We start from the raw sequence: 110,419 nt of genomic DNA on the forward strand, positions 1-110,419 counted from the left end.
CGCTGGCACCAGAAAAATTGCGCAATGCAGCACAAATGCGGGTCATCCAAACGATGGAGCGACGACGCAGGCCTGCCGCCCGCTACGGCCGGTTTGTAATTTTTATCTGCGTCCCTACGCCCAAATTCCAATCCGGGGCGGGAACGGCGGTTGCTGCAAGAAGACGCTTTCAACGACGACCGCATGGAGAAACGTATGGAAACAGTGTCGGACTTCGTGTTGAAGCGGCTGTCGCAGTGGGGCGTGCGCAAGGTGTACGGGTATCCCGGCGACGGCATCAACGGGCTCATCGGCGCCTTTGGCCGCACGCAGGAGCCGCTGGAATTCATACAGGCCCGCCACGAAGAAAGCGCCGCTTTCATGGCGTGCGCCCATGCCAAATTCACGGGGCAGGTCGGCGTATGCCTGGCGACCTCGGGGCCCGGCGCCATCCATTTGCTCAATGGTCTGTATGACGCCAAGCTGGATCATCAGCCGGTCGTGGCGCTGGTGGGCCAGCAGGCCCGCAGCGCGCTGGGCGGCGACTACCAGCAGGAAGTGGACTTGATCAGCCTGTTCAAGGACGTCGCGCACGATTACGTGCAGATGGCGACGACGGCGGAGCAGGCGCGCCACATGGTGGACCGCGCCATGCGCATTGCTCTGGAGCGGCGCAGCGTGACCTGCGTCATCTTCCCCAACGACGTGCAGGACTTGCCGGCCGTGCCGGCGCCGCCCCGTGAGCACGGCACGGTGCACACTGGCATCGGCGTAACCTCCCACGCCGCGGTGCCCGGCCCGGACGCGCTGCGCAACGCCGCCGACATCCTGAATCGCGGCGAGAAGGTGGCAATCCTGGTGGGCGCGGGCGCGCTGCAGGCGGGCGAACAGGTCAGCGAGGTCGCCGAGCTGCTGGGCGCCGGCGTGGCCAAAGCGTTGCTGGGCAAGGCCGTGCTGCCGGACAGCCTGCCGTACGTGACGGGCGCCATCGGACTGCTTGGCACGCAGCCAAGCTGGGACATGATGAACGAGTGCGACACGCTGCTGATGGTGGGCACCTCGTTCCCGTATGCGGAATTCCTGCCGCAGGAAGGCCAGGCGCGCGCCGTGCAGATCGACCGCGACGGCCGCAAGCTCAGCCTGCGCTATCCCGTGGAAATCGGGCTGGTGGGCGACAGCCGCTTGACGCTGGAAGCGTTGATACCGCTGCTGGAACCCAAGAAAACGCGGCGCTGGCGCGAGCGTATCGAGAAGCAGGTTTCCACCTGGCGCGAAACGGTGCATGCCCGTGCGATGGTCGATGCCAAGCCGATCAATCCTCAGCGCCCGTTCCTGGAGTTGTCCAAGCGCTTGCCTGCGCGAACCATCCTGGCCTGCGACTCGGGCTCGGCCGCCAACTGGTATGCGCGCAACGTCGACATTCAGGCCGGCATGATGGGTTCGGTGTCGGGCGGGCTGGCCACGATGGGTTGCGGCGTCCCCTATGCAGTGGCGGCAAAGCTTGCCTACCCGGATCGCCCTGTCATCGCCCTGGTGGGCGACGGCGCGATGCAGATGCTGGGCATCAACGAGCTCATCACCATTGCCCACCGGTGGCAGGACTGGAGCAATCCCACCCTGATCGTCATGGTGCTGAACAACGGCGATTTGAACCTGGTGACGTGGGAACAGCGCGTGATGGGCGGGGACCCGCGCTTTCCGGACTCGCAGTGGTTGCCCAAGTTTTCTTACGCGGAATACGGCCGGATGCTGGGCCTGGAGGGTATCCGGGTGGACAGTCCCGACGACGTCGGGCCGGCGTGGGACCGCGCCTTGGCGGCGGGACGTCCTGTCGTGCTGGAGATGGTGACCGATCCCGAGATGCCGCCGTTGCCGCCCCACATCCCGGCCAAGCAGATCGGTGCGTATTTCAAGGCGTTGCGCCAGGAAGATGCCGCCACGGGCGGCGCGGCGCTGCGCGCGACGATCAAGCAATGGTGGGCAAGTTGACCGTCGATTGCATCAGTCTTTTCATTTCAGGAGCACATCATGGCAAACACCGAGGGGACGCGTTCCCCACCGCCCGGACAGGGCGGACAGAAGACCCCGGATCAGGCGCCCCCCGAACAACCCCAGCCCGACGCGCCCGGCGCGGGCAAGGATGAGAAGGGGCACTGGCCTCCGGACAGCATTCCCAATCCCATGCCGGGGGTCGACCCCCAGCAGACGCCGGGCATCGACCGGCTGTGACCGGTCCCGCACGGCTTGCGGCTTGCGGACCGCGCCTCGCGTGCGTCGTGCCGCGGGGGGAGCGATCCGCACTTTTCAAAGGAGTACACATGAACAAACGAGATAGGCTGCGCGACATGTTCCACACCTCGGACTCGTCTTCGCGGACGATGCGCGACCTGATATCAGGCACCGAGGATTTGCTGCGAAGCACCGCCAGCTACAGCGGGTCGGAGATCGAATCCGCCCGCGACAAGCTCAAGCATCAGCTGGACGCCGCACGCGATCAGGCCCGCGGATGGGAGCGCGCGGCCTGGGACCGGGCGCGCGTGGTGTCGCACGCCACAGATGAATACGTGCATGAAAACGCCTGGAAGAGCATCGCAGGCGCCGTGCTGCTGGGCGTGCTGGCCGGCATCTGCATGATGTCGGACCGCGGTAACCGGCGCTGACGCCAACTCGCGCTGCCCGACCCGCGCGCCGGCCGGGGCCGATCCTGCACACGCAGGGCCGGCCCCGGCATTTTTGTGGGGCCGCATGTAAGAACTGCCATCTTGCCCGGGCCGGACCTGCGCAAGGCCGGGGCGCCAAGCGGCACGGCGGTGTGGCACAGGGCTTGCTTGGAGGATGACCTGCATGCCGAACCGTTCGCCATGCAAGACGCTTTACTGAAGGAGACTCACCATGAACCATCCGTTGACAGGCGCCGGCCAGGCGCAAAGCGAAACCAAGATCGTGGGCGGTCCGAAAAACGATCCCAGCGGTCCCGGTCCGCAGATCATGGCGGCCAGCACCCTTGAAGGGAACGACGTCTACAACCCGGCTGGCGAATCGCTGGGCAGCATCCAGGAAATCATGCTGGACGTGCCGCACGGGCGCATCGCGTATGCCGTTCTGTCGCGCGGCGGCATTCTGGGCATTGGCGACAAGCTGTACGCCATTCCGTGGAGCGCGCTGACGCTGGATACCGACCGCAAGTGCTTCGTGCTGAACGTGGACAAGGAGGTGCTCAAGAACGCCGACGGGTTCGACAAGGACAATTGGCCCAGCATGGCGGACGAAACCTGGGCCAGAGGAATTCATCAGTATTACAACCAGCCCCCGTATTGGTAAGCCGCTACCGACGAGGACGCCATGCTCCGGGAAGGCAGACTGATTGCGGTTTCTCCCTGCTTCAACGACGCCGTCGGCGGCTGTGCAGGCCTGTTGGCGGCGCGTCCGGACAGCACCGTGCTCACGGTGTATTCGGGCCTGCCGCTACCGTCCGGTTGCGCCAGCAGCAAGGACAGCGCCGACCGTCTTGCAAGCGTCCGCGACGCTGTCCTTTCCCGCCAGGCCAGCAGCGCGCGGGCGCTGTCGCTGCTGGGCGTGCGCGGCGTGCAAATGGATCTGGTTGAAGACCCGCACCCGGACAGCGGCAGGGCCGGGCGGTTGACGGGCGCCCTGGCATCGGCGCTGTCCGCGCTGCGGCCACGGGTGATCCTGATGCCGCTGGGGCTGTGCGGGACGGCGCAGCTATTGGTGTCCGATGCATGCCTGACCGCGCGGGCGCTGTTTCTGCGTGTGGAGTGGATCGCCTATGAAGAGGTCGCGGACGCCGAGCCGGGCGCGGTCCAGGAGCGGCTTGCCAGTCTGCTGCGCCATCGGATCCTGGCTTCGCCATTCGACGCCGGCGCCGAGGGCGACGCCACGCGTGCCCATCAGCGCGCCCTGGCCGCGCGCAACAGCCTGGCGGCAGAGGTGCTGGCGGGGCAGGTTGGCGCTTTGCCATCCCGTCCCGAACGCTACTGGCGGCTGTCCTGGCGGCGTGAGCTGGCTTGACCAGCATCGAGACGGCGAGGCCAGGCGCCGTCTCATCCTTTTCGAGCATTGATGAATGATTGCGCATCCCGGACGATGCTCTAGGTTGCGCAGGCCGCCGCGCCTCGCTATGGTGCAAGGGGTGTGGCGCCGGCGGCGCCGGTGATTTGTACAACTTCGGAAACCAAGATGAGTTCGAACGCAGCCGACGCGCGTGGCCGGGCAGGCTGGGGCACCGCCCTGGCGATACTGCTTCTGATCGGAGCCGTCCTCGCGGTGCTGGCGCTGGCCGCCACCCGCGTGGTCGAACAGCGCATCGCCAGCATTCTGGGCCCCCGCAGCCAGGTGGGCAATGTGCAGGTCGGCCTTCGGCAGGTGGTGCTGACCGACGTTACCGTACCCGGCGCATCCGGCCAGCCCGGCGCGCGCGCCCAGCGCGTTGAACTTGAGCCGGAGTGGACCGCCTTTCTGCGCCGCGAGGCCGTGTTCAAGCGCATCATCATCGACGGGTTCGATTTCGCCGTCGTGCGCAGTCCCGACGGCGACATGCAGATCTCTCCCGCGCTGCAGGCGGCGCTGCGGGCCGGCGTGGGGGATGGCAAGACGCGGCGCAATGGGCCGATCCGCGTCGCCGAGCTGATCCTGCGCGATGGCCGGCTGGAATACCTGGACGGCGCCGTCTCCAAGCCGCCGCATCGCATTCCCTTCAAGGACGTGCAGGCGCGGCTGCAGCCGGTGGTCATTCCTGGCGACGGCACATCCAGCGACATGGAATTCACCGGCAAGGTCGAGGACAACCGCAATGGCGAGTCGACGGTGCGCGCGCGGGGCAAGGTGGTAATCGGCGGCACGGATGCGGACATCACGGTCGCGGCGCGCAACATGGACGTGCGCCATGCCGCGCCTTATCTGGCCGAGAACGGCGCCGGCTCGCTGTCGGGCGGTTCGATGGACCTGGACATGAAGACGTCGATTGCCCGCCATGAGCTGAAGGCCTCGGGCGCCGTGGCCTTGCACAATTTGAAGTTCAGCGGCGACGGCAGCCTGTTTTCGTTGCCGCGCAAGGCAGTGCTGGCGGCCATGAAGGACAAGAGCGGCACCGTCCGGTTCGACTTCGCGTTGGCTGGGAGCCTGGATAATCCGAAGTTCTCGGTCACGCGCGGCTTTGCGGCGCAGGTCGCGCAAGGCTTCGGACACGCCATCGGGGTGGGCGCCGAAGGCGCCGCGGAAGGGGTCGCGGGCGCCGTCAAGGAATTGGGCAACGCGTTGTCGGACCTGCTCAGCCCCACCAAGCCCTGAGCCGTCGCCGGAGAACTGCCTAAGGCAGCGGACGCGGCCGGCCGACCCGCGCACCCATGACCATTTCGGTCACCCAGTTCACCAGGATCGACGTATAGGCCTGCTGCGAGGCCTTGTCGCTGAGGGCGTGGTCCGCGCCATCCAGGATGCGGTGCGTCATCGAATGGGACCGCCGGAAGGCCGAGCGGTAGTTCATGATCGTCGAGTGCGGAATGTACACGTCGTGCTCGGCTTCCACGATCAGCACGTCGCCGGTGAAGTTGGCGCAAGACGCCAGCGCGCGGTTGCTTTCGGGCTCGATATGGGTGTTGCGATAAGCCCGCAGCGTCTCGCGGTTGAGCTGGTTCTTGGGCAGCATCCATTCGTCGTCGCGGTACAGCGCGGGCACATGCAGGGCCAGCCAGCGCACGCGGCGCAGCCCGCTCAGGATGGCGGCCAGGTAGCCGCCGTAGCTGCTGCCCACCACCGCCACCGAGCCGCTGTCCAATGACGGATGGGCCGCAAGCCGGTCGTAGGCCGCCATGACGTCGTGCAGGTTGTCGTCGCGCGACACCTGCATCTGCTGGGCCTGGGTGGCGGCATGGCCGCGCAGGTCGAACGTCAGGCACACGCATCCCAGCGCGGCGATGCCCTTGGCGCGGGCCAGGTCGAACTTCTGGTCGCCGCCCCAGCCGTGAATGAACAGCACGCCCGGCACCTTGTTTTCGGGCGTCAAAAACGTGCCGGCCAGTTGCTGGTCCGCCACGTCGATTTCGATTGGGTCGCTAAAGGCGGCCATCGTCGTCCTCCAGAATGCCCCCGGATTTGGTGATCATACCGACGGCGGAATCTTCGCCGCGATACACATATTGCTCGGACGTGGGCGGCGGCTCGTCCGTGCCATAGCGCTCGCGCGTGAAGGCGGACACGGACTTGAGCGATGGCGACAGCATGAACGCCTGCAGTGCGGACAGTTCCGCAATGCTGGCGCCGCCCGCCCGCCACGATTGCTCCAGCACGCCGGCGCGGGGTTCGCCTCGGGCGTTGCGGCCCACGCCCACGTCGTAGTTGCGCCGGGACGCGAAGAAATCAGGATAGGCCGTGGAGACCGCCGTGTCATAGCGGCAGCTCAAGTCCACCGCCTGCCGTTCTTCGTCGGTCAGGTTCAGCGCCCGCAACTCGTCGAAGCCCCCGCGGGCAACGGTGAGATTCGAGCCGCCGTACACCGAGACGCCGTTGTTGTCGGGCGTCAGGCACTGCGTGCCCACGTACGACGCTTCCAGCTTGCCCACGCGCACCCAGCCCACGCTGTAGGTCTCGATTTGCGCCAGGTCCTCCTCCAGCACAAGGCCCAGACGGCGCACGGATGCGGCGTCCTGTTCGCTCAACGCGGCTCGCAATTCCTGCGCGTTGCGCACGACGATCTGCCCGCGGCCCGCAGTGGCGTCGGCTGGTTTGACGCGGAATGCGCCTTCCTGCAGCAGCCGTTCCCCGGCCCGGTAGGCGTCCTCCAGCGTGAAGGCAGTGAAGCCGCGAAGCACGACCTCTTCGAGCGCGCTGGCCAAGGATCGCGCCCACCCCTGCGGCACCCGCGCCTGGGCGTCGACGACGCCATGGGTGATGGATTTGCTGGCGACGAAGGCATGCGGCGTCACGCCGCCGAACAGGTCGGCCGCGCGCGTAATGCCCAGCTTTGCCGCGCGGGCCAGGCTGGTGATGCTGCGATCCGGTACGTAGTAGGGCGGCGGTTCGCCGCGATTGCGCGTGGGCCGGAAGTCCGGGGCGAACCGCCGTCCCAGCAGGGCGGCGACGCGCAACGCCAGCGCCTCCTGCGAGGCGATATCGTGTTCGGACGCAGCCGCGCGTCGCGGATAGGCGGCGACGGTTCCTGCGGAGTCGGGTCGGGGTCTACTCATGGCGGTCCTCATTGCACGCGGCTTGCTTGACCAGGGGGAGCGGCGTCCGTCTTGCGCCGACGCATGCCCAATTTCAGCTCGATCAGGGGATACGCGATCAGCGCCAGGCACAGCGGCGCCAACGCATAGACGGCGCGGTAGGCCAGGGCCGCGCCCAGCACTTCGGTGGGCGGAATCTGGGATCCCAGCGCGGCCACGAAGATGGCCTCGGTGGTGCCCAATCCGCCGGGCACACGGGTGATGACCGACGCGAAGCTCGTGCAGAGCAGGATGCCCAGCACCGCCGGGTAGCTTGCCTTGCCCTGCAGCAGCACATAGCAGATGGCGCCCATCAGGGACCAGGACAGCGCCGCGAGGGCGCATTGCGCCACGGCCATGCGGGCGCGCGGCAGCGCGATGTGGTGGCCCATCCACGTGACGCTGCGGCGCCGGGCCCGCGCGCACGTCACGACGTATGCAATGCCCAACGACAGCAGCGCAAGTCCCAGGATGCGCAGCATGCCGGAGCCGATCTCCCAGCCCGCCGGCACTGGCACCACGCCCAATGCGAATACGATGCCCGCCAGCCACGCATAGCCGATCCAGTTCGATGCCGCCGCAAACAACGCGACGCGGGTCGCGACAGACTTGCGGCAGCCCAGCCGCGTGTACAGCCGCAGCCGTGCCCCCAGGCCGCCCACCAGCACGCCCAGGTTCAGGTTCAGCGCGTAGCTCAGCATTGCCACGCCCAACGCCTTGGGCGCGGGAAGGTGGTGGCGCGTGTATTTCTTGCCCAGGAGGTCCAGGCTGCCGTACGCAAGATAGCCCGCAACCACCAGTCCAGCCGCGATGGCGATAGTCTGGCCGGGAATCTTGCGCATGGCGACCCACACCTGCGGCCAGTCCACGGAGCGGCCGAAGTAGTACAGCAGCCCGGCGACCACGATCAGCACCAGCACGGGCAGCACGCGTTTGATACGGGGCCAGCGGCGCCTCAACGCCCGCATGGGTGACGAATGCAGGATCTTCATGCGGTCTCCCTTCCGGTATCTGCCGTCATGGATTGCAGGCGCGGCTTATGGGCCGGCAAGCTGCCCGCCCACGCGGGGAACCGCCGCAGAAAGTGGAACACCACCACGCCCAGCCACAGGCGGCGCAACCGGCGCCGCGAGTTCTTGGCCATCTCGACCGGCCGGCAGTCCTCGGCAATCAGCCGGTCAAGGCTCTTGCGCAGGGCTGCGTTCAGCGACGCATCCCGCACCACGACGTTGGCCTCCAGGTTCAGTGCCAGACTCAGCGGATCCAGGTTGCTCGAACCAATCGTCGACCAGTCATCGTCCACGCACGCGACCTTGCCGTGCAACGGTTGCTTGCAGTACTCATGGATCTCCACGCCCGAATCGATCAGGTAGTCGTACAGCATCGACGCGGCCAGGCGGGCGACCAGAACGTCCGGCTCGCCCTGTAGCAGCAGCCGCACGCGAACACCGCGTCGGGCTGCCTTCACCAGGTCGCGCAGCAGGTGGTAGCCCGGAAAGAAGTAGGCATTGGCGATCAGCACGTCGGAGCGCGCCGAGCGCACCCCCGCCCGGTAGTAGCGTTCGATGTCGCTGCGATGGCTGATGTTGTCGCGCACCACCAGCCGCCCGCCGCCGTCGCCGGCGGGCAGGGGGTCCATCCGGGCGGGGCGGCGCCGCAGCCGCCGCTTGCCGGTGCCCAGCTGCGCGCGAGCGTAGTCGGCGATGTCGGCCGCCAGCGGCCCTTCGACCAGCACGGCGTAGTCCTGCTTCGCCTCGGGGCCATAGTCGGGCAAATGGTCTGCGGAAAAATTGATGCCGCCGATGAACGCGCGCTCGCGGTCGATGCCCACGATCTTGCGGTGCATGCGCCGGAACACATTCGTGCGCACGCCCAGAAAGCGCGGGCGGGGATCGAACACGTGAAAGCGCACGCCGGCTTCGGTCATCGCACCGATGAATTCCTCGCTCAGCTCGTCGGACCCGTAGCCGTCGACCAGCAGGTCCACGCTGACGCCGCGCTTTGCGGCGCGGATCAGGACCTGCTGGATATCCCGGCCGACGGTGTCGTCGAACAGGATGAAGGTTTCCACCAGCACTTCGCTCTTGGCCGCGTCGATGGCCTCGACGACGGCGGGAAAGTACTCCGTGCCGTTTTCCAGCAGGGTATATCGGTTGTCTTCGCGCCAGCCCAGGTTCATAGCGCAATCTCCGCACAAATCGGCACATGATCGGAAAGCCGCGACCAGACGCGCGATGCCAGTGGCACCGGCTTCCAGTCGCGCACACTGCGTACATAGATGCGGTCCAGCCGCAGCAACGGCCAGCGCGCCGGGAAGGTCCGCGCGGGCCGTCCCAGACGCGACGTGAACACCTCCTGCGTGCCGCAATCGCGCATCAGGGTGTCCGCGCGCAGCCGCCAGTCGTTGAAGTCGCCCGCGATCAGCAGCGGCTCGTCGGCGGGCACGCCGTGCGACACCAGCTCGCACAGCCGGAGCAATTGCTCGCCCCGGTGGCGCTCGAGCAGCCCCAGATGCACGCAGATGGCGTGCACGGGCGAGGCAAGGGAAGGGGGCCTCAAGACGCAGTGCAACAGGCCCCGTCCCTCATGGCCATCGACGCTCACGTCGTGGTTCTCGTGGCTTTCGATCGGGTAGCGCGACAGGATTGCGTTGCCGTGGTGTCCTTCGGGGTAGACCGCATTGCGGCCATAGGCGAAGTCCGTCCACAACGTGTCGGCAAGAAATTCATACTGCGACTGCGCCGGCCAGGCATCGTGGCGCCCGGCGTGCGTCTGGTGTTCGCCCAGGACTTCCTGCAGAAAGACCACGTCCGGGGAGGCGGTGCGCAGCGCTTCACGCAGGTCGTGCAGCATGAAGCGGCGGTTGAAACTGGTAAAGCCCTTATGGGTGTTGACCGTCAACACCGTCAGCGTCGTGGCGTCGAGGGAATGCGAAGCGGGCATGAAAACTCCGGCAGATGCGATCTGGCAGAGTGAGCAAGCGCCGTGCCCGGGAAGTAACCAAACGTGTTGATCCGCAGCCGAGGCCATGAAGGCATCGGCCGCGACGGCGCGCTAGTGGCCCGATTGCGCCCCGGGCTGGGCGTAACGCCCGACCAGCGTTGCGCTGGCCTCGTTCAGTCCCATGACCTCGACCTGACGGCCCGCGCGGCGCAGCTTGAGCGTCACCTTGTCCAGTTCGCCGACGGCCGAAATGTCCCAGAAGTGCGCGCCCGTCAGATCGATCACCACGCGCTCCACGGCTTCATGAAAGTCGACCGCCGCCGAGAACCGCGACGCCGAGGCGAAAAAGATCTGCCCCGAATAGCGGTAGGTACGCATGCGCCCATCCTCGGACAGCGACGTGGCCACGTGCAGCAGCCCCTTGACCTTGCCGGCAAAGAACAGACCGCTCAGCACCACGCCCACCAGCACGCCGCGTGCCAGGTCGTGCGTCCAGACCACCACGGCGACCGTCGCCAGCATGACGACCGACGACTGCCAGGGATGCGAACCAAGGTTGCGCAAGGAGCGCCAGTTGAAGGTGCCAATCGACACCATGATCATCACGGCCACCAGGGCCGGCATCGGGATCTGCGCCACCAGGGGGCCCAGCGCCACGATCAGGAACAAGAGGAAGACGCCCGCCACGCAGGTGGAAAGACGCGTGCGGCCGCCGGCGCGCACGTTGATGACAGACTGGCCGATCATGGCGCAGCCGCCCATGCCGCCCAAAAAGCCCGTGACCAGGTTGGCAATGCCCTGGCCCTTGCATTCGCGGCGCTTGTCGCTGGCGGTGTCGGTCATGTCGTCCACGATCTGCGCCGTCATCATCGATTCCAGCAGTCCCACCGCGGCCATCGTCAGCGAGTACGGCAGGATGATGCGCAGGGTTTCCAGCGTGAAGGGCACATCGGGAACCATGAACGACGGCAGGGCAGAGGGCAGCGCGCCCATGTCGCCCACCGTATTGACGTCCAGGCCCGCCTGGATGGAGACGGCCGTCATGACGATGATGGCGATCAGCGGCGATGGGATGGCCGTGGTGAGCCGGGGCAGCAGGTAGATGATGGCAAGCGCGGCGGCCACCATGGCATACGTGACCCATGTCACCCCGATCAATTGCGGCAGCTGCGCCATGAAGATCAGGATGGCCAGCGCATTGACGAAGCCGGTCACGACCGAACGCGACACATACTGCATCAGCAGGTCCAACCGCAGGAATCCGGCGGCGATCTGCAGCAGGCCCATCAGCACGGTCGCGGCGAACAGGTAGCTGACGCCGTGCTCGCGCACCAGCGGCGCGACCAGGACCGCGACCGCGGCGGTCGCGGCCGAGATCATGCCCGGCCGCCCGCCCATGAACGCAATGATGAACGCGATGGAAAACGAGGCATACAGGCCAACGCTGGGGTCGACGCCGGCGATGATGGAAAAGCCGATGGCTTCTGGAATCAGGGCAAGGGCGACGAGCACCCCCGACAGAACGTCCGCGCGCGGATTGGCCATCCAGTCGCGGCGAAGCTTGGAAAGAACTGACATTGATTGGCTAAGCAGATTTGAGCAAGCGCCGGGCGTGGGCCGCGCCGCAGCGTGTGCGGCAGGTCAAGGGCGAACGCCCGTTGGGCTTGCAGGTTGTCCGAGGGATAGGCGCCCGGCCGAGCCACCCGGCAAGCCGGGTCCATCTGGGATCGCGACAGCGTCGCGGCCGCGCATCCGTTGCGGGTGCGGCGGACGAGATTGTACTGCCTAACCGGCGCCTACCGCGGCGCTGGCGCCGGGCCGGCGTAGTATTGCGCCAGCGCCTGGATCTCGGCATCGGTCAGGCGCTGCGAAAACGCCCGCATCACGCCGACATCGTCGTTCTGGCGCGAGCCATTGCGAAACGCATTCATCTGGTCGGTGAAATATTCCCGAGACTGCCCGGCCAGCCTCGGCAACAGCGGGCCTTCGCCCATGCCGCGCAGACCATGGCAATTGGCGCAGGCGGGCAGGGCGCGCGCGCCGTCGCCTTCAACATCCAGCTTGCGCGCCGCCTCGCCGCCGAATTCGCCCACGTGCAGCGGCGGGCCGGCCAACGTGCCGTAATAGGCCGCCACCTGTCCGATTTCTTCCTCTGTCAGCGCGCGCGCGATGGTGTTCATCAGGGGTTGCACCCGCGTGCCGGACCGGAAGTCGGCCAGCTGCTTGGCCAGATATTCGCTGCGCAGCCCCGCCAGGTTGGGGAAGATGCCGCCCGTGGGCGTGATGCCGGCCGGGCCATGGCAGGCCACACAGGCCTGCACGCCCGCGCCGGGCTTGCCGTTCGCGGCCAGCTGTTTGCCTGCTTCGGGATCGGCCTCGCGCAGCCATTTTTCCCAATCGGGGCGCGACGCGGTGAAATCGGTGGCGCTGCGTCCGGGCACGGGTTTCAGGGGGGCAGGCGTCTGAGCGCCCGATGGGGCGGCAGGCGCCGCCGCGCCCGAAACGGCGGCAGGCGCCGTCGCGCCCGATCCAGCGGCGGGACCCGGCGCGGCCGGCGCGGCACCCGGTGCCGCCGGGGCCGCCCCTTGCCCCGCCGGCGCGGCCGTCTGCGGGGCCGGACTTGCGGCGGGCGGTGGCGGTTGCGGCACGGCCGAGGCGCGGATCGCCTCGTCGCCGCCCGCGCCCATCATCTGGTGCACGGTCGCAACCAGCGTGATGGCGGGCACCGCGACCATCAACCCCACAGTGAAGATGATGCCTTTGCGATGTTCGATCATGATGACACCAGCGGGCCCGGCGAACGCAGATAGTCCGCCTTGATTTTCTCTACGATCCAGTAGGCGGTGGCGCCCACGGTGCCTGTCGGGTTGTAGCCCGAGTTCTGCGGAAAGAGCGCGGCGCCCGTGACGAACACGTTGGGCACGTCCCACGATTGACCGTAGCGGTTGGCGACGCTGGTGTTGGGGTCGTCGCCCATCGCCGCGCCGCCCGTCAGGTGGGTAGATTGATACGCGGTCGCCGAAAACGGCCGCTTGCGGGGGCCCGGTTCGGTGCGGACGATGCCCTTCATGGCGCGTGCGATCTCGTCGCCTTTTTCCGTCAGAAAGGCCGACATGCGGATGTCGTTGTCGGGAAAATCGTAGGTCACCCGCAACAGCGGCAGGCCCCACGCGTCCTTGTAGGTGGGATCCAGGCTCAGGTAGCCGCCGCGCCAGGGCTGCGCCGAGCCGGTGATGGTGATGTTGGCGGCATGGTTGTAGTAGCGCGCGACCGCCTTCTTCCATTCAGAGCCCCACGACGGCGTGCCCTTGGGCGTGGGATGAAAGCCGATCGGCGCGCCGCTGACCACCTGAATCTGCAGATAGCCGCCGCCGACGAAACCCACGGGTCCGTGGTCGAAGTTGTCGGCGCTGAAGTCGTCCATCGTCACCGCCACCGCGCCGGCGCCCATGAACGGATTGATGTTGACCGACTCATCAAAAAAGAGGTTCACGCCCGAGGTGGTCTGGTGCGTGTAGTTGCGGCCCACGACGCCGGTGTTGGTTGCCGGATCGAAGGGCTTGCCGATCCCCGAGAGCAACAGCAGCCGCACGTTGTTGATGCCGAACGCGCACAGCACGACGATTTCGGCCGGCTGGAAGACTTCTTCGCCACCGGCATCCACGTACGTCACGCCCCGGGCGCGCTTCTTGTCCGGCGTCAGCTCCACGCGCAGCACATGCGCGCCGGTGCGGATCTCGAAATTCTCCATCTTCATGGCCACCGGCAGGATGCACACCTGCGGCGAGGCCTTGGCGAAGTGCTCGCAACCAAAGTTGGAACAGAATCCGCAGTACACGCACGCGCTCATGTGCAGGCCTTCGGTGTTCACATAGGGCCGCGTACAGAGCGCGGACGGCTGCACGTATGGGTGGTAGCCCAGCTTGCGCGCGGCTTGCCCAAAGAGCGCCGGCGCATAAGGCACCTTCATGGGCGGATTGGGGTAGGGGCGCGAGCGCCACGGCTCGAACGGGTTGCCGCCTTCCTGTTTCTCACCCTTGATGTTGCCGGCCTGGCCCGAAGCGCCGATCAGGTAATCGAAGCGGTCGAAGTACGGCTCCAGCTCGTCATACGTGATGCCCCAGTCCTGACAGGTCAGTTCCTTGTCGAAGATGTCCTTGCCATAGCGCTCGTTGTAATGGCTGCGCATGACGAAGTCGGTGGGATCGAAGCGGTAGTAGGCGCCCGACCAGTGATTGCCCGCGCCGCCCAGATGCGTGCCGGGGTACGCAAATTGCCACCGGCGCATCGGCAGCGCCTTCTGGCCCGTGTTGTTGCGGAACGTGTAGGTTTCGGTCGCGGCGTCCTGGTGCAGTTCGTGGCGGCGCGTGTACTTGAGTTCGTCGTGGACATTGGGCCCCTGAAAGTCAGGCGACGGCCACCGTGCCTCGCCGCGTTCCAGCACCACGACCCGTTGCTTGGCGGCGGCAAGCTCCTTGCCGATGATGGAGCCGGTCCATCCCCCTCCAATGATCGCCACGTCCACCGCCGGTAGCGTTTTAGCCATGCTTGCCTCCGGGCGTCATCTTGTGGCTCGTGGCGTTGGCAATGGACACCGGCTGGCCGGCCCAGATCACGCCGTGGCGCTCGATGTCGTTGGAAAACGAGGCAAACGCGCCGGGAAACCCCACTAGCTTCCACCCCACCATGTCCGCATTGCCGCCGTAAAGCGGGTCCGAAAAGAACCCTTCGATCGTGCCTTCCAGCAACGCCTGGAAGAACACACCAGAAGGCAGGGGCGAGAAGTCGGGTTTGCCTTCCTGCATGTCGCGCAGCCAGGCGTCCTGCCGCGCCGCATCCAATTCCGCGAACGGCTTGCCGTCCGCTTTGCGCGCCGCCGCGTCCAGCGCGGCCAGACCGCGCCGGAACATTTCGGCCGGTGTGAACGAAAGCTGGTAGCCCTGTTCCGGCGTGCCCGGTTCGAAAGGACCCTGGCGGTAGAGCTGGCTGCCCGCGCCCCAGGCGCCGGCAAGCTGGCCGTCCAGAAACAGCGTCACCCCGGCTTCCTTGGCGCCCGGACCCAGATCGTCGGCCGGAATCAGCCGCGCGGCGATGGCGTCCATCGTCAAGGCTTCCTGCGCGTTGAAAAATTTGAGCGTCCGGTTGGGCGCGGCGCCAGTCGCGGCAGCGTCCGGCTGGGGGGCAGAAGGGGGATGGTCCGGTGCGCTGATTGCGCGGGGCGCCCAGGCGGCGCCGGGGACGCCGACGGCCAGGGCCTTGAGCAGCCCCCGCCGGCCGGGTACAGGTTGATCACGCATGTATCGCTCCCTTGTCGGGGCAGGCACGCCACTTGCCCCTGGATGAACAGAGATCCCGCGTCAGCTTATTGGCCTGGGGCTCAGTGTGTCACCGCTGTCGACCAAGGAGCAACCATGAAACATCCGATTCTGTATCTGTGCGCTACTGCCATGAGCGGCTTGCTTGCCACCGGCGCGTCGGCGCAGCGCGTTGAAAAAACGTTGGTCGCGCAGGCGCAGATGACGACCCCCGGCATGGGCGCCCCCGGCCAGCCCAAGCGGGACCAACCGTCCGGCGCGCAACAGCCGCCCGCGCAAACGCAGGGCGCGCAAGATAAGGGCGCAAAACAGAAACAGCGAGACCCCGGCCGGGGCGAGCCCGCGCGGGCAGGATCGAGTCCGCGGCAAGACGACGCCGGCGCGGACACGCGAGGCGCCAAGGGCACGCCGGGCAGCAACACCGGCTCGACAGGGCACGGCGGCATGCCGGGTTCCGGCGCGACGTCGGGCTCTGGCGGCACGGCTGACCTGCGCGGCCAATGAGCGTAGTAGCGGCCCCAATTCGCGCAATGCCGTGTTTCAGGTAATATTCAGGATCCTGTAAGAAAGAGAGCCCGGCGGATATTCCGATGCATTGCTGCCCCGGCAGCCTGGAGCCATCCGCCTTCTATGAACGAAGACCCTCCTCCTAGCAGGGCGCCGCACTTCTGCCGGCGCCCGACATCTTCTCCTCACACTGCCGCGGCAAGGCTTGTCTGCCTGCGCGCCGCCTCCCTGATCGCCACTGCGGCCACGCCGCGTCTGGGCGGCCGCGCGCCGCCTCGCCGGGTCACGTCCATTCGCGCACCTCTGCAACGATTGCGGTGCGCTCCTGATGCACTCCCTTCCCGCCGGCGCGCCCCGAACGCGCGCTCGCTGACGCTTTCCGTGGAAACCTGATGATTTTCGACTGGATGTCCGACCCCACCGCCTGGCTTGGCCTGGCGACGCTGGTCATTCTTGAAATTGTGCTGGGCATCGACAACCTGGTGTTCATTGCCATCCTGGCGGACAAGTTGCCGCCCGAGCAGCGCAACCGCGCGCGGCTCATTGGCCTGACGCTCGCGCTGGTGATGCGTTTGGGCCTGCTGGCCAGTATTGCCTGGGTGGTCACGCTGACCGCGCCGCTTTTCACCGTGCTGGGCGCCGAAATCTCCGGACGCGATCTGATATTGATCCTGGGCGGCCTGTTCCTGCTGTTCAAAGGCACGATGGAGCTGCACGAACGCGTGGAAGGCAGCGTCAGCCACGACCAGGGGCAAAAGCCGCAGCACGCCGTCTTCTGGCAAGTCATTCTGCAGATCGTGGTGCTGGACGCCGTGTTCTCGCTGGACTCCGTCATCACCGCCGTGGGCATGGTGCAGGAACTGAGCATCATGATGATCGCCGTCGTGCTCGCAATGGCCGTCATGATGATCGCCAGCCGCCCGCTGATGGCATTCGTTGGCCGTCACCCGACGGTCGTCATCCTGTGTCTGGGCCTGTTGCTGATGATCGGTTTCAGCCTGGTCGCCGAAGGCCTGGGCTTCCACGTTCCCAAGGGTTATCTGTATGCGGCCATCGGCTTCTCGATCCTGATCGAGCTGTGCAACCAGCTGGCCCGCCGCAACCGCGCCCGAGGCACGCATGCGCTGGGCCGCCGGCAGCGCACGGCGCAGGCCGTGCTGCGCCTCTTGCGCGGCGGCCGTGCCGGCCAGCCGGTGTCGCAAGCCGATGAAGTGGTCGCGCTGGTGGACGGCGCCGGGGACGAGCCGGCCTTCGCGCCCGAGGAAAGTTCGATGATCGAGCGCGTGCTGTCCATCGGCACGCGCGACATCCGCTCCATCATGGTCCCGCGCGGCGACATGACGTGGCTGGATGTGTCCGACACGCCCGACGTGATCATTCGCAAGTTCGCCACCGGTCACTCGCGCCTGCCGCTGTGCGCGGGGGATCCGGCCAACGTGCTGGGCGTGCTGCACTTCAAGGAGGTCCTGCCGCTGCTGCAGAACCCCGGCCCGATCGACCTGGTGGAACTGGCGCGCGAACCGCGCTACGTGATGGAAACCACGCCGGTGCTAAAGGTGCTGGATGAACTGCGCGCCTCGCGCGATCACATGCTGATCGTCGTCGATGAACACGGCGTGTGCGAAGGCCTGGTCACGCCGCTGGACGTGCTGGAAGCGGTGGCGGGCGACTTGCCTGAACACCAGGAAGACCACCCGGACGCCCTGCAGCTGTCCGATGGCTCGTGGCTGCTGGGCGGCCGCTTGTCCGTCGACGAAGCCGCCCGCCTTCTGGATGCGCCGGCGCTTGCCGACGACTATCCCGATGCGACGCTGGCCGGATGCTTGCTGCGCGCGGGCGGACGGATCCCCGAAACGGGCGACACCGTGATGCTGCGTGACTGGGGGTTCGAAGTGACGCGGCGGGACGGCCTGCGTATCGACCAGGTGCATGCGCGTCCGCACCAGCCCGAAGTCGGCGCGGCCGACTGACGGGCAGGGCGGCTCGCCACCGCCTCAACTGCAGATGCGGCGCCATGGCGACCGGTTCACCGGGCAGTAGCCCGGACACCGCGTCGCCACGGCCTTGCCGCTCACGCATTGCGCGTTCGGCTCGGTGAAGCCGTATTCCATGCTGCCGTAGCATCCGCACAGTTCCAGGATGGTGCCCGGCGGGTGTTTTGGCGGATCGGCGGGCGCCTTTGCCGGCTTGGCGGTCTTTGTGGTGTTGGCGGCGGATGCCGCGGCTGGCGCGGCCGGGGATGCTGTGGACGCGGCTTCGGCTCCCCCCGCGGCGGCGGACGCAGCGGCCTCGGGCGGCGCGCGGTTCGATTTCGTTTCGCCTGCGCCCAGGCGTTCCTTCACCGCTGCCGCGCTCATCCCGCAGCGTTTGGCAATCGTCGCCACGGTGCGTCCCGCGTCCGACATCTCGCGCAATGTCTTGTCGCTGCATGCCGCCTGCGCGCCGGCTGGCGCCAGGACACTCAGCCACAGCAGCACGCATGCGATTGCTCCAGGCCTGCATAGCGTCATGTTGCGCCTCCCGCACCTTGGTGCGCCGGGGCAGGACCACGCCCAAGTTGGACCACAAGTGCGGGCTAGCGTAGAGCGGCTAAATCAAGCGTGTCAATGCGGCCCGATCGGATGGCCCGAAGGGATTGCGTCACCGGCCGCCAGCGGGTCGGACGGGCGCCATCCGGCTGGTATCCGGCTGGCGCCGCATGGGAAGGCTGCGAAAGAAATGGCATCGACCGCGCGTTCGGCCTGCTTGCGAGCAGCCGCAAGATAAGCCGGCCCTCGGGCCGTTCCCTCCACCGATACAAACGTCACCTGTTTCAGCCCGATGGTCGCCAGCACGTGCCGCAGGTATGGCGTCAGGAAGTCCGGCTGACGGGCCTCTTCGCCGCTGAAGGCCCCGCCCGACGAAATCGCGACAAACACGGGGCGGTCCGCCAGCAATCCGACCTTGCCCTGCGGCGTGATGTGAAACGTATTGCGCACCCGGACGACAAGGTCCAGCCATGCCTTCAACGCGGAGGGGACGGTGAAGTTGTGCATGGGCGTGGCCAGCACGATGTGGCTGGCGTTTTCCAGCATCCGGATCAGCGCGCCCGACGCGTGCAGCGAACCGCGCCCGAGCACGTCGGCGGCAGGATCCGCCGGCGCGGCCAGCGCCGCGGCATAGTCGCTGTCCGCATGGGTGAGGGTGGTGGCGTCAAACTCGACGACCTCCAGGCCGCCGGCCGGCGCCGACCGCACGAGGCGGTCGACGATGCGCTGGGACAGGCGATAGCTCTCGGAATCGAGCCCCCGCGGGCTGCAGCGGATACGAAGAATGCTCATTGGGTGTTTCCTTTCAAGGATTTGCTGAACCGGATGGCGCTGGTCAACAGGCCCTGCCGGAAGTAGAAGCGTTGCGCCAGCGCGTTGCCCAGCCCGGTGTCCAGCACCAGCTTGTCGCAGTCCGCGCCGCGCGCCAGGTGATCCAGCTCGGCGATCAGCCGGGCGCCCCAGCGGCTGCCGCGCGCCGACGGCGCCACCACCAGGTCGTCCACGTACAGGAACCGCCCGTAGATCAGGTTTTCCTGATACCGGTATCCCGCCAGCGCCAGCGCTTCGCCGTCGCGCATGACGGCGAGCAGGCGATAGTTCTGCTGGTGCATGCGGGCCAGGCGTTCGACAAACGCGTCGTCGTGGGCAAGATGGGGTCGCAGCTCGCGCATCAGCGGCAGGCAGGCCTGCCATTCTTCCGGGGTCTCCAGATGGCGCAAGGACGGTTCCGTGGATGTGTGCATGGGATCAGTCGCTCGAAGTTCAGGGCGCGAAGCGCACGCCCGGCGTGAGTACGAATCTTAAAAACCACATGCCATAATTTGAAGGGCCATAAATGCGATTACGGACTATGCCATGATTCCTGCAACCCCCGACGGTCTGCAAACCGTCTCTGACGCCGCCGGCCATCCGCTCTACCGCCAGATCTATGAGCGATTCCGGAGCGCCATCGCCGAGGGCACCCTCAAGCCCGGCGACCGCATCCCGTCGGCACGCGCGCTAGCCAAGGAAATCGGCGTGGCGCGCGGCACCATCGAGGTCGCCTATTCGCTGCTGGCGTCCGAGGGCTACATCCAGGCGCGCGGCCAGGCCGGCACCGTGGTCGCTCCCAACCTGCAACCGATTGCGCGCGCCGCGCCCGCTGCAAAGGCCCGGCCCGCCGAGGCGCCGGAAGACGGCTGGCAACGTCCGGCCGCACCATTGCCCTTTCAGATGGGGCTGCCCGCGCTCGACGCCTTTCCGCGCAAGATCTGGGCGCGTCTGGGCGCGCGCCATCTGCGCGGCATGCAGCCGCCGGACCTTGCGTACCCCGATCCCTCGGGCTTGCTCGCGCTCAGGACCGCGACGGCCGCCTACCTGCAGGTGGCGCGCGGCATCCAGTGCGCGCCCAGCCAGGTGTTCATCACGTCGGGCTACAACAACACCCTGCAGCTCATCATGCAGGCGCTGTTCAAGCCCGGCGATTCGGTCTGGGTGGAAGACCCCGGCTATCCGCCCACGCGGGCGCTGCTGGCGCAGGCTGGGATGCAGGCCGTGCCGGTGCGGGTGGACGCGCAAGGGCTGGTCGTGGAGGCGGGTATTGCGCAGGAGCCGCGGGCCCGGGCGGCGGTCGTGACGCCCGCGCACCAAAGTCCGCTATGCCTGTCGCTGTCGCTGCCCCGGCGTCAGGCGCTGCTGGACTGGGCTGAACGCAGCAGCGCGTGGATCGTGGAGGACGATTACGACGGCGAATACCGCTACGTCGGCCGTCCGCTGCCGGCCCTGAAAAGCCTGGACCGCCAGGGTCGCGTGCTGTATTCGGGCACCTTCAGCAAGGTGCTGTTTCCCGGCATGCGGCTCGCCTACCTGGTGGTGCCCGAGGAGCAGGCGCCGCGCTTCGAGCGTCTGTGCATGCTGCTGGCGGGCGGCGCGCCGGCGTTGACGCAGGCCGTGCTGGCCTCGTTCATCAACGAAGGACACTTCGCGCGCCATATCCAGCGCATGCGCCGTCTGTACAGCGAACGGCGCGAGGCCACGGCCGCGGCGCTGTCCAGCGTGCTGGGCAACCGGTTGCGCATTGATCCGCAGCCAGGCGGCATGCACCTGGTGGCGCGGCTGGACGGCCATCAGACCGATCGCGAACTTGCGGCGCGCATGCTGCGGCAGGGCCTGTACGCCCATGCCTTGTCGCACTGGTCGGCGGCGCCGGACGCGCGCGCCGGCCTGCTCATGAGCTTCACCAATATCGTCTCGGCTGAGCAGGCGGAGCAGCTGGCGCGCCGCATCCTGCAGCTCATGTGACTCGCGGCAGCAGAGCGCCGGTCAGTTCAAGCCGGCCTTGTCCAGGCCATAGGCCTTGTCCGCGGACCCGGGCTCGGTGCGAAACGCGACGTTCAGCCGGTTCCAGCCATTGATCCCGACCACCAGGAAGGTCAGGTCCGACAGCTCGGATTCCGTGAACTGCGCTCGCACAGCGTCGTAGATCTCGTCCGGCACGCCGTGCGGCGGCAGCGTCGTAAGCGCCTCGGTCCATTCCAGCGCGGCGCGTTCACGCGGCGAGAAGAGGGGGGATTCGCGCCAGATGGCGACGTGATGCAGGCGCAGCGCGCGCTCGCCCTTGATCGTGGCTTCCTTGACGTGCATGTCCAGGCAGAATCCGCAGCCGTTGATCTGCGAGGCACGGATATCGACCAGCGAGCCAAGCTCCTGGACCACAGGCGTCTTCTTCAGCGCCATGCTGAAGTCCAGATATTTCTTCGACAGGACTTCGGACACCTGGAAATAATTCAACCGTTGGCTCATGTTCAGACCTTTCTATTGCAATGGGATGGGGGAATGACCGGCAAATGATGGCGCCGATTGGCCTACCGCTGAAGTGCCAAGAACCCATTTTTGATATGGGCCATGATGCGCCGGGCGGTGCGTCCGCCACGCGCCAATTCCTGACATTTATCCGATTGAATCCCGGCCGTGGCCCGGCTATAAGCTTGGTGCTGGGGCCTTTTATAAAATCGCCGCCCCGATTTCCCACGAAGCCCGAGCCGATGCCGCACCCATCCCCCCATGACGAACATGTCGACAGCAAGCCGGCCACCGGCGCGCGCGCCCAGACGGATCGAGGGTCCTGTCTTGAAGTGTTTCTGGTGTTCCTGCGCCTGGGCTTGACGTCCTTTGGCGGACCGGTCGCGCATCTGGGTTACTTCCGCACCGAATTTGTCGACCGGCGCCGTTGGCTCGACGATTACACCTTTTCGGACCTGGTCGCGCTGTGCCAGTTTCTGCCGGGTCCGGCCAGCAGTCAGGTCGGCATGGCGATCGGCCTGCGCCGCGCCGGGTGGGCCGGCATGCTGGCCGCGTGGGTCGCATTTACGCTGCCTTCGGCGCTCGCCCTGATCGGATTTGCGATGGGGCTTGCTCATTACGGCTGGCTTTCCGGGTCGGCGGCCATTCATGGGCTGAAGGTGGCCGCCGTGGCCATCGTTGCGCAGGCGGTATGGGGAATGGGCCGTTCGCTGTGCCCGGACCGATCCCGCGCCGCGCTGGCGGTCGCCGCCGCATTACTCACGGTGGTGCTGCCGGCCGCGCTGGCGCAGATCGGCGCCGTGGTGCTGGGCGCGGTGATCGGAGCGGCCTTCCTGCAATTGCCGGCCCGGCCCGTTCTGTCCCACGCGCCTTCCGGCGTGTCGCGCGCGGCGGGCGTGGCGTCTCTGGTGCTCTTTGCCGTGCTGATGGCGGGGCTGCCGCTCTGGGCGCTGATCTCCAGCGGCGCGCTGGCGGCCCAGATCGACGGCTTCTATCGCGCGGGCGCGCTGGTCTTTGGCGGCGGGCACGTGGTGCTGCCGCTGCTGGAGACGGCGTCGGTCTCCACCGGCATGGTGTCCAGCGCGGATTTCCTGGCCGGTTACGGTGCGGCCCAGGCCATGCCCGGGCCCTTGTTCACCTTCGCGGCCTTCCTGGGCGCGATGTCGTCCGGCCCCTTGTCCGGATGGGCGGGCGGCTTGCTGCTTCTCTGTGTCATCTTCGTGCCGGGTGCCTTGCTGCTTACCGCGGCGCTGCCGTTCTGGGACACGCTGCGGCGCCGGCCAGGCGTGCGCAACATGGTGGCCGGCGTCAATGCCAGCGTCGTCGGCATCCTGCTCGGCGCGCTGTATGACCCCGTCTGGACCAGCGCAATCCTGGGCAAGGCCGACTTTGGCCTCGCGCTGTTGCTGTTCGCGTTGCTGGTCTATGCCCGCTGGTCGCCGTTATGGGTGGTGCTGCTGGCCGCCGTCAGCGGCTGGTCGCTGGGCTGGCTGGTCTGACGCCCGGCCCCAGCCGTCAGCGCGTCGTCACGACGTCCAGCGCGGCGGGCGTTTCTGCAGGAAGGCGTCGATGCCTTCGCACGCGTCCGCCTCCATCATGTTGCGGGCCATCACGTCGCCCGCGTAATCATAGGCATCGGCCAGGGCCATCTGCCGCTGCTTGTAGAACATCCGCTTGCCGTAACGCACGGCCGCCGGGCTCTTGGCCAAGATGTCGTCCACCAGCGTGCGCACCCGCGCAGCCAATTCGCTCTCGGGCGCCGCCGCGTTGATCAGCCCCCAGTCCACAGCCTGGGCAGCATCGATGAAGCGCGCAGTCATCAGCATCTCGAAGGCGCGCTTGGCAGACACGTTGCGGGTCAGGGCCACGGCGGGCGTGGCGCAGAACAGGCCGACGTTGATGCCGGACACGGCGAACTTCGCGGTGTCCGCGGCGACTGCCAGATCGCAGCTGGCGACCAGTTGGCATCCCGCCGCGGTGGCAATGCCGTGCACCTTGGCGATCACGGGCACCGGCAGCGCCTGCAAGCCTTGCATGACGCTGCCGCATCGGCGAAAGAGCGCCCGGTAGTAATCAAGGTCCGGCTGGCTGCGCATCTCGCGCAAGTCATGGCCCGCGCAGAACGCGCGGCCGGCCGACTCCAGCACCACGCAGCGGACGTCGGCATCGCATGCCAGTGTGTCGATTTCCTGTTGCAACGCGGCCAGCATCGCCTCGGACAAGGCGTTGAACTGGGAAGGGCGGTTCAGGCGCAGCGTGACAACGCCGCCTTCGGCGCTGCGCAGCAGCACCGGTTCGTCCGCGGGTTTTTCGATGGACATGTCGCCTCCAGGTGGTTGTTCCTGGATACTAGCGCACGCCCCGCGCCCAATGGCTCAGGAACCGGCGGCAAGGCGCCGGCCCAACGCCGGCGAGAGCAGCAGCAGCGGCGCCACGATGACCGCGCCGACCAGCGCCATGGCCGCCTGAGGCGCCATGCCGCTGTCCAGCAGCAGGGTGGCGATCACCGCCGACCCGCTCATCTGGAAGAGGCCATACACGGCGGCGGCAGTGCCCGCCCGGTCGGCAAAAGGCTCGAGCGCCAGGCTCAGCCCCGATCCCAGCGCCAGCGAAAATCCGACGGTAAACACCGTGACCGGCAGCATGAAGACCCAGGCCGACAGGGGCATCCACAGCCACGCGCTGATCTGCAGGACCGACGCCAGCAGGAGGGCGGCCATGCCGACGCGCACCATGGTGTAGCGGCCATGGCGCGCGATCAACGCGGGCGCCAGGAAAAACGCCGCGATGTTGACGGTTGCATTCGCCCCAAACCATGCCGAAAAGCCCAGCTCGCTGTACCCAAGCTGCTCGACCAGCACGACGGGCGCGGCCGACACGAACACCAGGATCATGGCCATGCCCGCCATGCCGAAGCACGCAAAGTAGAGGAACCGTCCGCTGGTGACGATGGATGCATAACGGGGCAAGCTGTACAGCGCGCCTGGCCGGTGCGTCAGCTTGGCCCGGGTTTCCTCGAAGCGCACGGCCAGCAGCGCCGCCAATGCCAGCGCGAACACCGTCATGAAGACGAACGTGCTGCGCCAGCCTGCATGCAGGGCCAGCACGCCGCCCACCATCGGCGCCAGCGCGGGCACGGAACATAGCGCGCCGTTCAGGTAGCTGTAGACGCGCGCGCCGACGGCCGGGGTAAAGCAATCCCGCACGGCGGCAAACGCGACCAGCGATGCCGAACACGCGCCTAGTCCCTGGATGACGCGCGCCGCGTAGAACACCTCGAGGGACGTTGCCGACGCGCCCAGCGCCGAGCCTGCCAGGTATGCCGCAGCGCCGCACAGGGCCACGGGCCGGCGGCCATAGCGGTCGGCCAGCGGGCCGATCAGCACCTGGCCCACGCCCACCGCAAAAATGAAAAGGGTGATGCTGGATTGCAAGGCGCCGATGGGCTCGCCAAACGCCAATGCCATCGCGGGCAGGGAAGGCAGGTAGATGTCGATGGCCATCGGCGTGAGCGTGACCAGTCCCATCAAAAGACCGATCAGCCAGCGTTGGCCTCGGGGCGTCAAGGCAGACTTCATACGAGGCTCTGGGCCCATTGCAGACCCGGGAAAACCCGACATTATCCATGATCGCCTCCGCCCGCGCAGGCGTAGAATGCCGTTCCCATGAACCCGTCTGCTTTGCGCCCTCGCATCGTCATCCTGTATTGCACGCAGTGCCAATGGCTGCTGCGCGCGGGCTGGATGGCGCAAGAATTGCTTTCCACGTTTTCGACGGATCTTGGCGAAGTGGCGCTGCAGCCCGGCACCGGCGGAATTTTCCAGATCACCTACGACGGCGATCTGATCTGGGACCGCAAGCGCGACGGCGGCTTCCCCGACGCCAAGGTGCTGAAGCAGCGTGTGCGCGACCGCCTGGATCCGGGCCGCCCGCTTGGCCACATCGATGGCCACACCGCCCCGCCGGAAAGCTGACCCGAAACGCGGACCCGCATCGCTGACCGGGCAGGCAAAAAAAGGCCGGTCCTTTTAAGACCGGCCAAAGCAGCACTACCCCGATTCTTGATTTGCGTCTACGCGGCAGACTCCGCGTGCCTGAGCGCTTCGCGCGCCTTGCGCTGGCGCAGCGCCGACACGGCCAGCAGGGCGATCAGCCCCACGCAGGCCAGGATGAAGCCCAGGCTGATGGGCCGCGTCACGAAAATCGACAGCTCACCGCGCGACAGCAGCAGGGCGCGGCGGAAGTTCTCTTCCACCATGGGCCCGAGCACAAATCCCAGCAGCAGCGGCGCCGGTTCGAAACGCAGCCGGATCAACGCGTAGCCCGCGGCGCCGAACAAGGTCACCATTCCCACGTCGAAGAGGTTGTTGTTCGTGCTGTATACCCCCACGCAGACGAAGAACAGCGCGGCAGGGAACAGATAGCGGAAGGGAACCGTCAACAGGCGCACCCACATGCCGATGAGCGGCAGGTTCAGGAGCAGCAGCAGCACGTTGCCGACCCAGAAGCTGGCGATCAGCCCCCAGAACATGTCGGCGTGCTCGACCATCATCTGCGGACCCGGCTGGATGCCGTGAATGATCAGCGCGCCCAGCATCAGCGCCATGACGGGATCGCCAGGGATGCCCAGGCTCATCGTCGGGATGAAGCTGGTCTGCGTGGATGCGCTGGTTGCGGCTTCCGGACCGGCGATGCCTTCGATGGCTCCGCGGCCAAAGCGGCGCGGTTCACGGGCAACCTTCTTTTCCGTGGCGTAAGAGATGAACGACGCGATGGTCGGACCCGTGCCCGGCAGGATGCCGAACGCCGCACCGATCGCCGTGCCGCGCACCAGCGCGCCGCGCGACTGTTTGATGTCGCCGGCTTCCGGACGCATGGACTTCATGCTCACCTTCGTCGAGGTGACCTTGCTGTCGCCGCCGATGCGATTGATGTTCTTCAGGAAATCCGCCACGCCGAACAGCCCCATGGCCAGCGCCACGATCTGCAGCCCGTCGGACAGTTCCAGGATGCCGAAGTGAAAGCGCATCGTGCCGGTGTTCACGTCGGTGCCCACCACGCCCAGCAGCAGGCCGACCACCACCATCGCCACGCCCTTGATCGCCGAACCCTTGGCCAGCGTTGCGCCGGCCAGCAGGCCCAGCATCATCATCGAGAAGTACTCGGCGGGACCGAACTTGAACGCGACGTCGACCAGCAGCGGCGAGAACAGGATCATTGCCAGGATGCCGACGGACGCGCCGCAGAACGACGAGAACATCAGCATGAAGAGGGCCGAGCCCGCCTTGCCGTTGCGCGCGAGCGGATTGCCGTCCAGGCAGGCCACCGCGTGCGAGGCCGTGCCGGGCAGGTTCAACATGATCGACGTGATGCCGCCGCCGTACTGCGAGCCGTAGTAGATGCCGGACAGCATCACCAGCGCCGCGGTGGGCGTCATCGTGTAGGTCAGGGGCAGCAGAATCGAAATGGCGGCCAGCACGCCCATGCCCGGCAGCACGCCGATCAGGTTGCCCATGAACACGCCAAAGATGGCCCACATCAGGTTGTCCAGCGCGAAAGCGACCGAAAACCCGTGCATCAGGTTATTGAAGATTTCCATGGATCAACCCCAGCGGAACAACGGAAACTGCAGTTGCAGCGCCCAGGAGAACACGGCCACGCCAAGCACCGTGACGCCGGCGGCCAGGATGGCTGCGGAGCGCCAGGTATGCTGGCGGTCGCCCATGGCAGAGATGAAGACCAGCACGAACGTCGCCGGCACCAGGCCGCCGAACTTGCCGATGAGGATGAAGGAAAGCAGGCCGCCGATGATGCAGCCCCAGCCGCGCCACTCGGGCGGCGCCACTTCTTCGGCATCTTCCTCGGCGGCCACGGGCGAAGCCGCCATCTTGGCGATGGCCAAGCCAAGAAGCACCAGCAGCACGCCCAGAATGGCCGGGAACATGCCCGGGCCCATGCGGTCCAGGGTTCCCAATGTGTAGGTTGACGCCTGCGCGATGGCGCCCAGGCCCAGCACGATCATCGTGCCCGCAGCCCACGCCTCGCGCCGCACGGCGCTGCGTTTTGATTGCATGGTCTTTTCCTCCCGTTGTTGTGCTTTGCCTGACTTAGGTCTGAACAAAAGCTGACACTGCAATGAATGCGGGAGTCTAAAAATCCAAACTTCCGTTCACCTTTCAAGGCGTGCGAAAGTTGCGCGCGGGTGTCGCGATAGCCACGAAATCGGGGGAAATCCCTAGGCTTTTTTGAAGGGGAATGCGCGCGTCATGCGCCTGCGCGGCACGTGGGCCGCGCAGGCGCTGCAGGCCCGCGCGAGAGCCGTGCAGGGCGTTTACATGCCCAGGTCGGACAGGCTCGGATGATCGTCCGGACGGCGTCCGAGCGGCCAGTGAAATTTGCGGTCGGCTTCCTTGATGGGAAGGTCGTTGATGCTGGAATGGCGGTGGATCATCAAGCCGTCCTCGCCGAATTCCCAGTTCTCGTTGCCGTACGAGCGGAACCAGTTTCGCGAGTCGTCGCGCCACTCGTATGCATAGCGCACCGCGATGCGATTGCCGGTGTAGGCCCACAGTTCCTTGATCAAGCGGTACTCAAGTTCGCGCGCCCATTTGCGCGAAAGAAATTCGCGCGCTTCGTCGCGGCCATGCACGAACTCGGCGCGGTTACGCCAGCGGGTGTCCAGGCTGTAGGCCTGGGCAACTTTGTCCGCGTCGCGGGTGTTCCAGCCGTCTTCGGCCAGGCGGACTTTCAGGATGGCGCTTTCGAGCGTAAAGGGAGGAAGGGGCGGGCGGACTTCAGGGGACGATGTCATGGCGTGAGCCTCATGGTCGGGGGGGGGAGGGAATCAGGAAGGAAACGTGAATGGGGTCAGGCGTTGGCCTGAAGAAGCGCTGCGGCCGCGCGCTCGGCGCTGTCCGTGATCGATGCGTCGCCCGTGACCATGGCCACGGCAATCGCGCCGTCGATCAGCACCAGCAACTGGCGCGCGCACTCCTCGGGCTGGGCCACGCCAGCCGCTTGCACCAGCGATTGCACGTGCGCAAGCAGGCGCTCCTTGTGGCGCCGCGCCACCGCGCGGATGGGGCTGTCGGGGTCGCCGATTTCGCCGGCGGCATTGATGAACGCGCAGCCGCGAAAGCCTTCCGAGGCGAACCACTCGCGCAATGCATCGAAAATCGACAGCACGCTATCGCGCGGCGAAGGCGCGCGCGTCGTCGCCTCGATGAACCACTGCATCCAGCGCTCATCGCGGGCCGACAGCGCCGCGGCCACCAGGACTTCCTTGGTGCCGTAGTGCTTGTAGATGCTCTTGCGTGCCACGCCGGAGGTCTTGACGATGAGATCCATGCCGGTGGCGTTGATCCCCCCGGCATAGATCAGGGATTCGGTGGCGCGCAACAATTTTTCCTGCACGTCGGCGCGGGGTTCGGTATGGGATTCGGTATGAGCTTCAGTCATGGAGAATGATCGTTCTATCTGCAATGGGCAGATAGTAGAACGATCATTCTCCATCGTCAACGCGATTTTTCGGTCTCGCTTCCCGAAGCCAAACGCGCTCCCAGGGCGACGCCCCGCAATTTAGCTTGCTATTTCTGCCAAAAGTCTGCTAAAATCTTTCATCTATCGGCAAAATTATAAGAACAAGCCAGTAGTTTCGAATCCCGGCGACGCCTGCTCCTGAATGCTCCCCCGCACCCGCGGCATTCATGGCCCGCCTGAATCTGTGCGCAATGCTCGGCGGGGGAAGCCATGCGCCTGTCCAGGAGCATGCTTATGTCTCATCAATTGACTGCCAAGAAGGGAAGCTTCGAGATCCCCCCGTTGAATTGGAAGGCCCCCGAGGCCAACAAGCAGTCCGACCGGCACGACACGCCGTCCCACGCCGACACGCCCAAAAAGGCCGACGTCTCGCGCGTGAAGAACTAAGCCTGTAAGCCCGGACCCCCCTTTCACCCCAGGGTGCGTTGCTGGACTTGATCGCGCCCGTTCAATTTCGCCAGATAAAGCAGTTCGTCAGCGGCCCTAAAAAGGCCGCTGACGCTTTCTGCATGGCTCCACGAAATACACGCCACGCCGAAACTGGCCGTCAGCCCGAACGGGACGCCGGTTGCCGACGTGACTGAGCAGGTCCGGATGCGGTCTCGCATCCGCTGCGCCATCTCCATCGCCTGCTGCGCGCTGCGCGTGCGGCAGAGCACCGCGAATTCCTCTCCGCCCACCCGCGCAACGACATCCGACTGACGCCACGTCGCGTGGCAAAGTTGCGCCACGGCCTTGAGCGCCAGGTCGCCGCTCGCATGCCCGTGCGTGTCGTTGATGGTCTTGAAGTGGTCGATATCGAACAGGATGAAAGCCAGCATCGGCTGGCTCTCGTCCCAATGCGCGCGCGCCGCCTCAAAGCGCTTCTCAAAGGCCCGCCGATTCAGCAGCCCGGTCAGATAGTCCGTCTCGGCGGAGTGCGCCAGATCCGCAATCAACCGGTCGCGCTCGGCTTCAAGCTGCTTCTGCGCGGCGGACTTCTCCTTGAGCACGCGCAGCGCATTGAACATGTCCTGCACTTCGCCATGATGATTGCCGTGCGCAACGTTGGCGGGCGCCGAGCCGCTGGCAATGGATCCGATGATGCGCGTGGCCTGCGCAAAAGGCTGGATCACGCGCTTGCGAAATTGCACCAGCGCCACGGCAAGGGCGGCCACCAGCAGCGCGGTGGCCGCCAGGGTCACGGCAAGCAGCCGCGCAGCGGCCATGCGATGCGCCTCGATATGCCGTCCCATCTCGTCCAGCAGCACGTCGCGAAATTCCGTGATGGCGCCCATCAGCGGCACATAGGCCGCTGCCAGCGCGGCGGTCGACACGGCGGGCTCGTCGGACTGCCGCGATGCCTGCCCGCGCACGCGCGCCAGATAGGCCAGACCGTCGCCGAAGTAGCGCTGCTGCATGCGGGCATAGACCTCGGAGGCGCGCACATCGGGCTGCGTCGCCATGCGGGCTTCAATGAGCGCGCGCAACTCGTCGATCCGGCCCAGGACGCGTTCAATGCGGAACTGTTCCTCGGCCGTCAGCTTCCGGTGGCGGCTCAGCGCGGGCGTATAGGTGGATCCCAGCAGTCCTGCCTGTTCGCGCAGCTCGCTGGCCAGCAGTGCCAGCGTCAGCAAACTGGGCGCATTGGCTTCACTGCGCATGACCCATCCCGCGTTGGCCGCCAGGCTGGCCTGCCACTGCGGAATGATGCGAACCATGCCGCTGACCGCGTCCCACAACATTTGTCCCGACAACTGATCGCGTGGCGTGGCGATGAGCTGGTCGATGTCCTGCCGCGCGCTGGCCAGCGCCTGACGAATCTGCTGAATCTCGCCGCGCTTTGCGGCGCCGTCGGCGCCGGCATGCAGCGCCAGCAGCGCGTCAATCAGGGCGTCCGTGCGGGCGCGGGCCGCTGACAGGGAATCCATGACGTGCTGCGGCACGGGCAGGGCGGACCCCAGCGCTGCGTTCATGGGGCCGCGCTCCGCGGAGGCATGCTCCATGACGCGGATCGTCGCGCGCACCGACGAGAATGCCTGCCGCGCGTCCGACGCCGCTCCGTAGGATCGCCAATTCTGATAGAGCAGGATGCCGGCAAGCACCGATACCAGCAACAGCAAGCCGACGGCCAGCGCGATGAAATGACATTCCAGGGATTTTGGCGCGACGGCAGGGCGCAACATCTCGGCGTGCAGGTCCAGGCAAAGTGGAAGTTGCGCAGGATACTGTAATTGCCCCTTTGAAGACCTGGCTTTTGGCAGAAGATGGCTTATTTCAGTTTATGGCGGCAAGATTATTTCTTTCCAACGCAGTTAATTGCGTTTATCTGCGAAAACTTGCGTCATCGACTTTCGACGCGCCGTGCTGCGAGCAGACAGGGCACGCGTGCCAGCGACCTGCCGCCTCGCATTCCTGGGCATCAAGCCTCGTGCATCACCACCCGGTTGCGGCCCTGCTGTTTGGCTACATACAGCGCGGCATCGGCGGCACGGAACGCTTCGTCCACATCCGGCCCGCTCGATGGCCATTGCGCCACGCCGGCCGACACGGTGACGCGATTGTCGCCGTGCAAGGGGCGCTCGGCGATATGCGTGCGCAGCCGTTCGGCGACATGGACAGCTTCCCGCGCGGCCACCCCGGGCAACAGGATCAGGAACTCCTCGCCGCCGTTGCGGCACAGCACGTCGGACGGACGCGAGCATTCGCGCATGATCTGTGCCATGTCGCGAATCACCTCGTCGCCCACGTTGTGGCCATAGGTATCGTTGATCCGCTTGAAATGGTCGATATCCAGCGCCACCACCGAAAACGGCGTGCCGCCGGCCTGCATCTGGTCCACCGCATCCTGGGTGCCGCGGCGGTTGCGCAGGCCGGTCAACGGATCGGTGATGCTGGCCAGGTTCAGCTTGCCAATCTTGTCCTGCAGACTGGTGAAGCTGGCGATCACGGCGCGCTTGAGGCGCTCGGCCTCGAAGTACCACGCCTTGACGGAATGCACTCGCTGCATCGCCTCGCTGACGTCCTGATGCTCGACGTTCGTCGCCAGTTGCGACAGCGGTAGCGAAATCATGCGGGCGCACCACCAGATGGCCAGCAGAAACGCGACCGCTAGCGGCGCGGCATAGCCCAACAGCGCCCAGATAAGGTCGTGGATCGGCTCCAATGTGACCTGCGCGGGACGCTGCGCCACCACGCCCCAGCCGCTGATGGGCACCGGCGCATACCCGGCCAGCATGTCCACGCCCTTGGTGTTGATGACGCGCATTGCCCCGGCGTTGCCTTTGACCACCGATGCCACGACCGGATTGGACAGCACCGCCTCGCCCACGCGAGAGGCATCGGTGTGATAGATAAGCTGGCCATCGCCATCGACCACGTACAGGTACGATCCATCGTGGTAATGGTGATTGCCCAGCAGCTCATGCAAGGCGCTTTCATTGCGCAGGTAAATCGTGCCCCCCACGTACCCCAGGTACTGGCCGTCGTTCGAGAAGATGGGATGCGACACATTGACGAGCAGATTGCCCGCAACCGACACGTAGGGTTTGCTGATCATGGGCTGGCGGGCCCGCAGGGCGGCGCGGCTGCCCGGACTGTCGATCTGCACGCCCAGAAAGCTCCGGAAGGTCTGCGTGGTCGCCAGTACAGTACCGTCCACCCCCACGACACCCACCGAATTGAAGCTATCGGTCTGTTGCTGCACGCGCATCACTTCGGCGGCAAGGCGATCCGGCGATCCCATCAGCTCGGGCATGTGCCGGGCGCTGTATCCCAATTGCTGCTGTGCGGACCGCAGGAAGCTTGCCGCGCTTTCCGCCAGCTTCGTGGCGTAGACGCGGTTCGATTCGAGGGTGTTCTCGATCAACTGCTCACGCTGCACCAGATAGCTTGCATACAGGGCATTGGCCGTGGCCGCGATGGCGCTGAAGACGGTAAGCGCAAGCACAAGCCCGCGAAGATTGATTTGCATGGGGGTCGGGGACGGGCAGGGGACAAGCCGGCGCCTTGGGCGGTTGCATCCGATCCGATGGGCATCGATCGGCGTAAATGCCGGGGCGCGGTGATTGTACGGTCACTCCCACCATTACGGCAGGCCGGGGGGATCCTGAAGGTCTGGCCCCTGCGGGTCGTCCAGCAGGCGGGCGGCCGGAGATTGGGCCGCAGCGCCGGCCCGGAAATATCCCATCACCGTCGCCACGCTGGCGTGGCCGGTCATCGCCATCGTGTCGCCCAACGGCACGTTGCGCCGCCCGGCCTCCGTTACAAACCCGGACCGCAGGCTGTGTGCCGAATAGGCGCCGTCCAGCCCGGCCAGCCGGCTGCGTTCCAGAACGATGTCGCGCACCGCCGCGGCGGCCAGCGGCTCGCCCACCACATCGCCGCGCCGCACGCGCCGGAAGATCGGCCCTTGGCGGATGCCGCTTGCGGCCAGCCAGTCCGCCAGCGCCTGCGCGGCCTTGCCCAATATCGGTTTCTGGTCCTGCGCCCGAAGGACGCCCGTCTGGTTCGTCTTGGAATGCGCCATCGTATACAGATAGCCATCGCCCGCGCGGCGCGTGTTCTCTACAGTGGCCTGCACCACTTCGGACCGGCGCCGGCCGCCGCTTGCCCAGGCAAAAAGGAGCAGGGCGCGGTCGCGTTTGCCGCGCAACGAGTCGTCGCAGGTGTCCAGCATGGCTTGAAGCGGCTCGCGCGTCAGGGCTTCCTTGCGCGCGGGCGCGACGCCGCGGCGGGCATACGCGCGGCGCGTCTTGGACACCAGCTCGCGCACGGCGGCGGCGCGGCAGGGGTTCGGGTGGCCCAGCAATTCATGCGCCTTGGACAACACCGACAGGCGTTGCAGCAGCGTGTTCAGGCTGGGCGCGCCCAACCGTCCCTTCGCCTTCAGGCGCACCAGTTCCCGGTCCAGCTCCAGGGGCAATTCCCATTCAAGACCGTCCCCGGAAGACCGCTGCGCGTGGTCCACGACAAATTGAATGACCGCGGCCTCTGATACAGGCAAGGCGAACGACCGGCCATAACGCAGCCCGAACCAGGCCGACCAGTAACGGATCGCCGTGCGATAGCTGGCAGCCGTGTTGGGGGAACTGCCTTCGCGCAACAGGTCGCGCACCGCGGCGTCCGCGTGGCGGTCAAGGCTGTCCGGATCCAACCGCGCCAGGGCGCGTGTCAACGCCGGCGCCGCGCCTGGCAAGTCATTCATGTTTCCGCGCGCACGGCAGATGCCGTCTCCTGGGTGATGGATCAGTTGAACAATCCCGTCATGTTAGCCGGTGGATGGGCCTGCGGCCGCCATCGGCCAGGCGTGGCGCGCGGTGCTACGATCTCCCGCACGCAAGTCAACTTCCGGCGCTGAGGGCAGTCAGTAGCGGTAGCGTTCCCGGCGGCGGTTCTCCAAGGAGCCTTCCATGGCCGCAACCGTCGCAGATTTTCTTGTCAAAGTGCTTGCCGACGTCGGGGTACGTCGCATTTGGGGCGTGACCGGCGACAGTCTCAATGGACTGAACGATAGCCTTCGGCGGCTTGGCGGAATCGAATGGATGCACACCCGGCACGAAGAGACCGCCGCATTCGCCGCAGGCGCGGAAGCAGCCGTCACCGGATCGCTGGCCGTATGCGCAGGCAGTTGCGGTCCGGGCAATCTGCATCTGATCAACGGATTGTTTGACTGCCAACGCAGCCGCCTTCCGGTCCTGGCCATTGCAGCCCACATTCCGTCCTCTGAAATCGGGTTGGGGTATTTCCAGGAGACGCATCCTCAGGAGCTCTTCAAGGAATGTGCTGAATTCGTCGAGCTGGTGTCAAACCCTGCGCAATTGCCAGGGGTGCTGGCACGTGCCATCAACACGGCGGTCGGCAGGCAGGGCGTGGCGGTCCTTGTGATCCCGGGTGATGTGGCGCTTGCTGCGGCGCCCGCCGATGCGCCCGCGTTCTGGCCCGCGCCGCCCGCGCGCGCGCACTTGCGTCCAGACGCGGCGGCCGTGCAGCAACTGGCCGGTCTGCTGAACGGGGCGCGAAAGGTGTCGATTCTGGCGGGCAGCGGCTGCGCCGGCAGCCACGACGCCGTGATCGCGCTGGCGCAGCGCCTCAAAGCGCCCATCATTCATGCGTTGCGCGGCAAGGAGCACGTCGAGTGGGACAACCCGTTCGATGTCGGCATGACCGGATTCATCGGCTTTTCGTCCGGATACCAAGCCATGGAAAACGCCGAGCTTCTGCTGATGCTGGGCACGGACTTTCCGTACCGGCCTTTCTATCCCAAACACGCAAAGATCGTCCAGATCGATCGCGACCCCGCCGCCCTCGGCCGGCGCGCGCCGTTGTCGTTGGGCATTGCCGCCGACGTCGGCGAAACCATCGCCGCGCTGCTTGACCAGCTTGACGAGCGTCAGGACCAGACATTCCTTGACGCTGCCCTCGATCATTACCGGCATGCACGCAAAGACCTCGACAGCCTCGCCGTGCCCGCGCCGGCGGGCAGGCCACTCCATCCGCAATACCTGGCGCACCGGGTCAACGCGCTCGCAAGCGAGGATGCGATCTTCGCGGTGGATGTCGGCACGCCCACCGTGTGGGCCGCGCGATATCTCTCCATGAATGGCAAGCGCCGGTTGCTGGGGTCGTTCAACCACGGCTCGATGGCCAACGCCATGCTTCAGGCCATCGGCGCCCAGGCGGCCGCGCCAGGCAGGCAGGTCATTTCGCTATCGGGCGACGGCGGATTCACCATGATGATGGGAGATTTCCTGTCCCTGTCCCAGTTGCAGCTGCCTGTGAAGATCGTCGTCTTCAACAACGGCGCGCTCGGCTTCGTCTCCATGGAAATGAAAGCGGAGGGCTTCCTGGATACCGGCACAGACCTCAAGAACCCCAATTTCGCGGCGATGGCCGAAGCCGTCGGCGTCCGGGGCATCCGGGTGGAATCGTCGGAAATGCTGGACGCCGCGCTGACGGAAGCGCTGGCGCACCCCGGTCCCGCGCTGGTCGACGTCGTGGTCTCGGCGCAAGAGCTGATCGTGCCACCCAAGATCAAGCTCGAGCAAGCCAAGGGATTTGGCCTGTACATGCTCAAAGCCATCATGAACGGCCGCGGCGATGAAGTCGTTGAACTTGCCCGGACGAATCTGGGACGTTGAGGGAAGGGTGGGGGTCGCAAAACGCGCGCTACGTATTAAATAATACGTATGCTGTATGATATATAACGTGTACGTAAATTAAGTCACGATAAGGTTCCATTATCGTGACTAATCAAACCCACCTCAGCGACGCAAATCATCATGGCCACTGGCATTACGGAATCGGACGTCTGGAGCGCTGCGGATGCGCTGTTGCTGGAGGGCGCCCGGCCCACCATCGAGCGAGTTCGTCAGAAAATCGGCCGGGGCTCACCCAATACCGTCAGTCCGCATCTGGAAACCTGGTTCCGCGCGCTGGGCGCTCGCATCCAGGATCCGCGTGCGTTTGCCGCACCCACCGCGGTACCGGACCCCATCGCCCAGGCGGCCACGCATTTCTGGGAAGCCGCGCTGGCGGCGGCCAGGGCTGAACAGGCTCGGGCGTATGAGGAACGATGGGAGGAATTGGCCAGGGAAGGGGAGCGGTTTGCCGCGCAAGCCGAACAGCTTGAACTGCGCGAGGCGCAGCTGATCGAGCGCGAAAAGCATCTGCAGGAAGCGCTGGAGGTCGCCAGGGCGCAATTGGCCACCACCGAAAACCGTCTGCAAGCCGCCGAAGCGCAATTGCGCCAACGGGACGCGGCGCTGGCCGCAACGCAAACCCGTCTGGAGGACGTCCGCGCCGCCAATAAGGCCTTGCTGGCCGACGCCGAGCAGGACCGCGACCGGCACGCGCAGGCGATTGCCGCCCTGGATGCGCGCCACGCTGCCCACGAGCGCCGCTGGCTGAACGAGCTGGATGCGGAGCGGGGTGCGGTTAAGCGCTTGCAGACCCGGCTGGACGCGTCGCTGGTTGCCGCCCAACAGCAGGCAGACCAGCTACGCGACGCGCTTGCCGCCGTTCAGGAGCGACAACGTGCGGCCGAGCAGCGAGCTGCCGCCCTTCAGGCACAGGCGCTGGCCGATCAGCGCGAACGGCATGCCGAGACTGTGGCGGCGGCCCAAGCGCTTCAAGCCAGCCAGGCGCGGGAATCGGATTTGGCGCAACGCCTGGCGGGCGCATCCGCGCAGGTGGATAGTCTGATGGCGCAGCTGAAATCCCGGGACGTCCAGTTCGGCGAACTGACGACACGTTTGCTGGCGATGCAAGCGTCGTCACACCCCACGCAGCCGGCGCACACACCTGAGCCGGCTCAACCCAAGTAATTCATGGCGCACCGCTTGGGGCGACCACATCAAGAGAACCCTTGTTCGTCCGCGTACCTGAGCAGTTCGGCGTTGGTTTCGATGTTCAGCTTGCGCATGGCCGATTGCTTTTGCGTGCCGATGGTGGCTACCGACCGGTGAAGGCGCTTTGCGATCTCTGTCACGGACAGGCCTTGCGCAAACATTCGGACCACTTCAAGTTCTTTGGGCGACAGCCCTTTTGTTCTGCCGGCGCGTCCCATCGTCACGTCATTCTGGCTGAGCCGCTGGCCGATGCTGTTGGACAGGATGGGGCCGCTTTCAGTCAGCGCGCGGATGCATATCGACACCAGCTCGTCGATGGGCTCTTCCTTGCTGACGATGCCCGTTACGCCCACCTGGCGAAGCTGGTTCAGGATGCCACTGTTGGACAGCATCGTGAAGACGACGATGGGAATTTCCGGAAACAGGCGTTGCAGACGTTCGATGAGCCGCAAGCCGTCTTCATCACCAGACCGGGCGGCCATTGAAAAGTCGGTGACGATGAGATGGCAGGGATGGTCCTGCACCGCAGTGACCAGTTCGAGTCCCGAGCGCGCGGTGGCGACGACCGTGAAACCGGGCACCTCATTCAGGGAATCCGCAAGCGCAAGAGAAATGATGGGATGATCGTCGGCGACGATGATTCGCACATCCTGGTCAGACGAAAGCTTCATCATGGACCCGCCATCGCGTTGATGTTCGAATGCACCTGGTGATTCCTCGTGTCCGGCTTGCGATGCCGCAGGGGGAAGCCGTTCCTTGGCTGGCCCCACCAGGCTAAGGGCGCCAGGATTTTCGATACTTCCGTCGGTGACCATTTTATGTTCAAACTCCACTGAAAAGGCGAGCAGAAGCGGTTGGGCTGCAGGCTGAATGGGCGTGAGGCAGTCGGGCGGGGAAAGAGATAAAGCCGCTGAATCTACCTTCGGATCGTCAACCGATACATCGATAAGCTTCGAAAGCAAGCCGGCCCAAGGCCAATAAGCGGACGGAATGAAGGCTAGATTTCCGCCAAGGTGTTGCGCAGCAGTTGCACCACCGCGTGACCCTCGGCCTGTGCCACGGCATCCAGACCCGTGCCGCGCAGCAAGTCTTCCAGCGCCTCCAGCCGTTCCGTGATCGCCGTCATCTGCATGACGCTCAACGCGCCTCGCATGCGGTGCAAGGTGCGGCCCAGCAGACGCTGGTCGTTGATTTCAAGGGCCCGCACCATCTGCGTGACGTCCGCCTCCATCGTGCTGATGAACAACGCGCGGTACTTTTCCGGCACGGCAGGCTCGGGTTCCGGTTGGCGCGTGGCGCGCGGCTGCGCTGCGGCTTCGGTCGCGTCGGCCGGCTGCGCGCCGCTTCCCTGCAGATGCCGCCGCAGCGTGGAAAGGCTGATGGGCTTGACGAGCCACGACGTCATGCCGGCCGCGAGGCACCGTTCCTCTTCTTCGCGCATGGCATTGGCGGTCACGCCGATGACGGGAACGGTGGCGCCCTGGGCCCGCAACGCCTGGACGAGCTCATAGCCATTCATGCGCGGCATGTTCACGTCGGTCAGCACGACGTCGAAGCGGGCAAGCCCCCACAGCATCAGCGCCTCGGCGCCGTCGGACGCCAGCGTGACCTCGCAGCCCAGTTGCTCCAGCTGATGTTGCAGGGTGGCCTGGTTGATCGGGTTGTCTTCGGCGACGAGAATGGACAATCCCAGCGGGGTATACGCGCCGCTGTCGGCGTCCCCGGGCAAGGCGACTTCACCGCGAACCGCCGCCAACATGCCGGCGGCGATGTGCTCGACGCTGGCGATCACCTTGACGGTCCGCGCGGTGGGCGGCTTGCCGCTTGCGCTGGCCAGCACATGGTGGCCGGGCCAGTCCGCCAGGTTGGCGCCTCCGGTGTAAAGCACGTCGACCAGGATGTCGTCCGGCGTGCCGGCGGGCAAGGGAGCGCTCGCGGGGGCCGCGGCGGCGCCCCAGCGCTTGAGCCATTGGCGGACGTTGTCGGACAGTTCGTGGTGCGGGCTGCGAACGTACACGTTCATGCCGCTCAGGTCGGGCGGGCTGGCAGCCTGGCCGGCGGCCACTGACAAAGGCAAATCCAGCGAAAAGCTACTGCCCAGGCCAAGTTCGCTGGTGACGCGGATGCTGGTGCCCATCAGACCGGCCAGCCGCGCGCATATCGACAGGCCGATGCCGGCGCCGCGCACCGTGTGCGAGCCGCTGTCGATCTGATAGAAGGGAACGAACAACTGCGCCTGGCCCTCCTTGGGGATTCCGATGCCCGTGTCGACCACTTGCAGCCGCAGATGCGTCTTGCCGTCCAGCACGTGACCCACCGTCAGGCGGACGATCACGTGCCCGGAGTCGCTGAACTTGATGGCGTTGCTGAGCAGGTTGCTGAGGATCTGGCGGATGCGCACGGGGTCGCCGGTCATCCAGTCAGGCACGTCAACGTCCACACTGCAAAACAGCAGCAGCCCCTTCTGTTCGGCCATCGCCGCGTAGGCGTTGGTGCATTCCTCGACCAGTTCGCGCGGATTGAAGTCCGAATACTCCAGCGCTAGCTGCCCGGCTTCGATCTTGGTGATGTCCAGGACATCGCTGATGAGCTGCAAGAGGATCGCGGACGAGCTTTGCATGCGCTCCAGGTGCTGCCGCTGTTCCTCGTCCAGCGCGGTAAGGCTCATGAGCTGCAGCGTACCCAGCACGCCATACAGCGGGGTCCGGATCTCGTGGCTCATTGTGGCCAGGAAAGTCGATTTGGCTTCGTTGGCCTTGTCCGCCTCGCGCTTGGCGTCCGTCAGGGCCTGCTCGATGACGGCCCGGGCGCTGATGTCGGAAAAGGCGCACAGCACGACGTCCTGGTTGTTGTAGCGCGTGGGTGCGTAGGCGACGTACAACGGACGTCCGTCCGTGGCCTCGAAACTGGCGATGGTGCCCGGTCCCGTCGCGCCCAGGACTTGCCGCAGAAAGAGGTTGGTCTTGGGTGAATTGTCCAGTTCGCGGCCGGGCTCGGCGCCCAGCCATTGAAGCGCGAGACTATTGCCGAACACCACCTGTCCCATCGGCCGCGCCAGCACGCACAGCGCCACGGGTGCGGTTTCAATCAATGTACGGCTGAATTCTTCCTTTTCGACGATGTCGCGCTGCGCATTGGACGCCGGCGCAATGACATGACGACTGTACCATCGCGAGGACACGATGCCGGCGCCAAGACTGAGCAGGAGCAGCAGGCCCGCGATGGCCGGCAGCCACAGGTTGTCCTGGAAAAACGCGCCATAGCTGATGCGATACGTGCCCGTCCACACGCCGGAGGGATCCGTGACACGCAGCACGATGCCGTCTGCTGTGTATTCGAGCCCATCCCGGGACGCTGCCGGGCCCGGCGCCTCGCCCAGCAACAGGCCTTCATCGCGGTGGGTCAGCCAGAATCCGCCATGCAGCGGCTTGCGCAGCGTCTTTTCGAAGATGTTGATCCGCTCGTGGTTGAATTGCGTGGTGGCGTACACAGCCGACGTCCTGCCTTGTGCCGTGGACCAGACCGACTGCGGCATGTCGGCATAAATGATGCCCAGCATGCTGCCGGACAGCGCTTCCGAGCGGAACCAATGCACGCGGCCGGTTCCTGGCAGTTCGCGGTGGCTGGGAAGGTCCTGGTCGATAAGGCGTTGTCGCACTGTCTGCAGGCGGCGCAGTTCGGTCCTGACGGCGTCCGTCACCGCCAGGAATGCGGCGGCGCTCAGCCGGTCATACCCCGACACGGCGTCCACGGCAGGCACGCTCATGCTGATGCTGTCCGCCTGGTTGACCAGAAATACCGTGGAAGCCGGGTAGTAGGATGCGGCCCAGAAGCTGGAGTAGAAGTCGGCCAGGAATTCGCCGAGGTTGGCGAGCCGGCGGCCTGCCGTGGGACAGTCCGTGGCCTGCTCGCACGCTAGCGAAAACGCCATTTCCGCATAGGTGTGCTGGCCTTCGAAGATCTGCATGCCGAAGCGTTCCGGCACCTCGGTCGCGTGCAGATTGATGGTGGTCGATAGGCTTTCTTCGGGAAGGGATGCGTTATGCGCGCGCAGCCTGCCCAGGAATTGCTCCTGCGCCTGGATGTACCCGACCAGTATGGAGAAATCGAGCTTCAGGCGGTCACGCTCCTGGTCGACGATGCGATTCAAACCCCAATAGAGCGCGCCGATCAGGATCAGCGCAAAGGGAAGGATGCCGAAGAGCGCGAAGTTCAACCAGCGCGAGGTGCGAGTGATTCGGGCAAACGGAGTGTCCGGCTTACGCATGGTCGGCCTTACCGCGCGGGCGGAGTCATGGCGCGCCGCTCTCGGGCGAGAAGCTGGCTGAAGCCGTCAGTGTCCACCGCGGCCGAAATGAGGAATCCTTGGGCGCAGTGGCAACCGATCTGGCGCAGGAACTCGAGGTCGGAGGCCGTTTCGACGCCCTCGGCCGTGACCTGAAGCCCCAATTGCCGGCCCAACTGCACGGACGACCTGAGAGCCGCCGCCTGGCTTTCGTCGCTGGCGGCGCCGCTGACAAAGGCGCGATCGATCTTCAGTTCAGTGAACGGGGTCGAAATCAGGCTGTACATGGAGCTGTAACCTCGGCCAAAGTCGTCTTGTGCCAACCCGAAACCTTTCAGGCGTAACCGGCTGGCGCCCATATAGTATTGGCCTTGTGCCGTCGTTGTCTCGTCCTCGAGCAATTCGAATGTGACTTCCGACGGCGCCACCCCGCGGGTCAACACCATGTCTTCGAGTTCGTCGGGTAGATCCGGGTCGTCCAGGAACTGCGTGGGCAGGTTGACCGAGACCGGGACGCGAAAGCCTTGCTGCCCCCACTGCAAGTGCCCGTGCAGCGCGTCTTGCAGGATTTGCCGCAGCAGCGCCTTGTCCAGCCCCAGGCGGCGGATGGCGGGAAGAAAGGCGCCGGGCGACAGGCATCCCAGTTCGGGGTGCAGCCATCGCGCCAGCGCCTCGGCCCCCACGAAGCGCCCGGTGGCCAGCGACTGCTTGGGCTGAAACCAGGCCTGCAACTGTCCGTGGTGCAGCGCGTGTTCCAGGGCAGTGCGGTCCGAGGCGGGCCCGGTCCCGGGGCGGCCCGGCATTGACTGCTGGCGGTCCCGGCACAGTTGGCTGGCCAATTGGCTGGCGTCGTGCACGGTGAAAGGCTTGCAAAAGGTGCCCAGCACGTCCAGACCCTTTTCCCGTGCCATCAAGGCGACACTTTCGATGAGGCGCCGCAGGCAGGCCGATACGATTGCCAGCGCGGGCGCGCGGTGCTGCCTGGCGAGCCGGTCTATGAATTGCACGCCATCCATGCCGGCCATGTTCAGGTCGATCAGGACCAGGTGATATGCCTGCAGCTCGGTCTTGGCCAGGGCGGTCTCGGCACACGATGCCACGTCCGCCTGCCCGAATCCGGCCGCTGCCAGCTGATCTGCCAGATGGACGCATTGCAGCGGATGGTCGTCCACGATCAGGACCCTGTACTCGGACAGCGTTTTGGTCATGCGGCTTCCTTCAGGGTCATCAACGCCTTGCACAGCGCCGAAATGGGCAGCGGCTTGAGCAGCACGGTCGTCATGCCGGCTTCAGCGCTGCGCCGCAGGTCTTCCGTGAATGCGCTGGCGGTGATGCCCACGATCGGCCGGGTGTAGCCCTGGCTGCGCAGCGTGCGGGTGAGCGCGTAGCCGTCCAGTTCGGGCATCTGCAGGTCCGTCAGGATGGCGTCGAAATCAGGAAGTTCGGGCAGCGCCAATGCGTCGTTGCCGTCTGCCGCCAGGACGACGGTGCAGCCCAGATGTTCCAGCTGTTCTCGAAGGATCTGCCGGCTGACCGGGTTGTCCTCGACGACCAGCAGGAGCATGTCGAGCGAATCGCAAGATGCCGGGGGGGCAGGGGGCGCCTTCGTGACGGCGCTGTCCTGTGCAAGGCGGACGGCGCCGACGATGCTGGCCAGACTATGACTGTCGGCGGTCCAGCTGTTGGTCGCCGGCTGCGGCTTGATGCCCGGCGGATGCGCAATGACCCGGGCTCCGCGCCAGGCTGCTGGAATGAAGTCCCGGGACCATGTTTCCACCAGCACGCTGCCTTCGCGCTGGCCATGCAGCGCGTCCTTGAACGGCATGGCCAGGGCGCCGCAATGCCGCAGCCACTGGCACAGATTGGTGACCACCTCGTTGTTGGCGCCCCTTACGAATACGGGCCGGGGATCCAGCCGGACGCCCATTTCCGGTTGCGCGCCGCCGACGCGCGGCAGGGTCAGGACGAGCGACATGCTGGTGCCCAGGCCGGGCTCGCTGACCGCGCTGAGCGTGCCGTTCATCATCTCTGACAGCCGCCGGCATATGGCTAGCCCAAGGCCGGTGCCGGGCACGTTCTGGTTGGGCTCGCCTTCGGCGCGGAAGTAGGGTTCGAAGAGCCGCGCGTGGTGCTTTGCAGAGATGCCCATGCCGGTATCGGCCACCTGGAACTTCAGGGTCGCACACTGCGCGTCCTGGCTGAGCGTCTGAAGGCGCAATACCACCTGCCCCGAACTGGTGTACTTGATGGCGTTGTTGACGAGGTTGTTCAGGATTTGCCGTACGCGCATCGCGTCGCCCAGGACCAGCGGCGGGGATGTCACGTCGGCCAGGGCATACAGGTGCAGACCCTTGGCTTCGGCGCGCGCCCCGTAGGTGCCGATGACGCTGTCCAGCATCTGAACGGGCGAGAATTCCGCGGTTTCGAGCGTCAGGTAGCCGGCCTCGATGCGCGACAGGTCGAGCGTATCGTTGATGGAGCTCAGCAGGCTTGCCGAGGACTGCTGCATGGTTTCCAGGTATTGCTGCTGCTGTCTGTCCATAGTGGTCAGGCCCAGCAGTTCGAGCGTGCCGAGAATGCCGAACAGGGGTGTTCGGATCTCGTGGCTCATGGTGGTCAGGAACACCGTCTTGGCGTGATTGGCGGCGTCTGCGTGCAGCTTGGCCTGGGTGATGGACTGCTCGACCCGCTTGAATGCGGTGACATCGTTGATGCCGCAGAGGATGACGTCCTCGGCGTGATAAGTGATTGGCGCGAATGTCAGGTACAGGCAACGCCCGTCGTTCAGGACGTATTCGCGGTCGGCGCTGAAGTCGTTTTCTGAGAGCAGGCGGGACAGCAGCCCGGCATCGCCCAGCAGCCAGTCCTTGGCAAGTTCGTTCGCCAGCAGCGGTCTGCCATCGGCGCGGCGCAACAGGCACAGTCCCACGGGCGCGACTTCGACCAGCTTGCGATTCAGGGAGACGCTATCGGCAAGGGCTTCGTATTGCCGCAGGGCCGGGGCGACGAGTTTCTTGCGGATGTGGCGGATACCGAAAATGACGGCCGCAAAGAGCAGACAGGCGCCGCCAAGTATTGCCTGGATGGCGAACGCCATGTCGCCCAGGATGCGGCTGATGGGCGTGTAGTAGACAAGCCGCCAGCCCGCTTCACCCACGGACTTGCTGAGGACGACGAAGCGGGGCAAAAGACCCGGCCCCCACCAGCCGAATGCGTCTTCCCGGCCGCCGTAACGGCTAAGGCCGGCCAGCACCTGCGGGTCGGCGGGGCTGTGCAGGACAGGCGCGTCGTGCTGGTCGTGCAGGATGTAGTTGCCCCCGCGAAGCGAGGACAGGTCGATGGCCTCGTCGAGGTCGCCGAGTTCCAGGCCGATCCATCCGGCGCGCGGCGTGTTGGGGTCGATGGGGGTGTACAGGTAGAGCGGGTTGGCGTTGTGCGTCGACGGCTTCAACCAGGTGATGGCGGTGCGCCGGTCGTGCGCCGCGCCGGGATCGGCCGCCGCCAGCGCCCGAGCGATCCAGGTTTGTTCGTCGGCACCCAGCTGGGGGATGCGGGCAGGCCCGTGCGCCGGGGGCCGGGCAGGGCGCGGCGCGACGTACGTGGTCTGGCCGTTGCGGCCGGAGGTGAACAGCAGACGGGTATGTGCGAAGGCGATGTCGTCAAGGACGCGGGGCGTGAGGATCAGCGCCCAATCGTAGACGTTTGGGGCTTCGTGTAGCGGAAACACCTTGATCTGACCCGTGTTGCCGAAGTGCGCTGGGGTGTCGGAGGCGGGCGCGGCATCGGTGTTGCGCACCAGGCTGGAAGCCAGCGACCGGAGCAGCGCCTCGCGCTGGTCGAAGAAGATCTGCGCGTTGTACGCGGCGGCGTTCATTTGCCGGCGGTACGTGGAAGCGGTGCTGGTAAAGGACCAGTACAGCAGAAATACGGCCGCCGCCGCGATGCAGGCCAACAGCGCAGCGGCGAAGAGATGCAAGAGCAGCGTGGGAGCTCGGGGGACTGGCTGGACGTCTGGCGCGGGGGTCTTTGGATCCTTGATTGGCATGCGGCCATCGTAGGCATCGCGCTAGACGGCGGATATAAGAATATTTTGAAAATACGCCAACCCTGGGGCGCACTCGCCGCCTGAATCGTACTTTTTCGATTGGTTTATGAATTTGCCATCCATAGACTCATCGACTTATGAACGCTATCAACCTGGCCGAATCCGCCACCCTCGTCAGCGAGCCGTTACGCATCCAACCTGTCCTGGACGCCAAAGGCGTCGTTCGCGAAATGGCGCTGGTCGGCGGCCAAAGCTGGCACGGTCCCGCGCTGCTTGCCAACGCCGCCTCGGCCGACGCCCTGCGCCGCGCAGGTCGGGTCTTCCGGGCTGCAGGCTGCATGGCGCCACTGTCGATCGACCATCCGCTGAACGTCAACTCTGACATTCTGCTGCCCCGCCAGCTATGCGAAGACCTGCGCATTGGCGCCGTCGCGGGCGATCAACTGCGCGAAACCCCACAAGAATCGCATCCCAGCCTGCCGATCTACCCCTGCGGCAAAGTCACGTACAACGTTCCTCTTAGCGACCGCCTGGCGCACGGCGCCACGCTTTTTCATGGTTACCAGGAATTGCGGCCCGCGCTGCGCGTGCGTTTGCTGCCGTCGGCGCAAGCATCGTTCGGCACGCTTCGCGCCACGGGGCTGCGCGTCGGCATTCCCGAAGGCATCTGCACCCGCCGTCCCCTGCAAGAGCGCTTCTTCAGCCTGCTTGGGCAAGCGTCCCGCCAAGGCCTGAAGGTCCTGGCGCAGGACATCCGCAGAATCGAAGACTTCAACTGGCTGCGCGCGCAGCCCGACGTGCTGTTCCAGGGAGAGGCGCTATCCATCGCGCTAAGCCTGCAGTACGTGCAGGATTGGCTGACCAGCGCCGGTTCCAACTGGCGCGAATTTCAATTAGGGACATAGTCGCGCCCCATGGTTCTGCCCTAGAGCAGGGGGATTCATTCCCCGCGGATCCGTTCTCAAGCCCCAGACGGATCCGGTCTCAAGCCCACGGCGGATCCGATAAAATCCGCGCATGCTTCCCACTCAAGTCATTCTGGCGCTGCTGGTGCTACAGCTTGCGCTACTCATTCCCCTGGTTGCCGTGGCCATCCAGTTCGCGCGCTGGATTCATTGGTGCTTTCTTGCCGCTCCCGACACACGGGGAGAGCGCCCCCGGTTTACCGGACCCGTGCTGGCGCTTATCTTCAGCACCCTGGCCGCCACCGACTTCATCGGCTTCGAGCCATTCCCCACGCTGTCGCAACTGAATCCCGTGCCCGAGGGCGCTCGCGCCTACTTCACGGTGGCGATGCTGGCCCTCGCGGTCTGGTGCTGGGCATACTCCGGCGCAATCCGCAGCCGGTTTCGCGCGATGCTAGGGGCCTCGTAGCGTCTACCCACGTTTCCATTCAGATTCTGCGCGTTTTCGAATACATTCGATTCAGCGCGTTGGCTGGCACGGACGGGCGCCGCCGGTCCTCATCCACCGCGACCGGGGCGACAGCCTCGCCAGGAGGTTCGGGTGATACCACGCCAGTCCGTCGACATAGCCCGCATCCTGCTCGTCATCGTCATGCTGCTGGCTTTGATGATCGGCAGCCTGTACGTCCTTAGGCCCTTCCTGCCGGGCCTCATCTGGGCCACGACCATCGTGGTCGCTACTTGGCCGGTGCTGCTCTCCATCCAGCGGCGTTGCGGCGGCCGGCGCTGGCTGGCAACGGTGGCGATGCTTCTCATCCTGCTGTTCGTGATCGTGCTGCCGTTGTACCAGGCGATTTCGACGCTGGCGCTGCACGGCGGCACTATCATGGCGGCGGTCAAGCGCCTGCCCGATTATGCGTTGCTGGCGCCTCCGTCGTGGGTACACGGCATTCCGCTGGCGGGCCCGAGGATCGCCCTGGAGTGGCAGGCGCTTTCCGACGCCGGCGCCGGCGGCTTGCTGGCGCGCATCGAACCCTACCTGACCACCGCCGCGCACTGGTTGCTGGGCCACGCGGCGATCGTCGGCGTGTTCGTGATGCACATGCTGATCACGGTGATCATCGCCGGCATTCTGTACAGCAAGGGCGACGCCGCAGCGGACTTCGCGCTGCGGTTTTCCAACCGGCTGGCCGGCCCGCGTGGCGTGGCGGCAATCAAGCTTGCCGCGTCCGCGATCCGCGCGGTGGCGCTGGGCATCGTGGTCACGGCGGTGGTGCAATCGGCGCTGGGCGGCATTGGCCTGTGGATTGCCGGGGTGCCGGCGGCCGGCATTCTGACTGCCCTCATGGTGATGCTGTGCCTGGCCCAACTGGGACCGTTCCTGCCCATGCTGGGTGGCGTTGCCTGGCTGTTCCAGAACGACATGAAGCTGGCGGCCGCCGTGCTGCTGGTCTGGGCCATCGTGGTTGGCACCTTGGACAACCTGTTGCGGCCGCTGCTCATCAAGCGCGGCGTGAATCTGTCGATGCTGCTCATCCTGTCCGGCGTGCTGGGGGGCATGTTCGCCTTCGGCATCGTCGGGTTGTTCATTGGCCCGGTCATCCTGGCGGTGACGTCGACGCTGTTGAAGGCCTGGATCGACGAGGTGCCGCCGCCGATGCAGGCCGGTGCGCAGACGGCAGACTTGGAGCCGGAGCCGCCCGAGGGCCTTGGGCAGAAAAGGGCGTAACATCCGTCTCAAGGTGCGGGCCATGTGGCCCGCTTTTCGCAATACCCGGCAATACCGATGACCAAGCTTCTGATCGCGGCGCCCAAAGGCGCTTCTGACCCATTCCTTTACCGCTTCAATCCGCTGTGCCAGGAGGAGGGACGATGAGCAGCACCTTGCGTCCCACCAAACCCGGCACGCTCAGCCTGTCGTCCCGTCCGGCCAAGCGCGCCACGGGAACCCGCAGTGCTCGTCCGCCCAGGTCCGGGCCTTCCGCCCCCGCGGCGGGAACACCCCGCCGCGAGCCTTCCGCCACAAGCCCCAGCGAGGCCAAATCCGGCGTGAAACGCGCCACCGATCGGCCCGCCCGTCCGGCGGCGTCGACGCGGCCAGCGCGTTCCGCAAGCAACGCATCGGCCCGTCCTGCCACAACCGGCACAACCGGCCGCGCCAGCCCGCCGGCCAAGCCGGCTCGTTCTGCCCCAAGCGGCGGGACCGGCAGAGCGCAACTGCCGGTCGAGCCAGGGATGAAGCGCCGCGCCGCAAAGCCCGGCACCGGCGGCGCGGATAGCCGGCAAGGCAGCCGACCGGATCGTGCACCTCAAGGTCGTTCGCCCCAAGATCGCACGCCTAAAGATCGTGCGCCTAAAGATCGTTCGCCTCAAGCCAGCGCGAGGCCATCGCGTGGCCAGCGTCCCGCCCAAGCCCCCGCTGCCGCGAACTCCGAGCGGCTGGCCAAGCGGCTGGCCACGGAGCTGCCGTGTTCACGCGCAGATGCCGAGCGCTACATCGAAGGCGGCTGGGTCACGGTCAACGGCAAGGTGCAGGAAGAGCCCGGTTTGCGGGTCACGGCCTCGCAGACGGTCAGCCTGCTGCCCGGCGCCAAGCTGGAAGAGGGCCGTCCGGTCACCATCCTGATCCACAAGCCAGCGGGCATGTACGCTGACGACCAGCCTGGTTCGGCACGCGACCTGATCCTGCCCGAGAACCTGATGCCCGGCGACCGTTCCGGTCAGCGTTACTTGAAGCGCATGTTCAATGGACTCAAGCTGGTGACGCCGCTTGAGCGCGCGGCAAGCGGTCTGGTCGTGTACTCGCAGGAGTTCGCGGTGGCGCGCAAGCTCGTTGACGAAGGCCGACACGTCGAGCAGGAGTACGTCGCCCAGGTCGAAGGCCAGCTCAGCGAGGCCGATCTGGCCCGCATGCAGCGCGGCATGGCCTATGAGGGCCGCCCGGCCACCCCGATGAAGGTGAGCTGGCAAAACGAAAACCATCTGCGCTTTGCGCTGAAGTCGCCGATGCCCGGGTTTATTGAAGCGGTGTGCGAAGCGGCAGGCCTGCGCCTGCTGGCCCTGCGGCGGCTGCGGATCGGGCGTTTGCCGATGGCAGGCCTTGCGGCCGGGCAATGGCGCTACCGGCTGGAGTACGAGCGATTCTGATGCGCGGACCGACCAGCACCCCGTTCGCCAATCTCCTGAACCGGCCCAGTCCGGAATCCGGCTCGCACCAGGATGCCGGTCTGCCGGATGCCAGACGCCGGCGGATGCTGTTCAATGCTGGCGCCCTGTGTCTGTCGGGGCTTGGCCTGGCGGGCTGCGCCGGCGGCCGGAAAACGTCCTCGCCGGGTGCGCTGAACCGCCCCCCCGCGCCGCCGCCGTCGCACGCGAAACCCTCGGCCGCCCCCGTGCCGGCGTTGCGGCCGAGCGCGAAGGTTGCCATCGTGGCACCCGCATCCGCCGCGCCCAACGCCAGCGACCTTGCCGCGCAATGGCTCGAAGACCGGGGTTATTTTCCGGTGATCATGCCGGCGTCGCGCACCCGGCTCGACGCTCCGTATGAATACCTGGCGGGCACCGACGTACAGCGCCTGGATGACCTGCACGCGGCGTTCGCCGCGCCGGACATCGGCGCGGTGTGGTGCCTGCAAGGCGGTTTTGGCTCATGGCGCTTGCTGGACAGGCTCGATTACGGGCTGCTGCGCCAACATCCCAAGCCCTTCATCGGTTACAGCGACATCACGGCCTTGCATCTGGCCATGCAGCGCCACGCCGGTTTTGTCACGTTCCATGGGCCGATGCTGGCGCAGGATCTGGTGGCGGGCAAGGGCGAACCCACCGAGTCGCATCTGCTGGCGATGCTGAGCGGCCAGATCGGGGAGGGCGCGTGGATCCAGCCGCCGCCGGACAGCCGGGCCATGGAACTGGTGGCTGGCACCGCAAGCGGGCGGCTGGTGGGCGGCAACCTGGCGCTTATTGCCGCGCTGATCGGTTCCCGGCACGAGATCGACACGCGCGATTCGATTCTGTTTTTCGAAGACGTCAACGAGGCGCTGCCGCGCGTGGACCGGCTCTTGAGCCAACTTGCAGCCGCAGGCAAGTTCGACGGCGTCCAAGGTGTGATCGTGGGCAATTTCACCCGCATCATCGGGACGAATCTGGACGACGCGCAGGCGCAGAGCCTGCTGTATCCGCTGATACTCGAACAGTTCGGCGCTCGAGGCATTCCGGTGCTGGCTGGCTGGCCCAGTGGGCACGGCGATCCGAACCTGACCCTGCCGCTCGGGGCGCGCGTCACGTTGGACACCGCACGGGCAGGGTTGCGGCTGGATCAGGCAGTGATCCGTGCAACCGCTGGCTGAAGCGCTGAAATGCCTTATTAATAGCGCATAAGTTATATTTATGCGCTATTAATAGGTCACGAACTGGCCACGGATTGCCTCATTAATAGTGCATAAAGCCAATCATGGCGCTATTATTGCGGCATGAAAAAGAAAATCGAACCCAGTTTCGAGGCCGCCGAGGCTTTGGCTCGCCTGGGCGCGCACATCCGCACCGCGCGCCTTCGCCGCAATGAAACCGAAGCCATGCTGGCCAGCCGCATGGGCGTGTCGCGCGCCACCATCAACCGGCTGGAACGCGGCGATGGCGGCGTTTCCCTGGCGCTCGCCGTTGAAGCGTTGTTGCTGTACGGCTATGGAGACCAGGTGTTCGCATTGGGTGACCCTGACCTCGATGGCGTGGGCAAACGGCTTGACGCCATGCGCCGTCCCGCTCGGGGCAGCGGCAAGGCGCAGCATTCGCATCGCGCCGATCCGTCCAGCCTGTAACGCGGCGGTCAACATCGTGCCTGCCAAGAAAACCAAAACCGTCGAAAGCGAGCTTTTCGTCTATGTGGACATCCGGGGCGAAGCCGTGCTCGCTGGCGTCCTGACCCTGGATGACAGCGACGAGAATCACTTCTTCGCCGAATTCACCTACGTGCAGTCCTACGTGAACGATTCGCGGGCGTTTTCGCTGGATCCGCTCAATCTGCCGCTAACCGACTCCGCCACCACCTACCGGACCGAAAGCCGGTACCAGACGCTGGGCGCCATTTTTGACGCCGCGCCGGATGCCTGGGGCCGCAACGTGATGCGCGTGGACAACGCGGGCGCCCGCGTGACGGAGAACGAAGTGCTGCTCAAGGGGCGGGGCATGGGTGTGGGGGCGCTTTTTTTCAGCGCCCGGCAATTGACGCCCAACATGCGCAAGACCTATCGGCTGCCCGAAGTCAGCCAGCTGGATTCGTTGGCCGACCTGCTGACCGACATCGACCAGGGCATCAAGCCCAAGGGGCTATATCGTGACATCCTGGGCAGCTCATGGGATATCGGCGGGGCGCGGCCCAAGACGATCGTGCGGGACGAGGCGGGCGAAATGTGGATTGCCAAGTTTCCGCGCAAGGGCGAATCCTACGACCGCCAGCGCGTGGAATACGCGAACCTGCAGATGGCCAAGGCCATCGGCTTGAACGTGCCGCAGATCCGTCTGGCGCAAACACATCTGGGCGCCGTGCTGCTGACGCACCGGTTCGATCGCGAGCTGCTGCCGGTCCGGCAAGGCGCAGACCCGGTCATCGCGCGGCGCCACTTCCTTAGCGGCGCGTCGCTCATCAGCCCGTCCGTGCATATCGGCAAACGCGAGCTCGACGGCCCGCGCGGCAAGGCCACGTATTCCTACGCGCGCCTGGCCGACGTGGCGCGCCGTATCTCGTCAAATCCCGTGCAGGATCTGCTCGAACTATACGCGCGCATGATCCTGAACGTCGCGGTCCACAACACCGACGACCATCTGAAGAATGTCGGATTTCTGAAAGACGAAGATGCGCGCACCTATCGGCTGTCGCCGCTTTTTGATGTGGTGACCCAGGAAGGTTCGGCGCGGCACTACCTTCACATTGGCTCCGCCGGCCGCGACAGCACGTTTGCCAATTGCCTGACCGAGTACCGGCGTTTCGGACTCCGGTCGGAAGCGGCCGCCAGGTCGATCATCGACCGCGTGCGGGACGTGGTCGGCGAGCGCAGGCGTTTCTACGAAGAAGCTGGCATGTCGCAGGCCGAAATCGAACACGTCGAGGCCTCATTGATGGCGTGGCGCCAGCCGTGGGAATAGGGCGGCTCAAACCTCGTGAACGGCGTGCGGATCGTAAGCCTGACCGCGCTCGACCATGCGCGCGTGAAAATCCCGGCTCAGTTCGGCCAGCGTGACCTTGCCGAGCCGGTCCAGAAGCAACTGCTGGGCCTGCTCGAACACGTCGTCCAGCGACGCATTGACCGCCTCTTCGACCAGGCATCCGGGCGATTCGCTGCGGTTGCCCATGGCGAAGATCTCTGGCGCGCCCAGCGCTTCGTAGATATCGCGCAGCGTGACCGCTTTGAAATCGCACGAAATCGTCCACCCGCCGCCATGACCTTTTTCGGACCGGACCAGGCCCTGTTGCCGCAGGCCGCCCATGATGCGGCGGATGACGACAGGATTGGTCTGCATGACGCGGCCCAGGTCATCGGAGGTCATGGGACCGGGGCGCTCGGCCATATGCAGCAGAACGTGCAGTACGCCGGAAAGCTTGCTGTCTCTTCTCATGCAACAGATGCTATTGCATGACGGCAGCCATGGTCAACGCGGCGCGGCACCCGAGAGGCCGCGCCCCGCGGCATGGCCACCGATCAGATCCGCTTGGCCTGCCATTCCCCCTTGCCGGCCGCGCTTCCGCTCATGCTGCGGCCGTTCACCTCGCCCGCGTAGCGCACGCCATTGGCGGTGAAGGTGATCGACTTGCCGTCCATCCGGGCGTCGGAGATCGGCACGGACCCCAGCTTGCCCGAGAGCATCTGGTAGTGCTGGTCAAGCTGCAGCGTCTGCCCGCCCAGATCCCATTTGCCCTGCACCTTGGCCGGCACGATCCACAGGAGCGCCGTGCAATAGGTCTGGCAGTTATCGGTGACGGTTTCCGAGGCATCTGGCTCCCAGTCGCCCATGCGGAAGGTGTTTGACACCACGCGCGTGCCGGCTGGCAGCTCCAGTAGTTTGGGCCGCAGCTTCTCGTTGATGGTCGAGAGCAGGAACATCGTGATCACATCGGCCTTGGACAGATCTGTGGTGAACAGGTCTTGCGCCACGAACGTGGCGCGGTCGGCCACGCCCGCGCGCTGGGCATTTTGGCGCGACAGCTCGACGAGATCCGGGTTGTATTCGATGCCTTGTGCGGTCAGCCCGCGCTGTGCGGCCGTGATGACCGTGCGACCGTCGCCCGAGCCCAGGTCCATCAGCCGGTCCTTGGGTGTGACCTTGGCCATGTCCAGCATCTTGTCCACCAGGGTTTGCGGGGTAGGGACCCAAATGACGTCCTTGCCTTCCTGGCCGACGTCGGGCACGTAGGCTTTCTGGGCGCCGGCCTTGGCGGGCGCAGTGGCAGTCTGCGCCATGGCGGCGCCCGCGCTCAGCAGCGTGAACGCCATCGCCGAGGCCAGCATCGCAAGGCGCAGGCGCGGGGTGAATACCTGGGACGCGGTTTTCGAATGGTCGAGGGAGCGTGGCATGGTGAGGGTTCCTTGGACGGTGGAGGATAGGGGAAGAGCCAGTCAGCTTGCGGCCTGGGCGGGCTTGAGCAGGCGCATCAGTGGCGCGCCGGCCGCTAGCACCGCCAGCCCGATCAGGGCGCCCGCGCCGGCATACATGGCGCTGGACACCACCAGTCCGGCGCAAGTCAGCGCCAGCAGCAAGGGAGGCAGCGGAAAGAGCGGAACGCGAAAAGGACGAGGGCGGTCGGGGTCCAGGCGGCGCAGGCGCCAGACGGAGGCGGCGACCAGCATCATGAAAAGCCAGAACACCGGCGCCGTGTAGGCCACCATGGTCTGCACGCTGTTCTGGCTGAACGCGCCCAGCGCCACCAGCGCAAGGGTGATCACGCCCTGAACGACTAGCGCGCTGACAGGCGTCTCGTTGCGCGCGCTCCAGCCCGCCAGCGCCTGCAGCCGGGGCACGTCGCGGCCCAGGGCGTAATACACCCGCGCGCCGGTAATGATGGTGCCGTTGATGGTGCTGAGCGCCGTGGCGCAGATGGTCAGGCTGAGCAGCGCCGCCGCATAGGGTCCTGCGGCCAGCTGCATGACCTCGGCACCCAGGGCGGGCGTGTCGCGCAGTCCCTGTAGCCCGAAAATTTCAAGCAGCGCGATGTTGGTCAGAACATAGGCGCTGGTGACCACCGCCGTGCCGATGAGCAGCACCCGGCTCATGTTGCGCGCGGGATCGCGCAGTTCGCCGCTGAGATACGCGGCCTCGTTCCAACCGCCATAGGTCAGCAGCACGAAGACCATCCCCATGCCGAGCAGCCCGGCGGTATTGCCCGACAGCGGGACCGGTGAAGCGGCTGCGACAGGCTCGCCGCCCGACGCGGTCAGGCTGGCGATCAGCACCGCGGCTAGCGCAATCAGGGTCAGCACCGTAAACACCCATTGCAGCCGTTTGGAATAACGCGTGCCGATCATGTTCAGGCCCGTCAGAACGACGACGGAGATGGCCGCGTGCACAGCGGGGCCCAGGGATCCCAGGGGCAGAAGCCGCTGCGCGTAATCCCCGTAGATGAATGCCACGACTGCGATCGCGCCGGTCTGGATGACGGAGCATCGCGCCCAGGCGAACATCAGCCCGACGCGCCGTCCCCAAGCGCGGGTCAGATAAAGGTATTCGCCGCCCGCGCCGGGATACGCCGAGCCGAGTTCCGCGTAGCAAAGCGCCCCGACCAGCATGACGAGTCCGCCGGCGCACCAGAGGCCGATATACACCGCTTCCGAATGCGCGTGCTGCGCGACCAGAGGGGGAAAACCGAAGATGCCGATGCCGATGACCACGCCCACAAGGACCATGGTCGCGTCCATGACCGACAGGCCAGTGGGCGCGCGGCTGTTTACCGTATCAGGGACGGCGCTCATGGGAGCGGGCGCCGCAGACATGGATTGGCGCGTAGCGGCAGGCGGGGGACAAGCGGGAAATCCGGGGGGCGCGTGGTGAGCGTGATGGACAAATTCGCGGGCAAACGCGAGCGGAGCGATGACATGCAATTCTCCCGGGGTGGACGCGCGGACGGATGCTCAGGGCAAATGTCGGCATATGCTGACAATTGCCTGAACATAAAGCGACCGTGACCGGACGAGGAAAGTTCCGCAGGGTTTTCCTGGGTCCGGTCATCATCCAAAAACGGAGATCAGCACGTTAAATTATTCATGTAAGGTCTTATATTAGGTCTTCAAACTATTGATATTTCAGGAATAAATATTCAAATGAAAATTCAAAGTTGAAGTGAAATATCTAAAGTAATTTCTTAAGTACGGCCGACGTTTTTTTGTCCGCGCGCGTTCAATAAATTCCCACGCACGTTGGAAACGCGCTGCTATCCTGCTTTTTCGTGCGCTCAACCCTGCGTCGCGGCGCGGGGAACGGCATGCCACCGCACCCACAGGAGCATCGACATGAAGCTTTCCCGACACGCGTTGTTTGCCGCCTTGGCGCTGTCCGCCATGACCGGGGCTGCCCCATCGGCCTTGGCGCATCACGGCTGGTCGTGGGCCGAATCCGAACAGATGACGCTGCAAGGCACGGTCGAGCAGGTGCAGATCGCGCCACCGCACCCCTCGCTCAAGGTGCGGGCCAAGGATGGCGTCTGGACCGTCGAGCTTGGCAATCCGAATCAGACGATGGAAGCCGGTTTCGTGGAAGGCTCCGCCAAACCTGGAGATGCCATCACCGCCGTCGGCAACCGAGACCAGGACGCCGCCGCCAAGCGCATGAAGGCGGTCCAGGTGACCGTTGGCGGCAAGACCTACGATATCTATCCCAGCCGCATCAAGAAGCCCTGACCGCGGGCCGTGGATGCCTGACCTGCTACGACTTGCGCTTGAACAGCTTCAATCCGTGCCGCCAGCGCTGTGGCTGCGCCGGTCCGGCGTTCTCTATCTGCTCGTCAACGCCGCCCATATCGTCGCCATGGGTCTACTGATCGGTTCGATCATTCCGCTGGATCTGCGCCTGCTCGGCGTACTCAAGCCGGGTGCGCTGGCCGTCCTGGCGCCCGTCTTGGCGCGCACGGCCGCAACGGGCTTGGCATTGGCGATGGTGACGGGGGCGCTGCTGTTTTCGGTGCGGCCGCTCGACTACCTGTACAACCCGGCATTCCTGACCAAGATGGGCTTGCTGGCGGCGGGCGCGGTCAACGCCTGGCTGGTGAATCGGGGCAGGGCTTGGGCAAGCGTGGCAAATGGAAGTCCGCCGTCGCCCGCGCTGCGCATTCAGGCGGCGGCCTCTCTGGTGCTGTGGCTGGGCTGCCTGGTGGCGGGGCGCTGGATCGGCTTTCTATAGCCAGGCATCAGCAGTACCCGACCCCCTGCGCATTCACATACAGCGCGAAGAGACACTGCCCGGTGACCATGAACAGCCGATTGCGGCGCGCTCCGCCAAAACACAGGTTGGCGCACCGATCGGGCAGGGCGATGCGGCCGATGGCCGTGGCGTCGGGCGCAAATACCATCACCCCGCTCAACGCCGGGCCCGGGCCCCAGCCCGCCCAGACATTGCCGTCGGTGTCACAGCGTATGCCGTCGGGAATCGCGTCGGTGCTTGCCTCGACAAAGGTGCGGCCGTCGTCCAGCGACCCGTCCTGTCCCACCGCGTAGACCAGGATGCGATTCGGCGTCGAACCGTTGTCCACGACATACAGCAGTCGCTCGTCCGGAGAAAAACACAAGCCGTTAGGGTTGTGGATGCCGCTTACCACGGCGTCCAGCCGGCCGGAGTCCGGCTCCAGACGGTAAACATGCGTCGGCAGCTCGGGTTGCGCCTGAAAGCCTTCGTAGTTCGAGAGAATCCCGAATAGCGGGTCGGAGAACCAGACCGACCCATCGCTGTGCACGACAACGTCGTTCGGCGCGTTCAAGCGCTTGCCCTCGAAACGGTCGGCCAGCACGGTCAGCGAGCCATCGTATTCGGTGCGGACCACGCGTCGACCGCCATGTTCGCAGCTGACCAGCCGGCCTTGACGGTCACGCGTGTTGCCATTGATGTAGCCGGAGGGCTTGCGGTGTACCGATACGGCGCCCGTTTCCTCGTCCCAGCGCATCAGGCGGTTATTGGGGATGTCGCTCCAGACCAGGCACCTCGCGTCACCGAACCACACCGGGCCTTCGCCGTACCGGATGCCGGTCGCCAATCGTTCGACGCCGGCGTTGGTGAGCCGGATCGTCTGGAATCGGGGATCCAGGACCTCAATGGCCGGATCGGGATAGCGCTCGGTGGGTTCCCACATATAGCCTCCTGTTCAGGCAGGCGGCAGCTTGCCGGGGTGGCGCCGCCGTGCCCATCCATCGTCAGCAGCAAGCCGCCTGCCTGGACTGCCCATCGTCCGAGCGCGGGACGCGCCGGGCGTCAGTTTCCGCTGGGCAATGACAGGGTGAAGCCGTCCTTGGCCAGGCTTTCGCGCATGTATTGGAACCGCTCGTAGGCCGACAGCGTCAGCGGACCGGTATAGCCTTCGCTCTGCATCTTGCGGGGCGGATAGTCGATGTAGGTCTTCATCAGCGGGGCAACGGCGTCGTTGATCATGACCATCGTCCACGTCCGTTCGGTGACGTTGCTCATGAAAATGTCGTAGCGCTCCTGCGGATCGGCCCACAAATCGAATACCTGGGGCACCGTCGCGACGTAGGACTCGGCGCCTTTCCAGCCCAGGTTCGTGTCCACGGCCAGTCCGCCGGTCACCGCGCCGTCGTCGCCGCGCAGGTTGAACACCGCCTTGTAGTTGGCCACGCGCACGGCGCCCGGCGACAGTTCGTTTTCCGTGAAATAGAACCACGCCTTGCGATCGCACTTTCCGGTGCCGAAGAGCACGGGCGACATGTCGTAGCTGTCGAAGATGATCGGCTTGTCCTCGCGGTCATTCGTGGGCAGCTTCACGCCCGCCACCGCGGCAAAGGTCGCCATCAGGTCCAGGCCGCCCACCAGACTGTGATCCTTGACGCCCGCCGCGATCTTGCCCGGCATCCAGGCGATGGCTGGCACCCGGTTGCCGCCTTCCCGCACCGTGCCCTTGGTGCCGCGCAGCGGCGTGTAGCCCGCGTCAGGATAGACATCCTGCCAGGCGCCGTTGTCCGTCGTGTAGAACACCAGCGTGTTCTTGTCCAAGCCCAGCTCGCGAATCTTGTCCATGATGCGGCCGATGCGAGAATCCAGCTCCACGACCGAGTCCGCGTACTTGCTCTTGGACAGCGACTTGTGGATGTAGTCCGGATCCGGCATGTTGGGCTGGTGCACCTTCATGAAGTTGATGCTCATGAAGAACGGCTGCTCGGACTTGGCGTTGCGCTCCAGGTAGTCGAGCGATGCCTTCTCCACGTAGCGGTCGAAGAACGGAATCCCGACGACGCCTTCACGGCCGTTCACCATGGGCGTGTCGACGTATTGGCCGTTGATCTTGAATTCCTCGCGCGCTTTCTCTCCCGCGTTGCCGGACAGCGCACCCTTGGTGACCCGCTGGAACATTTCCCGCACGTCGGCGGGCATGTCAGGAAACCAGGTGGGATCGGCGTAGGTGTAGGCATTCAAGTGATAGAGGCCGGCGTACTTCATCTCGTCATAACCCTGCGCGTTGGGCAGGGCATAGTCGGCTTCGCCCAGGTGCCACTTGCCGGTGAAGAACGTCTTGTAGCCCGCGGTCTTGAGCACCGATCCCAGCGTCCACTCCGCTGCGGGCAAACCGCCGCCCTGGCCTTGGAAGGCCACGGTCGTCATGCCGCTGCGGTTGGGAATGCGGCCGGTCTGCATGGCCGCGCGGCCGGGCGTGCAACTGGGCTGCGCATAGAACGAAAAGAAGGTCATGCCCTCGCTCGACAGCCGGTCGATGTTGGGGGTCGGCATGCCTCGCCCGATGCCGCCGCCATACGGACCGAGATCGCCAAGTCCGGTGTCGTCCGACACGAGAAGGATGATGTTGGGTTTGCGCGGGTCCTGCGCGACAGCCGGTGCGCAAAGTACCGCGCTGGCCAGGAAAAGCGCTGCGGCACCGCAAGTAAAAGTTCGTTTGGTCGCCATTTTCAACTCCGCTGTTTGAGAGTGAAACCAACCGCACGACGCTGCAAACCGTGCGGTTCACATTGGCCTACGTACTTGGGGGAACGTTCATGCCGGGATGCGCGATTCGCATGGCTGAACCGCAATAATTTTCATCCTACGTCCACGGATGTCAACGGAATTCTTGGCCGCGCGCGCAGATTGCCGCGCCGCTGATCCGCGCGGACCAGCGCGCGCGCACCACTCCTTCGGATCTGGCGTGGCGGGCACGGCCGGCGGCTGCGCCACAGCGTTGCCAGACGAGGCACGTAGCCCGTATCGTTATTGCGTCCCGGCGCGCGTGGGCAAGCGCGCGGCGGGCGCATCGCGGTGACCGGACGTGCGGGGTTCTCATGAGCTACTCGTTTCTCCTGGCGGGACTGGCGTTGGGTTTTTTCTTGGCGCTCTTTTGCGCCATTGCGGTTGGAAAACGACTGGGCGCAAGGCAGCAGGAGAAGGGTGGGGCGGGCGTGGCCGCCATCGAGGCGTCGGTGTTTGCGTTGCTGGGACTGCTGGTGGCGTTTACCTTTTCGGGCGCCGCGCAGCGCATGGCCGAGCGGCGCAATCTGGTGATTCAGGAAGTCAATGCCATCGGCACAGCCTGGCTGCGCATCGACCTGCTGGATGCAGCCGACCAATCCGCCGTGCGAGGACACTTCCGCGATTACGTCGACCAGCGGATCCTGTATGAGCGCCATGTCGCGGATATGACCGCGCGCGCAGGCATCGCGGCCAAGGCGTCCGCGCTGCAGCAGGTTATCTGGCGCGCGTCGATCGCCGCGGCGAAAAACGGCGTACCGCCGCCGCTGGCCGCGTCGTACGTCGACGCCGTGAACGACATGTTCGACGCCGCGACCTCGCTCTCCGCCGCCCAGAAGGTGCATCCACCGCTCGCGGCGTACGTGTTCCTGGGCTTTCTGGCGCTGACCGGCGCGTTCCTGGTGGGCGTGAACCTGGCGGCCGCCAAACGGCAAACGTTGCTGCATCAGTGCATCTATGCCGTGGTGATGACCGCGGCGCTCTACATCATCGTCGACTTCGAATTTCCGCGGATCGGCACGATACGCATCGACCAGAGCGACGCCTTGCTGGTCGCGCAGCGCGCAAGCATGGGCAATCCGGACGGCAGTCACTGACCGGGTGGCGGGGGCCCGCGCGTCCGGTGCAATCGCACTAGCGCAACTGCGTTTTGCCGGAACGCCGCAACCATGCTTATATTTTTGAAGATTTTCCAAGCCCGTCGCGGGCCGGCCTCTGGGAGACCACCATGGCGCTGAGCGATGTACGGGGGAACCCGGTTTCCAGCGATGAACCGGCATCAATGGCCGCCTACGAGCGGGCGCAAAGCCTGTTTCATGGCTACTACGGCGATCCGCTGGGCGTCATTGACGAGGCCTTGGCCGATGACCCCGTTTTCGTGATGGGCCATCTGCTGCGCGCGGGAATGATGATCACCGCCAGCGACAAATGCGTCGAACCGCTGCTGCGCGAAAGCGTGCAAGCCGCCGAAGCGCTCTACGACATTGCCAACGATCGCGAACGCCGCCACGCCGCCGCGGCCCGCGCCTGGCTCGACGGGGAATTCTCCCGATCCTTGCGGCGCTATGCCGACATCCTTGCCGACTATCCGCACGACACGCTGGCGCTGCAGGTTGGCCACATTGGCGATTTCCTGCTCGGCCGCTCGACCATGCTGCGCGACCGCGTCGCCGGCGTCCTGCCCGCCTGGGACCGCTCGATGCCCGACTACGGCTACGTCTTGGGCATGCACGCGTTCGGCTTGGAAGAGACGAACCTGTACGGGCCGGCCGAGGCGCAAGGGCGCCGCGCGCTGGAGCTCAACCCGCGCGATCCCTGGGCCGTGCACGCCGTCGCTCACGTCCTGGAAATGCAGGGCCGGATCGACGAGGGTATCGCCTGGCTGAACGGAAGACGGGGCGACTGGTCCGAGGACAACATGCTGGCCATCCACAACTGGTGGCATCTGGCTCTGTTTCAGCTGGATCGCGACGAGATTGGCGACGTGCTGGCGTTGTACGACAGCAGGCTGCGCGAAGCTTCCACGGGCCAGGTGCTGGATCTGATCGACGCCTCCGCCATGCTGTGGCGTCTGCATTTGCGAGGCGTGGATGGCGGCTCACGATGGCGCCAACTTGCCGATGTCTGGCAGACGCGCGGCGGCGAGGGGTTCTACGCCTTCAATGACGTGCATGCGCTGATGGCCTATCTGGGCGCGGGTGACGGCGCTGCCGCCCAGGCGCTCATCGAGTCGATGGAAACGGCCGCGGACGGCACGGGCACGAACGCGATGATGACCCGGGATGTGGGATTGCCGGTGGCGCACGCGCTGGCCGCGTTCGCCCGGCAAGACTACGCGCTTGCCGTCAACCTGCTGCGGGACGTGCGCCTTATTGCGCATCGATTCGGCGGCAGCCACGCGCAGCGCGACGTGCTGGCGCTGACATTGGTAGAAGCGGCGTTGCGAGACGGCGCGCGCTCTCTGGCCAAGGTGCTGACTGCCGAACGCATGGCCCTCAAGCCCGGCAGCGCGGGCAACCGCGCGCTTGCCGCGCGGGCCGCAGCGCTGTAGGTGGCGGCACGCACGGCGGCCTGGTGCCGGCTATGCGCGCCTGACGGAGAAAGCGCATGAAAAGACGAGCCAGTATTGGAATTGCAGTGGCAGCCATCCTTTGCACGGCAGGCGCCATCGGCGCCTATGTCGCGGTCTCCGCGCCCGCGCAGGACGTTCCCGTCGTCAAGTTGGGAGACGGCAAGCAAGGCCCGGCAGGAATGGCGTGGATCCCCGGCCATGAGTTCCTGATGGGCAACGATCATCAGATGTCGCAACCGAACGAGCGGCCGGCGCACAAGGTGCGCGTGAGCGGGTTCTGGATGGACGTTCATGATGTCACCAACGCGCAATTCCGCCGCTTTGTCGAGGCGACCGGCTATGTCACGACCGCCGAGAAAAAGCCGCGCTGGGAAGACCTGCGCGTCCAGCTTCCCGCGGGGACGCCACGTCCGGACGACAGTGCGTTGCAGGCGGGCGCCATGGTGTTCGTCGGCACACAGACCGAGGTGTCGCTGCGGGACTACTCGCGCTGGTGGCGTTTTGTTCCCGGCGCGAATTGGCGGCATCCCGAGGGGCCGCACAGCACCATCGCCGGCAAGGACGACCATCCGGTGGTGCAGGTGTCTTATGAAGATGCGCAGGCCTACGCCAAGTGGGCGGGCAAGCGCCTTGCGACCGAAGCCGAATGGGAGTTCGCCGCGCGAGGCGGCCTTGCGCAGGCGACCTACACGTGGGGCAACGAGCTGTCGCCGCAAGGCCGGGCCATGGCAAACATCTGGGACACGCGCCAGGCGCAACCGTTTCCGGTCGTGAAAGATGAAAAAGTGCAGGTCGGCACCACGCCCGTGCGCAGTTTTTCGCCCAATGGCTATGGCTTGTACGACATGGCCGGGAACGTCTGGCAGTGGACGTCGGACTGGTACCGCGCGGACGCTTTCAGGATTCAGGCGCAATATCGCCAGCCGCCGCAGGATCCCGCCGGGCCGGCGAACAGCTTCGACCCTGACGAACCCGGCATGCCCGCATCGGCGCCCAAGCGCGTGACCCGGGGCGGGTCCTTTCTGTGCAGCGATACCTATTGCATCAGCTACCGCGCCAGCGCACGGCGCGGCACGGACCCGCTCAATCCCATGTCCCACATCGGGTTCCGAACCGTCATGACGCCGCAGCAATGGGAGATGGCGCAGGCAGCGCAGGGCAGCATCGCCAGCCGTTGATTGTGGGCCAGGCAGGAGGCGGGCAGGGCAGGCAGTTGCCGCTGGTCTGGCAGGGCCCGCGCGCGTTGCGCGCATTCCAGGGGGAAGATCATGCACGCTTCATTCGAACACCAATATGCGCGGCGGCTGGCCTGGATTTGGCTGTGGGTCCTTTTCCTGCTGGCCGGGTGCGCGTCATCCGGCCGCGAGAGCCAAGCCGGGTTGTCGTCCTGGACCGATGGCCCCTCCCGCACGGCGATCGTGGCGTTCGTGAAGGCGGTCACCGACCCGGCCAGCGCGGAATTCGTGCCCGCCGAGGACCGCATCGCGGTGTTCGACAACGACGGCACGCTGTGGAGCGAGAAGCCCATCTACTTCCAGGTCATGTTCTCGATGGATGAAGTGCATGCGCTGGCGCCGTCACATCCGGACTGGTATACCCGCCAGCCTTTCATGGCAGTGCTGCAGGGCGACCACGAGGCCGTGGCCCGATCGGGCGTGCACGGCATGATGGAGATCTTGCTGGCCACCAACACCGGCATGCCGGTGGGCCAGTACACGCAGCGCGTGGATCAGTGGCTGGACACCGCCCGCCACCCGCGCACCAAGCTGCCCTACGACAGCATGACGTACGTGCCGATGCGCGAACTGCTGGACTACCTGCGCGCCAACGGTTTCACGACTTACATTGTGTCGGGCGGGGAAACGGAGTTCATGCGCGCCTGGACCGCGCAGGCCTACGGCATCCCGCCCGAACAGGTGATCGGCACCCTGTTTGGCAGCGAATTCGTGACGAATGGCAGTGGATTCGAGCTCATGCGGCTGCCCAAGTTGGACTTCCACAACGACGGCCCCGGCAAGCCCGTGGCGATCCAGCGCCATATCGGCAAGCGTCCGATCATGGCGTTCGGCAATTCCGACGGCGACTTGCAGATGCTGCAGTGGACGACGACCGGGCCAGGCAGACGCTTCGGAGGTATCGTGCACCACACCGACGCCAAGCGCGAGTGGGCCTACGACCGGCACTCCAGCGTGGGCCGGCTCGACAAGGCGCTGGACGAGGCGCCCGCCCGAGGCTGGACGGTCGTGGACATGGAGAAAGAGTGGAAACGGATCTACGCGCAACCGTGGCCTTGAGACGCGTCATTTCTGCATGACATAGCTGCCCGGCGCGGCCATCGGCGAGGCAGGATCGTCGTCGGGCCGCCGCCCGGCAACGCCGGACGGTGCGGGCCGCATTGGCCCTGAGCGATGCGCCAGCCACTCGGTCCACGTCGGCCACCACGATCCGCCGCATTGCATGGTGGCAGCCAGCCATTCGTCCGGGCCCGCGCGCAGATCATCCTTCGGCCCCGCGGAAAGCCGGTGCCAGCGGCCCGGATGTCCGGGCTCGCTCACGACGCCGGCATTATGGCCGCCGCTGGTCAAGACGTAGCGTATGTCCGCGTCCGTCAGGTAATGGATCTTGAATACGGAACGCCAGGGCGCGATGTGATCGTTGACCGCACCCAGCGCAAAGATGGGCGTGCGGATGTTGCGCAAGGCAATCGTGCGGCCGTTCACCTCGAATCGTCCGGCCGCCAGTTCGTTGTTCAGAAACAGTTTGCGCAGATACTCCGCATGCATCCGGTACGGCATACGCGTCGAATCGGCATTCCAGGCGACGAGGTCGTTCGGAAGGATGCGCTGACCCAGAAAATAGGTCTGCACCGCGCGGCTGGCGACATCCTCGATGGGCCGCAAGGACTGGAAGGCCGCAGCCATTTGCCCGGCGGACAGGTAGCCTTGCGCCCACATGACGCTTTCCAGCATATGCACCTCGCTCGCGTCGATGTACAAGCCCAGGCCACCGGGCTCGGTAAAGTCGGTCTGTGCCGCCAGCAGGGAGATCGTGGCAAGGCGGTCGTCCGCGTCGCCAGCCATGGTCGCGGCCGCAATGGCCAGCAGCGTGCCGCCAAGGCAGTACCCCACTGCGTGCACGCGCTGGCCGGGCACGCATCGATTGACCGCCGCCATTGCCGCCATGAAGCCCAGGCGGCGGTAGTCGTCCAGGCAGAGGTCGCGGTCGCGCGCATCGACGTTGCGCCATGAGATGCAGAACACCGTGAACCCTTGCGCCACCAGGTAGCGAATCAGGGAATTTTCGGGCGACAGATCCAGCACGTAGTACTTCATGATCCACGCCGGCGTGATCAAAATGGGCTCCGGACGCACCTGCGGCGTCGAGGGCGCGTACTGGATCAGTTCGATCAAGTGATTGCGGTACACCACCGTGCCGGGGGTCACCGCCACGTTGACGCCCACCTCGAACCGTTCCAGGCCGGGTTCCGGCAGGCCCAACAGCCTGTGCCGCACGTCCTCTGCCAGATGTCCCATCCCTTGAACCAGGTTCAGGCCCTTGTCGGTCACCGTGCGCTCAATCACTTCGGGGTTGGACCAGAAAAAGTTGGCCGGCGCAAAGACGTCGCACCATTGGCTTGCGCAGAAGGAAACGACGTCGGCGTGATGGGCGGAGACTCCCGGCACACGCGTCGTGGCCTCGGCCCACCACTTGCGCGCTTCGGAAAAACAATGCTGCCAATATTGGAAGGGTTCAGTCCGCCAGGGCGGCGTGGCGCACCTGCGGTCAAGGGCAGCCTCGGGACAGACGAGAGGGCGGCCCGCCAGGGCGATCGCGGCATGCGCGCTGAGCGCCTGGATGGCGTTTCCCGCCTGCAGCGCCAATCCGATCTGCTTGCCAGGCGCGGCCCCCAGGTGGATCAGCCAGTCGGCCATCGCGAGCGCGAGGGCGCTTGGTGAAATGCCGCCCGTCAGCTGCGCGATGAGCGCCGCTCTGAAATAGTCCAGCGCCGCCAGCGCGTTGTCCGCGCCAGGCGGCGCCGATGCCGACGGGTCGGTAACAGGTTCCGCGGCCGGATGCGCCTTCGCGGCCCTCACATGCGTCATTGGCTGGCGCGCGTCATTGCGGCCACGGCATTGCCGTCGGCCAGGAATTTGGCCGTGCTTTCCGCGATCTGCGACATTCTTTCTTGCCAGGGATTCTTGCTCTCACGCAGGGCTGCGGCGGTCATGGTGGACGTCTCGCGCGCGATCTTCTCCATTTCCTTCAGATAGCTGAACTCGCGGCCCATCAGATCCGTCATCAATTTTTGATGCAGGGCGCACATGGCGGTCAGAGAGGTCGCAGCGTTGACCTGGGCATTGGCTTCCTGTGCGAATGCCAGCATTTCCTTGTCGGTCTTGAGCTGCAGCGAGCGCAGTTGGCGCGCGAATTCGAAATAACCGGTGGCCGCGGCCAGCGCAGAATGAATTCCGTATTTGTATAGCGCCACGTAGGGTTCATAGTCGGGTTGCATAAGGTCATCCTCCAGGTCACGTGTAACCGCTCGACGCGGCACTTCGGCGGCCGACCGGCTTGCTCCAGCCAGAATAGGCCTGCCCGCGACCGGGATGTTGACCAAACTCAAGTTCCGAACGACATCCGGCTAGGCGCAGGCACGCCTACCCGCTGCTCATCTGCCGCAGCGCATCGACATCGCGGATCTGGAGCTGTCGCCGGGATACGTTGACCAGCGCGGCCTCCTGCAGGCGGCCCAGCACGCGGCAGACCGTCTCGACTTTCATGCCCAGATGATTGGCGATGTCCTCGCGCGTCATCTTCAAGGTGAAGGCGAGGGGAGAGTAGCCATTGGCCGACATCTGATCCGACATCCCCACCAGGAAGTCGGCGACCCGCTGCTCGGTCTTCATGCAGCCCAGGGTCAGCAACAGCCGCCGGTACTGATCGATATCGTGAGCGATCAAGCGATGGAACTGCTGCGCGCACGAGAAATCCTCCCGGCATCTGCCCATGATGTCCGAGAACGGCAGTACGCAGACGAGCGAATCCTCCAGCGCGATGGCATCGCAGCGATGGGTGCCGCTCTCGATGGCATCCAGGCCCAGCAACGCGCCCGCAGACGGAAAGCCCATGATCTGCTCGAGGCCGGCGCGGTTGGTCGCGCGCAGCTTCACCGACCCTGACCGCAGCACATACAGGTTCTGCAACGCGTCCCCCGCGCGGTAGACAGATTCGCCGCGGTGAATCAGCCGCCGGCAGCGGACCATGTCGCTCGGGGGAGGCCGGGCCGCGTCCGATCCTGCGCGGCAGATCCGGGCCAGGGCGCAACGGTCGCAATCGGCGGACACGCCTGTCGCACTGTCCGTGTAGTTCGTGACAACGATGGGTGAGTCCATGGCCGCGGCTCCTCGGGGGCATGTGGCGGTGACGCGGCAGCAGGCCGATCGCCTTGTCGGTATCGCTTTGTCCGTATCGCTTTGTTGGTATCGCGATGGGGGCTAGTATCGGATGCCGCGCTGCCGTGCGCTATCAGCGCAGATCGCCACGTTTTGGCCGACGACGCCTACAGATGTAGGCAAATTCCTACAGCGTGCTCAGCGCGGAGGGGCGTCGTCATCGTCGACGAGCCGGTGCCGTATCGCGTAACGGACCAGATCCGCCTGATTGCGCAAGTGCAGCTTGATCAATATCCGGCTTTTATACGTGCTGACCGTCTTGACGCTCACGAATAGCAGTTGCGCGATGTCCGAATTGTTCATGCCCGACGCCAGATGGCGGAAAACTGACAATTCCCGATCGGACAGCAGGGCGTGGGGCAGCGATTCCGCATGCCCGTGCCGGTCAAATGCAATGCTTTCAGCCAGCGACTGGCTCAGATACCGCCCGCCACCGGCCACCTTGCGCACCGCCTGCACCAGCTCTTCGCTGGCGCTGTCCTTGGTCAGGTAGCCCGCCGCACCCGCCTTGATCGCCTGGACGGCGTACTGCTGCTCGCCGTGCATCGTCAGCACCAGGATGGGCACGTCCGGGTGGGAGTTTGTGATGTGCCGGATGAGGTCGACGCCGTCGCGCCCGGGCATCGACATGTCCAGCACCAGAAGATCCCATTGCCCCTTGGCCAGAAGATCAAGCGCTTCGTTGCCGTTGCCGGCTTCGCCGCCGACGCGGATGTCTGCGGCCTGCTCGAGCAGCCGCCTCAGGCCTTCGCGCAGCAATGTATGGTCGTCGGCAAGCATGACGTTGATCATGTTGCCTCCCATTGCGAGTCGGGAGGGCGGACCGGGATGCGCACCTCGAGGCGAAACCCGCCTTTCCTGCGGGTATGAACGGAGACATCACCGCCCAGCAGGCGGACCCGTTCGCGAATGCCCTGCAGGCCAAGCGAAAGGGGCAGCTTTTTGGCCAGACTCTCCGGTGTGGCGCCAACGCCGTTGTCGGAAACGGTCAGCGCGCAGTGCGAGTCGTCACAGACAAGGCGCACCTGGACGGCGCTGGCCTGCGCATGCTTGGCGATGTTGGTCAGCGCCTCCTGCACGACGCGAAACAGGGTGGTGGCGACCTGCTTTGCCGGTTCGGCGGGGCCGATCCGGATGTCCGATTCCGTATCGACGCCATAGCGCGAAACGAAATTGGCCACCAGCCATTCGACCGCCGCCGCCAGTCCAAGGTCGTCGAGCATGACGGGCCGCAGGTCAGAGGCGATGCGCCGCAGCGACTTGAACGTGGCTTTGATAAGCTGCCGCATGGACCGCACGCGCTCGCGTGCCTCGACGTTGTCGGACGCCAGGATCGGTTCAAGTTGGGACAGCTCCATCGTCAGCGCCGTCAGGCTTTGGCCCAGGTCGTCATGGAGCTCGCGCGCAATGTGCTTCTTTTCCTGCTCGCGCACGTGAAGCAGGGCATTGGACAGACGGGTCAGCTCGTCCCGGGACGCTCTCAAGGCCTGGTCGATACGCTGGCGCTCGGTGATGTCGCGCAGAAAGATCGACAGGTACACGCCGGCGCTGGTGCAGGTCTGCGAGATCGAAGCCTCCATCGGAAACTCTTCGCCGTTGGACCGAAGACCCCATAACGGCGCGCCCAGGCCCATCTGGCGATCGGAAATTCCGGTGGTCATGAAGCGGCCGACATGCTTGGCATGCACGGCGCGAAAGCGCAACGGGATCAGGATGTCCACGCTGGCGCCGATGGCTTGGTCGGCGGAGAGCATGAACACGCGTTCCGCCGCAGCGTTAAACATCACGATGTGTTGCAACGCGTCGATCGTGATGATCGGTTCTGTGGCGGACTGGATGATATCGAGCAGCGGAGGCGCGCCAGAGGAGAGCTTCATTGCTGGATATGTGGGTGCCGGGATCGCCCTTCCAGGGGGAACTTGTCCATTGCAACACACAATTCCGCAAGCGGCGAGCGCCGCGCGTGGGCTACCGCCACGTGCACTAGTGCAGGCGGCGGATCTGGTCAGCGGGGCTCGGACTTGTGCCCGAGCGCCGCTTAGTCAACGGCCGACAGCAGCGAGTCGCTCCCGCCCGATTCCCAGGCCGCGAGCGTCCTTTCCTTGAACCGGCAAAGGGACGCGTCGCACTCTTCGGCCAACACGTCGTACTGCTTGAGCAAAAGAATGCCGCGGGGCTTTGCGCCCACGACGGCGGCGATATCATCGACAGCCCGGAATCCGCCATAGCCCGACATCACGCAAATGACGGAGTAGGTCTTGATCAGCCGCCCCTGCGTCATCAGGAACGAGCGCATGGGGGCCGCGAGCGATCGAAGCCAGACTGGCGCGATCAGGATCACGTGGTCGAACTGGTCCAGGGCAGGGCCGGCATAGCGAATCTCGGGTTGGCGCTTGAAGAGGCAATCGGTGACGCAGCGGAGGTCGCCAGCCAACCCGATGCGTGACGAAGCGTCCCGCACTTCGTGGACCTCCCATCCCGTGATCGATGCCAGCCGCTCGGCCACGGTGCGTCCTGTGCCGGTGCGTGAATAAAAGACGATGCCGATCCGCATGGCGTTCACTCCTGGCCGCAACGACGGCCTCAGACTTCCTGGGCCAGCAGCGCCTGAAGAATGTCCCGGCGGCTGACCACGCCGACCAGTTTTCCCTGCCGGACCACGGGAACCCGCTTGATCCCGCGCTTGAGCAGCACATCTGCAATTTCGGACAGGTCGGCGGACTCATCCACCGTGATGGCAGGGCTGCTCATCACGGCCGATGCCGTCTGCTCGCCCAGTTGAAGGCTGTGCAGAAACTCCAGATTCAGTGCCTCGCCTTCTGCCAGGAGCGACAGCCAGTGGTTCACCTTTCTCTGATGCGCGCTGTCCTGGCGTCGCACCAGATCGCCTTCGCTGACCACGCCGATCAACGCGCCGTCATCGCCCGTCACCATCACGGCGCTGATGTCTCGATCCAGCATGGCACGCATAATCTGCGAAACCGGGGTACGCGGGGATACGCAGTATGGGGTCGCGGTCATGAGGTCGCGCGCTTTCATGGCATTTCTCCTGGGTGGCGGGGGCACGCCCCACGCCTGTTTGCTTGTCGGTCCTATGTTGATCTCGCGCCCGGCGGTTATCTTGACATTGGTCAAGCAAGGATGGGCCTGCCACATCAATGCTGCTTATTAGCGAAAACTTGGTCAGACAGTCAGGAGTCGATCCATGACACAGAAGCTGCGCATACACTTTTGCGGGGCCGCCGGCACCGTGACCGGCTCGCGTCATCTGCTGGATGCGTCCGGGCGGCTGATCCTGATGGATTGCGGGTTGTTCCAGGGACTCAAGCCGCTACGGCTGCTCAACTGGGCGCCGTTTCCCGTGGCGCCCTCGAAGATCGAAGCCGTGCTGCTGTCGCACGCGCACCTGGACCATTCGGGGTATCTGCCCAGGCTCGTGCGGGAGGGTTTTGCCGGCCCGATCTATTGTTCCGAAGGGACGCGCGACCTGTGCGAATTGCTATTGCTGGATAGCGCCCACTTGCAGGAAGCCGATGCCGATTACCTGAACCGCCACGGCCTGTCGCGCCATCGTCCCGCGTTGCCCCTGTACACGGTCGCCGACGCGCGCAGAGCGATCGCCGCGCTCCGCCCGGTCCCGTTCGATGCGCCGATGCCGCTCCCGGGGGGAATGCAGGTCCGGTTCTCGCGCGCCGGCCACATCCTGGGCGCCGCCATCGTCGAACTCGATTACCCGGGTGGACGACTGGTGTTTTCCGGCGACCTGGGCCGCTATGACGACCCGCTGATGCCGCCGCCCGCGTCCGTGACGCAGGCGGATCATCTGATTGTCGAATCCACCTACGGCAATCGCAGCCACGGCACGCAAAGCGTGCCGGACACGCTGGCCGGCATCATCCAGCGCACCATCCGGCGAGGGGGCTCTCTTGTAATTCCGGCGTTTGCCGTCGGCCGCGCCCAGCTCCTGTTGTTTCACCTGTGGCGGCTCAGGCTGGCCGGAAGCATCCCTCGCGACCTGCCCATCTACCTGGATAGTCCGATGGCCAGCAGCGCGGTCGACGTCTATCTACGGCATACCGCCGATCAGCGATTGCCGCGTGCGGATGCCAGGGCCGCGTTCGGCGTAGCCACCTGCGTCACTGACGTCGAACAATCCAAGGCGCTGGACCGCTCGCCAATGCCCAAGATCATTCTTTCGGCCAGCGGCATGGCCACCGGCGGACGGGTCATTCACCATCTCAAGCACTATGCCAGAGACCCTAGAAACACGATCCTCTTTGCCGGCTTCCAGGCGATGGGAACGCGCGGGGCCGCCATGCTGGATGGCGCCCGACAAGTCAAGATACATGGAGAATATGTGCCGATTCGCGCCGAGGTCGACAACCTGTCGATGTTGTCGGCGCATGCGGACGCCGACGAGATCCTGCGCTGGCTTCGTGGATTCTCAAGCGCGCCCCGGCATGCCTACATCGTGCACGGAGAACCCGCGGCAGCCGACGCGCTGCGCCTGCGCATCAAGGACGAGCTTGGCTGGCGCTGCCATCCTGTCGAGCCGTCCGAAACCGCCGTGTTGAACTGATCCGGCGCGGCGCAGGGGCAGGCAAGGGCGCGCCCGGCCCAGGCCGCCCGGGCAGCGGGCGGGCAAGGCGGGGCGCGCGTGGTCAATTGATCATGACGACCGGTATGTGGGCGGTGTGCAGCACTTTCAGCGCCACCGATCCGAGCAGCAGGCTGCCTGCGGCGCCTAGCCCCCGCGAACCCATGACGATGTGGTCGCAGTGCTGTTCGGCCGCATAGGCGGTGATCGTTGCGGCCACGGGCCCCACGCGCATCTGCGTTTGATAGCTGACACCGGCGGCATCCAGGACCGACCGCGCCTCGGCGAGCGCGGCGCTGGATTCATCCTCGTAGTAGTCCCGGATCATTTCCGGCGTGACGAACGCGCGGACGGCGCCCGACACAATGGGTATTTGCACGTTCAGCAGGTGGATCGCGCAGTCGCCATGCTCACGGATGTGATCGATCATGTACTTCACGGCACGCAAGGCGTTTTCGGAGCCGTCGATGGGAATGAGTACGTTCTTCACAGTGGCCTCAACGTTTGGGGGTAGGAAAGGCGCAGCCTCGGCTGCCTGCAACCATCATGACGCGAATGATGCTCCGGCCATTGACTGGAATCAAGGTTTGAGGCGCACCCCGACGGCGGCGTCCCCGCTCGCGCGTTGACGAAGGTCAATATTTGCCGGCCGCACCCGCGCAAGATGAAGCCTATGCAAGAGGACGTGGCCCCGCCAGCCAGTCAAGAGAGCGCCGCAGGGTGCGAGACGCGTGCAGGCAGTCCTCAGCCACTTACTGCCACCGGAGGTCACCATGTTCCGTCGAATCGCTGTCCATCTGGACCAGGGCGCCGATTGTTCGCGCCGGCTCGATTTCTGTCTGCGTCTGGCCAAGGCCCATGACGCCCACCTGACAGGGATATACGCCAGCTACGTCGCGCCGGGCTATTTCTATGACGAAGCCGGGTTGTGGGTGAGGGGGATGGATCGGGCGGTCCAGATCCACGAAAAGGCGCGCACTGCCGTCCAGAAGGCGTTCAGCGAGGCGGCCGAGCACGCCGGCGTTGCGGCGGCATGGCGGCAAGGCGAGTGGGGCACGCCCGCGGAGTGCGTTTCCCGGCACGCGCGTTCCTCGGATGTCGTCGTGGTGGGGCAGAACAACCTGAAGGATCTCGAAGCGGCCACGGGCAACGATTTCGTCGAGCAGGTGATCCTCACCTCGGGCCGGCCCGTCATCGTGCTGCCCATTGCCGGGACGTTCAGCACGATCGGCGGCCGGGTGCTGTACTGCTGGGACCGCGGCCGCGAGGCGGCGCGGGCCATCGCCGACGCCGCGCCGCTGCTGCGCAATGCTGCGGCTTTGCAGGTGTTGTCCCTGGACGAGGGATTCCCCTTGCAGCAGCCTTCGGACGTTCCCTTCGAGGACCTCGTCGCCTACTGCATCTGCCACGGGTTTCCCCAGCCCGTCCACCAGATGCGCGACGTCCGCCACGGAGACATCGGCGATGCAATTCTGACGGCGGCCGCGGATTTCAGTGCGGATCTCATCATGATGGGCGGATATGGGCACAGCCGGATGCGGCAGCTGGTGATGGGCGGGGCCACCCGGTCGCTGCTCAGCGCAATGACGGTTCCCGTCCTTCTGTCCCATTAGGCGATTGCTGCGTCGCCGATCTGGATAGCCCATGTACCGCCGTATCCTTGCCGCCATCGACGGCTCGCACGCATCCGACCGGGCATTGGAGGAGGCGGTCCGGATCAGCCGGGAAGCCGGCGCCTCGCTCCTTGTCGTGCATGCGCTGGAGGATCCGCCGGCAGTCCTGGAGGACAACCCCTACGCCGAGGATGCCCTGCGCACGCTGAAGGCCAGCCGAGAAGAAGCGGGCGCCAACCTGCTCAAGCGCGCCAAGGCTGACGCCGCGGCGGCCGGCGTCAACGCAGAGGCGACGCTTCTGGATGAGGACGCCATGCCGACGCCCGCGCGCATCCTGCGGGCCGCGCAGGCCTTCAACGCGGACCTGATCGTGTTGGGCACGCATGGCCACCATGGCCTGCGCCGCGCGATGCTGGGCAGCAGCGCGGAAGGCGTCGTGCGGATGGCGCCTGTCCCCGTCTTGCTGGTCCGCACCCCATGAAGGCGATGGTCCTGCAAGCGCCGGGGCTGCCCCTGACGCTGGAAACACGCGAGACGCCGCAGCCCGGCCCCGGCCAGGTCAGATTACGCGTGTTGGCATGCGCGGTCTGCCGCACGGATCTGCATGTCCTGGACGGCGAGCTGCCCAACCTCAGGTATCCCATCATTCCGGGCCATGAAGTCGTCGGCGTCGTGGAATCGGTCGGGGCTGGCGTCGACACGGCGATGCTGGGGCGCCGCATGGGTGCGGCCTGGCTGGCGCGCACGTGCGGACAATGCACGTTCTGCCGCGCCGGTCAGGAAAATCTCTGCAGCGAGGCCCTGTTTACCGGCTACACACTGGACGGCGGCTTTGCGACGCACATGCTCGCGCATGCAGACTATCTGTTTCCCTTGCCAGCAGCCAGAGCCCCTGCGCGGATGGCGCCGTGGCTCTGCGCCGGCCTGATTGGCTGGCGGGCATTGCGGGCAACCGGCGATGCCCAGCGGCTGGGGCTTTATGGTTTCGGTTCTGCGGCGCGCCTCCTCACACAGGCCTGCCGCCACCTGAACCGCGAGGTGTACGCCTTTACCCGCACCGGCGATGTGGCAGCGCAAGCGCATGCGCTTGCGATGGGCGCGACCTGGGCTGGCAACAGCAGCGAACCCGCGCCAGTACCCCTGGATGGGGCGATCCTGTTCGCGCCGGTCGGCGCGCTGGTGCCGTCAGCGCTGGGCGCGGTGCGCCCGGGCGGATGCGTGGTGTGCGCGGGCATCCACATGTCGGACATCCCGGCATTTCCCTACCGGCTGCTATGGGGCGAACGTTCGCTCTCGTCCGTCGCCAACCTGACGCGTGAGGACGGAAGGGAATTTCTCGGCAAGGCGCACGCGTGGGATCTGGGTGCCGATGTCCGCACGTATCGGCTTGAGGACGCCAATCGCGCGTTGGACGACCTGCGGGCGGGGCGCATTCAGGCGACGGCCGTGCTGCTGCCCTGAGGCGCGGCGGATCCCCGGTGCCGGGCGGTCTCTCATGCGCACCCTTCGCACGCGCTTGGCGTTGCCAGGGCGTCAGCGTCCGCTGTGGCCGTGCCCAGCACCGCCGCAAGTGCGGGGTCTGGCCGAAAGAGGGTAATCCCCTTGAGCCCGAGCTTGAACGCTGACATGAACAACGCCTGCGCGCGTTCGACGCTGCAGTCGGACGGCACGGGCACCGTCTTGGAAATGGCGGCGTCCACGAAAGGTTGCAAGACGCCCACCATCGCCACGTGGTCTTCAGGCGCTACCTGCTGCGCGGTGCGGAAATAGTCGGGCAAAGGTTCGTGGGGAAAATGCAGGTTCCATTGGCGCCACGCATGGTTCTCAACCGGCACGTCAACCGCAGCGGCGCCCAGCACGACGCGGCGGCGGTAAGTCCAGCCGAAAGCCGGTTCGATCCCGCTGGAGCAATTGTCCGCAAAGGCAAGGCTGACGCTGCCGGTCGGCGCATACGAAACCAGATGGCTGTTTCGCAACCCATGCCGGCGCACGGCAACGCGTACCTCGGCGGCAAGCGCATCGCCGATGGCGCCGTCCGACAGGTAGTCCGCTGCGCGGTAAAGGGGGAACGGCCCGCGTTCCCGGGCCAGTGCGGCCGACGCCGCGTAGGCGCTGTCCCGGATGCATCGGGCCACTTCGCTTGCGGCCTGGCGGCCGGCGGCGCTGTCGTATCGCAATTGCAGCATCGCTAGCATGTCCGCCAGCCCGGTCACACCCACGCCTATCCTGCGCGTGGACAATGCCTGCGCCTGTTGGGCGGGCAGGGGCCAATGCGTCAACGCGATCACGTTATCGAGCATGCGCACCTGTATGCGGACCATGCCGGCCAGCTTTGCCAGGTTCACGCTGGCGGGGCCGCCCAGTCCAAATGGGTGATCGACCAAGCGTGTCAGGTTGATGGGGCCGAGTACGCAGCATCCATAGTCGGGAAGCGGCTGCTCGCCACACGGATTGGTGGCCCGGATCGTCTCGAGTGCGCGCAGGTTGTTGGCGCGCGCGATGGTGTCAATGAACAGCAACCCCGGTTCGGCGCTGTGGACGGCCTCGCGCGCGATGGCATCCCATAAGCGCCGTGCCGAATGCTGGCGATACTGCCAAAGGCCGTCGGTTCGCTGGAATGCGCCCGCGTCGATCGCCGCTTGGCCGGGCGGGGTGTGATGAACCAGCGGCCAGGGCTCGTCGCGCTGCACCGCGGCAAGAAACGCGTCGCTGACCGCGACCGAAATATTGAAGGTACGCCAGCGCCGGCGGCCGTGCTTGGCCTGGGCAAAGTCAAGGATGTCGGGATGCGCACAGGATAGAACCGCCATTTGGGCGCCGCGGCGGCTGCCCTCGAATGCCAGGCGGGCGCACGCCGCGTCGTACTGGTCGATTGCTTCGTGGACCGTCGGGGCGTCTGCCCGCCCAGGAGATCCCGCCGCCAGCGGGGGCAGCGACGAAAAATCGTACCCGACCCCGCCGCCCATGGCCAATGTCTCAAGCGCCTGCTGCAGACCGGCCTGGAAGGAGAGTGAGGCATCATGGCCACCCACCGGCTGCACGAAACAATTGACCATGGTCGCGTGTGCCTGCGTGCCGGCGTTTGCCATGATCCGCCCCGCACCGATCGCGCCGTCCCGCATGTTCTGAAGAAACGCCGCAGCGGCGGACGCCCGCCGTGCCGGCGTCTCCGCCTGGGCCAGCACCAGGGCGACGCGCGCGTACACCTGCGCGGCATCGTGCTCTGCGCACGCCACGTACCGGTCAAGCAGCACATTCACGCACGCCGGCTGCGGCAGGAGCATGAAACGCCCCGGATCAGGAAACGCCTTCGGGAGCCCGCAGCAGCAACACCGGCACCGATGCCCCGCGCAGGATGCCTTCGGCGCTGCTGCCCAGAAGAAGACGCCGCGCGCCGCGGCGGCCATGCGTGCCGATCACGATCAGATCGGCTTTCCAGGCTGCCGCTTCATCCAGCACCCGCTGCTGGACGGTCCGGTCCAGATTCTCGTAGAGCGCGGTATCCGCGTCGATGCCGGCATCGCGGACGGTGCCTTGCGCCGTCTCCAGCATCTTCGCGCCGTTGCGGCGCATCAGATCCAGGAGTTCGCCCGCGCGATAACTGTAGGCATCGGTGGTCAGGGCAAAGGACAGCTCGTCGATGACGTGTATCAGACGGATGCGCGCCCCGGTCAGCTTGGCCAGCCGGATGGCCTCGTTCAAGCCGATCTGCGAGGTGGCGCTGCCGTCGATGGGAACAAGGATTCGCTCATACATGCTGGTCTCCGGGAAAATTGGGCACGAAACCAGTATCAGCGGACGCGCGGCGAGAATATTGATTCCGGTCAAGTTGTGGGCGACAGCGCCGCGGCAGTCTCCTTGCGTTCGCTGTAGCGATCCACCAGATAGGGGCTGGCATCCCGCGTGAGCAACGTGAACTTCATCAGCTCTTCGACCACGTCGACGATCCGATCGTAGTAAGGGGAGGGCTTCATGCGCCCGCGATCGTCGAACTCCTGGTAGGCCTTGGCGACGGACGATTGATTGGGAATGGTCAACATCCGCATCCAACGGCCCAGGATACGCATCTGGTTCACCGCGTTGAACGACTGCGATCCGCCCGAAACCTGCATGACCGCCAGCGTCTTGCCCTGCGTGGGCCGCACGGCGCCCACCGACAACGGGATCCAGTCGATTTGCGTCTTCATCAATCCCGTCATCGCGCCGTGACGCTCGGGCGAGCTCCAGATCATGCCTTCGGCCCACTGGACAAGCTCGTGAAGCTCTCGGACCTTGGGATGATTCTCGGTGGCGTCATCGACCAGCGGCAGCCCGGTGGGATTGAAGAGCCGGGTTTCGCCGCCCAAGGCTTCGAGCAAGCGTGCCGCTTCTTCGGCGACCAACCGGCTGTACGAGCGCTCGCGCAGCGATCCATACAAGAGCAGGAACCGCGGCGCATGCGTGGACCGCGCCGGCGGGAACAGCGCGGCCGGAGCCGGCGCCTTGAAGTACGCGGGATCGATATTCGGCAGATCGGCAAACACGTCAGACACGGTTGCCCTCCGCATCGATCAGCGGTTCTCCATCCTCTTTGTTGAAGGCGCCGCGTTGAGCCTGAGGCAGAATGTCCAGCACGGCCTCCGACGGCCGGCACAGCCGCGTACCCAGTGGGGTCACGACGATCGGCCGATTTATCAGGATCGGGTGCTCAAGCATGAAGCCGATCAGTTGGTCGTCTGTCCACTTCGGATCGGACAGCCCCAATTCGTCGTAAGGCGTGCCTTTCTGGCGCAGCAGCTCGCGAGCGGAGATGCCCATATCGGCAATCAACGACCGCAGCGCGGCGGCGTCCGGCGGCGTCTTCAGGTACTCAATGATCGTGGGCGTTTCGCCGCTATTGCGAATCAACCCGAGGACGTTGCGAGACGTGCCGCAGGCCGGGTTGTGATAAATCGTGATGGAACTCATGAAAACCTCTATCTAAGGAATGTCGTGCAGGCCGGCGGCCACCACTCAGCGCCGGATGGCGCCGGCCTCATACCAACCCTTGGTCCGATTGACGATCCGCACGACTAGCAGCATTACGGGCACCTCGATGAGCACGCCGACCACCGTGGCCAATGCCGCGCCAGAGTGGAACCCGAACAGGCTGATCGCGGCCGCCACGGCCAGTTCGAAGAAGTTGGATGCGCCGATCAGCGCGGAAGGGCAGGCAATGCTGTGCTTTTCTCCCGCGCGGCGGTTAAGCCAGTACGCCAGGCCCGAATTGAAAAACACCTGGATGAGAATCGGCACCGCCAACATCGCAATGATCAAAGGTTGGCCAATGATGGCTTCGCCCTGAAAAGCGAACAGCAGAACCAGCGTCAGCAGCAGCGCCGCCATCGAGAACGGCCCGATGCGCGCCAGGGCGGCGTCGAATACCGCCTGACCGCGGCGAAGCAGGGCGCGGCGCCAGAGCTGGGCAAGCACCACCGGAATCACGATGTACAACCCGACGGACACCAGCAGCGTGTCCCAAGGCACGGTGATGGCCGACAGCCCGAGCAGCAGGCCCACCATGGGCGCGAAGGCAAACACCATGATGGTGTCGTTCAATGCGACCTGGGACAACGTGAACACCGGATCGCCTCCGGTCAGGCGGCTCCAGACGAACACCATGGCGGTGCATGGCGCCGCCGCCAGCAGGATCAAGCCGGCAATGTAGCTATCCAGCTGGTCGGCGGGTAACCAGGCCGAAAAAATCTGGCGTATGAAAAGCCAGCCCAGAAAGGCCATCGAAAACGGCTTGACGGCCCAGTTGATGAACAGCGTCACGCCAATGCCGCGCCAGTGCTGCTTGACCTGGCCGAGCGCGCCGAAGTCCACCTTGAGCAGCATGGGAATGATCATCACCCAGATCAAAAAGCCGACCGGCAAGTTGACCTGCGCGACTTCGAGGCGCCCGATTGTTTGAAATAGGGCGGGCATGAGTTGGCCCAGGACGATGCCGATCACGATGCAGAGAAACACCCAGAGCGTCAGATAACGCTCGAAAACGCTCATCCCACCGCGCGTCTGCGGCATCGGCGCCGCGGCCTGTGTACTGGATGACATCGACTTACTCCTGCGTTTTGCCAATCCCGCGCAACTCAGTCTGAAGCGACATTGCATCCAGGCGGTCGATGGGCAAAGAAAGGAAAAGCTCGATACGGCGCTTGAGCACTCGCGCGGCGTCCTGAAATGCCTTGCGACGTTCTTCTTCGGTTCCTTCATGGGCTGCCGGGTCAGCAATGCCCCAGTGAGCCGTCATTGGCTGCCCAGGCCAGACGGGGCACACTTCGCCCGCGGCGTTATCGCAGACGGTAATGATGAAGTCCATTTTTGGAGCCCCCGGCACCGCGAACTCGTCCCAACTCTTGCTCCGATAACCCTCGGTGGGTAATGAAAATGAACTTAGCGCGTCGAGCGCCAACGGGTGGACCTCACCCTTTGGGGTACTGCCAGCGGAGTAAGCCTGGAAGCGATCGCCACCGATTCCTCGGAGTAGACCTTCAGCCAGGATGGAGCGTGCAGAGTTGCCCGTACAGAGAAACAGCACGTTGAAAGGGGAGTGCGACATGGGAATTCCTAGCAGCAGTGTGTGGAGGTTTTGGTATTCGGAACACAGCGGTTGGCTTGCATGGCTGATTCCGCTCATCGACATGGAGATGGACGTGAAGGCATCTCATAGGCGATTTCTGATCAGGTGGGAGTGCAGGCGCCGGAGTTTGAGACCTCGCACGTGGCACCTTCGCAGCAGTGTTCGGTGAGGTAGCCCAGCAGGCCATTCATCTGCGAGAAGTCCGCGCGATAGATCAGATTTCGACCTTGTTGCTCAAAGGTGACAAGGCCGGCATGCGACAACTCCTTCAAGTGGAAGGACAACGTGTTGCGCGCGACGCCGAGTTGATCGGCCATGACGCTGGGCATGAGACCGCCGAGGCCGGCAACCACGAGGGCGCGAAATACGCGCAGACGTTGGGGATGGGCCAGGGCGCCGAGGGCGAGAACTGCTTGAGATTCATGCATTGTTCGATCATACAACGATTGTTGAATTATTAGGTCACTTGAATTCTTTTGTTCTAGGTGATCCCCCGGGTCTATTACTTTACATAATGCACATTATGCGAACTTAGCCTGGGGCGAGCACCACATCGGTTACGGACCCCCGCAGCTCGGAGCCATTATCGTCGCCAACCCATCCAGAGCAACCACCGGCTACTCCTTTTTCAGCCCCTTGGCGCTTGAAGCGAACTCATCGGCCAACCCCTTGAGCTCTCGCTTGTAGTCGTCCAACGACCCCTCATATCCCTCCAAATACAAATCCCGCCGCGCCTTTTCCATCGCCGCTGACGTGGCAGCCTGACGCACAAACTCCGCCAGCTTCGTCCTGACGGGCTCTGGCGTTTCGCTGCGCACGGCAACGCTGTAGCTGCTGTGGAACACCATGTTCGGCACGCCAAGCTCGGCGAACGTCTTCACGCCGGGCAAATGACTGACGCTTCCTTTGCGGCCGGTATAGGCCAGCACCTTTACGTGCGGATTGTCCTTGACGCTTTGGGTGGTGCCGATTGTGGTGAAGTAGCCGTCGATCTGCCCGCCAAGGATGGCCGTCAGCCCTTCCGCGCCGCCCTTGAACGGAATTGGACGGTATTGCGTCCTCAGCCCTGAAGCCAGCCTCGCCGCAAGCGTGGAGTATGTGCCCACGCCGAGGTCGGCGACGCCAATGTCCAATTCCCGGTTAATGCCCTTCAAGTCTTCCAGGCGGTTCCAGCCTCGGTCGGACGGCACGATGAAGGCGTAGCTGCTTTGGCCCAGCGGCGCCAGGATTTCAAAGTCGGAGAACGCATAATCCGCGGCGGGTGTCGTGATCTTTGCACTGTAGAAGCCTTCGGCGTGGACCAGCAAGGTGTATCCGTCCGCGGGCCTGTTCTTGACGGCCATGATGCCGATGGCAGAGCCAGCGCCTGGCCGGTTTTCGACGACGACCGGTTGGCCCATGATCGTGCCCAGTTGTTGGGCGAACGCGCGCGAGATGGCGTCGGTGGCGGCGCCCGGTGGATACGGGACGACGAGGCGGACAGGTTTCGACGGATAAGCGGTTTGCGCAGCAGCCCCGAACGAAAACAGTGCGCTGAGGACTGCGCTGCCCAGCAGCATGCGGCGGCGTGTGACGATAGGCATGTGTTGCTCTTTTTCAGTTGTCTCCGCCTGAAAGTGTATCGATCGCCCAGCCGCCGATCTCCGTCATATTCCGCAGAACTCTTCTGCAAGAAATGAAGCAAAAAGGCATCGCCATTGCCCACGGGGATGCCGGCGACTCCTGCGATTCATGCCGTTTTGATCTGCGGGTTCAGCTATGGGCAATCCGATTGCGCTGGTCGCGCCCTCGCCCGCGATCCTGCTGATTCCCGTGGTGCTCCCTTCCCTGCCCTACGATCCGGACAAGGATCTGCTGCCCATCGCGCAAGTTGGCGCAGCCGGCGGTACCGGCGTGGCCATATGCCGGCAATTGCGCTCGATGAACGGTTGGTTCCAGGTTTCGCCAGAAACGCCCTGAAGCAGTGCGGCCGAACTACCGCCTGTTGCTCTTCTTGGCGATTCGCTTCCCGGCTAAGATTTTTTCTCGCCGGTCGCTGATCCAGTCCGTCCAGGATCGGTTGAACCACTAGCCGCCCACCGCGCACGCGTCCGCCGGCTGGAATTTGCGGCCAATGCGCACATCACCAAGGCTCGGGAAATGACCACAACCTATTTTGGCTTGCCTGTCGTGAAAGACCGTTTGGTGCGTCTCGAAGACATCCGTCGCCTCCCGTTCTACACATTCTGGGAAGAAAGCAGCCGAGGGTCGGCGATGTGTGAAGGCGATGAGGGAGAGCTTTTCGTCTATCTGAACGACTGGGAGGCATTCTCCGACTTGTTCATCAAGACCGGCAAGCATCGCCACAGCGGTTAGATTGCAAAAAAATGGGCGCTCCGCGGAGCGCCCAGATAATTGCGTTGCCGCGCGGCTTACACCTTGCCGGGCAATGCGTAGGCGATCACGTAGTCGCCGCGGTCGGGCGAGTTGCGCGCCCCGCCGGCCGAGATGACGAGGTATTGCTTGCCGTCGACGGTCGACTTGTAGCTGATGGGCGTGCCTTGGCTGCCGACAGGCAGACGGACCTTCCACACTTCCTTACCGGTGCCGGCGTCGTACGCGCGCAGGTAGTAGTCCTGCGTGGCGGCGATGAACACAAGGCCGCCTTGCGTGGCGAGCGTGCCGCCGATGGTCGGCATGCCGATGGGGATCGGCAGGCCCAGCTTCATGCCGAAGGGGCCGGTGTCCTGAACGGTGCCGACCGGCACCTGCCAGACCATCTTCTGCGTCTTCAGATCCACGGCGGTCAGCGTGCCGAACGGCGGCGCCTGGCACGGGATTTCCAGCGGAGACATGAATCGCACCTTGGCGTTGATCGCGTAAGGCGTGCCGGCCAGGGCCACGGGGCCCTGGATTGCGGCGGCTTCATTGCCGTCGCCCTTCTTGGCGTTGGCGCCGGCTTCGACCAGCTGCACTTCCAGGCCGACGCGCATGTCGTTGATGAACAGGTAGCCGTTGACCGGGTCGATCGAAATGCCGCCCCAGTTCATGCCGCCCAGCGATCCGGGCAGGTTGAGCGATGCGTCGGTGCCCGGCGGGGTGAACAGGCCCGTGTAGCGCTTGGACTTGAAGTGAATGCGGCACAGCAGCTGATCGAACGGCGTGGCGCCCCACATGTCCGATTCCTTCAGGTCGTTGGCGCCGATCGAAGGCATGCCGACCGAAAAGGGTTGGGTCGGCGAGTAGGTTTCGCCGGGAATGTTGCCGGCCGGCACCTTGCGTTCTTCGACGCGGGTGAGCGGCTTGCCGGTCTGGCGGTCCAGCACGAAGATCTGGCCGGCCTTGGTGCCGAAGACGAGTGCGGGCACGTTCTTGCCGTCCACGGGGAAGTCCGCGAAAGTCGGCTGCATGGGCACGTCGAAGTCCCAGAGGTCGTCGTGCACGGTCTGGTAGACCCACTTTTCCTGGCCGGTGCTGGCGTCGACCGCCAGGACAGACGCGCCGTACTTGCGGTCCAGCGCGGTGTGCTTGACGCCCCACAGGTCCACGGCGGCGCTGCCCACGGGCATGAAGACCGTGTTGGACTGTGCGTCATACGACATCGGCGCCCACACGTTCGGGGTCGAGCGTGCGTACGTCTGGCCGTTGGCCGGCGCGGCCTTGTCTTGCGGACTGCCGGGGTCGAACGCCCAGCGCAGCTCACCGGTGATGACGTCAAAGCCACGCACCACGCCGCCAGGCATGTCGGTGCTGACGTTGTCCGCGACGCGGCCGCCGATCACAATGGTCGTGCCGGCCAGCGTCGGGGCCGATGTCGGGTAGTACTCGCCCTTGTCGGCGCCCTTGCCCATGCCGGCGCGCAGGTCCACGCGGCCCGCTTTGCCGAAATCGGCGCAGAACGCGCCCGTGTCGGCGTCCAGCGCGATCAGTTCGGGCGTCACGCTGTTCATCAGGATGCGGCGGCGGCAGGTGGCGCCCGCGTCCAGGCTGACGGCCTTGACGGGCGTCGCGCCTTCGACGGTGGGCTGCTCCAGCGGCGCATCGATGTCGAAATAAGCCAGGCCGCGGCAACGCATCCACTTCTTTTGCTTGGCGTTGATCTCGACCTTCCAGAGTTCCTTGCCCGTGGTCGCGTCCAGCGCGATCACGTTGTTGTGCGGGGTGCACAGGAACACGCGGTTGCCGATCTGCAGCGGAGTCTGCTGGTCTTCGGCGCCGCCGCCGCCGGGGCTGACGGGCGTATCGCCGGTGCGATAGGTCCAGGCGAGCTGCAGGTCCTTGACGTTGTCACGGGTGATCTGGTCCAGCGCCGCAAAGCGCGTCCCGCCGGCGGTATTACCGTAATGCGCCCAGTCCTTCTGCTCCTGGCCCGGAGCAACGGGCTTGAGCGCGAGGGTCTCGCCTTGCGAGAGCGGCGCGTGCGGCACGAACATGCCGGCAACTGTCGCAATGAAGGCCAGCGCCAGCACGGCGGCGGCGATGCGGGACGGTGCGGGGCTGGCCGGCTGGTTCTGCGCGCGGCGCAGCAGCGGCTGCGACAGCGCTACCAGGATGCCAAAGCCTGCAAACACCAGGACACGCGACACGAGCGGCCAGAATTGCAGGCCGACCTCTGCCACCGCCCAGATGGCGGTGCCGATCAGCGCCAACGCGTACAGCAGACCGCCACTGGCGCGGCGGCGTGCGATCTGGACGCCGGAGATGGCCAGCACAACGCCGCAAATCACGAAATACCAGCTACCGTTCAGCGCCATGAGGCGCGCACCTTGGTAGCCGAAAAAGAGTCCGGCCGCCAGAATGCAGGCGGCCAGCACGAACAGCCACGCTTTTGCGAGCGCGGACAGGTCTTTATGTTGTTGATTCATAGGGGATTCCAAAACGATACGGCCATGCAGCCGGCAATGCGGCCCAACGACCGGCCCAGAGTATAAGGGTTTCTCCTTATGCCGGGCGGGGCTGCCGGACGTATCGCTTCGTCACTCCTCGGTCTGACCGAGTTCGATGCGGTGCTGCGTGCGCAGCGCCTTGGCCAGCAGATAGCCTTTGTTGTGCTCGTTCGGAAATACGCCCGTCAGGCGGCAACCGCTGACCCGGATGCCCATGCGTTCGAGCTGGGTGCGCTTGTCGGGATTGTTTGTCAGCAGTTCAAGATTGTCGACGCCCAATGCCCGCAGCATCTGGGCGGCCGGCGTGTAGTCGCGGTCGTCCAGGCCGTGCCCCAGTTCCAGGTTGGCGGTGTAGGTGTCGTAGCCCAGTTCCTGCAGCCGGTAGGCGTCAAGCTTGGAATACAGGCCGATGCCGCGCCCTTCCTGGCGCAGGTACAGCAGATAGCCGCCCTCCTGGCTCATGAGGCGCAACGCCTCCTGAAGCTGGGGACCGCAGTCGCAGCGCAGCGATCCGAAGACATCGCCCGTCATGCACTCGGAGTGCAGCCTGACGAGCGGTTGCGGGCCGGGCTGCCCGAATTTGAGGGCGAGATGATCGCGCGCGTCGGCCAGGCCATGAAAGCTGTAAGCCAGCGCCAGCGCCTCGGTGCCATCGGCAAGGCGGATGGGCAACCGGACGGTGGCGCGGATGGAGGCTTCGGGCAGTTGGACCGCGGCGGGGGACGTTACGGGATTCACGACAAACGGGCACGGGTATCGAAACGGAGGTCGACAGGATAACGTATGCGCCCGCCGCGCGCGCTTTACATCACGCGGACGCTGTCGACGTCGAACTCGACGTTGTTGCGGTCACGGTCCAGTTCGCCACGCAACTCGACCTGGGTCTTGTCGTCGATCTTCTGGCCCGCCGGGAAGTCCTCGTGATCGATTTCGACCCGAATCTGGCCCGTGCCGTCGTCAAACGTGTAGTGATCGTCACCGTCGTGCGACACGATGCGGCCGCGCAGGATGGCGTTCTGGTCGTCCCGGCCATTGGCCAGGAGCTCCTTGACCGTCGTGACGGCAACCGTGCTGGGGCCGCTATAGCCTTGGGCAGCGGGTTTGCCGGTGCTGGGGCCCGTGTAGCCCTGGGCGTGCGCCACGCCCCCCACGGTGGCGCCAGCGAGGATGGCACTGGCCAGGAACGTGCGGAGGAATGAGGAACGACGAGAGATCTGGGTCATGGTGCGGCTCCTTGCGCGGATTGCGCTTCGCTGTTGAACATGGCGCCATTTGACGCCCCGAAGATGAAGCAGACCTTATCCCTGCGCGGGGACGCGGATTCTTGCGTCACCCGTTCATGTCTAGCGGCAGCAGCAGCGTGACGCCCAACCCCCGGCCATCCAGGCCCGGACCGAAGCGTAGTTCTGCGCGATGCATGGTGGCCACGCGCGCCACAATGGACAGACCCAGGCCATTGCCCGGCACGTTTGTGCCCAGGACGCGGTAAAAGCGCTGCGTCAGCCGCTCCAGATCGGCTGGGGCCACTCCCTCCCCGTCGTCCTTCACGCTGAGCGCGACGTGCTGCCCGGCGCGTTCGGCGGTGACCCGCACCTGTCCGCCCTCGCGGCCGTACGACACCGCGTTATGGATGAGGTTGCGCAAGGCGGTAAAGAGCGCGTCCCGGTTGCCGACCAGTTCCTTTTCGCGCGCCGCAATCGTGATCGTAGCGCCGCGCGCCGCCGCAGCGGGCGCGCAGGCGTCCACCGCATCCTGCAGCAGGCTGGGGACGTCAATGCGCTCGCGCGGCATGGCGTCGGCCGATTGCGGATCCAGCCGGGCAAGTTGCAGCAGGTTTTCGACCAGGCTCGTCGTGCGCATCATGTCGGCGCGCAGGCGCTGCAATTGCGCGGCCAGCGCCGGCGCCTGTTCGGCCGGATGGCTGCGTTGCAGGACCTGGATGCGCGACGCCAGCGCCGCGAGCGGCGTGCGCAGCTCATGCGCCGCATCCGCCGTGAAGCGCCTTTCGGCTTCAAGCGCGTGGTCCAACCGGCCAAGCAGACGGTTCAAGGCTGCCGTGATGGACTGCACTTCATGCGCCCTGCTCTCTTCGGCCACCGGCGACAGGTCGGACGGCGATTTGGTCTCGATGCCGCGCGCCATGCGCGCAAGCGGTTTGAGCAGACGCCAGATCAGTAACCAGTTGATCAGTCCAAGCAGGACCCACAAGCCAACCAGCGGCCACGCCAACGATTCGAGCATGTCCCAGATGAGATCGGTGCGTTCGTCCATCTCCTGGCCGACCTGCGCCGAAAAACCCAGGGAGTCATGATGGCGCACATAGACGCGCCAGTCCTCGCCGTCGGCACGCACGTCGTAATAGCGGTCGCCGCGCCGGTCCGGCGGCACGAACGGCCGCTTGGGCGCATCTTCGCCCCGCAGCAGAACGTCTCCCGTGCGCGAGACCAGCTGATAGTCCAGCCGAAGCGCCGGCTGCGTGTCGCCCGCGGCGGGCTGGCCCGCCGTCCGGCCGATGCTGCCCTCGCCCAGTGCCAGGACCAGCCGCGCGCCCTCTTCCAGCCAGTCGTCATAGGCGTCGTTGACCTCCTTGCGTGCGATGGCCAGCACGATCACGGTGCTGACCAGCCCCACCAGGATGCTGGAACCGAGCGTCGTGCCGATCAGGCGCCGGCGCAGGGAATAGCCGCGCTCGGCCCGGGGAGTCTTGTTGCGCCAGCGCATCTCAGTCCGCCAGCCGATAGCCCTGGCGGCGCACCGTCTTGATCAGGTCCGAAGACAGCTTGCGCCGCAGGTTGTAGATGTGGACTTCGATCGTGTTGCTTTCGACTTCGTCGCCCCAGCCATACAGCGCCTCTTCCAGTTGCGCGCGGGACACGATATGGCCCGGCCGCCGGATGAGCGCGTGCAGGATGGCGAATTCGCGCGCCGTCAGCTCGACCGGCTCTCCATTGAAGCGCACCTGCTTGGCCGCCACGTCCAGCAGCACGCCACCGTGCTCGAGCGCAGGGGTGGCGTGGCCGTCGCGGCGGCGCAGCGCAGCGCGGATGCGCGCCGACAGTTCGTCCAGGTCGAAAGGCTTGACGAGGTAGTCGTCCGCGCCGAGGTCCAGGCCTTCGATACGGTCGGGCACTGCGTCGCGGGCGGTGATCATGATGGCCGGCACGTTGTCGCGACGCGCGCGCAGCCGCCGCAGCAGGTCGTCCCCCGAGACGCCGGGCAGCCCGCGGTCGATCAACACGCAGTGGTAGTCGTGGGCGGCCAGCGCCGTTTCGGCAAGATCGCCGCGCGTCACGCGGTCGACCACATAGCCGTCGAGCTCCAGCCAGGATTCGATCGACTCGCCCAGGGATACATCGTCTTCGGCCAGTAGGATACGCATGCGCCGACTATACGCGACAGGATGAAGAGAATCTTAAGACGCCCATGGCGCGCTTTCTCGGCACGCGCAATTAATCTCCGCATACCACGCGGAGATTAGATGCCATATCCTCCGCATCCGGCCCGAATCGCGAGCCGGATGCAAAGATCCCGATGTGTCAGATGCCGCCGACGCGGCTGACGCCGCCCTGGGTGACCACCTGGACGCGCTGGCCGGTCGAGATTGGCACGTCCGCTTCCTGTGTGATGACGCGCACGTCGCCTGAATCCAGGCGCACGGTGATTTCCAGGCCCGCGCGGCGCATGCTGGCGTTTTCGACTGCGTTGCCCGCCATGGCGCCGCCGACTGCGCCGCCGACGGTGGTGATGCGTCGTCCGGAGCCGCCGCCCACGGCGTTGCCGGCGACGGCGCCCAGCGCGCCACCCGCGATCATGCCCATGCCCGAGGTCTGGCTGGCCTGGATGGTGACGGGCCGCACGCCAATGACGTAGCCGAGGGTGACGGTCTGGGCGCGCTGCGCCTGGTCGAAGGTGTAGACGCGTGAGGACGCGGAGGGATTGGCGCAGCCGGCAAGGATGGCGGCAAGGCCAAGAATGCCGCCTGCGGCGAGAAGGGTCAGGCGGCTACGCGGGGCTGCCTGCTGAGGCTTTTGCATGATGGGGTCTCCGGAACGGCGGAAATGGGAAATCCAGGCCTAGCGCGGACGCGCCGGCGGGGCCGCGGGCGCAGGCGCCGGTGCGGGCGCAGGCGCAGCCGCGGATGGCTGGGCGCTGGCGCGCATGAACTTCCCATTCGCATCGAAGCCGCCTATGGCGCGGCCATTGAAGAACACGACGCGGCGCGCGGTCCACTGCGGCTGGTCGGGGCCAAGCTGGTCGTAGGCAGCCACGTCAAAGTCGTACTCCCAACCCGACATGGGCTTGCCGTCCTCGCCCGCAAACGTCGTCTTCTTCACGGATTCCGCATATCCCTTGTCGCGATAGCTGACATACCGGGTGGGCGGCATGGAATCGCGCAGCGTCGACATGTACTGGTACAGGTCTTCATCGCTGGGCGGCGTGCCGTACTTGGCCAGATCGTTCTTCGTCGCGACCGTGCCGGCGCAACCGGCCAGCACGCACGTGGACAAGACAAGGAATAGCCTTTTCATCGGGATTGCTCCTAAGTACGCGTTCGCGCCCTGACTGCGGACGCACGGCGGCTAGCCGGGTAGCGCTTGGGGAATCTTCAGGGGGTGGGACCGGCGGGACGGCTGGCCGCGCCCCGGAAGGCGGTGCGCAACAGGCTGAGCAGAAAGCCGCCCGTCAGCATGCCCAGGATGTAGACGCCGACGACGAGAACCGACGTCGGCAAGGTGATGGTGGATGTCCAGAGCGTCAGGGTGACGGAATCGAAATTCTGGACCTTGAACGACAGAACCATCGCCGTGAGCAACACAATCAATACGATGTACAGGTATCTCATGGGGCACCTTTCGTATTCGCTGTCTTAACCGCCCCGAACCCGCCCGGGGGCCTGTCGTGCGGAAAACTATGCCACTCATCGGGCGGGAAAACAAGAAAAAGAGGGCCGCTTGTGGTTTCCGGCGCGGCGGCCCTGGGGTGTGCACGGGAGGCCGGGAAGCCCCCGTACCGGTGCGATTGTCCTGCCCTGCCCGCACGCGGGCATTGTTCACCGCCGCAAACAGGAACAGAATGGCTGTCGCCGTGAAAACGGCAAGTGTGGCCGGCCCATCATCGAATAGCCGCGTCCCGCGGTCTATCGTTTTGGGCTGCTTTTTGGGGACACCTCATGGAAGCGATCAAGGATTGTTGCATGGCTGGGCACCCTCTGAACCTGGACCGGCGCGGCTGGTTGAAGGCGGGCGTTGCCGCCGGAACGGCTGCGGTGATGGCAGGCGTGGCAGTCGCCCCGAACGACGCGCAGGCGGCGTCGTTATCGCAGGCACAGCGCGACGCAATGACGCCGGACCAGGTGATTGACATGATGAAACGGGGCAATGCGCGCTTTCGCGCGGGCAAGCCCCAGAAGCACGATTACCTTGCGCAGAAGCGGTCCAGCGCCCTGGGCCAATACCCGGCGGCGGTCATCCTGAGCTGCATCGATTCGCGCGCGCCCGCCGAGATCATTCTGGACACGGGCATCGGCGAAACCTTCAACGGGCGGATCGCCGGCAACATTTCCAACAACGACCTGCTCGGCAGCATGGAGTTCGCCTGCGCGGCGGCGGGCGCCAAGGTGATCCTCGTCATGGGGCATACGGCTTGCGGCGCGGTGGCCGGCGCGATCGACAATGTTCAGCTCGGCCATCTGACCGGATTGCTCGACGTGATCAAGCCGGCGGTCGAGGCCACCAAGTACACGGGCGACCGCAGCGGCAAGAATGCGCAATTCGTGGACGCGGTGGCGCGGACCAATGTTCAGCTCACCGTCGAGGCCATCCGCAAGAACAGCCCCATTCTTGCGGGGCTGGAAAAGGAAGGAAAGATCAAGATCGTCGGGTCGATGTACGACCTCACCAACGGCATGCTGACCTTCATGGCATAGCCTGCCCCCGACGTCGCCGTACCGCGGGCGGGCGCGCCTCTCAATGGGCCGCGCCCGTCCCGCCCGTGCCCTCAGGGCGTCCGGCTCAGGCTGTAAACAGAGGCAGGCGGCAGGTTCATGGGCACGAATCGCACGCGCCGGGCGTGAAGCCCGCACTCATCGAGCACGCGCGCCGAGATCGGGCATTTCACGCCATACGTGAAGAAGTGCATGGATGCGCCCGGCGGCATTGCTTCAAACACGGCGGTAAGCAGCTTGTGGTGATGCGCGCCGCTCATGTTGCGTAGGGGCAGGCCGCAAATCGCCGCGCCGATCCCGTGCAGTTCAGGATGGCTGTCGCGCGACAGGTCCTGGGCAGGCACCTGCAGCACGGCCGCCTCTGGAAACTGGCTGCGCAACCTGGAGCTCATGTCCGAGTCCTGCTCCACCAGCACCAGATTGGATGGCGCAACGCCCCGGCGCAGCATTTCCCGGGTGAACACGCCAGTCCCGCACCCCAGTTCGAGGACTTTGCCGGCGCGGGGCGGGATCGATTCGGTGATGGCCGCGGCCAGCGCGGCGCTGGAAGGCGCTACCGCGCCGACCGCCGAGGGGTTGGAAAGCAGTGCCTTGACGAACTGCTTGCGCTCCAAGAGCCAATTCATGGCCGAGCCGGCCGGCTTGTGCCGGGCAAGGGTCTTGATGGGCGGCAAGGAAAACATCGATGCGTCTATCTCCGGGGGGCGTCATTGTCAGACAGACCTTACCTTTGGTCGGCGGCCCGGACCGGCAACGGTGCGTAAGCGCGCCTTTCATTTGGAGAGCGTCGAATCCGGAAACGAACAAGCCGTATCCAATTTCTCGGATACGGCCTGTTGCCAAACCAGCCGGGTCAGACGGCGGGGCTTAGACCCCCACGACCGACACGGCCTTGGTGACCAGATACGCCTCAAGCGCTTCGGGACCGCCTTCGGAGCCGTAGCCGGAATCCTTAACCCCGCCGAAGGGCAGCTCGGCCGAGGGCGTTGCGGGCTGGTTGACCCAGAGCATGCCCACTTCGAGGCGGCGCGACAGCTCGTGCACCGTCTTGATCGACCGGGTGAAACCATAAGCCGCCAGGCCGAACGGCAGGCGGTTGGCTTCGCGGATGGCTTCGTCCAGGGTTTCGAAGCTGCGGATCGCCGCGATGGGACCAAACGGCTCTTCGTTGAAAATATCGGCTTCGAGCGGCACGTCGGTCAGGATCGTCGGGGCGAAGAAATTACCGGCGCCACCCACGCGCTGCCCGCCGGTGGCCACGCGTGCGCCCTTCTCTGCCGCGTTCTTGACGATCTTGTCCATGGCCGCCAGGCGGCGGTCGTTGGCCAGCGGGCCCAGCGTCGTGCCTTCGGTCAGGCCGTCGCCCAGCTTGAGCTTTTCGGCGTGCGCGATGAAAGCCTGCTCGAAAGCCGCCTTGACGTTCTTGTGCACCAGGAAACGGGTCGGCGAAATGCAGACCTGGCCGGCGTTGCGGAATTTCGCGCCGCCCGAGGCCTTGACGGCCAGTTCGACGTCGGCGTCCTCGGCCACGATGACCGGGGCGTGACCGCCCAGTTCCATCGTGACGCGCTTCATGTGGCGGCCAGCCAGCGCGGCCAGTTCCTTGCCGACCGGCGTGGAGCCGGTGAAGGTGACCTTGCGGATGATCGGGTGCGGAATCAGGTAGCTGGAGATCTCGGCCGGCGAGCCGAACACCAGGCCCAGCACGCCCTTCGGGATGCCGGCGTCGACAAAGCAGTTGAGCAGCGCGGCAGGCGACGCCGGGGTTTCCTCGGGCGCCTTCACCAGGAAGGAGCAGCCCGTGGCCAGCGCGGCGCCCAGCTTGCGCACGATCTGGTTGACCGGGAAATTCCAAGGCGTGAACGCGGCGACGGGGCCGACGGGTTCCTTGATGACCAATTGCTGGGCCGCCGGGTTGCGCGACGGCACGATGCGGCCGTAGACGCGCAGGGCTTCGTTGGCGAACCAGTCGATGATGTCGGCGCCCGCCAGCACCTCGCCGCGCGCCTCGGCCAGCGGCTTGCCCTGCTCTTGCGTCAAGAGGCGCGCCACGTTGTCCGCGCGCTCGCGCAGCAGGACGGCCGCCTTGCGCATGACCGCGCAACGCTCGTGCGCGGACGTGTCGCGCCACGTCTCGAAACCGCGTTGCGCTGCCGCCAGCGCTGCGTCCAGGTCCTCGCGGGAGGCGCTGGCCACCTGGCCGATCTTCTGGCCGGTGGCGGGGTTCACGACGTCGATGCGCGCGCCGCCTCGGGCCTCGCGCCATTCGTTGTCGATCAGGAGAAGAGTATCTGGGTAACCGTTCATGAATGCTCCGTGGTTGAAATGCGGCCGTCACGTGTCAGTCGATTCGGGCAAGCGGGGCGGAAACGCCCGGCGCCTGCCGTATCGTAAGTGTTTGGGAGGGAGACGGGAAGTGGGCCGCCTTCGGACCGTCCGGCTGGCGGTCCGGCGCGCAAGGCCAGGCATGGGCACGCCGCTTGCTGTAGGCGTTTCGCCTTTCGTCACTTAACCCTGATTGCGGAGGCTCCCATGAGCTCACCGGAACCCGTTCTCTCGCCGACGCCGGTCGGCAACACCTTGATTTCCTTGGGGCTTGCGCGCGCCGCCCAACCCGCCCACGTCGCGGATGGCCGACTCCCCTGCCCCACAGCCGCCAATGATGAAATTCCGCCCGAGGCGCAATCGGCGGGTCAGGCCGAAGCGCCGGCGCGCGTGCCGCTTAGCGCCTGGCTGTCGTTGGCGTTCTATGCCATTGGCACGGCGCTTCTGTTCAGTCTGGGCGTGGCCTACCGGCTGTTCGCGTGAACGTTCAAGCCGCCTGGGCAAGCGCTTCGCGCGGGGCCTGTACCAATTTGCGGTCGGAGAGCCGGTAGGCAGTCAGCGGCCCGCCCGTCACGCAGCCCGTGTCCAGGCACACGGCGTCCGTGCGCACGAGCAGCCCCAGCGTCGCCCAGTGGCCGAACACGATGGTGTTGCCGGCGTCCGCGCGCCGCGGCAGGTCGTACCACGGCAACGTTCCGCGAGGCCAGCGCCCTGGGGTGGACTTGGCGCCGGGCGCCAGGGCCGCATTGCAGGTGCAAAGCCGCATACGCGTGAATGCGCTGGCGATGAAGCGCAGGCGTTGCTGCGTGTCCAGGTTGGCGCTCCACGCCAGCGGCGCGGTGCCGGTTAGCGTGCGCATGTGGCGGCGCCAATCATCGTCGCGAAGCATGTCCTGGACCTCGCCGGCCAGCGCCACCGCTTGGGGCACGTCCCATCCGGGAAAGAGCCCGGCATGCACGAGCACATGCCTGTCCTGGACGTGAATAAGCGGTTGCGCGCGCAGCCAATCCAGCAATTCGTCCGCATCCGGCGCGTCGAACAGATCATTCAACGTGTCGCGGGGGTCGGGGCGCAGGCAACCTGCAGCCACGCCCAGAGCTCGCAGGTCGTGGTTACCCAGCACCACGGTCGCGCGGTCGCCCAGGGCCATGACCCGGCGCAAGACCTCGGCATTGGCAGGACCGCGGTTGATCAGGTCGCCCACGAACCAGAACCGGCAGGTTGGGTCCCCCGCGATGTCGGGGCTGGCCAGCAGCGCGTCCAGCGACGGGCAGCAGCCATGTACGTCGCCGATCGCCCAGACGGCGGGCAGCTCTCCGTGCGGTGCGTCATCCGCCAATGTGAAGTTCGCGTCAACGGTCGTGGGTGTGGTGATGGTGGGTCGGCTTGATGGTTGTCTTACCGGTCTGCGTCGCATGTGTTGTCCTTGCCGCTGGCCATTTCCTGGCACGAATGGAAGAATTTCGTGCCAGAACGGCCAGCAAGCCCCGTACCCATGCAAACGTTTACATTCGAGGCGGCCGGATGCCCATGCGAAGCGCCCCCGGGTTGGCGTACCCGGACGTGGCTATCCTTCCTTTTTGCGGCGCCCCCACACGGATTCCTGCCGATAGGCGTCCGCCTGGCACAGCGTGCGGTAAAACATGGCGCCCGCGCCAATGAAATTGCCCAGCTCCTTCTCCGACAGCTTGGGTGCGACGCCTTCCAGGTACCCGGCGTAGATGGAAAGCACCCGGTCCCATTCGTCCAACCGGGGCGCCGGCGCGGACACCGAGATCATCAGTGCCAAGAGCTCATCGCGCTGCATGATTGCCTCCTGTGCAGGCCGGCGCGCCGGCCGTCATTGCCCTCGGGTCATGCGCGTCAATACGCGCCGGCCGTCCCTGCCGCGGTGCAGGAAGGCCATCAGGACGTGGCCTGCCGCCGCCGCGATTAGCGTCCAGCCCAGCAGTCCGTGCCAGGCATTGGCCAACTCGACCAGCGCTTCGATTTCCTGGTCGCGGGGGCTGAAGACCGGGATGCCGAAAGCCGAATAGCCCCTGCCCCGGCCATATGCCCGCAACAGTCCCAGTGTGGGAATGGCGATCATCATGAGGTACAGGAGCAAGTGACCGAAACCCGCCATCAGGCCGCTGTTCGGGCGGCGTCCCAGGTTGGCGAGGGCCCACGCGCCGCGTACGACGACCAGGATCAGCAGCAACAGACCCAGCGACGTGTGCGACGCCCAGAAAAAGTCCTCGATGGGGGTGTCCGGAAAAAATTGCCGCGCCGCCGCGCTGGTGAACTGCCACACCAGCAGCACCGCCATGAGCCAATGCAGGACACGGCTGACGATTCCATACCCGTCCGGGCAGTCCATCACACTGGATTTGGCGACAGGCGGTGGCATAGGGCGACTCCTTGGGAGATCGGCACAGCACAAGGGAGATCCTGCTCATGGCTCGAACTCCATGGCGGACATGGCGGGCGCCAGGGACTGCGGCGCGTAATCGTCCCATGGGGTGTTGCCCGCGTCCAGCCGGGCGTGGATATCCTGGATCGTCCAGTGCGCCCCGCCCGTCAGCTTGTCCAGCTCTTCCCACTTGACGGGCACCGATACGCCCAGACCGGGACGCGCCCGCGCCGACCAGGCGCATACGGTGGTCGCGCCAAATCCATTGCGCAGGTAGTCCGCAAAAATCTTGCCGACCCGGTTCTTCGGTCCGCTCTTGGCCACAAACAGTTGCGGTAGCGTCCGCGCCAGATGCTGCACGATCACCTGCGAAAAGCGCTTCACCGTGTCCCAGTCGTACTGTTTGCGCAGCGGCACGACCACGTGCAGGCCCTTGCCGCCGCTGGTCTTGAGCCACGCTTTCAGCCCGATTTCTTCCAGCAGCACGCGCACGAGGTTCGCAGCCTGCTGTATCGCGGGCCACTGCACGCCCTCGCCCGGGTCCAGGTCGAACAGCATCCGATCCGGCTTGCCGATGGACGTCTTGACCGCGTTCCAGGTGTGAAATTCGACCACGTTCATCTGCACCGCGGACAGGATGGCCTCGGCCGTGGGCACTTCGAGCAGCGGTGGATGGTCCGGGTCGAGCTTGGCCGGCAGGGATTTCACGCCCGGCATTGCGGCTTCAAGGTGCTTTTGGAAGAAGAATTCGCCCTGGATGCCGGCCGGCGCGCGCAGAAACGACACCGGGCGCCCCTTCAGGTGCTCCAGCATCAGCGGCGCCACCAGCGCGTAATAGCGTGCCAGGTCCAGCTTGGTGAGCTTGGTGGACGGATCGATGACGCGATCCGGATTGGTGAGCTTGCCGCCCTTGGCGCGGCTGGCCTTGGTGGCGGGCGCGGCTTTGCCGGCCCGTCTGGTCGCGCCCGCATCGCCCTCGATGTCTTTGACTGGCACTGCCTTCTCCCTGGAAATGGCCCGTACCGGCTTGTCCTGCCGCAGTCCTCGAAAGACAGAATGACGGATGTGTCCGCCGCCCGTCCACTCGCCAAACGACACCTCTGCAATCAGTTCGGGCTTTACCCAACGTACGCCACCCGCGGCGGGCGCGTTCGCGACAGGCTTCTTGTCGGTCTCGATGGACGCCAGGCGCTTTTGCAGGGACACCAGGCTGGCGTCATCGAACCCCGTGCCCACCTTGCCGGCATAGCGCAGGCTGCCATCCTGCTCGGTCACGGCAAGCAGCAGCGCCCCCAGCCCAGCGCGGCTGCCCTTCGGCGCCGTGTAGCCGACGATGGCAAATTCCTGGCGACGGGCGCATTTGACCTTGACCCAGGTATTTGTGCGACGCGACACATAGGGCGAGGACAGGCGCTTGGCCATGATGCCTTCCAGCCCCATCTTGCAGGCTGTCGCCACCAGATCCGACGGCGCGGCCTCCAGGGCCTCGCTGAACCGCAGATGGTCGTCTTCGGTGGTGTCCATCAGTTGCTGCAGCAGCGCCCGGCGCACCGTCAGGGGTTCCTGGCGCAGGTCCCGCTGCCCGATGAAAGGAAGATCAAAGGCATAGAAGACGATATCTTGCGTGCGCTCGCCGTCGAAGGCGTTCTGCAGCGCCTGGAAATTCGGAATGCCCTCGCGGTCGAGCATCACGATTTCGCCGTCCACCCAGGCCCATTTGGCAGGCAACGCGCGAAACGCGTCGACCAGATGAGGCAGCTTGGCGCTCCAGTCGTGGCCGTTGCGGGTATAAAGACGCACGTCGTCGCCTTCGATCCGCACCACCAGCCGGTAGCCGTCGAATTTCATTTCGTACAGCCAGTCCGGCGCATGGTGGGGCACGCCGTCCACCAGCGTGGCGAGCTGAGGTTTCAGATGCGCCGGTAAATCGGCGGCCACGCCGGGCAAGGCGCGTTGGCCGTCGGTCGAAGGTTCAGGTTGGTTTTCGGACCGATCTGGGGATGGCGCTTTGGCCGCGCGCAGCGGGACCACGCTGTCGGGCATTTCGTCCACCACGCTGAACTCCCGCTCCGGCCGGGCGAACGCATCGCGATCCTTGATGAGCAACCAGGGCGGCTGCTTGTCGCTTTCCTTGCCCTTTAAGCGGATCAGCGCCCACCTGCCCTGCATCTTCACGCCCTGCAGGTCGAACTTCAGGTGACCGTCCCGATAGCCCTTGCGCGGGTCGCCCACCGGCATCCATTTGCCTTCGTCCCAGATGATGACCTTGCCCGCGCCGTACTGGCCTTCGGGAATCTGCCCCTCGAACTGGTTGTAAGCAATGGGATGGTCCTCGACCTGAACCGCCATGCGTTTGACGGCCGGGTCGTAGCAAGGCCCCTTGGGCACCGCCCAGCTCTTCATGGCGCCGTCCAGTTCCAGACGGAAGTCGTAATGCAGCCGGCTCGCCCAATGCTTCTGGATGACGAAGGCGCGCGCGTCCTCGTTCGCCTCGCCGCCGCCAGCCGGTTCCGAGGTAACTTGAAAGTTGCGCTTTTCGCGGTACTTCTTGAGCGAATCGGCCATGATCAAGCCGCCTTGCGCGCTTTGCTCGCCGTCTTGGCCGCTGTCTTACCGGACGCCTTGCCGGCGCTGCCCGTGGATTTGGCCGTTGTCTTCTTTGCAGCCGTCTTTTTGGCCGCAGATTTGGCCGCCTTTTTTGCGGCGCCATTGCCGGCCTTGCCCGCCGACGACGCGGCCTTGGACCCGCCCTTGCCGCCCTTCAGGCTGCGTTGCAGCAGCTCCGTCAGGTCGATGACGTTGTCGGCGTAAGTGGGCGACTCTTCCTGCGGCTCGATGACCGTCTCCGTCTTGCCGGCGCGCGCCTTCTTCTCCACCAGTCCCATCACCGCGGCCTTGAATTCGTCCTGGTACTGTTCGGGATCCCATTGGCCGGACATGTCCTCCACCAGCATCTTGGCCATCTTCAACTCGCTGGCGCTGGGCGTCATGTTCTTGGCGCCCGCCTTGGGAAGATCCAGCCCTTCGACCGACTTGACCTCATCGCCCCAACGCATCAGGTTCAGCACCAGCGCGTCGCCCGACGGGATCAGCGCGGCCAGGTGCTGTTTGGTCTGGATTACGACCTTGGCAATACCGATCTTGCCGGTCTTGGCCAGGGTGTCGCGCAGCAAGGCATACACCTTGTGCCCCTTGTTGATCGGCGCAACGTAATACGGCCGCTCCAGATAGACGAAGGACACGTCCGTGGCGTCCACGAACTGCTGGATCTCGATGGTCTGCGTGGTCCGGGGATACGCATCGGCGATTTCGTCGGGCGACACGATGACGTACTTGCCGTCCTCGTACTCGACTCCCTTCACGATGTTGTCCTTGTCGATTTCCTTGCCGGTCCGCTTGTTGATGCGCTTGTAGCCCACCGGGTCCATCGAGCGCTTGTCCAGCCAGTCGAAATCCACGCCCGACTCGGTGGTGGCCGTGTGCAGGCCCACGGGGATGTGAACCAGACCGAAGGAAATGGCCCCTTTCCATATGGTTCTTGCTGCCATGATGGTTCTCCTGCGCCGCAATCAGCCCAAGCGCTTGACGATCCGGGCGACGCGGGCAACGCCCCCGGTTCCGCTTGCCGCGCGACCGATCAGGGCGATGCCGGCTGCCGTGATCAGCGTGCGCCGCAGGATGGTGCGGCTGCGCATGCCCGACAGCATGAGCAGAACGCCCACGCCCAGCACGATCAGATGCTCGCCCGGAAAATCCTGCCGGCGGGCATCGATATCCTTGAGCTGCGCGACCAGTGACCGCGAGCGCGGCGCGGGGCGGGTGTCGGGGACGGGTTCAATCTGCATGGAGCCTCCTCGTTGCATGGATGGTCATGCGGTGCGGGGCGGCATGCCCCGCGCCGTCTACTTCGCGTACTTGAATTCGGGCAGCGCCTTGAGCGTATCTTTGGTGGCCGCCGGCAACTGGAACTGATCGCCCGCGACCTGCATCTGTGACAGCGGAACCGTCACCAGGTGGTTACCCACGCCCAGCAGGCCACCCACCGACAACACCGCATAAGGCGCCCAGTCGGGCGGCCCGAGGATCAGATCATCCAAGGTGCCGAGCTTTTCTTTCTTGCCGTTGTAGACCGTCGCCCCGATCATCTTCGAGGCGCGGTAGCCGGCGTCAACCTTGGCGACATCGACCCGGACTTCGGTCACGGACTGCGGCGCGCCCTGCGCCTGCGCGACGCAAGCGCCGCCCGCGGCGCCCAGGACGACGGCCAAACCCAACACAGTGGTCTTTACGGTCATGATCGGTTCTCCTTGGGGTCAGGACGAGCGCTGCGAGCCGGCGGGGTCGGGATTGGATTCGGACGCATCCGACGGCTCCATATCCTCATTGCGGATTTCGTTGCCCTGCGCGTTCTCGCTCGCGTCGGAAGGCTTGACCGGCTGGCCGCCGGGCTTGCCGTCAGAAGGCTTGACGGGCAGATCGTCGGGCGTCGACGTCGCTTCCACGGCGTTGTCCTGGGAAGATGCCTGCCCAACGGAATGTCTTGGTTCCATTTTCGTCACCTTGGAATGTGCGGCGGCCAGCGAAGCGTGGCCAAAGAGGCAAACAGCAAATGCCGTGCCCGGGCTGTGCCTGATTTCGCGTGCCTCCCATGAGGAGGTGCGTTGCGGCACCATAAAACCATTGGTAACGCGTTCCCAAATGGCATCGAATCGGCAATATATTCACTTCACGGGCGGCGCCGTGATGCGCCTTGATTCGTGGCTTAACTTTTCGGAGTGCGACGATGGCCGGCAAAAAAAAGCAGAAGGACACCCCCGAGGCGGCCGAAGAGGCCGGATTGTCCAAGAAGCAGTACGAAAAGGAATTGGCGCAATTGCACGCCGAACTGGTCAAGCTGCAGCAATGGGTGCAGGAGACCGGCGCCAAGGTGTGCATCGTGTTCGAAGGGCGTGACGGCGCAGGCAAAGGCGGCACGATCAAGGCCCTGACCGAGCGCGTCAGCCCCCGCGTTTTTCGCATCGTGGCCTTGCCCGCGCCCACCGAGCGCGAGAAGTCCCAGATGTACATGCAGCGTTATCTTCCCCACCTGCCCGCCGCGGGCGAAGTCGTGATTTTCGACCGCAGTTGGTACAACCGGGCGGGCGTGGAACGCGTCATGGGGTTCTGCTCCCAGGCGCAGGTCGACAACTTCCTGAAGGCCGTGCCGCTGGTGGAGCGCGTGATGATCGATTCCGGCATCTTGCTCTTCAAGTATTGGCTGGAAGTGAGCGAGGCGGAGCAGACGCGCCGGTTGCAGTCGCGCATCAACGACCCCCGCAAGACCTGGAAGCTGACCAAGATGGACCTGGATTCGTACAGCCGCTGGTACGACTATTCACGGGCGCGGGATGACATGTTCAAGGCCTCGGACACGGCCATCTCGCCTTGGTATGTGTGCGGATCCGATGACAAGAAGCGGGCGCGGCTCAATATCATCAGCCATCTACTGGAACACATTCCCTACAAGGTCGGCCCGAAGGAAAAGATTGCGCTACCCAAGCGGCAAAAGGCCAAGGGATACGAGCAGCCGGAGCATCCGTTCCGGTTCGTGCCCGAAAAGTTCTGACGCGCCACGTCCTGACGCGACACGTCCTGACGCGCGAAGCGCCCCTTCCCCGGAGGTTCAGCCATGGCAGCGCTGCTCATCAATCAGGTTGAGGAAACCACCACCGACGACGAGATTCGCACCTTCCTGACGAAGTACGGGTTTCCATCGCCGGATCACGTCAAACGCGTCCCCAGCGAAGGCGACCGGCCCGCAGTGCTGGTGACCTTTACAGGCGCGACGGAACCGGAGCTGCAAGCCTTGCTGCCCCGAATCCAACGGGTGTTCTGGAAAAACCATACCGTTTCGGCGCTGGTCATGCGGGCGCCGATCGAGTGACGGGCGCCCGAGGGCAGCGGCGCCCTGCCCCCGCGGCTCACCACGCCGTGCGTGGACGGTAAGTCTCTTTTACATATTTCGCCAGCTCGGCCTCGACCGTCGACATCATGACGGCGGGCGGACGTTCCGGGTGCAAAAGTTGTTGCGCGGCGGCCAGGGTGCGCAGCGCGCAGCGTTCGCCGTTGGTCATCGGCTGGGCGGTGGACAGGGTGGGCGTGTACTTGAAAGCTTCCATGATGCTTCTCCATAAGACAAGGAATGACCCTCAGCCCTCTTTCAGCAAGTAGCGTGCCCAACCCATTTCCGTTGTCAGTATCGGATACTGACCCGGGCCCAGACGCTGCGTCCGGGTTCGTTCACGGCTGTCCCCGCTGGATACCCGAAACCCGCGTTTCCGGCCAGGTTCAGGTGTTCGCTGTAGGTCTTGTCGAACAGGTTGTCCACGCCCAGGGACAGCCGGACCTGCGGGTTCACCACATACCCCGCGTTGACGGAGAAGACGCCAAAACCGGCGCTGGGGCCGAAATCCTTGCCGACGACATTGCCCTCGTTGAGCGCGTAGCGCTTTTGCGGCGCGACGATGCGCCACAAGGCGCCGGCCGACCAGGTGCCGTCGTCGTAAGCGGCGCTGAGCTTGGCTTCCAGCGGGGGGATCTGCGGTAGCGGCCTGCCGTCGCTGCGGTTCTGGCCCCAGGCGTAGGCCAGCGTCGCACCCAGTTTCCAGCGCGGCGACACGGCGTACGTGGCGCCGAACTCCCCGCCGAAGATGCGGGCATCCACGTTGGTCGCCTGTGAGGTGGCGCCCATCATCCCGCCGGACGTGTAGTTGAAAAGAATGAAGTCGTCCACGTAACCCGCGTACCCGGAGAACCAGGCATCGAGCGTCTCGGTCTTGTACTGCGCGCCGAAATCCAGTTGGGTGGTCTTTTCCGGCTTGACGCCCTGGAAGGCGTTGACCGAACCGGCGGGCCCGCGCTTGGGCGAGAACAATTCCCAGTAGTCGGGAAACCGCTCGACGTGGCCCAGGCCGATGTACACCGTGGCGGGCAGCGACGCCAGATCCCTTTCATAGCGCAGAAAGCCGCTGGGCAGCGTGTCGTCGCGGCGCTCGCCCGCCGTCGGATTGGGCATGGGCATCATCTGGCCGCCCGTGGTCTGGCGGAAATCCTTGGCCGATGCCCAATCCACGCGGGCTCCGCCAATCACGCGACTGTCCGGCGCGGCGCGCCAGGTCAGTTCGCCAAAAACACCCGTGTTGGAAAAATCTGCATCCTTGACCCACGGTTGGCTGCGGTACGACACCGTGCCCGTGCCGCTGCGGGCGCGGTGGCGGCTCTGCTGGAAGTCCATTCCTGCCTCCAGATTCACGTCCGGCGACAGGATCCAGGTGCTGGCGAAGCGCCCGCCCCAGGTGGCCCGGTCCACGTCCGACGCCATGGGCATCGCCATGGAACTTGAGGGGTCGGGCGCGCGCAGGGTGTAGTTGTCCATGACGTGGTCGGCGTAGTTGTAATAGAGCTGCGCCTGCACCTGGTTCAGCACTTCGCCGACGTTACGTTTTTCAAACCGCAGTCCAAAGCTTTCCCGCTTGAACTGCGAACCGTCCATGCCGCGGCCGGCATAGCGGGCCTCGCCATCGCTGGTGCCGGCGGTCAATTCATAGAGGGTGTCCGCGTCCGGCGTGAATCCCAGCGCCACATCCGCGTTCCATTTGTCCCAGCGCGACGGCACGGTGTTGCCGTCGCCGTCCTTATAGTCCTGCGAATGCGAGTGGTTGGCGGTGAATCGGGTGTAGACCTTCTCGTTGCCGGCGGTCAGGTCCGCGGTCTGGTCGTTGCGTCCAAACGAGCCGCCCGTCAGGCTGCCGTCAAAGCGCACGCCCGGCTCGGTGAACGGCGGCGTATCCCGATCGAAGCGGACGGTGCCGGCCGACGCGCCCGGCCCCCACAGCACGGTCTGCGGTCCCTTGATGACGGTGAGCTGGTCGAAGTTCTCGGGGGAAATGTAGGAACTGGGCGCGTCCATGCGCGAGGGGCAGGCGCCGGGCATGGCGGTGCCGTTTGTCAGGATGTTCAGGCGCGAACCGAACATGCCGCGCAGCACCGGATCGCCGTTGGTGCCGCCGTTGCGGATGGCCGAAAACCCCGGAATGGTCTTGAGATAGTCGGTGCCGTCGCTGGCCGGCAGCGGTTGGCGCGGCAGCTTGGGATCGGTCGTGAATGTCAGGGGCGCGCTGGGCGCAACGCCCGTGATGACGACGGCATCAAGCGTGGTCACGCCGTCGGGACTGGATTGTGCCCCGGCGGAGAACGTGGCGGCCATGGCGGCGGCCAGGCAGGTCATGCGTAGAAATTGCTGTTGCTTGCACATATCGGAATCGGGTCCAACGTGGAATGGGGAGGTCGTGGCTTGCCGTCTTGTGCGCCAAGGCCGCGCGCAGGCACGCACCGGCGCCTGACCCCACGGATCGGGGGCCAGGCCACGAGCGGACAGGCGGACAGGCGTCAGCGGTCGGCGCCGCGCCCGCTAGCGGTGGGCGGCGCGATGCAAGCCGGAAATGCAGGGAGGAAAGCCGTCAGGCGGCGGATGGCGGCGCACGCGGCTGCTGCGGCAGCCGCGCGAGCGCACTGGAGAAGTGAGGATCGTGGGTGGCGGTCGGCGAGTCAGGCTGGGCCAACGTGGGCAGCAGCCATGCAAGCAGCCACAATGTCGGCAGCGAGGCGCCGCCCAGCATGGCGCACCCCGCGACGCAGCAATGCGGCATGGCGCCGCTATGTTGCGCGGCGTCCGGGGTGGCGTATTGATGCGCGCCTGGGATGTCGCCTGGGATGGCGCCTGGTACGGCCCCTTCCTGGCCAATGGTCACCACGCGCGGCCCGCTGGCCGTGCAGATGATGGTGGTGGCGCCGAAGACTGGGGATCCCCCTGCCCCGCCGGCGCCGCCGGCTCCGGCGAGCGCCGCCGAGGCAATCAGCGCCTGAAAGACGAACAGGGCCGCTGCGAACAGCGAAACCCATCGTCTTGCAGCAGTGGCGCATCGGTACATCGGATCCCCTTGACGGCGCAGATGGTAGCGCGGATCCGGCCCCGAATCCGGCCCGCCTCCCGCGATCTGCACCGCCCGTTGACGCATATCAAGCGCGTTTGGCCACCATCCACCGCAACGCGTCGATCACGAGGAAGACGGCGAGGCTCACGCCCATGACCGGCAGGCACCAGCCCAGCGCGAGCGCGACAGCCGCCGTCGCGATGCGGCCCGGCCAGGACAGATCGCGCCACGCCTGCGTCAGCGTCTGCCCTGCCGGGGCGGCCGGCCGGCGCAGCCACCACATCCGGTAACCCAGGACGATCATCGCCGTCAGCGCGATGCCCATCGCGGCCATCAAGAGCTGATTGGGCCAGCCGAACAGGATGCCCATGTGCATGTCCACGCCCCACCGGATCAGCTTGGCGATGAGCGGAAAGGTGTCGAAGTCCGCGCGGCTTGTGATGGCGTAGGTCGACGGATCCACCGCAATGGTGTCGACTTGCGTGGGCCAGGAGCGGTCCACCTCGCGCACCATCCAGGCCTGGCCCTCACCGCGCGGCGGGCGGATTTCGAGCTGGCTGCTGTCGATGCCGCCCTGCCGGGCCGCCTGCAGCACGCGGTCAAAGCCGGAGGCCACGTTGTCCGGCGCCATCATCATGGCCGCGTGGTCATGCTGGCCGCCATGATGATGCGCGTGCTCGCCGCCCTCGGGCACGGCCGGCGAACCGGTGGCCGGCGAACCGACGGCCGGCAGTTTCAGCGACACCGCCGGTGTAATCCATCCCAATTGGGCCCGCAGTTGGTCCACGCGCGCGCCCGCCCAGTTCGACCAGGTCAGCCCCGTGGCCGAGAAGAACACCAGGCCGATCCCGATCCACAGCCCCAACAGCCCGTGCCAGCGCCGTGCGCGCAGGCGCGGACTGCGCGCTGCCGCCGCCTTGTCGCGGCTCCGGCGTGCAAACCACAGCACAAGGCCCCCAAGCGTGGCCACCCACAACCACGACGCCGCCAGCTCGCTGTAGTTGCGGCCCAGGTCGCCCAGCATCAGATTACGGTGCAGGTAGTCCAGTTTGGTCCGGAAAGGCAGCGTGCCGCTGGTCCCGTAGACGACCATGTCGCCCTTGATGGCCAGGGTGATGGGATCAACGAACAGCGCACGGGATTCCGAGTCGCCCATGCCGGGCTGCGTGAACATGACGCGCGTGGTCTCGCCCGGTCCGGGTGCGGGCCTGACGGCAAACAAGCGCGGACCCGGGCCGATGCGCGCCCGTGCCGCCTCGACCTGCGCGGCCAAGGGCTGCGCGGTGCCGATGGAGTCCGTACGCAATTGGTCGGCGTAGATGACGCTTTCCAGTTGCGGCGTCAGGACGAACAGGGTGCCGGTCACTGCGGCCACCAGGATGAAGGGGCCGACGAACAGGCCTATATAGAAATGCAGCCGGGTGAGCAGCGCGAGAAACGCGCTGCCGCTCGCGGTCCGCGGCCGCGCGGACGCGGCGGGGCTAACCAGAGTTTCAGTGGTCATAAGGGTCTCGACAACAACGGACGCCGCCCGCAAGGGGCGGCCAGCGTGCGCGCAAGGCGCACGGCGGGCAATGTCATCCGGTGATTCGAGGCGGCGCGCGCTGGCCGAGCGGCGGGCCGGCGGCCGGCATGGGGGGCCGCGGACTGTCGGCTTGCGGCGCGGGCTGCACCCGCCAGCCGAGCAGCATGGGGATCAGCGCCAAGGCTGGCGGCGACAGCAGTGCCGGGTGCGCGCTCAGCCCAAACGGACATTCCTGACCGGCGCCGACGTGCCCGGAGGAATCCGGGTGCCCGTGATGGCCATGCGAGTCGCCGGCATGCGCGTGCGGGTCGGCCAGACCCGGCATGCCGGGAAAAACGCCTCCCCCCGCCGCGCAGAAGCCCAGCGCGAAACGGCCCTGCTTGAGCGCCTGCACATCCGGCATGTACCCGGTGGGCACCAGCGCCCGCGCGGCCAGCAACACCAGCAGAAGCAGCCGCGCAAGGGCGACGGCAGCGGCTGGGCGCAAGGACGGCGAGGACGGACAGGCGTGCATGCGGGGGTTCCGGGCGGCGGCCGATTTCGGCGCCAAGGGGGGCATTTTAAACACCGGTGCGTCATTACGCCGCGAGCGCGGCTGAGGGTGCAGGACGGATCCAAAGCCAGTCGATAAGACAATTGAGAACGATTCTTGCTAGAATTCCACCTTACGCCGCCCTTAAATGGGACCAGATCCACTTCTCACGTTCTTCGGACAGTTCTCGAATGGCCAAGCCATCGCGCTCCAAATTATGGTTTCTCGTCCACAGTTGGCTGGCCCTGCCGATCTGGATTTTTCTTTTCTTCATCTGTGCGACCGGAACCATCGCCGTCATCAGCCAGGAAATCGTCTGGCTCATCAATCCCGCCGTTCGCGCCCAGGCGCCCGATGCCGATACCCCGCGCATGGGCTACCAGGATTTGATGGACGCCATCGCCAAGCAGGAGCCCGACGCTTCCGTGCAGCGGCTGTCCTGGCCCGAGGAATCCCAATTCGCCCTGACGGCCTCGGTCGGATATCCGGGCGCGCGATTCACCTCCATTTACGTCAACCCCTATACCGGTGATGTTCAAGGCCCTGCCCTGAACTTTGACCTGCGCCAGTTCATGCGCGCGTTGCACGGCTGGCTGTTGATTCCGTTCACGAATGGCTATAGCTGGGGCTGGTACCTGGTGTCGCTGCTGTCCGTGCCGATGCTGCTCTCGCTCATCACGGGTCTCGTCGTCTACAAACGGTTCTGGCGCGCGTATTTCCAGAAGCCGCGCCTGCGCGTCGGCCAGGGCGCCCGCATTTTCTGGGGCGACTTCCACCGCTTGTCGGGGTTGTGGTCCGTCTGGTTCATCCTGCTGATCTCGGTCAGCGCGATCTGGTTCCTGGTCCAGGCCGTGCTGTTCGATACGGCCACCACGATCTCCACGCAGGGCGTCCCCGCCGTCGTGGCGCGCGACCAGGTGCCGACCGTCGCGCCCGGCGACACCGTCAAACGCCTGCCGCTCGACCAGATCGTCGGTATTGCCGAGCGCGAGCTGCCCGGCCTGGAGACGCAGCAGGTGTTTTTCCCCGGCAACGCCTATGACCCGATCACCATCTCGGGCCGCGGCGCCTATCCGCTGATGTACCAATACGCCAAGATCAATCCGTACAACGGCGCCGTCGAGGAAGTGCGCCGCCTGTCCGATCGCAGCGGCCTGGAATTCTTCACCGAATCCATGCGGCCGCTGCACACCGGCGACTTCGGCGGATTCTGGCTGAAGCTGGTGTGGTTCCTGTTTGGCCTGCTGCTGACGATGATGTCGCTGAGCGGCCTGCTGATCTGGACCAAGCGCACCGCGCAAGCCACCGCCAAGGCGCTGCGCCCTGCCCGCGCAGCCCGCACCGACGCCCGTGAGGTGACCGAATGAGCAAGACCGCCACCCTCGCCGCCGCGCCCAAGCCCAGCCTCTGGCGCCGCTGGCGCTTCCACCTGAGCGCGCTGCTGCTCATCCTGCCGATCATCTACGTTCCGAAATATTTCGATAACCTGGCGTTGTCGCGGGGGGCAATGGGCCTGGGCCAGCGCCCCGCCGGCGACCTGCAGGTCGGCCCATGGAAGCTGCAGCTTGCCGAATGGCAGGTCGAACCGCCCAAGTCTGATCCGGCCGGCATGGTCAAGACCTTCACCATGGCCCAATGCGAAAGCTGCAAGGACCAGATCCGTGCGGTCTACGTGCGCGTGGGCAAGCCGCGCAGCCTGCGCGCCGCGGGCTCGATCTTCTTTGGCAGCCCGCACCGGGCCTTTGCCACGGTGCCGATTCCTCCGCGCACCACCCCGGACGCCGATCTCTGGATCACGGCGGAGGGCTGGGACGGCTCGGTGCACCAGGCGGCGTGGCCCATCGCCACCGCCTCCCCCGCCACCGTCGAGTGGCTGAAGAAACAAGGAGCATCCCGATGAACGCAGTTTTCGCGAACCGCTTTCGCGCCGCCCTGCTTGGCGCACTGTTGACCGCCAGCGCTTCGGCCCTGGCGCACAATCCGATGGCCGAATGCAAGGCCGAGGGCAAGGAACAGATCCAGTGCACCGGCGGATTCTCCGACGGCAGCGGCGCGGCCGGCGTCACCATGGACGTCATCTCCTACGACGAACAGATCCTCGTGCCGGGCAAGCTGGACGCGGATTCCAAGATGTCGTTCAAGCGGCCGAACGGCGAGTTCTACGTCCTGTTTGACGCGGGTCCCGGCCACGTGGTCGAGATCGACCACGTCGACATCCAGTAAGCCCCGGCCAACCGCAGCATGCACACACAAGTCATCCGCCCCGCGGGCGCAGGCCACGAAACCCTAGCGGTGCTGGGCGCCTGCGTGGTCATCGTCGCGGCCGCCGCAGGGTATATCGGCCTGCGCGAAGCGCCGCCCGAAAGCGCGCCGCTCGCCGCCACCCAGATCGACGCACGACGCGACCTGACGCCCGCCGAACAGGGCATCTACGCCGACCTGCGCGTCGCCTACGAGGAAATCGGATTTGCCCTGCAAGCCGGCGAGCCGCTGCCCTCTGTCGCCGATCTGGCTGCGCAGGGACTGCCGCCTTTCGTCACCGACAACAGCACCGCCGCGCGCGGCGGCCACGTGTGGCGCTTGGAGCGTCAGGCGGGCAAAGCCCTGTATGTGGGGCAGACGGCGGATGCCAAGCTGGCCGGATCGTTCCTGATGCGCGCCGAAGACGGCCACGCCAAGGACGGCCATGGCCATGACGGCAGTGCGCCCGCCCAGGCCGATGTCTGGCTGGCCCGGAATGCGGCAACGCGCGTCCCGGGAAGCGCCGACGATGCCGCGTTGGCGGCGGCGGGCTGGCTGCAGGTCGCCGCCCAGTTCGATGCCGGCGTTACCCGCCAGAACAAGCCCTGACTGGGCCCTTCCCCTTCGCCTTCCGACACGAGCCTACGGATTTATGTCTGCCTTTTCGTCTTTCTCCCAGATCCTGCGCCGCTGCGCCGCGCCGCTCGCCGCGCTGGCGCTGCTGGCCGGCGCGTTCACCGCGCCCGCCCAC

112 protein-coding genes and 1 other annotated feature (1 of these 113 running past the window's edge) are annotated in these 110,419 nt (G+C 65.6%); of the genes, 42 read left to right on the forward strand and 70 right to left on the reverse strand.

Annotated elements, in window-relative coordinates; translation table 11 throughout:
• Positions 1 to 195 precede the first annotated feature (195 nt).
• The 6 genes from H4P35_RS13060 (at position 196) to H4P35_RS13085 (ending at position 5,286) form a co-directional block, all read left to right on the forward strand.
• On the forward strand, positions 196 to 1,968 hold the full coding sequence (locus H4P35_RS13060; protein ID WP_226849336.1) for a thiamine pyrophosphate-requiring protein: 1,773 nt from the start codon (positions 196 to 198) through the stop codon (positions 1,966 to 1,968).
• A 39-nt stretch (positions 1,969 to 2,007) separates the two neighbouring features.
• Complete coding sequence (locus H4P35_RS13065; RefSeq protein ID WP_226849337.1) at positions 2,008 to 2,208, forward strand: hypothetical protein; 201 nt, start codon at positions 2,008 to 2,010, stop codon at positions 2,206 to 2,208.
• Between the two features lie 89 nt (positions 2,209 to 2,297).
• Positions 2,298 to 2,639 (forward strand): YqjD family protein, encoded by a 342-nt coding sequence (locus H4P35_RS13070; protein ID WP_056317742.1) that lies wholly within the window; start codon positions 2,298 to 2,300, stop codon positions 2,637 to 2,639.
• A 232-nt stretch (positions 2,640 to 2,871) separates the two neighbouring features.
• Positions 2,872 to 3,300, forward strand: coding sequence for a PRC-barrel domain-containing protein (locus H4P35_RS13075; protein ID WP_152384423.1), 429 nt, complete (start codon positions 2,872 to 2,874; stop codon positions 3,298 to 3,300).
• Between the two features lie 21 nt (positions 3,301 to 3,321).
• Positions 3,322 to 4,008: a PIG-L family deacetylase gene (locus H4P35_RS13080; RefSeq protein WP_226849338.1), complete on the forward strand. Its 687-nt coding sequence runs from the start codon at positions 3,322 to 3,324 to the stop codon at positions 4,006 to 4,008.
• Between the two features lie 168 nt (positions 4,009 to 4,176).
• Entirely contained in the window at positions 4,177 to 5,286 is a 1,110-nt protein-coding gene (locus H4P35_RS13085; RefSeq protein ID WP_226849339.1) for a DUF748 domain-containing protein, read from the forward strand.
• A 19-nt stretch (positions 5,287 to 5,305) separates the two neighbouring features.
• Here the strand turns inward: H4P35_RS13085 and H4P35_RS13090 are convergent, their stop codons facing one another.
• From H4P35_RS13090 to H4P35_RS13130, 9 genes are all read right to left on the reverse strand, one after another.
• Positions 5,306 to 6,064, reverse strand: a complete 759-nt coding sequence (locus H4P35_RS13090) for a S9 family peptidase (protein WP_152384426.1) — start codon at positions 6,062 to 6,064, stop codon at positions 5,306 to 5,308.
• Positions 6,051 to 7,181 carry a DUF3182 family protein gene (locus H4P35_RS13095; protein ID WP_226849340.1) on the reverse strand — a complete coding sequence of 377 codons (1,131 nt, stop codon included), beginning with the start codon at positions 7,179 to 7,181 and terminating at the stop codon, positions 6,051 to 6,053. The genes H4P35_RS13090 and H4P35_RS13095 overlap by 14 nt, the downstream gene beginning before the upstream one ends.
• An 8-nt stretch (positions 7,182 to 7,189) precedes the next feature.
• On the reverse strand, positions 7,190 to 8,191 hold the full coding sequence (locus H4P35_RS13100) for a lysylphosphatidylglycerol synthase domain-containing protein (RefSeq protein ID WP_226849341.1): 1,002 nt from the start codon (positions 8,189 to 8,191) through the stop codon (positions 7,190 to 7,192).
• Positions 8,188 to 9,378: a cardiolipin synthase ClsB gene (clsB, locus tag H4P35_RS13105; protein WP_226849343.1), complete on the reverse strand. Its 1,191-nt coding sequence runs from the start codon at positions 9,376 to 9,378 to the stop codon at positions 8,188 to 8,190. Before clsB ends, H4P35_RS13100 begins: the two co-directional genes overlap by 4 nt.
• Positions 9,375 to 10,142 (reverse strand): endonuclease/exonuclease/phosphatase family protein, encoded by a 768-nt coding sequence (locus H4P35_RS13110; RefSeq protein ID WP_226849345.1) that lies wholly within the window; start codon positions 10,140 to 10,142, stop codon positions 9,375 to 9,377. The genes clsB and H4P35_RS13110 overlap by 4 nt, the downstream gene beginning before the upstream one ends.
• Positions 10,143 to 10,253: 111 nt before the next feature.
• Complete coding sequence (locus tag H4P35_RS13115; RefSeq protein ID WP_180099486.1) at positions 10,254 to 11,720, reverse strand: SulP family inorganic anion transporter; 1,467 nt, start codon at positions 11,718 to 11,720, stop codon at positions 10,254 to 10,256.
• A 91-nt stretch (positions 11,721 to 11,811) separates the two neighbouring features.
• Positions 11,812 to 11,864, reverse strand: a sequence feature (sul1 is cis-regulatory element that is thought to sense ions involved in sulfur or methionine metabolism; They are found in Alphaproteobacteria).
• A 74-nt stretch (positions 11,865 to 11,938) separates the two neighbouring features.
• Positions 11,939 to 12,919: a c-type cytochrome gene (locus H4P35_RS13120; RefSeq protein WP_226849347.1), complete on the reverse strand. Its 981-nt coding sequence runs from the start codon at positions 12,917 to 12,919 to the stop codon at positions 11,939 to 11,941.
• Complete coding sequence (locus tag H4P35_RS13125) at positions 12,916 to 14,688, reverse strand: GMC family oxidoreductase (RefSeq protein WP_226849349.1); 1,773 nt, start codon at positions 14,686 to 14,688, stop codon at positions 12,916 to 12,918. The genes H4P35_RS13120 and H4P35_RS13125 overlap by 4 nt, the downstream gene beginning before the upstream one ends.
• Positions 14,681 to 15,439 (reverse strand): gluconate 2-dehydrogenase subunit 3 family protein, encoded by a 759-nt coding sequence (locus tag H4P35_RS13130; protein WP_226849350.1) that lies wholly within the window; start codon positions 15,437 to 15,439, stop codon positions 14,681 to 14,683. Before H4P35_RS13130 ends, H4P35_RS13125 begins: the two co-directional genes overlap by 8 nt.
• Positions 15,440 to 15,553: 114 nt before the next feature.
• Between H4P35_RS13130 and H4P35_RS13135 the strand changes: the two genes are divergently transcribed.
• Together H4P35_RS13135 and H4P35_RS13140 are read left to right on the forward strand one after the other, a co-directional pair.
• Entirely contained in the window at positions 15,554 to 15,961 is a 408-nt protein-coding gene (locus H4P35_RS13135; protein ID WP_226849351.1) for a hypothetical protein, read from the forward strand.
• Between the two features lie 395 nt (positions 15,962 to 16,356).
• Positions 16,357 to 17,934, forward strand: a complete 1,578-nt coding sequence (locus H4P35_RS13140) for a TerC family protein (protein WP_226849352.1) — start codon at positions 16,357 to 16,359, stop codon at positions 17,932 to 17,934.
• 24 nt (positions 17,935 to 17,958) lie between these two features.
• Here the strand turns inward: H4P35_RS13140 and H4P35_RS13145 are convergent, their stop codons facing one another.
• The 3 genes from H4P35_RS13145 to H4P35_RS13155 form a co-directional block, all read right to left on the reverse strand.
• Positions 17,959 to 18,441, reverse strand: a complete 483-nt coding sequence (locus H4P35_RS13145) for a hypothetical protein (protein ID WP_217618007.1) — start codon at positions 18,439 to 18,441, stop codon at positions 17,959 to 17,961.
• Positions 18,442 to 18,567: 126 nt separating this feature from the next.
• Positions 18,568 to 19,284, reverse strand: a complete 717-nt coding sequence (locus H4P35_RS13150; RefSeq protein ID WP_226849353.1) for an FMN-dependent NADH-azoreductase — start codon at positions 19,282 to 19,284, stop codon at positions 18,568 to 18,570.
• Complete coding sequence (locus H4P35_RS13155) at positions 19,281 to 19,736, reverse strand: GNAT family N-acetyltransferase (RefSeq protein WP_056317796.1); 456 nt, start codon at positions 19,734 to 19,736, stop codon at positions 19,281 to 19,283. The genes H4P35_RS13150 and H4P35_RS13155 overlap by 4 nt, the downstream gene beginning before the upstream one ends.
• Before the next feature lie 112 nt (positions 19,737 to 19,848).
• Here H4P35_RS13155 and H4P35_RS13160 point away from each other — a divergent pair, with 112 nt between their 5' ends.
• Positions 19,849 to 21,273 carry a PLP-dependent aminotransferase family protein gene (locus H4P35_RS13160; protein ID WP_226849355.1) on the forward strand — a complete coding sequence of 475 codons (1,425 nt, stop codon included), beginning with the start codon at positions 19,849 to 19,851 and terminating at the stop codon, positions 21,271 to 21,273.
• 21 nt (positions 21,274 to 21,294) lie between these two features.
• Here H4P35_RS13160 and H4P35_RS13165 read toward each other — a convergent pair whose 3' ends face one another.
• Positions 21,295 to 21,774: a carboxymuconolactone decarboxylase family protein gene (locus tag H4P35_RS13165; protein ID WP_062839496.1), complete on the reverse strand. Its 480-nt coding sequence runs from the start codon at positions 21,772 to 21,774 to the stop codon at positions 21,295 to 21,297.
• Positions 21,775 to 22,016: 242 nt separating this feature from the next.
• Between H4P35_RS13165 and chrA the strand changes: the two genes are divergently transcribed.
• Positions 22,017 to 23,273 carry a chromate efflux transporter gene (gene chrA / locus H4P35_RS13170; protein ID WP_226849357.1) on the forward strand — a complete coding sequence of 419 codons (1,257 nt, stop codon included), beginning with the start codon at positions 22,017 to 22,019 and terminating at the stop codon, positions 23,271 to 23,273.
• A 27-nt stretch (positions 23,274 to 23,300) separates the two neighbouring features.
• On the opposite strand, the gene H4P35_RS13175 is transcribed toward chrA, so the two are convergent.
• Entirely contained in the window at positions 23,301 to 24,095 is a 795-nt protein-coding gene (locus H4P35_RS13175; RefSeq protein ID WP_226849359.1) for an enoyl-CoA hydratase, read from the reverse strand.
• A gap of 54 nt (positions 24,096 to 24,149) precedes the next feature.
• The gene (locus H4P35_RS13180) at positions 24,150 to 25,352 is read right to left on the reverse strand and encodes a multidrug effflux MFS transporter (protein WP_226849361.1); all 1,203 of its coding nucleotides are present in this window, start codon (positions 25,350 to 25,352) and stop codon (positions 24,150 to 24,152) included.
• Between the two features lie 87 nt (positions 25,353 to 25,439).
• On the opposite strand from H4P35_RS13180, the gene H4P35_RS13185 reads away from it, so the two are divergent.
• On the forward strand, positions 25,440 to 25,748 hold the full coding sequence (locus tag H4P35_RS13185; protein WP_142055270.1) for a SelT/SelW/SelH family protein: 309 nt from the start codon (positions 25,440 to 25,442) through the stop codon (positions 25,746 to 25,748).
• A gap of 98 nt (positions 25,749 to 25,846) precedes the next feature.
• Here the strand turns inward: H4P35_RS13185 and H4P35_RS13190 are convergent, their stop codons facing one another.
• The 4 genes from H4P35_RS13190 to H4P35_RS13205 form a co-directional block, all read right to left on the reverse strand.
• On the reverse strand, positions 25,847 to 27,373 hold the full coding sequence (locus tag H4P35_RS13190; protein ID WP_056317816.1) for a tripartite tricarboxylate transporter permease: 1,527 nt from the start codon (positions 27,371 to 27,373) through the stop codon (positions 25,847 to 25,849).
• A gap of 3 nt (positions 27,374 to 27,376) precedes the next feature.
• On the reverse strand, positions 27,377 to 27,847 hold the full coding sequence (locus H4P35_RS13195; protein ID WP_056317818.1) for a tripartite tricarboxylate transporter TctB family protein: 471 nt from the start codon (positions 27,845 to 27,847) through the stop codon (positions 27,377 to 27,379).
• Positions 27,848 to 28,105: 258 nt separating this feature from the next.
• Positions 28,106 to 28,585: a nuclear transport factor 2 family protein gene (locus tag H4P35_RS13200; protein WP_152384443.1), complete on the reverse strand. Its 480-nt coding sequence runs from the start codon at positions 28,583 to 28,585 to the stop codon at positions 28,106 to 28,108.
• 56 nt (positions 28,586 to 28,641) lie between these two features.
• Positions 28,642 to 29,232 carry a TetR/AcrR family transcriptional regulator gene (locus tag H4P35_RS13205; protein WP_226849364.1) on the reverse strand — a complete coding sequence of 197 codons (591 nt, stop codon included), beginning with the start codon at positions 29,230 to 29,232 and terminating at the stop codon, positions 28,642 to 28,644.
• Positions 29,233 to 29,547: 315 nt separating this feature from the next.
• Between H4P35_RS13205 and H4P35_RS13210 the strand changes: the two genes are divergently transcribed.
• Positions 29,548 to 29,700 carry a hypothetical protein gene (locus H4P35_RS13210; RefSeq protein ID WP_174245449.1) on the forward strand — a complete coding sequence of 51 codons (153 nt, stop codon included), beginning with the start codon at positions 29,548 to 29,550 and terminating at the stop codon, positions 29,698 to 29,700.
• Between the two features lie 23 nt (positions 29,701 to 29,723).
• Here H4P35_RS13210 and H4P35_RS13215 read toward each other — a convergent pair whose 3' ends face one another.
• The 3 genes from H4P35_RS13215 to H4P35_RS13225 form a co-directional block, all read right to left on the reverse strand.
• Complete coding sequence (locus H4P35_RS13215) at positions 29,724 to 31,478, reverse strand: diguanylate cyclase (protein ID WP_226849365.1); 1,755 nt, start codon at positions 31,476 to 31,478, stop codon at positions 29,724 to 29,726.
• 236 nt (positions 31,479 to 31,714) lie between these two features.
• Complete coding sequence (locus H4P35_RS13220) at positions 31,715 to 33,265, reverse strand: sensor domain-containing diguanylate cyclase (protein WP_226849367.1); 1,551 nt, start codon at positions 33,263 to 33,265, stop codon at positions 31,715 to 31,717.
• A gap of 114 nt (positions 33,266 to 33,379) precedes the next feature.
• Positions 33,380 to 34,498 carry a site-specific integrase gene (locus tag H4P35_RS13225; RefSeq protein ID WP_226849369.1) on the reverse strand — a complete coding sequence of 373 codons (1,119 nt, stop codon included), beginning with the start codon at positions 34,496 to 34,498 and terminating at the stop codon, positions 33,380 to 33,382.
• Positions 34,499 to 34,703: 205 nt separating this feature from the next.
• Between H4P35_RS13225 and poxB the strand changes: the two genes are divergently transcribed.
• Complete coding sequence (poxB, locus tag H4P35_RS13230; protein WP_226849371.1) at positions 34,704 to 36,431, forward strand: ubiquinone-dependent pyruvate dehydrogenase; 1,728 nt, start codon at positions 34,704 to 34,706, stop codon at positions 36,429 to 36,431.
• Between the two features lie 141 nt (positions 36,432 to 36,572).
• Positions 36,573 to 37,616, forward strand: coding sequence for a DNA-binding protein (locus H4P35_RS13235; RefSeq protein ID WP_226849373.1), 1,044 nt, complete (start codon positions 36,573 to 36,575; stop codon positions 37,614 to 37,616).
• A gap of 29 nt (positions 37,617 to 37,645) precedes the next feature.
• Here H4P35_RS13235 and H4P35_RS13240 read toward each other — a convergent pair whose 3' ends face one another.
• The 4 genes from H4P35_RS13240 to H4P35_RS13255 are packed head-to-tail and all read right to left on the reverse strand — an operon-like array spanning position 37,646 to position 45,970.
• Positions 37,646 to 38,602, reverse strand: a complete 957-nt coding sequence (locus tag H4P35_RS13240; RefSeq protein ID WP_226849374.1) for a response regulator transcription factor — start codon at positions 38,600 to 38,602, stop codon at positions 37,646 to 37,648.
• A gap of 35 nt (positions 38,603 to 38,637) precedes the next feature.
• Positions 38,638 to 41,907 carry a hybrid sensor histidine kinase/response regulator gene (locus tag H4P35_RS13245; RefSeq protein ID WP_226849375.1) on the reverse strand — a complete coding sequence of 1,090 codons (3,270 nt, stop codon included), beginning with the start codon at positions 41,905 to 41,907 and terminating at the stop codon, positions 38,638 to 38,640.
• A gap of 8 nt (positions 41,908 to 41,915) precedes the next feature.
• Positions 41,916 to 43,133, reverse strand: a complete 1,218-nt coding sequence (locus tag H4P35_RS13250; RefSeq protein ID WP_226849376.1) for an EAL domain-containing protein — start codon at positions 43,131 to 43,133, stop codon at positions 41,916 to 41,918.
• Positions 43,130 to 45,970 (reverse strand): ATP-binding protein, encoded by a 2,841-nt coding sequence (locus H4P35_RS13255; protein ID WP_226849379.1) that lies wholly within the window; start codon positions 45,968 to 45,970, stop codon positions 43,130 to 43,132. The genes H4P35_RS13250 and H4P35_RS13255 overlap by 4 nt, the downstream gene beginning before the upstream one ends.
• 137 nt (positions 45,971 to 46,107) lie before the next feature.
• Between H4P35_RS13255 and H4P35_RS13260 the strand changes: the two genes are divergently transcribed.
• The 7 genes from H4P35_RS13260 to H4P35_RS13290 all read left to right on the forward strand — a co-directional run bounded on the left by H4P35_RS13260 (position 46,108) and on the right by H4P35_RS13290 (position 53,013).
• The gene (locus H4P35_RS13260; RefSeq protein WP_056317846.1) at positions 46,108 to 46,875 is read left to right on the forward strand and encodes a hypothetical protein; all 768 of its coding nucleotides are present in this window, start codon (positions 46,108 to 46,110) and stop codon (positions 46,873 to 46,875) included.
• 112 nt (positions 46,876 to 46,987) lie between these two features.
• Positions 46,988 to 47,344 (forward strand): hypothetical protein, encoded by a 357-nt coding sequence (locus tag H4P35_RS13265; RefSeq protein WP_152384452.1) that lies wholly within the window; start codon positions 46,988 to 46,990, stop codon positions 47,342 to 47,344.
• Between the two features lie 183 nt (positions 47,345 to 47,527).
• Positions 47,528 to 48,604, forward strand: coding sequence for an AI-2E family transporter YdiK (ydiK, locus tag H4P35_RS13270; protein ID WP_255616289.1), 1,077 nt, complete (start codon positions 47,528 to 47,530; stop codon positions 48,602 to 48,604).
• A 710-nt stretch (positions 48,605 to 49,314) separates the two neighbouring features.
• Complete coding sequence (locus tag H4P35_RS13275) at positions 49,315 to 50,022, forward strand: RNA pseudouridine synthase (RefSeq protein ID WP_226849466.1); 708 nt, start codon at positions 49,315 to 49,317, stop codon at positions 50,020 to 50,022.
• Positions 50,022 to 51,221 (forward strand): LD-carboxypeptidase, encoded by a 1,200-nt coding sequence (locus H4P35_RS13280; RefSeq protein ID WP_370638969.1) that lies wholly within the window; start codon positions 50,022 to 50,024, stop codon positions 51,219 to 51,221. The genes H4P35_RS13275 and H4P35_RS13280 overlap by 1 nt, the downstream gene beginning before the upstream one ends.
• 123 nt (positions 51,222 to 51,344) lie before the next feature.
• Complete coding sequence (locus H4P35_RS13285; RefSeq protein ID WP_062839481.1) at positions 51,345 to 51,689, forward strand: helix-turn-helix transcriptional regulator; 345 nt, start codon at positions 51,345 to 51,347, stop codon at positions 51,687 to 51,689.
• A gap of 16 nt (positions 51,690 to 51,705) precedes the next feature.
• Positions 51,706 to 53,013, forward strand: a complete 1,308-nt coding sequence (locus H4P35_RS13290; RefSeq protein ID WP_226849382.1) for a type II toxin-antitoxin system HipA family toxin — start codon at positions 51,706 to 51,708, stop codon at positions 53,011 to 53,013.
• A 6-nt stretch (positions 53,014 to 53,019) separates the two neighbouring features.
• On the opposite strand, the gene H4P35_RS13295 is transcribed toward H4P35_RS13290, so the two are convergent.
• The 3 genes from H4P35_RS13295 to H4P35_RS13305 form a co-directional block, all read right to left on the reverse strand.
• Positions 53,020 to 53,484, reverse strand: a complete 465-nt coding sequence (locus H4P35_RS13295) for an Rrf2 family transcriptional regulator (RefSeq protein WP_056317851.1) — start codon at positions 53,482 to 53,484, stop codon at positions 53,020 to 53,022.
• Positions 53,485 to 53,567: 83 nt separating this feature from the next.
• Positions 53,568 to 54,374, reverse strand: coding sequence for a methyltransferase domain-containing protein (locus tag H4P35_RS13300; protein WP_152385496.1), 807 nt, complete (start codon positions 54,372 to 54,374; stop codon positions 53,568 to 53,570).
• A gap of 108 nt (positions 54,375 to 54,482) precedes the next feature.
• Complete coding sequence (locus H4P35_RS13305) at positions 54,483 to 55,832, reverse strand: APC family permease (protein ID WP_226849383.1); 1,350 nt, start codon at positions 55,830 to 55,832, stop codon at positions 54,483 to 54,485.
• Positions 55,833 to 56,369: 537 nt separating this feature from the next.
• Here H4P35_RS13305 and H4P35_RS13310 point away from each other — a divergent pair.
• A complete protein-coding gene (locus H4P35_RS13310) occupies positions 56,370 to 56,756 on the forward strand; it encodes a DUF6152 family protein (protein WP_226849384.1) in 387 nt (128 codons plus the stop codon).
• Between the two features lie 13 nt (positions 56,757 to 56,769).
• Positions 56,770 to 57,255: a DUF6644 family protein gene (locus H4P35_RS13315; protein WP_152384455.1), complete on the forward strand. Its 486-nt coding sequence runs from the start codon at positions 56,770 to 56,772 to the stop codon at positions 57,253 to 57,255.
• A 7-nt stretch (positions 57,256 to 57,262) separates the two neighbouring features.
• On the opposite strand, the gene H4P35_RS13320 is transcribed toward H4P35_RS13315, so the two are convergent.
• Together H4P35_RS13320 and H4P35_RS13325 are read right to left on the reverse strand one after the other, a co-directional pair.
• Positions 57,263 to 58,198, reverse strand: coding sequence for an SMP-30/gluconolactonase/LRE family protein (locus H4P35_RS13320; protein WP_152384456.1), 936 nt, complete (start codon positions 58,196 to 58,198; stop codon positions 57,263 to 57,265).
• Positions 58,199 to 58,317: 119 nt separating this feature from the next.
• Positions 58,318 to 59,979 carry an arylsulfatase gene (locus tag H4P35_RS13325; protein ID WP_152384457.1) on the reverse strand — a complete coding sequence of 554 codons (1,662 nt, stop codon included), beginning with the start codon at positions 59,977 to 59,979 and terminating at the stop codon, positions 58,318 to 58,320.
• Positions 59,980 to 60,350: 371 nt separating this feature from the next.
• Between H4P35_RS13325 and H4P35_RS13330 the strand changes: the two genes are divergently transcribed.
• The 4 genes from H4P35_RS13330 (at position 60,351) to H4P35_RS13345 (ending at position 64,902) form a co-directional block, all read left to right on the forward strand.
• Complete coding sequence (locus tag H4P35_RS13330) at positions 60,351 to 61,133, forward strand: hypothetical protein (RefSeq protein ID WP_152384458.1); 783 nt, start codon at positions 60,351 to 60,353, stop codon at positions 61,131 to 61,133.
• Positions 61,134 to 61,264: 131 nt separating this feature from the next.
• On the forward strand, positions 61,265 to 62,587 hold the full coding sequence (locus H4P35_RS13335; RefSeq protein WP_226849386.1) for a tetratricopeptide repeat protein: 1,323 nt from the start codon (positions 61,265 to 61,267) through the stop codon (positions 62,585 to 62,587).
• Positions 62,588 to 62,643: 56 nt separating this feature from the next.
• A complete protein-coding gene (locus tag H4P35_RS13340) occupies positions 62,644 to 63,786 on the forward strand; it encodes a formylglycine-generating enzyme family protein (RefSeq protein WP_152384460.1) in 1,143 nt (380 codons plus the stop codon).
• 90 nt (positions 63,787 to 63,876) lie between these two features.
• A complete protein-coding gene (locus H4P35_RS13345) occupies positions 63,877 to 64,902 on the forward strand; it encodes an HAD family phosphatase (protein ID WP_226849387.1) in 1,026 nt (341 codons plus the stop codon).
• A 6-nt stretch (positions 64,903 to 64,908) separates the two neighbouring features.
• Here the strand turns inward: H4P35_RS13345 and H4P35_RS13350 are convergent, their stop codons facing one another.
• From H4P35_RS13350 to H4P35_RS13380, 7 genes are all read right to left on the reverse strand, one after another.
• The gene (locus tag H4P35_RS13350) at positions 64,909 to 66,711 is read right to left on the reverse strand and encodes an alpha/beta hydrolase (protein ID WP_226849388.1); all 1,803 of its coding nucleotides are present in this window, start codon (positions 66,709 to 66,711) and stop codon (positions 64,909 to 64,911) included.
• Positions 66,708 to 67,226: a hypothetical protein gene (locus tag H4P35_RS13355; protein ID WP_217617983.1), complete on the reverse strand. Its 519-nt coding sequence runs from the start codon at positions 67,224 to 67,226 to the stop codon at positions 66,708 to 66,710. The genes H4P35_RS13350 and H4P35_RS13355 overlap by 4 nt, the downstream gene beginning before the upstream one ends.
• 40 nt (positions 67,227 to 67,266) lie before the next feature.
• The gene (locus tag H4P35_RS13360) at positions 67,267 to 68,001 is read right to left on the reverse strand and encodes a helix-turn-helix domain-containing protein (RefSeq protein ID WP_226849389.1); all 735 of its coding nucleotides are present in this window, start codon (positions 67,999 to 68,001) and stop codon (positions 67,267 to 67,269) included.
• Positions 68,002 to 68,199: 198 nt separating this feature from the next.
• Complete coding sequence (locus H4P35_RS13365; protein ID WP_226849390.1) at positions 68,200 to 68,853, reverse strand: response regulator transcription factor; 654 nt, start codon at positions 68,851 to 68,853, stop codon at positions 68,200 to 68,202.
• Positions 68,850 to 69,938: a PAS domain-containing sensor histidine kinase gene (locus tag H4P35_RS13370; protein WP_175155490.1), complete on the reverse strand. Its 1,089-nt coding sequence runs from the start codon at positions 69,936 to 69,938 to the stop codon at positions 68,850 to 68,852. Before H4P35_RS13370 ends, H4P35_RS13365 begins: the two co-directional genes overlap by 4 nt.
• A 161-nt stretch (positions 69,939 to 70,099) precedes the next feature.
• Positions 70,100 to 70,615 (reverse strand): flavodoxin family protein, encoded by a 516-nt coding sequence (locus tag H4P35_RS13375; RefSeq protein WP_142055232.1) that lies wholly within the window; start codon positions 70,613 to 70,615, stop codon positions 70,100 to 70,102.
• A gap of 29 nt (positions 70,616 to 70,644) precedes the next feature.
• Complete coding sequence (locus H4P35_RS13380; protein WP_056317885.1) at positions 70,645 to 71,100, reverse strand: CBS domain-containing protein; 456 nt, start codon at positions 71,098 to 71,100, stop codon at positions 70,645 to 70,647.
• Between the two features lie 166 nt (positions 71,101 to 71,266).
• Here H4P35_RS13380 and H4P35_RS13385 point away from each other — a divergent pair, with 166 nt between their 5' ends.
• A complete protein-coding gene (locus tag H4P35_RS13385) occupies positions 71,267 to 72,640 on the forward strand; it encodes an MBL fold metallo-hydrolase RNA specificity domain-containing protein (protein WP_226849391.1) in 1,374 nt (457 codons plus the stop codon).
• Positions 72,641 to 72,722: 82 nt separating this feature from the next.
• Here the strand turns inward: H4P35_RS13385 and H4P35_RS13390 are convergent, their stop codons facing one another.
• The gene (locus tag H4P35_RS13390) at positions 72,723 to 73,148 is read right to left on the reverse strand and encodes a universal stress protein (RefSeq protein ID WP_081100913.1); all 426 of its coding nucleotides are present in this window, start codon (positions 73,146 to 73,148) and stop codon (positions 72,723 to 72,725) included.
• Between the two features lie 283 nt (positions 73,149 to 73,431).
• Between H4P35_RS13390 and H4P35_RS13395 the strand changes: the two genes are divergently transcribed.
• From H4P35_RS13395 to H4P35_RS13405, 3 genes are read left to right on the forward strand one after another with little or no spacing between them, the layout of a single operon-like run.
• On the forward strand, positions 73,432 to 74,271 hold the full coding sequence (locus H4P35_RS13395) for a universal stress protein (RefSeq protein WP_226849393.1): 840 nt from the start codon (positions 73,432 to 73,434) through the stop codon (positions 74,269 to 74,271).
• 31 nt (positions 74,272 to 74,302) lie between these two features.
• On the forward strand, positions 74,303 to 74,752 hold the full coding sequence (locus H4P35_RS13400; RefSeq protein WP_175155493.1) for a universal stress protein: 450 nt from the start codon (positions 74,303 to 74,305) through the stop codon (positions 74,750 to 74,752).
• Entirely contained in the window at positions 74,749 to 75,732 is a 984-nt protein-coding gene (locus tag H4P35_RS13405) for a zinc-binding alcohol dehydrogenase family protein (protein ID WP_226849395.1), read from the forward strand. Before H4P35_RS13400 ends, H4P35_RS13405 begins: the two co-directional genes overlap by 4 nt.
• A 32-nt stretch (positions 75,733 to 75,764) precedes the next feature.
• Here H4P35_RS13405 and H4P35_RS13410 read toward each other — a convergent pair whose 3' ends face one another.
• From H4P35_RS13410 to H4P35_RS13445, 8 genes are all read right to left on the reverse strand, one after another.
• Positions 75,765 to 77,555 carry an adenosylcobalamin-dependent ribonucleoside-diphosphate reductase gene (locus tag H4P35_RS13410; protein ID WP_370638979.1) on the reverse strand — a complete coding sequence of 597 codons (1,791 nt, stop codon included), beginning with the start codon at positions 77,553 to 77,555 and terminating at the stop codon, positions 75,765 to 75,767.
• A 13-nt stretch (positions 77,556 to 77,568) separates the two neighbouring features.
• Positions 77,569 to 78,027, reverse strand: coding sequence for a universal stress protein (locus H4P35_RS13415; RefSeq protein WP_226849398.1), 459 nt, complete (start codon positions 78,025 to 78,027; stop codon positions 77,569 to 77,571).
• Between the two features lie 68 nt (positions 78,028 to 78,095).
• Positions 78,096 to 78,803 (reverse strand): arsenical resistance protein ArsH, encoded by a 708-nt coding sequence (gene arsH / locus H4P35_RS13420; protein WP_226849399.1) that lies wholly within the window; start codon positions 78,801 to 78,803, stop codon positions 78,096 to 78,098.
• Positions 78,796 to 79,218 carry an arsenate reductase (glutaredoxin) gene (gene arsC, locus H4P35_RS13425; RefSeq protein ID WP_226849400.1) on the reverse strand — a complete coding sequence of 141 codons (423 nt, stop codon included), beginning with the start codon at positions 79,216 to 79,218 and terminating at the stop codon, positions 78,796 to 78,798. The genes arsH and arsC overlap by 8 nt, the downstream gene beginning before the upstream one ends.
• Positions 79,219 to 79,263: 45 nt before the next feature.
• Entirely contained in the window at positions 79,264 to 80,346 is a 1,083-nt protein-coding gene (gene arsB / locus H4P35_RS13430; RefSeq protein ID WP_062839464.1) for an ACR3 family arsenite efflux transporter, read from the reverse strand.
• Between the two features lie 4 nt (positions 80,347 to 80,350).
• Positions 80,351 to 80,851, reverse strand: a complete 501-nt coding sequence (locus H4P35_RS13435) for an arsenate reductase ArsC (protein WP_142055216.1) — start codon at positions 80,849 to 80,851, stop codon at positions 80,351 to 80,353.
• Between the two features lie 122 nt (positions 80,852 to 80,973).
• Entirely contained in the window at positions 80,974 to 81,300 is a 327-nt protein-coding gene (locus tag H4P35_RS13440; RefSeq protein ID WP_081100912.1) for a helix-turn-helix transcriptional regulator, read from the reverse strand.
• A gap of 189 nt (positions 81,301 to 81,489) precedes the next feature.
• The gene (locus H4P35_RS13445) at positions 81,490 to 82,455 is read right to left on the reverse strand and encodes a tripartite tricarboxylate transporter substrate binding protein (protein WP_226849402.1); all 966 of its coding nucleotides are present in this window, start codon (positions 82,453 to 82,455) and stop codon (positions 81,490 to 81,492) included.
• Positions 82,456 to 82,630: 175 nt separating this feature from the next.
• On the opposite strand from H4P35_RS13445, the gene H4P35_RS13450 reads away from it, so the two are divergent.
• Complete coding sequence (locus H4P35_RS13450) at positions 82,631 to 82,831, forward strand: hypothetical protein (protein WP_226849403.1); 201 nt, start codon at positions 82,631 to 82,633, stop codon at positions 82,829 to 82,831.
• A 180-nt stretch (positions 82,832 to 83,011) separates the two neighbouring features.
• A complete protein-coding gene (locus H4P35_RS13455; protein ID WP_142055212.1) occupies positions 83,012 to 83,227 on the forward strand; it encodes a hypothetical protein in 216 nt (71 codons plus the stop codon).
• 56 nt (positions 83,228 to 83,283) lie between these two features.
• Here the strand turns inward: H4P35_RS13455 and H4P35_RS13460 are convergent, their stop codons facing one another.
• From H4P35_RS13460 to H4P35_RS13495, 8 genes are all read right to left on the reverse strand, one after another.
• Positions 83,284 to 85,716: a membrane-bound PQQ-dependent dehydrogenase, glucose/quinate/shikimate family gene (locus H4P35_RS13460; RefSeq protein ID WP_226849404.1), complete on the reverse strand. Its 2,433-nt coding sequence runs from the start codon at positions 85,714 to 85,716 to the stop codon at positions 83,284 to 83,286.
• A gap of 111 nt (positions 85,717 to 85,827) precedes the next feature.
• On the reverse strand, positions 85,828 to 86,409 hold the full coding sequence (gene ribA, locus H4P35_RS13465; RefSeq protein ID WP_254636822.1) for a GTP cyclohydrolase II RibA: 582 nt from the start codon (positions 86,407 to 86,409) through the stop codon (positions 85,828 to 85,830).
• Between the two features lie 131 nt (positions 86,410 to 86,540).
• Complete coding sequence (locus tag H4P35_RS13470; RefSeq protein ID WP_226849405.1) at positions 86,541 to 86,960, reverse strand: YgiW/YdeI family stress tolerance OB fold protein; 420 nt, start codon at positions 86,958 to 86,960, stop codon at positions 86,541 to 86,543.
• Positions 86,961 to 87,066: 106 nt separating this feature from the next.
• A complete protein-coding gene (locus tag H4P35_RS13475) occupies positions 87,067 to 88,458 on the reverse strand; it encodes an ATP-binding protein (protein WP_226849406.1) in 1,392 nt (463 codons plus the stop codon).
• 1 nt (position 88,459) lies between these two features.
• Complete coding sequence (locus tag H4P35_RS13480) at positions 88,460 to 89,116, reverse strand: response regulator transcription factor (RefSeq protein WP_180098747.1); 657 nt, start codon at positions 89,114 to 89,116, stop codon at positions 88,460 to 88,462.
• Positions 89,117 to 89,273: 157 nt separating this feature from the next.
• On the reverse strand, positions 89,274 to 89,771 hold the full coding sequence (locus H4P35_RS13485; protein WP_152384482.1) for a glycine zipper 2TM domain-containing protein: 498 nt from the start codon (positions 89,769 to 89,771) through the stop codon (positions 89,274 to 89,276).
• A 39-nt stretch (positions 89,772 to 89,810) separates the two neighbouring features.
• Entirely contained in the window at positions 89,811 to 90,266 is a 456-nt protein-coding gene (locus H4P35_RS13490; RefSeq protein WP_062839455.1) for a hypothetical protein, read from the reverse strand.
• 77 nt (positions 90,267 to 90,343) lie between these two features.
• A complete protein-coding gene (locus H4P35_RS13495) occupies positions 90,344 to 90,580 on the reverse strand; it encodes a lipopolysaccharide assembly protein LapA domain-containing protein (protein WP_056317937.1) in 237 nt (78 codons plus the stop codon).
• 351 nt (positions 90,581 to 90,931) lie between these two features.
• Here H4P35_RS13495 and H4P35_RS13500 point away from each other — a divergent pair, with 351 nt between their 5' ends.
• Positions 90,932 to 91,663 (forward strand): carbonic anhydrase family protein, encoded by a 732-nt coding sequence (locus tag H4P35_RS13500; RefSeq protein ID WP_223575452.1) that lies wholly within the window; start codon positions 90,932 to 90,934, stop codon positions 91,661 to 91,663.
• A gap of 71 nt (positions 91,664 to 91,734) precedes the next feature.
• Here the strand turns inward: H4P35_RS13500 and H4P35_RS13505 are convergent, their stop codons facing one another.
• Together H4P35_RS13505 and H4P35_RS13510 are read right to left on the reverse strand one after the other, a co-directional pair.
• Entirely contained in the window at positions 91,735 to 92,364 is a 630-nt protein-coding gene (locus H4P35_RS13505) for a class I SAM-dependent methyltransferase (protein ID WP_226849407.1), read from the reverse strand.
• Between the two features lie 184 nt (positions 92,365 to 92,548).
• Entirely contained in the window at positions 92,549 to 93,988 is a 1,440-nt protein-coding gene (locus tag H4P35_RS13510) for an NAD-dependent succinate-semialdehyde dehydrogenase (protein ID WP_056317945.1), read from the reverse strand.
• A 225-nt stretch (positions 93,989 to 94,213) separates the two neighbouring features.
• Between H4P35_RS13510 and H4P35_RS13515 the strand changes: the two genes are divergently transcribed.
• The gene (locus H4P35_RS13515; protein WP_142055208.1) at positions 94,214 to 94,489 is read left to right on the forward strand and encodes a hypothetical protein; all 276 of its coding nucleotides are present in this window, start codon (positions 94,214 to 94,216) and stop codon (positions 94,487 to 94,489) included.
• Positions 94,490 to 94,493: 4 nt separating this feature from the next.
• On the opposite strand, the gene H4P35_RS13520 is transcribed toward H4P35_RS13515, so the two are convergent.
• The 8 genes from H4P35_RS13520 to H4P35_RS13555 form a co-directional block, all read right to left on the reverse strand.
• Positions 94,494 to 95,345, reverse strand: a complete 852-nt coding sequence (locus tag H4P35_RS13520; RefSeq protein ID WP_226849408.1) for a symmetrical bis(5'-nucleosyl)-tetraphosphatase — start codon at positions 95,343 to 95,345, stop codon at positions 94,494 to 94,496.
• 228 nt (positions 95,346 to 95,573) lie between these two features.
• Positions 95,574 to 95,813, reverse strand: a complete 240-nt coding sequence (locus H4P35_RS13525; RefSeq protein ID WP_056317950.1) for a hypothetical protein — start codon at positions 95,811 to 95,813, stop codon at positions 95,574 to 95,576.
• Positions 95,814 to 95,846: 33 nt separating this feature from the next.
• Positions 95,847 to 96,395: a cytochrome b gene (locus H4P35_RS13530; protein WP_226849409.1), complete on the reverse strand. Its 549-nt coding sequence runs from the start codon at positions 96,393 to 96,395 to the stop codon at positions 95,847 to 95,849.
• 45 nt (positions 96,396 to 96,440) lie between these two features.
• A complete protein-coding gene (gene ligD / locus H4P35_RS13535; protein ID WP_226849410.1) occupies positions 96,441 to 98,963 on the reverse strand; it encodes a DNA ligase D in 2,523 nt (840 codons plus the stop codon).
• A 2-nt stretch (positions 98,964 to 98,965) separates the two neighbouring features.
• Entirely contained in the window at positions 98,966 to 99,946 is a 981-nt protein-coding gene (locus H4P35_RS13540) for a Ku protein (protein ID WP_226849411.1), read from the reverse strand.
• 21 nt (positions 99,947 to 99,967) lie between these two features.
• Positions 99,968 to 100,243, reverse strand: a complete 276-nt coding sequence (locus tag H4P35_RS13545; RefSeq protein ID WP_226849412.1) for a hypothetical protein — start codon at positions 100,241 to 100,243, stop codon at positions 99,968 to 99,970.
• Positions 100,244 to 100,300: 57 nt separating this feature from the next.
• On the reverse strand, positions 100,301 to 100,693 hold the full coding sequence (locus tag H4P35_RS13550) for a PRC-barrel domain-containing protein (RefSeq protein WP_226849413.1): 393 nt from the start codon (positions 100,691 to 100,693) through the stop codon (positions 100,301 to 100,303).
• A gap of 18 nt (positions 100,694 to 100,711) precedes the next feature.
• Positions 100,712 to 100,948, reverse strand: a complete 237-nt coding sequence (locus H4P35_RS13555) for a hypothetical protein (RefSeq protein ID WP_156403379.1) — start codon at positions 100,946 to 100,948, stop codon at positions 100,712 to 100,714.
• A gap of 233 nt (positions 100,949 to 101,181) precedes the next feature.
• Between H4P35_RS13555 and ppk2 the strand changes: the two genes are divergently transcribed.
• Both ppk2 and H4P35_RS13565 read left to right on the forward strand, forming a co-directional pair.
• On the forward strand, positions 101,182 to 102,003 hold the full coding sequence (gene ppk2 / locus H4P35_RS13560; RefSeq protein ID WP_180098741.1) for a polyphosphate kinase 2: 822 nt from the start codon (positions 101,182 to 101,184) through the stop codon (positions 102,001 to 102,003).
• A gap of 63 nt (positions 102,004 to 102,066) precedes the next feature.
• Positions 102,067 to 102,321, forward strand: a complete 255-nt coding sequence (locus H4P35_RS13565; protein ID WP_226849414.1) for an RNA-binding protein — start codon at positions 102,067 to 102,069, stop codon at positions 102,319 to 102,321.
• Positions 102,322 to 102,358: 37 nt separating this feature from the next.
• Here the strand turns inward: H4P35_RS13565 and H4P35_RS13570 are convergent, their stop codons facing one another.
• From H4P35_RS13570 to H4P35_RS13590, 5 genes are all read right to left on the reverse strand, one after another.
• The gene (locus H4P35_RS13570) at positions 102,359 to 102,556 is read right to left on the reverse strand and encodes a hypothetical protein (RefSeq protein ID WP_180098739.1); all 198 of its coding nucleotides are present in this window, start codon (positions 102,554 to 102,556) and stop codon (positions 102,359 to 102,361) included.
• A gap of 74 nt (positions 102,557 to 102,630) precedes the next feature.
• Complete coding sequence (locus tag H4P35_RS13575) at positions 102,631 to 104,691, reverse strand: TonB-dependent copper receptor (protein WP_226849415.1); 2,061 nt, start codon at positions 104,689 to 104,691, stop codon at positions 102,631 to 102,633.
• A 205-nt stretch (positions 104,692 to 104,896) separates the two neighbouring features.
• A complete protein-coding gene (locus H4P35_RS13580) occupies positions 104,897 to 105,367 on the reverse strand; it encodes a DUF2946 family protein (RefSeq protein ID WP_226849416.1) in 471 nt (156 codons plus the stop codon).
• Positions 105,368 to 105,455: 88 nt separating this feature from the next.
• Positions 105,456 to 106,874, reverse strand: coding sequence for a PepSY domain-containing protein (locus H4P35_RS13585; RefSeq protein ID WP_226849417.1), 1,419 nt, complete (start codon positions 106,872 to 106,874; stop codon positions 105,456 to 105,458).
• A gap of 73 nt (positions 106,875 to 106,947) precedes the next feature.
• Positions 106,948 to 107,409, reverse strand: coding sequence for a DUF2946 family protein (locus tag H4P35_RS13590; protein WP_226849418.1), 462 nt, complete (start codon positions 107,407 to 107,409; stop codon positions 106,948 to 106,950).
• Between the two features lie 209 nt (positions 107,410 to 107,618).
• On the opposite strand from H4P35_RS13590, the gene H4P35_RS13595 reads away from it, so the two are divergent.
• The 5 genes in view from H4P35_RS13595 to H4P35_RS13615 are tightly spaced (at most 43 nt apart) and all read left to right on the forward strand, a layout consistent with a single transcriptional unit that may run on beyond the window.
• Positions 107,619 to 108,794, forward strand: a complete 1,176-nt coding sequence (locus tag H4P35_RS13595) for a PepSY domain-containing protein (protein WP_056317985.1) — start codon at positions 107,619 to 107,621, stop codon at positions 108,792 to 108,794.
• Positions 108,791 to 109,327: a thiamine pyrophosphate-binding protein gene (locus H4P35_RS13600; protein ID WP_226845843.1), complete on the forward strand. Its 537-nt coding sequence runs from the start codon at positions 108,791 to 108,793 to the stop codon at positions 109,325 to 109,327. The genes H4P35_RS13595 and H4P35_RS13600 overlap by 4 nt, the downstream gene beginning before the upstream one ends.
• Positions 109,324 to 109,650 (forward strand): hypothetical protein, encoded by a 327-nt coding sequence (locus H4P35_RS13605; protein WP_056317990.1) that lies wholly within the window; start codon positions 109,324 to 109,326, stop codon positions 109,648 to 109,650. Before H4P35_RS13600 ends, H4P35_RS13605 begins: the two co-directional genes overlap by 4 nt.
• Before the next feature lie 18 nt (positions 109,651 to 109,668).
• Complete coding sequence (locus H4P35_RS13610) at positions 109,669 to 110,277, forward strand: DUF6162 family protein (protein WP_226845845.1); 609 nt, start codon at positions 109,669 to 109,671, stop codon at positions 110,275 to 110,277.
• A 43-nt stretch (positions 110,278 to 110,320) separates the two neighbouring features.
• Positions 110,321 to 110,419: the start of a metal ABC transporter solute-binding protein, Zn/Mn family gene (locus H4P35_RS13615; RefSeq protein ID WP_152384493.1), read on the forward strand. Its footprint extends 855 nt past the window's final position; the window shows 99 of its 954 coding nt (coding positions 1-99); the start codon lies at positions 110,321 to 110,323; its stop codon lies off the right edge, out of view.

Source organism: Achromobacter sp. 77 (assembly GCF_020541125.1).
Classification (GTDB): Bacteria; Pseudomonadota; Gammaproteobacteria; order Burkholderiales; family Burkholderiaceae_B; genus Achromobacter; species Achromobacter mucicolens.

Excerpts from the sequence above, each read along its gene's own strand:
- H4P35_RS13325 (WP_152384457.1), bottom strand. The coding sequence starts at position 59,979 with ATGGCGACCAAACGAACTTTTACTTGCGGTGCCGCAGCGCTTTTCCTG.
- H4P35_RS13410 (WP_370638979.1), bottom strand. The coding sequence starts at position 77,555 with ATGCTCCTGCCGCAGCCGGCGTGCGTGAATGTGCTGCTTGACCGGTAC.
- H4P35_RS13255 (WP_226849379.1), bottom strand. The coding sequence starts at position 45,970 with ATGCCAATCAAGGATCCAAAGACCCCCGCGCCAGACGTCCAGCCAGTC.
- H4P35_RS13200 (WP_152384443.1), bottom strand. The coding sequence starts at position 28,585 with ATGACATCGTCCCCTGAAGTCCGCCCGCCCCTTCCTCCCTTTACGCTC.
- arsB (WP_062839464.1), bottom strand. The coding sequence starts at position 80,346 with ATGTCATCCAGTACACAGGCCGCGGCGCCGATGCCGCAGACGCGCGGT.
- H4P35_RS13480 (WP_180098747.1), bottom strand. The coding sequence starts at position 89,116 with ATGCGTATCCTACTGGCCGAAGACGATGTATCCCTGGGCGAGTCGATC.
- H4P35_RS13315 (WP_152384455.1), top strand. The coding sequence starts at position 56,770 with ATGCCTGACCTGCTACGACTTGCGCTTGAACAGCTTCAATCCGTGCCG.
- H4P35_RS13310 (WP_226849384.1), top strand. The coding sequence starts at position 56,370 with ATGAAGCTTTCCCGACACGCGTTGTTTGCCGCCTTGGCGCTGTCCGCC.
- H4P35_RS13495 (WP_056317937.1), bottom strand. The coding sequence starts at position 90,580 with ATGAGATACCTGTACATCGTATTGATTGTGTTGCTCACGGCGATGGTT.
- H4P35_RS13330 (WP_152384458.1), top strand. The coding sequence starts at position 60,351 with ATGAGCTACTCGTTTCTCCTGGCGGGACTGGCGTTGGGTTTTTTCTTG.
- H4P35_RS13265 (WP_152384452.1), top strand. The coding sequence starts at position 46,988 with ATGCTTCCCACTCAAGTCATTCTGGCGCTGCTGGTGCTACAGCTTGCG.
- H4P35_RS13570 (WP_180098739.1), bottom strand. The coding sequence starts at position 102,556 with ATGGAAGCTTTCAAGTACACGCCCACCCTGTCCACCGCCCAGCCGATG.
- H4P35_RS13375 (WP_142055232.1), bottom strand. The coding sequence starts at position 70,615 with ATGCGGATCGGCATCGTCTTTTATTCACGCACCGGCACAGGACGCACC.
- ydiK (WP_255616289.1), top strand. The coding sequence starts at position 47,528 with ATGCTGCTGGCTTTGATGATCGGCAGCCTGTACGTCCTTAGGCCCTTC.
- H4P35_RS13110 (WP_226849345.1), bottom strand. The coding sequence starts at position 10,142 with ATGCCCGCTTCGCATTCCCTCGACGCCACGACGCTGACGGTGTTGACG.
- H4P35_RS13595 (WP_056317985.1), top strand. The coding sequence starts at position 107,619 with ATGGCCAAGCCATCGCGCTCCAAATTATGGTTTCTCGTCCACAGTTGG.
- H4P35_RS13115 (WP_180099486.1), bottom strand. The coding sequence starts at position 11,720 with ATGTCAGTTCTTTCCAAGCTTCGCCGCGACTGGATGGCCAATCCGCGC.
- H4P35_RS13500 (WP_223575452.1), top strand. The coding sequence starts at position 90,932 with ATGGCTGGGCACCCTCTGAACCTGGACCGGCGCGGCTGGTTGAAGGCG.
- H4P35_RS13475 (WP_226849406.1), bottom strand. The coding sequence starts at position 88,458 with ATGCGCTGGCGCAACAAGACTCCCCGGGCCGAGCGCGGCTATTCCCTG.
- H4P35_RS13135 (WP_226849351.1), top strand. The coding sequence starts at position 15,554 with ATGAAACATCCGATTCTGTATCTGTGCGCTACTGCCATGAGCGGCTTG.
- H4P35_RS13220 (WP_226849367.1), bottom strand. The coding sequence starts at position 33,265 with ATGCAAATCAATCTTCGCGGGCTTGTGCTTGCGCTTACCGTCTTCAGC.
- H4P35_RS13590 (WP_226849418.1), bottom strand. The coding sequence starts at position 107,409 with ATGCACGCCTGTCCGTCCTCGCCGTCCTTGCGCCCAGCCGCTGCCGTC.
- H4P35_RS13575 (WP_226849415.1), bottom strand. The coding sequence starts at position 104,691 with ATGTGCAAGCAACAGCAATTTCTACGCATGACCTGCCTGGCCGCCGCC.
- ppk2 (WP_180098741.1), top strand. The coding sequence starts at position 101,182 with ATGGCCGGCAAAAAAAAGCAGAAGGACACCCCCGAGGCGGCCGAAGAG.
- H4P35_RS13470 (WP_226849405.1), bottom strand. The coding sequence starts at position 86,960 with ATGACCCAGATCTCTCGTCGTTCCTCATTCCTCCGCACGTTCCTGGCC.
- H4P35_RS13400 (WP_175155493.1), top strand. The coding sequence starts at position 74,303 with ATGTACCGCCGTATCCTTGCCGCCATCGACGGCTCGCACGCATCCGAC.
- H4P35_RS13605 (WP_056317990.1), top strand. The coding sequence starts at position 109,324 with ATGAACGCAGTTTTCGCGAACCGCTTTCGCGCCGCCCTGCTTGGCGCA.
- H4P35_RS13340 (WP_152384460.1), top strand. The coding sequence starts at position 62,644 with ATGAAAAGACGAGCCAGTATTGGAATTGCAGTGGCAGCCATCCTTTGC.
- H4P35_RS13090 (WP_152384426.1), bottom strand. The coding sequence starts at position 6,064 with ATGGCCGCCTTTAGCGACCCAATCGAAATCGACGTGGCGGACCAGCAA.
- H4P35_RS13215 (WP_226849365.1), bottom strand. The coding sequence starts at position 31,478 with ATGTTGCGCCCTGCCGTCGCGCCAAAATCCCTGGAATGTCATTTCATC.
- H4P35_RS13555 (WP_156403379.1), bottom strand. The coding sequence starts at position 100,948 with ATGGAACCAAGACATTCCGTTGGGCAGGCATCTTCCCAGGACAACGCC.
- ligD (WP_226849410.1), bottom strand. The coding sequence starts at position 98,963 with ATGGCCGATTCGCTCAAGAAGTACCGCGAAAAGCGCAACTTTCAAGTT.
- H4P35_RS13505 (WP_226849407.1), bottom strand. The coding sequence starts at position 92,364 with ATGTTTTCCTTGCCGCCCATCAAGACCCTTGCCCGGCACAAGCCGGCC.
- H4P35_RS13180 (WP_226849361.1), bottom strand. The coding sequence starts at position 25,352 with ATGAAGTCTGCCTTGACGCCCCGAGGCCAACGCTGGCTGATCGGTCTT.
- H4P35_RS13060 (WP_226849336.1), top strand. The coding sequence starts at position 196 with ATGGAAACAGTGTCGGACTTCGTGTTGAAGCGGCTGTCGCAGTGGGGC.
- H4P35_RS13065 (WP_226849337.1), top strand. The coding sequence starts at position 2,008 with ATGGCAAACACCGAGGGGACGCGTTCCCCACCGCCCGGACAGGGCGGA.
- H4P35_RS13070 (WP_056317742.1), top strand. The coding sequence starts at position 2,298 with ATGAACAAACGAGATAGGCTGCGCGACATGTTCCACACCTCGGACTCG.
- H4P35_RS13140 (WP_226849352.1), top strand. The coding sequence starts at position 16,357 with ATGATTTTCGACTGGATGTCCGACCCCACCGCCTGGCTTGGCCTGGCG.
- H4P35_RS13225 (WP_226849369.1), bottom strand. The coding sequence starts at position 34,498 with ATGAATGACTTGCCAGGCGCGGCGCCGGCGTTGACACGCGCCCTGGCG.
- poxB (WP_226849371.1), top strand. The coding sequence starts at position 34,704 with ATGGCCGCAACCGTCGCAGATTTTCTTGTCAAAGTGCTTGCCGACGTC.
- H4P35_RS13580 (WP_226849416.1), bottom strand. The coding sequence starts at position 105,367 with ATGTACCGATGCGCCACTGCTGCAAGACGATGGGTTTCGCTGTTCGCA.
- H4P35_RS13415 (WP_226849398.1), bottom strand. The coding sequence starts at position 78,027 with ATGTATGAGCGAATCCTTGTTCCCATCGACGGCAGCGCCACCTCGCAG.
- H4P35_RS13210 (WP_174245449.1), top strand. The coding sequence starts at position 29,548 with ATGTCTCATCAATTGACTGCCAAGAAGGGAAGCTTCGAGATCCCCCCG.
- H4P35_RS13125 (WP_226849349.1), bottom strand. The coding sequence starts at position 14,688 with ATGGCTAAAACGCTACCGGCGGTGGACGTGGCGATCATTGGAGGGGGA.
- H4P35_RS13130 (WP_226849350.1), bottom strand. The coding sequence starts at position 15,439 with ATGCGTGATCAACCTGTACCCGGCCGGCGGGGGCTGCTCAAGGCCCTG.
- H4P35_RS13395 (WP_226849393.1), top strand. The coding sequence starts at position 73,432 with ATGTTCCGTCGAATCGCTGTCCATCTGGACCAGGGCGCCGATTGTTCG.
- H4P35_RS13320 (WP_152384456.1), bottom strand. The coding sequence starts at position 58,198 with ATGTGGGAACCCACCGAGCGCTATCCCGATCCGGCCATTGAGGTCCTG.
- H4P35_RS13205 (WP_226849364.1), bottom strand. The coding sequence starts at position 29,232 with ATGACTGAAGCTCATACCGAATCCCATACCGAACCCCGCGCCGACGTG.
- H4P35_RS13075 (WP_152384423.1), top strand. The coding sequence starts at position 2,872 with ATGAACCATCCGTTGACAGGCGCCGGCCAGGCGCAAAGCGAAACCAAG.
- H4P35_RS13295 (WP_056317851.1), bottom strand. The coding sequence starts at position 53,484 with ATGAGAAGAGACAGCAAGCTTTCCGGCGTACTGCACGTTCTGCTGCAT.
- arsC (WP_226849400.1), bottom strand. The coding sequence starts at position 79,218 with ATGAGTTCCATCACGATTTATCACAACCCGGCCTGCGGCACGTCTCGC.
- H4P35_RS13380 (WP_056317885.1), bottom strand. The coding sequence starts at position 71,100 with ATGAAAGCGCGCGACCTCATGACCGCGACCCCATACTGCGTATCCCCG.
- H4P35_RS13405 (WP_226849395.1), top strand. The coding sequence starts at position 74,749 with ATGAAGGCGATGGTCCTGCAAGCGCCGGGGCTGCCCCTGACGCTGGAA.
- H4P35_RS13435 (WP_142055216.1), bottom strand. The coding sequence starts at position 80,851 with ATGTCGCACTCCCCTTTCAACGTGCTGTTTCTCTGTACGGGCAACTCT.
- H4P35_RS13585 (WP_226849417.1), bottom strand. The coding sequence starts at position 106,874 with ATGACCACTGAAACTCTGGTTAGCCCCGCCGCGTCCGCGCGGCCGCGG.
- H4P35_RS13550 (WP_226849413.1), bottom strand. The coding sequence starts at position 100,693 with ATGACCGTAAAGACCACTGTGTTGGGTTTGGCCGTCGTCCTGGGCGCC.
- H4P35_RS13510 (WP_056317945.1), bottom strand. The coding sequence starts at position 93,988 with ATGAACGGTTACCCAGATACTCTTCTCCTGATCGACAACGAATGGCGC.
- H4P35_RS13345 (WP_226849387.1), top strand. The coding sequence starts at position 63,877 with ATGCACGCTTCATTCGAACACCAATATGCGCGGCGGCTGGCCTGGATT.
- H4P35_RS13285 (WP_062839481.1), top strand. The coding sequence starts at position 51,345 with ATGAAAAAGAAAATCGAACCCAGTTTCGAGGCCGCCGAGGCTTTGGCT.
- H4P35_RS13485 (WP_152384482.1), bottom strand. The coding sequence starts at position 89,771 with ATGCAAAAGCCTCAGCAGGCAGCCCCGCGTAGCCGCCTGACCCTTCTC.
- H4P35_RS13300 (WP_152385496.1), bottom strand. The coding sequence starts at position 54,374 with ATGCTGGCCTCGGCGATGGCGTTCACGCTGCTGAGCGCGGGCGCCGCC.
- H4P35_RS13175 (WP_226849359.1), bottom strand. The coding sequence starts at position 24,095 with ATGTCCATCGAAAAACCCGCGGACGAACCGGTGCTGCTGCGCAGCGCC.
- H4P35_RS13600 (WP_226845843.1), top strand. The coding sequence starts at position 108,791 with ATGAGCAAGACCGCCACCCTCGCCGCCGCGCCCAAGCCCAGCCTCTGG.
- H4P35_RS13190 (WP_056317816.1), bottom strand. The coding sequence starts at position 27,373 with ATGGAAATCTTCAATAACCTGATGCACGGGTTTTCGGTCGCTTTCGCG.
- H4P35_RS13450 (WP_226849403.1), top strand. The coding sequence starts at position 82,631 with ATGGGCAATCCGATTGCGCTGGTCGCGCCCTCGCCCGCGATCCTGCTG.
- H4P35_RS13095 (WP_226849340.1), bottom strand. The coding sequence starts at position 7,181 with ATGAGTAGACCCCGACCCGACTCCGCAGGAACCGTCGCCGCCTATCCG.
- H4P35_RS13370 (WP_175155490.1), bottom strand. The coding sequence starts at position 69,938 with ATGAAGCTCTCCTCTGGCGCGCCTCCGCTGCTCGATATCATCCAGTCC.
- H4P35_RS13610 (WP_226845845.1), top strand. The coding sequence starts at position 109,669 with ATGCACACACAAGTCATCCGCCCCGCGGGCGCAGGCCACGAAACCCTA.
- H4P35_RS13350 (WP_226849388.1), bottom strand. The coding sequence starts at position 66,711 with ATGACGCATGTGAGGGCCGCGAAGGCGCATCCGGCCGCGGAACCTGTT.
- H4P35_RS13455 (WP_142055212.1), top strand. The coding sequence starts at position 83,012 with ATGACCACAACCTATTTTGGCTTGCCTGTCGTGAAAGACCGTTTGGTG.
- H4P35_RS13360 (WP_226849389.1), bottom strand. The coding sequence starts at position 68,001 with ATGGACTCACCCATCGTTGTCACGAACTACACGGACAGTGCGACAGGC.
- H4P35_RS13250 (WP_226849376.1), bottom strand. The coding sequence starts at position 43,133 with ATGACCAAAACGCTGTCCGAGTACAGGGTCCTGATCGTGGACGACCAT.
- H4P35_RS13565 (WP_226849414.1), top strand. The coding sequence starts at position 102,067 with ATGGCAGCGCTGCTCATCAATCAGGTTGAGGAAACCACCACCGACGAC.
- H4P35_RS13185 (WP_142055270.1), top strand. The coding sequence starts at position 25,440 with ATGAACCCGTCTGCTTTGCGCCCTCGCATCGTCATCCTGTATTGCACG.
- clsB (WP_226849343.1), bottom strand. The coding sequence starts at position 9,378 with ATGAACCTGGGCTGGCGCGAAGACAACCGATATACCCTGCTGGAAAAC.
- H4P35_RS13530 (WP_226849409.1), bottom strand. The coding sequence starts at position 96,395 with ATGCCACCGCCTGTCGCCAAATCCAGTGTGATGGACTGCCCGGACGGG.
- H4P35_RS13445 (WP_226849402.1), bottom strand. The coding sequence starts at position 82,455 with ATGCCTATCGTCACACGCCGCCGCATGCTGCTGGGCAGCGCAGTCCTC.
- H4P35_RS13165 (WP_062839496.1), bottom strand. The coding sequence starts at position 21,774 with ATGAGCCAACGGTTGAATTATTTCCAGGTGTCCGAAGTCCTGTCGAAG.
- H4P35_RS13080 (WP_226849338.1), top strand. The coding sequence starts at position 3,322 with ATGCTCCGGGAAGGCAGACTGATTGCGGTTTCTCCCTGCTTCAACGAC.
- H4P35_RS13280 (WP_370638969.1), top strand. The coding sequence starts at position 50,022 with ATGCGCGGACCGACCAGCACCCCGTTCGCCAATCTCCTGAACCGGCCC.
- H4P35_RS13540 (WP_226849411.1), bottom strand. The coding sequence starts at position 99,946 with ATGGCAGCAAGAACCATATGGAAAGGGGCCATTTCCTTCGGTCTGGTT.
- H4P35_RS13235 (WP_226849373.1), top strand. The coding sequence starts at position 36,573 with ATGGCCACTGGCATTACGGAATCGGACGTCTGGAGCGCTGCGGATGCG.
- H4P35_RS13260 (WP_056317846.1), top strand. The coding sequence starts at position 46,108 with ATGAACGCTATCAACCTGGCCGAATCCGCCACCCTCGTCAGCGAGCCG.
- H4P35_RS13365 (WP_226849390.1), bottom strand. The coding sequence starts at position 68,853 with ATGATCAACGTCATGCTTGCCGACGACCATACATTGCTGCGCGAAGGC.
- chrA (WP_226849357.1), top strand. The coding sequence starts at position 22,017 with ATGCCGCACCCATCCCCCCATGACGAACATGTCGACAGCAAGCCGGCC.
- H4P35_RS13515 (WP_142055208.1), top strand. The coding sequence starts at position 94,214 with ATGAGCTCACCGGAACCCGTTCTCTCGCCGACGCCGGTCGGCAACACC.
- H4P35_RS13490 (WP_062839455.1), bottom strand. The coding sequence starts at position 90,266 with ATGAAAAGGCTATTCCTTGTCTTGTCCACGTGCGTGCTGGCCGGTTGC.
- H4P35_RS13100 (WP_226849341.1), bottom strand. The coding sequence starts at position 8,191 with ATGAAGATCCTGCATTCGTCACCCATGCGGGCGTTGAGGCGCCGCTGG.
- H4P35_RS13085 (WP_226849339.1), top strand. The coding sequence starts at position 4,177 with ATGAGTTCGAACGCAGCCGACGCGCGTGGCCGGGCAGGCTGGGGCACC.
- H4P35_RS13245 (WP_226849375.1), bottom strand. The coding sequence starts at position 41,907 with ATGCGTAAGCCGGACACTCCGTTTGCCCGAATCACTCGCACCTCGCGC.
- H4P35_RS13155 (WP_056317796.1), bottom strand. The coding sequence starts at position 19,736 with ATGCACACATCCACGGAACCGTCCTTGCGCCATCTGGAGACCCCGGAA.
- H4P35_RS13440 (WP_081100912.1), bottom strand. The coding sequence starts at position 81,300 with ATGCATGAATCTCAAGCAGTTCTCGCCCTCGGCGCCCTGGCCCATCCC.
- H4P35_RS13545 (WP_226849412.1), bottom strand. The coding sequence starts at position 100,243 with ATGCAGATTGAACCCGTCCCCGACACCCGCCCCGCGCCGCGCTCGCGG.
- H4P35_RS13195 (WP_056317818.1), bottom strand. The coding sequence starts at position 27,847 with ATGCAATCAAAACGCAGCGCCGTGCGGCGCGAGGCGTGGGCTGCGGGC.
- H4P35_RS13150 (WP_226849353.1), bottom strand. The coding sequence starts at position 19,284 with ATGAGCATTCTTCGTATCCGCTGCAGCCCGCGGGGGCTCGATTCCGAG.
- H4P35_RS13460 (WP_226849404.1), bottom strand. The coding sequence starts at position 85,716 with ATGAATCAACAACATAAAGACCTGTCCGCGCTCGCAAAAGCGTGGCTG.
- H4P35_RS13120 (WP_226849347.1), bottom strand. The coding sequence starts at position 12,919 with ATGATCGAACATCGCAAAGGCATCATCTTCACTGTGGGGTTGATGGTC.
- H4P35_RS13335 (WP_226849386.1), top strand. The coding sequence starts at position 61,265 with ATGGCGCTGAGCGATGTACGGGGGAACCCGGTTTCCAGCGATGAACCG.
- H4P35_RS13525 (WP_056317950.1), bottom strand. The coding sequence starts at position 95,813 with ATGCAGCGCGATGAGCTCTTGGCACTGATGATCTCGGTGTCCGCGCCG.
- H4P35_RS13160 (WP_226849355.1), top strand. The coding sequence starts at position 19,849 with ATGATTCCTGCAACCCCCGACGGTCTGCAAACCGTCTCTGACGCCGCC.
- H4P35_RS13385 (WP_226849391.1), top strand. The coding sequence starts at position 71,267 with ATGACACAGAAGCTGCGCATACACTTTTGCGGGGCCGCCGGCACCGTG.
- H4P35_RS13305 (WP_226849383.1), bottom strand. The coding sequence starts at position 55,832 with ATGAGCGCCGTCCCTGATACGGTAAACAGCCGCGCGCCCACTGGCCTG.